The 92,737-nt window shown below is 60.6% G+C and carries 80 protein-coding genes; 42 read left to right on the forward strand and 38 right to left on the reverse strand.

Going from position 1 to position 92,737, the window contains the following annotated elements:
• Positions 1-276: 276 nt before the first annotated feature.
• Together ACXR0M_RS13795 and ACXR0M_RS13800 are read right to left on the reverse strand one after the other, a co-directional pair.
• On the reverse strand, positions 277-636 hold the full coding sequence (locus ACXR0M_RS13795) for a PilZ domain-containing protein (protein ID WP_458832378.1): 360 nt from the start codon (positions 634-636) through the stop codon (positions 277-279).
• Between the two features lie 226 nt (positions 637-862).
• Positions 863-1,249: a tetratricopeptide repeat protein gene (locus tag ACXR0M_RS13800; RefSeq protein ID WP_458832379.1), complete on the reverse strand. Its 387-nt coding sequence runs from the start codon at positions 1,247-1,249 to the stop codon at positions 863-865.
• A gap of 170 nt (positions 1,250-1,419) precedes the next feature.
• Between ACXR0M_RS13800 and pyk the strand changes: the two genes are divergently transcribed.
• Positions 1,420-2,871 (forward strand): pyruvate kinase, encoded by a 1,452-nt coding sequence (pyk, locus tag ACXR0M_RS13805; RefSeq protein ID WP_458832380.1) that lies wholly within the window; start codon positions 1,420-1,422, stop codon positions 2,869-2,871.
• A gap of 180 nt (positions 2,872-3,051) precedes the next feature.
• Here the strand turns inward: pyk and ACXR0M_RS13810 are convergent, their stop codons facing one another.
• The 3 genes from ACXR0M_RS13810 to ACXR0M_RS13820 form a co-directional block, all read right to left on the reverse strand.
• Positions 3,052-3,801 (reverse strand): enoyl-CoA hydratase-related protein, encoded by a 750-nt coding sequence (locus ACXR0M_RS13810; protein ID WP_458832381.1) that lies wholly within the window; start codon positions 3,799-3,801, stop codon positions 3,052-3,054.
• Positions 3,802-4,001: 200 nt separating this feature from the next.
• Positions 4,002-4,937 carry an iron-sulfur-binding ferredoxin reductase gene (locus ACXR0M_RS13815; protein ID WP_458832382.1) on the reverse strand — a complete coding sequence of 312 codons (936 nt, stop codon included), beginning with the start codon at positions 4,935-4,937 and terminating at the stop codon, positions 4,002-4,004.
• Positions 4,930-6,036 (reverse strand): GGDEF domain-containing protein, encoded by a 1,107-nt coding sequence (locus ACXR0M_RS13820; RefSeq protein WP_458832383.1) that lies wholly within the window; start codon positions 6,034-6,036, stop codon positions 4,930-4,932. Before ACXR0M_RS13820 ends, ACXR0M_RS13815 begins: the two co-directional genes overlap by 8 nt.
• A gap of 473 nt (positions 6,037-6,509) precedes the next feature.
• Here ACXR0M_RS13820 and ACXR0M_RS13825 point away from each other — a divergent pair, with 473 nt between their 5' ends.
• The 6 genes from ACXR0M_RS13825 to ACXR0M_RS13850 all read left to right on the forward strand — a co-directional run bounded on the left by ACXR0M_RS13825 (position 6,510) and on the right by ACXR0M_RS13850 (position 20,232).
• Positions 6,510-8,033: a fumarate hydratase gene (locus ACXR0M_RS13825; RefSeq protein WP_007960181.1), complete on the forward strand. Its 1,524-nt coding sequence runs from the start codon at positions 6,510-6,512 to the stop codon at positions 8,031-8,033.
• Positions 8,034-8,239: 206 nt separating this feature from the next.
• The gene (locus ACXR0M_RS13830; protein ID WP_458832384.1) at positions 8,240-12,745 is read left to right on the forward strand and encodes a SpvB/TcaC N-terminal domain-containing protein; all 4,506 of its coding nucleotides are present in this window, start codon (positions 8,240-8,242) and stop codon (positions 12,743-12,745) included.
• The gene (locus ACXR0M_RS13835; protein WP_458832385.1) at positions 12,742-15,390 is read left to right on the forward strand and encodes an RHS repeat-associated core domain-containing protein; all 2,649 of its coding nucleotides are present in this window, start codon (positions 12,742-12,744) and stop codon (positions 15,388-15,390) included. The genes ACXR0M_RS13830 and ACXR0M_RS13835 overlap by 4 nt, the downstream gene beginning before the upstream one ends.
• A gap of 94 nt (positions 15,391-15,484) precedes the next feature.
• A complete protein-coding gene (locus ACXR0M_RS13840) occupies positions 15,485-17,245 on the forward strand; it encodes a sensor histidine kinase (RefSeq protein WP_458832386.1) in 1,761 nt (586 codons plus the stop codon).
• Positions 17,245-18,576, forward strand: a complete 1,332-nt coding sequence (locus ACXR0M_RS13845; RefSeq protein WP_458832387.1) for a sigma-54-dependent transcriptional regulator — start codon at positions 17,245-17,247, stop codon at positions 18,574-18,576. The genes ACXR0M_RS13840 and ACXR0M_RS13845 overlap by 1 nt, the downstream gene beginning before the upstream one ends.
• Positions 18,577-18,912: 336 nt before the next feature.
• Positions 18,913-20,232 (forward strand): MFS transporter, encoded by a 1,320-nt coding sequence (locus ACXR0M_RS13850; RefSeq protein ID WP_007965880.1) that lies wholly within the window; start codon positions 18,913-18,915, stop codon positions 20,230-20,232.
• A 107-nt stretch (positions 20,233-20,339) separates the two neighbouring features.
• Here the strand turns inward: ACXR0M_RS13850 and ACXR0M_RS13855 are convergent, their stop codons facing one another.
• Positions 20,340-21,095 carry a COG4705 family protein gene (locus ACXR0M_RS13855; protein WP_458832388.1) on the reverse strand — a complete coding sequence of 252 codons (756 nt, stop codon included), beginning with the start codon at positions 21,093-21,095 and terminating at the stop codon, positions 20,340-20,342.
• A gap of 331 nt (positions 21,096-21,426) precedes the next feature.
• Between ACXR0M_RS13855 and ACXR0M_RS13860 the strand changes: the two genes are divergently transcribed.
• Both ACXR0M_RS13860 and ACXR0M_RS13865 read left to right on the forward strand, forming a co-directional pair.
• Entirely contained in the window at positions 21,427-21,702 is a 276-nt protein-coding gene (locus ACXR0M_RS13860; RefSeq protein WP_458832389.1) for a hypothetical protein, read from the forward strand.
• A gap of 263 nt (positions 21,703-21,965) precedes the next feature.
• Positions 21,966-22,595 carry a flavin reductase family protein gene (locus ACXR0M_RS13865; protein ID WP_458832390.1) on the forward strand — a complete coding sequence of 210 codons (630 nt, stop codon included), beginning with the start codon at positions 21,966-21,968 and terminating at the stop codon, positions 22,593-22,595.
• Between the two features lie 6 nt (positions 22,596-22,601).
• Here ACXR0M_RS13865 and ACXR0M_RS13870 read toward each other — a convergent pair whose 3' ends face one another.
• Together ACXR0M_RS13870 and ACXR0M_RS13875 are read right to left on the reverse strand one after the other, a co-directional pair.
• On the reverse strand, positions 22,602-22,844 hold the full coding sequence (locus ACXR0M_RS13870) for a hypothetical protein (protein ID WP_458832391.1): 243 nt from the start codon (positions 22,842-22,844) through the stop codon (positions 22,602-22,604).
• A 43-nt stretch (positions 22,845-22,887) separates the two neighbouring features.
• A complete protein-coding gene (locus ACXR0M_RS13875) occupies positions 22,888-23,241 on the reverse strand; it encodes an antibiotic biosynthesis monooxygenase family protein (RefSeq protein WP_458832392.1) in 354 nt (117 codons plus the stop codon).
• Positions 23,242-23,669: 428 nt separating this feature from the next.
• Between ACXR0M_RS13875 and ACXR0M_RS13880 the strand changes: the two genes are divergently transcribed.
• Positions 23,670-24,599, forward strand: a complete 930-nt coding sequence (locus tag ACXR0M_RS13880) for an AraC family transcriptional regulator (protein WP_458832393.1) — start codon at positions 23,670-23,672, stop codon at positions 24,597-24,599.
• A gap of 862 nt (positions 24,600-25,461) precedes the next feature.
• Here the strand turns inward: ACXR0M_RS13880 and ACXR0M_RS13885 are convergent.
• The 6 genes from ACXR0M_RS13885 to ACXR0M_RS13910 all read right to left on the reverse strand — a co-directional run bounded on the left by ACXR0M_RS13885 (position 25,462) and on the right by ACXR0M_RS13910 (position 32,864).
• Positions 25,462-26,517: an ABC transporter ATP-binding protein gene (locus ACXR0M_RS13885; protein WP_458832394.1), complete on the reverse strand. Its 1,056-nt coding sequence runs from the start codon at positions 26,515-26,517 to the stop codon at positions 25,462-25,464.
• 14 nt (positions 26,518-26,531) lie between these two features.
• Entirely contained in the window at positions 26,532-27,380 is an 849-nt protein-coding gene (locus tag ACXR0M_RS13890; protein WP_458832395.1) for an ABC transporter permease, read from the reverse strand.
• Positions 27,377-28,285, reverse strand: a complete 909-nt coding sequence (locus ACXR0M_RS13895; protein ID WP_458832396.1) for an ABC transporter permease — start codon at positions 28,283-28,285, stop codon at positions 27,377-27,379. Before ACXR0M_RS13895 ends, ACXR0M_RS13890 begins: the two co-directional genes overlap by 4 nt.
• A 172-nt stretch (positions 28,286-28,457) precedes the next feature.
• Positions 28,458-29,561 carry an ABC transporter substrate-binding protein gene (locus tag ACXR0M_RS13900; RefSeq protein WP_249490619.1) on the reverse strand — a complete coding sequence of 368 codons (1,104 nt, stop codon included), beginning with the start codon at positions 29,559-29,561 and terminating at the stop codon, positions 28,458-28,460.
• Positions 29,562-29,778: 217 nt separating this feature from the next.
• Entirely contained in the window at positions 29,779-31,230 is a 1,452-nt protein-coding gene (locus ACXR0M_RS13905) for an aldehyde dehydrogenase family protein (RefSeq protein ID WP_458832397.1), read from the reverse strand.
• Positions 31,227-32,864: a 5-guanidino-2-oxopentanoate decarboxylase gene (locus ACXR0M_RS13910; RefSeq protein WP_458832455.1), complete on the reverse strand. Its 1,638-nt coding sequence runs from the start codon at positions 32,862-32,864 to the stop codon at positions 31,227-31,229. The genes ACXR0M_RS13905 and ACXR0M_RS13910 overlap by 4 nt, the downstream gene beginning before the upstream one ends.
• Positions 32,865-33,089: 225 nt before the next feature.
• On the opposite strand from ACXR0M_RS13910, the gene ACXR0M_RS13915 reads away from it, so the two are divergent.
• The gene (locus ACXR0M_RS13915) at positions 33,090-33,971 is read left to right on the forward strand and encodes a LysR substrate-binding domain-containing protein (protein WP_458832398.1); all 882 of its coding nucleotides are present in this window, start codon (positions 33,090-33,092) and stop codon (positions 33,969-33,971) included.
• 118 nt (positions 33,972-34,089) lie between these two features.
• On the opposite strand, the gene ACXR0M_RS13920 is transcribed toward ACXR0M_RS13915, so the two are convergent.
• Positions 34,090-34,704, reverse strand: coding sequence for an NAD(P)-dependent oxidoreductase (locus ACXR0M_RS13920; protein WP_458832399.1), 615 nt, complete (start codon positions 34,702-34,704; stop codon positions 34,090-34,092).
• A gap of 45 nt (positions 34,705-34,749) precedes the next feature.
• Entirely contained in the window at positions 34,750-35,628 is an 879-nt protein-coding gene (locus ACXR0M_RS13925; protein WP_458832400.1) for an MBL fold metallo-hydrolase, read from the reverse strand.
• Between the two features lie 114 nt (positions 35,629-35,742).
• On the opposite strand from ACXR0M_RS13925, the gene ACXR0M_RS13930 reads away from it, so the two are divergent.
• Both ACXR0M_RS13930 and ACXR0M_RS13935 read left to right on the forward strand, forming a co-directional pair.
• The gene (locus ACXR0M_RS13930) at positions 35,743-36,648 is read left to right on the forward strand and encodes a LysR family transcriptional regulator (RefSeq protein WP_458832401.1); all 906 of its coding nucleotides are present in this window, start codon (positions 35,743-35,745) and stop codon (positions 36,646-36,648) included.
• Positions 36,649-36,868: 220 nt separating this feature from the next.
• Entirely contained in the window at positions 36,869-37,045 is a 177-nt protein-coding gene (locus ACXR0M_RS13935; RefSeq protein WP_458832402.1) for a hypothetical protein, read from the forward strand.
• 130 nt (positions 37,046-37,175) lie between these two features.
• Here ACXR0M_RS13935 and ACXR0M_RS13940 read toward each other — a convergent pair whose 3' ends face one another.
• A complete protein-coding gene (locus ACXR0M_RS13940) occupies positions 37,176-38,060 on the reverse strand; it encodes a helix-turn-helix domain-containing protein (RefSeq protein WP_458832403.1) in 885 nt (294 codons plus the stop codon).
• A gap of 178 nt (positions 38,061-38,238) precedes the next feature.
• Between ACXR0M_RS13940 and pobA the strand changes: the two genes are divergently transcribed.
• The gene (gene pobA / locus ACXR0M_RS13945) at positions 38,239-39,432 is read left to right on the forward strand and encodes a 4-hydroxybenzoate 3-monooxygenase (RefSeq protein WP_458832404.1); all 1,194 of its coding nucleotides are present in this window, start codon (positions 38,239-38,241) and stop codon (positions 39,430-39,432) included.
• Between the two features lie 75 nt (positions 39,433-39,507).
• Complete coding sequence (locus ACXR0M_RS13950) at positions 39,508-41,025, forward strand: MDR family MFS transporter (protein ID WP_458832405.1); 1,518 nt, start codon at positions 39,508-39,510, stop codon at positions 41,023-41,025.
• Positions 41,026-41,147: 122 nt separating this feature from the next.
• On the opposite strand, the gene ACXR0M_RS13955 is transcribed toward ACXR0M_RS13950, so the two are convergent.
• From ACXR0M_RS13955 to ACXR0M_RS13970, 4 genes are all read right to left on the reverse strand, one after another.
• Positions 41,148-41,996, reverse strand: coding sequence for a cache domain-containing protein (locus ACXR0M_RS13955; protein WP_458832406.1), 849 nt, complete (start codon positions 41,994-41,996; stop codon positions 41,148-41,150).
• Between the two features lie 239 nt (positions 41,997-42,235).
• The gene (locus tag ACXR0M_RS13960) at positions 42,236-43,090 is read right to left on the reverse strand and encodes an ATPase (RefSeq protein ID WP_458832407.1); all 855 of its coding nucleotides are present in this window, start codon (positions 43,088-43,090) and stop codon (positions 42,236-42,238) included.
• A gap of 116 nt (positions 43,091-43,206) precedes the next feature.
• On the reverse strand, positions 43,207-44,199 hold the full coding sequence (locus ACXR0M_RS13965; protein WP_458832408.1) for an NAD-dependent epimerase/dehydratase family protein: 993 nt from the start codon (positions 44,197-44,199) through the stop codon (positions 43,207-43,209).
• A 107-nt stretch (positions 44,200-44,306) separates the two neighbouring features.
• The gene (locus ACXR0M_RS13970) at positions 44,307-45,194 is read right to left on the reverse strand and encodes a LysR family transcriptional regulator ArgP (protein ID WP_458832409.1); all 888 of its coding nucleotides are present in this window, start codon (positions 45,192-45,194) and stop codon (positions 44,307-44,309) included.
• A gap of 128 nt (positions 45,195-45,322) precedes the next feature.
• Here ACXR0M_RS13970 and ACXR0M_RS13975 point away from each other — a divergent pair, with 128 nt between their 5' ends.
• From ACXR0M_RS13975 to ACXR0M_RS14015, 9 genes are all read left to right on the forward strand, one after another.
• Positions 45,323-45,925 (forward strand): LysE/ArgO family amino acid transporter, encoded by a 603-nt coding sequence (locus tag ACXR0M_RS13975; RefSeq protein ID WP_458832410.1) that lies wholly within the window; start codon positions 45,323-45,325, stop codon positions 45,923-45,925.
• Positions 45,926-46,101: 176 nt separating this feature from the next.
• Positions 46,102-46,698, forward strand: a complete 597-nt coding sequence (locus ACXR0M_RS13980; protein WP_016773431.1) for a superoxide dismutase — start codon at positions 46,102-46,104, stop codon at positions 46,696-46,698.
• A 529-nt stretch (positions 46,699-47,227) separates the two neighbouring features.
• On the forward strand, positions 47,228-49,279 hold the full coding sequence (locus tag ACXR0M_RS13985; protein WP_458832411.1) for a putative bifunctional diguanylate cyclase/phosphodiesterase: 2,052 nt from the start codon (positions 47,228-47,230) through the stop codon (positions 49,277-49,279).
• A gap of 190 nt (positions 49,280-49,469) precedes the next feature.
• Positions 49,470-50,813, forward strand: a complete 1,344-nt coding sequence (locus tag ACXR0M_RS13990) for an imelysin family protein (RefSeq protein ID WP_458832412.1) — start codon at positions 49,470-49,472, stop codon at positions 50,811-50,813.
• Between the two features lie 291 nt (positions 50,814-51,104).
• Complete coding sequence (locus tag ACXR0M_RS13995; protein ID WP_458832413.1) at positions 51,105-52,532, forward strand: di-heme oxidoreductase family protein; 1,428 nt, start codon at positions 51,105-51,107, stop codon at positions 52,530-52,532.
• A gap of 26 nt (positions 52,533-52,558) precedes the next feature.
• Positions 52,559-53,623 (forward strand): imelysin family protein, encoded by a 1,065-nt coding sequence (locus tag ACXR0M_RS14000; protein ID WP_458832414.1) that lies wholly within the window; start codon positions 52,559-52,561, stop codon positions 53,621-53,623.
• Between the two features lie 14 nt (positions 53,624-53,637).
• Positions 53,638-54,738, forward strand: coding sequence for a DUF1513 domain-containing protein (locus tag ACXR0M_RS14005; RefSeq protein ID WP_458832415.1), 1,101 nt, complete (start codon positions 53,638-53,640; stop codon positions 54,736-54,738).
• A 247-nt stretch (positions 54,739-54,985) separates the two neighbouring features.
• A complete protein-coding gene (locus ACXR0M_RS14010; protein ID WP_458832416.1) occupies positions 54,986-56,134 on the forward strand; it encodes an efflux RND transporter periplasmic adaptor subunit in 1,149 nt (382 codons plus the stop codon).
• Between the two features lie 13 nt (positions 56,135-56,147).
• The gene (locus ACXR0M_RS14015) at positions 56,148-59,183 is read left to right on the forward strand and encodes a multidrug efflux RND transporter permease subunit (RefSeq protein ID WP_458832417.1); all 3,036 of its coding nucleotides are present in this window, start codon (positions 56,148-56,150) and stop codon (positions 59,181-59,183) included.
• A 173-nt stretch (positions 59,184-59,356) separates the two neighbouring features.
• Here ACXR0M_RS14015 and ACXR0M_RS14020 read toward each other — a convergent pair whose 3' ends face one another.
• From ACXR0M_RS14020 to colR, 5 genes are all read right to left on the reverse strand, one after another.
• The gene (locus ACXR0M_RS14020) at positions 59,357-59,584 is read right to left on the reverse strand and encodes a hypothetical protein (protein WP_025111684.1); all 228 of its coding nucleotides are present in this window, start codon (positions 59,582-59,584) and stop codon (positions 59,357-59,359) included.
• A 2-nt stretch (positions 59,585-59,586) separates the two neighbouring features.
• Positions 59,587-60,300 carry a lipopolysaccharide kinase InaA family protein gene (locus tag ACXR0M_RS14025; protein ID WP_458832418.1) on the reverse strand — a complete coding sequence of 238 codons (714 nt, stop codon included), beginning with the start codon at positions 60,298-60,300 and terminating at the stop codon, positions 59,587-59,589.
• A 4-nt stretch (positions 60,301-60,304) separates the two neighbouring features.
• Positions 60,305-60,973 (reverse strand): class I SAM-dependent methyltransferase, encoded by a 669-nt coding sequence (locus ACXR0M_RS14030; RefSeq protein WP_458832419.1) that lies wholly within the window; start codon positions 60,971-60,973, stop codon positions 60,305-60,307.
• A 151-nt stretch (positions 60,974-61,124) separates the two neighbouring features.
• On the reverse strand, positions 61,125-62,399 hold the full coding sequence (locus ACXR0M_RS14035; RefSeq protein ID WP_458832420.1) for a sensor histidine kinase: 1,275 nt from the start codon (positions 62,397-62,399) through the stop codon (positions 61,125-61,127).
• On the reverse strand, positions 62,389-63,072 hold the full coding sequence (colR, locus tag ACXR0M_RS14040; protein WP_041068401.1) for a two-component system response regulator ColR: 684 nt from the start codon (positions 63,070-63,072) through the stop codon (positions 62,389-62,391). Before colR ends, ACXR0M_RS14035 begins: the two co-directional genes overlap by 11 nt.
• 199 nt (positions 63,073-63,271) lie before the next feature.
• Between colR and ACXR0M_RS14045 the strand changes: the two genes are divergently transcribed.
• Complete coding sequence (locus tag ACXR0M_RS14045) at positions 63,272-65,218, forward strand: LTA synthase family protein (RefSeq protein WP_458832421.1); 1,947 nt, start codon at positions 63,272-63,274, stop codon at positions 65,216-65,218.
• A 55-nt stretch (positions 65,219-65,273) separates the two neighbouring features.
• Complete coding sequence (locus ACXR0M_RS14050; RefSeq protein WP_458832422.1) at positions 65,274-66,014, forward strand: phosphatase PAP2 family protein; 741 nt, start codon at positions 65,274-65,276, stop codon at positions 66,012-66,014.
• 163 nt (positions 66,015-66,177) lie between these two features.
• On the opposite strand, the gene groL is transcribed toward ACXR0M_RS14050, so the two are convergent.
• From groL to ACXR0M_RS14070, 4 genes are all read right to left on the reverse strand, one after another.
• Positions 66,178-67,824, reverse strand: coding sequence for a chaperonin GroEL (groL, locus tag ACXR0M_RS14055; RefSeq protein ID WP_458832423.1), 1,647 nt, complete (start codon positions 67,822-67,824; stop codon positions 66,178-66,180).
• A 51-nt stretch (positions 67,825-67,875) separates the two neighbouring features.
• Positions 67,876-68,169 (reverse strand): co-chaperone GroES, encoded by a 294-nt coding sequence (locus ACXR0M_RS14060; RefSeq protein ID WP_458832424.1) that lies wholly within the window; start codon positions 68,167-68,169, stop codon positions 67,876-67,878.
• A gap of 259 nt (positions 68,170-68,428) precedes the next feature.
• A complete protein-coding gene (locus ACXR0M_RS14065; protein ID WP_458832425.1) occupies positions 68,429-68,905 on the reverse strand; it encodes an FxsA family protein in 477 nt (158 codons plus the stop codon).
• A 65-nt stretch (positions 68,906-68,970) separates the two neighbouring features.
• Positions 68,971-69,702, reverse strand: a complete 732-nt coding sequence (locus ACXR0M_RS14070; protein ID WP_458832426.1) for a HugZ family pyridoxamine 5'-phosphate oxidase — start codon at positions 69,700-69,702, stop codon at positions 68,971-68,973.
• Positions 69,703-69,864: 162 nt separating this feature from the next.
• Here ACXR0M_RS14070 and ACXR0M_RS14075 point away from each other — a divergent pair, with 162 nt between their 5' ends.
• Positions 69,865-70,623 (forward strand): SDR family oxidoreductase, encoded by a 759-nt coding sequence (locus ACXR0M_RS14075; RefSeq protein ID WP_458832427.1) that lies wholly within the window; start codon positions 69,865-69,867, stop codon positions 70,621-70,623.
• A gap of 95 nt (positions 70,624-70,718) precedes the next feature.
• On the opposite strand, the gene apbC is transcribed toward ACXR0M_RS14075, so the two are convergent.
• Positions 70,719-71,813 (reverse strand): iron-sulfur cluster carrier protein ApbC, encoded by a 1,095-nt coding sequence (apbC, locus tag ACXR0M_RS14080; RefSeq protein WP_458832428.1) that lies wholly within the window; start codon positions 71,811-71,813, stop codon positions 70,719-70,721.
• 364 nt (positions 71,814-72,177) lie between these two features.
• Here apbC and metG point away from each other — a divergent pair, with 364 nt between their 5' ends.
• The 8 genes from metG to ACXR0M_RS14120 all read left to right on the forward strand — a co-directional run bounded on the left by metG (position 72,178) and on the right by ACXR0M_RS14120 (position 79,213).
• The gene (metG, locus tag ACXR0M_RS14085; protein WP_458832429.1) at positions 72,178-74,229 is read left to right on the forward strand and encodes a methionine--tRNA ligase; all 2,052 of its coding nucleotides are present in this window, start codon (positions 72,178-72,180) and stop codon (positions 74,227-74,229) included.
• A gap of 131 nt (positions 74,230-74,360) precedes the next feature.
• Positions 74,361-74,930: an electron transport complex protein RnfA gene (locus ACXR0M_RS14090; protein ID WP_458832430.1), complete on the forward strand. Its 570-nt coding sequence runs from the start codon at positions 74,361-74,363 to the stop codon at positions 74,928-74,930.
• Positions 74,927-76,141: an electron transport complex subunit RsxB gene (gene rsxB, locus ACXR0M_RS14095; protein ID WP_458832431.1), complete on the forward strand. Its 1,215-nt coding sequence runs from the start codon at positions 74,927-74,929 to the stop codon at positions 76,139-76,141. Before ACXR0M_RS14090 ends, rsxB begins: the two co-directional genes overlap by 4 nt.
• Positions 76,128-77,111 (forward strand): RnfABCDGE type electron transport complex subunit D, encoded by a 984-nt coding sequence (locus tag ACXR0M_RS14100; RefSeq protein WP_458832432.1) that lies wholly within the window; start codon positions 76,128-76,130, stop codon positions 77,109-77,111. The genes rsxB and ACXR0M_RS14100 overlap by 14 nt, the downstream gene beginning before the upstream one ends.
• On the forward strand, positions 77,108-77,713 hold the full coding sequence (locus ACXR0M_RS14105) for an RnfABCDGE type electron transport complex subunit G (protein WP_458832433.1): 606 nt from the start codon (positions 77,108-77,110) through the stop codon (positions 77,711-77,713). Before ACXR0M_RS14100 ends, ACXR0M_RS14105 begins: the two co-directional genes overlap by 4 nt.
• A complete protein-coding gene (locus ACXR0M_RS14110) occupies positions 77,710-78,291 on the forward strand; it encodes an Rnf-Nqr domain containing protein (protein WP_458832434.1) in 582 nt (193 codons plus the stop codon). Before ACXR0M_RS14105 ends, ACXR0M_RS14110 begins: the two co-directional genes overlap by 4 nt.
• Positions 78,288-78,926 carry an endonuclease III gene (gene nth / locus ACXR0M_RS14115; protein WP_458832435.1) on the forward strand — a complete coding sequence of 213 codons (639 nt, stop codon included), beginning with the start codon at positions 78,288-78,290 and terminating at the stop codon, positions 78,924-78,926. Before ACXR0M_RS14110 ends, nth begins: the two co-directional genes overlap by 4 nt.
• Positions 78,927-79,033: 107 nt before the next feature.
• Positions 79,034-79,213 (forward strand): PA3496 family putative envelope integrity protein, encoded by a 180-nt coding sequence (locus ACXR0M_RS14120; RefSeq protein ID WP_458832436.1) that lies wholly within the window; start codon positions 79,034-79,036, stop codon positions 79,211-79,213.
• Between the two features lie 78 nt (positions 79,214-79,291).
• Here the strand turns inward: ACXR0M_RS14120 and ACXR0M_RS14125 are convergent, their stop codons facing one another.
• The gene (locus ACXR0M_RS14125) at positions 79,292-79,918 is read right to left on the reverse strand and encodes a response regulator (RefSeq protein WP_458832437.1); all 627 of its coding nucleotides are present in this window, start codon (positions 79,916-79,918) and stop codon (positions 79,292-79,294) included.
• 414 nt (positions 79,919-80,332) lie between these two features.
• Here ACXR0M_RS14125 and ACXR0M_RS14130 point away from each other — a divergent pair, with 414 nt between their 5' ends.
• A complete protein-coding gene (locus ACXR0M_RS14130; RefSeq protein ID WP_458832438.1) occupies positions 80,333-80,932 on the forward strand; it encodes a hypothetical protein in 600 nt (199 codons plus the stop codon).
• A gap of 154 nt (positions 80,933-81,086) precedes the next feature.
• Here ACXR0M_RS14130 and ACXR0M_RS14135 read toward each other — a convergent pair whose 3' ends face one another.
• Together ACXR0M_RS14135 and ACXR0M_RS14140 are read right to left on the reverse strand one after the other, a co-directional pair.
• Complete coding sequence (locus ACXR0M_RS14135) at positions 81,087-82,304, reverse strand: argininosuccinate synthase (protein ID WP_027612065.1); 1,218 nt, start codon at positions 82,302-82,304, stop codon at positions 81,087-81,089.
• A gap of 129 nt (positions 82,305-82,433) precedes the next feature.
• Positions 82,434-83,348 (reverse strand): flagellar protein MotY, encoded by a 915-nt coding sequence (locus tag ACXR0M_RS14140; RefSeq protein WP_458832439.1) that lies wholly within the window; start codon positions 83,346-83,348, stop codon positions 82,434-82,436.
• A 160-nt stretch (positions 83,349-83,508) separates the two neighbouring features.
• On the opposite strand from ACXR0M_RS14140, the gene pyrC reads away from it, so the two are divergent.
• Together pyrC and rnt are read left to right on the forward strand one after the other, a co-directional pair.
• Positions 83,509-84,555, forward strand: coding sequence for a dihydroorotase (pyrC, locus tag ACXR0M_RS14145; protein WP_103484888.1), 1,047 nt, complete (start codon positions 83,509-83,511; stop codon positions 84,553-84,555).
• Positions 84,552-85,229: a ribonuclease T gene (rnt, locus tag ACXR0M_RS14150; protein WP_458832440.1), complete on the forward strand. Its 678-nt coding sequence runs from the start codon at positions 84,552-84,554 to the stop codon at positions 85,227-85,229. The genes pyrC and rnt overlap by 4 nt, the downstream gene beginning before the upstream one ends.
• Positions 85,230-85,317: 88 nt before the next feature.
• Here rnt and ACXR0M_RS14155 read toward each other — a convergent pair whose 3' ends face one another.
• The gene (locus tag ACXR0M_RS14155; RefSeq protein WP_458832441.1) at positions 85,318-85,920 is read right to left on the reverse strand and encodes a peroxiredoxin C; all 603 of its coding nucleotides are present in this window, start codon (positions 85,918-85,920) and stop codon (positions 85,318-85,320) included.
• Between the two features lie 313 nt (positions 85,921-86,233).
• Here ACXR0M_RS14155 and ACXR0M_RS14160 point away from each other — a divergent pair, with 313 nt between their 5' ends.
• Positions 86,234-86,452: a bacterioferritin-associated ferredoxin gene (locus ACXR0M_RS14160; RefSeq protein ID WP_007953193.1), complete on the forward strand. Its 219-nt coding sequence runs from the start codon at positions 86,234-86,236 to the stop codon at positions 86,450-86,452.
• A 199-nt stretch (positions 86,453-86,651) separates the two neighbouring features.
• Positions 86,652-87,125, forward strand: a complete 474-nt coding sequence (bfr, locus tag ACXR0M_RS14165; protein WP_007963971.1) for a bacterioferritin — start codon at positions 86,652-86,654, stop codon at positions 87,123-87,125.
• 182 nt (positions 87,126-87,307) lie between these two features.
• On the opposite strand, the gene grxD is transcribed toward bfr, so the two are convergent.
• The 3 genes from grxD to ACXR0M_RS14180 all read right to left on the reverse strand — a co-directional run bounded on the left by grxD (position 87,308) and on the right by ACXR0M_RS14180 (position 90,280).
• A complete protein-coding gene (gene grxD, locus ACXR0M_RS14170) occupies positions 87,308-87,649 on the reverse strand; it encodes a Grx4 family monothiol glutaredoxin (protein ID WP_130912021.1) in 342 nt (113 codons plus the stop codon).
• A gap of 97 nt (positions 87,650-87,746) precedes the next feature.
• Positions 87,747-89,852 (reverse strand): molybdopterin oxidoreductase family protein, encoded by a 2,106-nt coding sequence (locus tag ACXR0M_RS14175; RefSeq protein WP_458832442.1) that lies wholly within the window; start codon positions 89,850-89,852, stop codon positions 87,747-87,749.
• Positions 89,853-89,989: 137 nt separating this feature from the next.
• A complete protein-coding gene (locus tag ACXR0M_RS14180; RefSeq protein ID WP_458832443.1) occupies positions 89,990-90,280 on the reverse strand; it encodes a hypothetical protein in 291 nt (96 codons plus the stop codon).
• 405 nt (positions 90,281-90,685) lie between these two features.
• On the opposite strand from ACXR0M_RS14180, the gene argF reads away from it, so the two are divergent.
• Together argF and ACXR0M_RS14190 are read left to right on the forward strand one after the other, a co-directional pair.
• On the forward strand, positions 90,686-91,606 hold the full coding sequence (argF, locus tag ACXR0M_RS14185; RefSeq protein ID WP_458832444.1) for an ornithine carbamoyltransferase: 921 nt from the start codon (positions 90,686-90,688) through the stop codon (positions 91,604-91,606).
• A complete protein-coding gene (locus ACXR0M_RS14190) occupies positions 91,603-92,712 on the forward strand; it encodes an ABC transporter ATP-binding protein (protein ID WP_458832445.1) in 1,110 nt (369 codons plus the stop codon). Before argF ends, ACXR0M_RS14190 begins: the two co-directional genes overlap by 4 nt.
• Positions 92,713-92,737 lie beyond the last annotated feature (25 nt).

Here is a 92,737-nt window from a genome sequence, read left to right on the forward strand (position 1 = left end):
TTGCACCTACTAGACTCGTTGGTAGGGAGCAGGCCCAAAACACCTGTTACACGATGGGCGAACCAGTGAAGAGAACTTAACAAGGCGATCTGTGCACATCTACTGACAGAAATGACAGTGCTTGATAATAAATGGAAATAGCAAACAGCGTTTTAGTTATCAAATTGCATAATCAATTGCACGACGGTTCAAAGCGGAATGAGTAGACAAACGGCGTCGATCAGATGGAATAACGCCATCGCGAGCCCGTTCGTGATGCCTTTGAAGGGATTTGAATCAGGCCGAAGCCGGCAACGGCTGAAAACTGAAATACTGCCTCAACGCCTCAACCAGTTGCCCATACTCCACCGGTGCCCATTGCAGGCTGAAACCGGCGTCGTAGTGCAAAGGCGTGGCGTCTTCGTGGCACCACAGGCAGCAGGCGTTGAGGTCGATCATCTGCAGGCAGCCTTCGCCCTCGGGGATTTTCAGGCGCAGGCTGAATTCGGCACCAATCATGATCGGCAACTGACTGATCAGCATCAGGCCGTCTTCGGAGACGTTGCCCAGAAAGCCGATCGGCTTGTCGGTGACGCTGTTGAACACTCGCAGAAAATACGGCAACTGCTGCCGCTCGATCCGACGGTCGGTAAACATGTGCGTATCGCCATGCAAGGCTCCAGCAGGAGCCAGCCTGTGCTTCGGAACGCGCCTGTCGGCAGGCACGCTCTCCCCGCTTCCGGTGTGGCGGTCGCTACAACGCCGTCACTCGACAACTGCCAGTTGCAGGTGTTGCGCCGTTTCCCCGTCAGGCGGGTGAAACGGTGTCTTCTGACTATAGCTCAGGCTGTACAACGCTCGAGATTTTGTAGCGGATCAATCATCAGAAACGCGTCGGACGCACCGGCGCGGCTGCGCTGCGGGTCGGGTAATGACCCAGGCTCTGCAGGGTTTCCAGACGTGCGCGGGCGCGGTAGGCGTATTCGCTGTTGGGGTACGAGGCGATGATGAACTGATAGGTCTGCGCCGCATCGACGAACATGCTTTGCCGTTCCAGGCACTGGCCGCGCATCATCGACACTTCCGGCCACACATACGGGCGGGCGCGGCTGGCGCGTTCGACCTTGGACAGCTCGAGCATGACCTGCTCGCAATTGCCGCGATCGTAGGCGCTGTAGGCGTTGTTCAAGTGGTGGTTCATCGACCAACGGGTGCAGCCCGTGACGACGAGAACGCTGAGGGCAAGGGCGGCAATGGGCAACAATCGCATGGGGGATCTCCTGTCTTGTGCTCTGTATCGACCCTGAGTGAGAAATCTTCAGAAGCGTTTGTGCCGATTGTCGCGTTCAATAAAGAAAACAAAAAGTAGTGCAAACGAACAATGACTACACCCCAAGAGCATAGTAGCCTTCGCGGGCGCTAGAACTCAGGAGACCTTGCATGTCCATCCGTCGTACCAAAATCGTCGCTACCCTTGGCCCGGCCAGTAACTCGCCGGAAGTTCTCGAACAGCTGATTCTGGCTGGACTGGACGTTGCCCGTCTGAACTTCTCCCACGGCACCCCCGACGAGCACAAGGCTCGCGCGAAGCTGGTGCGTGACCTGGCGGCCAGGCACGGTCGCTTCGTCGCCCTGCTGGGTGACCTGCAAGGCCCGAAAATCCGTATCGCCAAGTTCGCCAACAAGCGCATCGAGCTGAAGATCGGTGACAAGTTCACCTTCTCCACCAGCCACCCGCTGACCGAAGGCAACCAGCAAGTGGTCGGCATCGACTACCCGGATCTGGTGAAAGACTGCGGCGTGGGCGACGAGCTGCTGCTCGACGACGGCCGTGTGGTGATGCGCGTTGAAACCGCGACCGCCACCGAACTGCACTGCGTGGTGACCATCGGCGGCCCGCTGTCCGACCACAAAGGCATCAACCGTCGCGGTGGCGGCCTGACCGCGCCGGCCCTGACTGAAAAAGACAAGGCCGACATCAAGCTTGCTGCCGAAATGGAAGTCGACTATCTCGCGGTGTCCTTCCCGCGTGACGCGGCCGACATGGAATACGCCCGTCAACTGCGCGACGAAGCCGGCGGCACCGCCTGGCTGGTGGCGAAGATCGAACGCGCCGAAGCCGTAGCCGACGACGAAACCCTCGACGGCCTGATCAAGGCTTCCGACGCAGTGATGGTCGCCCGTGGTGACCTCGGTGTGGAAATCGGCGACGCCGAGCTGGTCGGCATTCAGAAGAAGATCATTCTGCACGCGCGCCGCCACAACAAGGCCGTGATCGTTGCGACCCAGATGATGGAGTCGATGATCCAGAACCCGATGCCGACCCGCGCCGAAGTGTCCGACGTGGCCAACGCCGTGCTCGACTACACCGACGCCGTGATGCTCTCGGCCGAATCCGCTGCCGGTCTGTACCCGCTGGAAGCCGTGCAGGCGATGGCGCGTATCTGCGTTGGCGCGGAAAAGCACCCGACCAGCAAGACCTCCAGCCACCGTATCGGCAAAGAGTTCGAGCGCTGCGACGAAAGCATCGCGCTGGCGACCATGTACACCGCCAACCACTTCCCGGGCGTCAAAGCGATCATCGCGCTGACCGAAAGCGGCTACACCCCGCTGATCATGTCGCGCATCCGCTCCTCGGTGCCGATCTACTGCTTCACCCCGCACCGTGAAGCCCAGGCCCGCGCGGCGATGTTCCGTGGCGTGTACACCATCCCGTTCGACCCGGCCTCGCTGGAACCGCACGAAGTCAGCCAGAAAGCCATCGACGAACTGACCAAGCGCGGCGTCGTGGAAAAAGGCGACTGGGTGATCCTGACCAAGGGCGACAGCTACCACACCACCGGCGGCACCAACGGCATGAAGATCCTGCACGTTGGCGATCCACAGGTCTGAGTGATTCGCTGAAAAAACAAAGCCCCGGCATGTGAGTGCCGGGGCTTTTTGCATGCTGATCTGAAAGATTTATTGCCTGAGCCAATGCTATCGCGAGCAGGCTCACTCCTACAGGGGTACGCATTCCAAATGTAGGAGTGAGCCTGCTCGCGATGAGGCCAGTCTGGCCAGAAAAATATTTCAATGCCGTTTGATAAACCCGCTCAACGCCGCCAAGGCCTCGGGCGAGCGCAACCGCTGGGTGAACAGAGCGCCCTCTTCTTCAATGACTTTGCGGATCAGCTCGCGATCCGGCGCCTTCATCAACTGCTTGCTGATGCGCACCGCCTCCGGCGGCAATTCATCGAAACGCAACGCCATCTCCCGCGCCTTGTGCAAGGCTGCTTCGCCACTCCCCAGCGCTTCGCTGGCAATGCCCCACTGTGCCGCCTGTTCACCGCTGAAGCCTTCGCCGAGCAACAGCAATTCGGCCGCTTTGGCCTGTCCGAGCAGGCGCGGCAGGATCAGGCTGGAGCCGAACTCCGGGCATAGCCCGAGGTTAACGAACGGCATGCGCAAGCGCGCATCGCGGGCGACGTACACCAGATCGCAGTGCAGCAGCAACGTGGTGCCGATGCCCACCGCCGCGCCCGCCACGGCAGCGATCACCGGTTTGCGGCATTCGAGCAGATTGAGCATGAAGTGGAACACCGGACTGTCGAGGTCGCTCGGCGGTTGCTGGATGAAGTCGGCGATGTCGTTGCCGGCGGTGAAGCATTCGGCGCTGCCACTTATCAGCACCGAATTGATCGCGGGATCGCTGTCGGCCTGCTTCAGCGCCTCGGCAAGACAGCTGTACATCGCGCGGGTCAGGGCGTTTTTCTTGTCCGGGCGGTTGAGGCGCAGGGTCAGGACACCGCGTTCGCGTTCGAGCAGGATGGCTTCGGTCATCAGCGTTACTCAACATTAAAAAGGCCGACAGAGTTCCATTGTGGCGAGACGGAACTCCTGTGGTGAGGGGATTCATCCCCGATTGAGTGCGCAGCGCTCACAAAATCCCGGGGCCGCTGCGCAGCCCATCGGGGATGAATCCCCTCACCACAGGAGTTCGGCGTTGCCACAGGAATCTTCGAAACTATGAAAGTCAGCGCTCAACCGCGGGACAAAAATACATCCGCCAGCAGTTGATTGCGCGGCAATCCGGCCAGGTACAGACGCCGGGCGAAGGCGTCGACGCTGGTCGGTGAGCCGCAGACTAAGGCCAGGGTTTGCCGGGAAACAAGGCGCAGTTGCGCCAAAGCGGCGGCTGACTCGGCCGCCGTCCATAGCTCGACACTGAGGTTTTCGCGCTGCGCGGCGAGTGCCGCCAGCGGTTTGGCCAGATAGTGCTCGCCCGCGTCATGGGCCAGGTGAATGACGCGGATGGCGCCTTGGTGATCCTGACGCAAAGCTTCGCGCAACACGCCGAACAATGGCCCGAGCCCGGTGCCGGCGGCCAGCAGCCACAGTGGTCGCGTGTGCCAGTCCGGGTCGTAATGCAGCGCACCGCCGCGCAATTCGCCGAGGCGGAGCGGGTCGCCGATCTGCAGACGGCGCGCCGCATCGCTGAATTCGCCGGGCTGGCGGCAGTCGAGGTGGAACTCGAGAAAACGCTCGTCCTCCGGCAGGCTCGCCAGCGAATACGGCCGCGCTATCTGGTTGATCCACAGCACCAGATGTTGCCCGGCGCGGTAGCGCAGCGGTCGTTGCGGGGTCAGGCGCAGACGCAGGACGTTGGCGCTGAGCCAGTCCAATGCCTCGACCTGCGCCGGCCGGCCATCGGTGAGCGGGTCGAAGGTATGCACCTGCAGGTCCTCGGTCACCTGACACTGACAGGCCAGCCGCCAGCCCTCCTGGCGTTGCTCGGCGCTCAAGGCATCCGGGCGACTGTCGGCGGGGGAACCCTGAACACACTGCACCAGACACGCGTGGCAACTGCCGGCGCGGCAGCTGTAAGGCACCGCGACGCCATGCTGATTGAGGGCATCGAGCAGGTTACTGCCCGCCGCCACCGACCAGCGCTTTTCACCGGCGCGAAGTTCAGGCATCCACGTTCTCCCACGCCGCCGCACAGCGATTGCGCCCGTCGCGCTTGGCCCGGTACAGCGCCTGATCGGCACGCTGCAAGGCATCGTCGAGATCGTCGTCCAGCTCGAGCAGGGTCATGCCCGCCGAGAGGCTGAGGTTGCGCACGTTCAGGCCGATCAGCTCGACGTCGGCGAAGGCGATGCGCAAGCGTTCGCAGCAAGCGGTCAGGCGTTCGGCGTCGCAGTCGGGCAGCAGCACCACGAACTCCTCGCCACCGTAGCGCGCCAGCACGTCGCCGTCACGCAGACAGGCACTGGCCACCCCGGCGAACGCTTGCAGCACCTGATCGCCGGCGGCATGGCCGTGCAAATCGTTGATGCGTTTGAAGTGATCGAGGTCGATCAGCGCCAGCCCGTGCACCACACCCGGCTCCATCTCGCCCAGTTCGCGGGAGGCCAGGCGCAGAAAATGCCGGCGGTTGAACAGGCCGGTCAGCTCATCGGTGGCGACCAGGTCTTCGAGCTGACGCATCATCCCGCGCAGGGTGTCCTGATGCGCCTGCAGGGCGAACCGGCGCTGGCGCATGCGCTGACGCGACACCTGGACAAAGCGCGCGTAGATCACCAGCCACGCCAGCACCATCGCCAGAATACACACCTGCAGCACCGCCAGCGCCGGATCCGGCAAGCGGAACTGATACCCCTCCCAGAGGGTGATCGCACAGAAACTGAAGAACACCAGCAACGCGCAGCGAATGAACGCGCGCCGGGACAAATGAAACAGGCCGAACAGCAGGATCAACACGTAGAACACCAGAAAGGCGCCACGGGCCTCGCCCAGATGAGCGATGAGCCAGGTCTGCCAGCCGAGCCCGAGCAGCACTTGCGCCTCGGTCAGGCTGGGGTCGGCAAAACGCTGGTTGCGCCCGGTCCAGAACAGCACGAAAAACGTCGCCTGGCTGATGACCACCAGCGCGCTGCCGACCGCCACGCTGTTCAGGGAGTGCGGGTAATGTCCGGTAAAAAACGCCAGCCACAGCAGCAGCAAAGCCAATCCGTAGGTGGCTGCAGCGAGGGCAAAACGCTTAAGCAGAAGGCGTTGAATGGCGTTATGGGTCAATCGTTGACTCACCGTGCGAAAGGAGGCTGACCGAGTGTCCTACTCTACAGACCGGATGCCACTTTAGAGGCGCGGTCGATAAATGACCACCGATTTTCGGGCCGGGTAATTGACGTCAAAAACCCACGTATTTCGACCTGTAGGAGCTGCCGCAGGCTGCGATCTTTTGATCCTGCTTTTAAACGGTCAACGTCAAAAGATCGCAGCCTGCGGCAGCTCCTGCAGAATTGTGGGCAGGGCATGCGACCAACGAATGACTGCCGGCGCGTGTATGCCCTGCACAGGCGCGCTATACTGCCGCGCCTTTTTAGCGTCGCGCCAGCAGCCCCGGTGTGACAGAGGGGCAGCTACAAGCCTCAAGCTTCAAGCCGCAAGTTCAAAGCAGTCCGCGTACTGCCTTGAAACTTGCCGCTTGCAGCTTATAGCTCGCCGCTGCCCTAAAAATGTTCCCGTCTTTTAGAGGAGCGCGACTCATGACCGTGATCAAGCAAGACGACCTGATTCAGAGCGTTGCCGACGCCCTGCAGTTCATTTCTTATTACCACCCCGTGGATTTCATCCAGGCGATGCACGAAGCCTACCTGCGCGAAGAATCGCCAGCGGCCCGTGATTCGATGGCGCAGATCCTGATCAACTCGCGCATGTGCGCCACCGGCCACCGGCCGATCTGCCAGGACACCGGTATCGTTACCGTGTTCGTGCGTGTGGGCATGGACGTGCGCTGGGACGGCGCGACCATGAGCCTGGACGACATGATCAACGAAGGCGTGCGCCGCGCTTACAACCTGCCGGAAAACGTTTTGCGCGCCTCGATCCTCGCCGACCCGGCGGGCGCGCGTAAAAACACCAAGGACAACACGCCAGCGGTCATCCACTACTCCATCGTCCCGGGCAACACCGTGGAAGTGGACGTGGCGGCCAAGGGCGGCGGTTCCGAGAACAAGTCGAAAATGGCCATGCTCAACCCGTCCGACTCGATCGTCGACTGGGTGCTCAAGACCGTTCCGACCATGGGCGCCGGCTGGTGCCCGCCGGGCATGCTCGGCATCGGCATCGGCGGCACCGCCGAGAAAGCCGCAGTGATGGCCAAGGAAGTGTTGATGGAGTCCATCGACATCCACGAGCTCAAGGCCCGTGGCCCACAGAACCGCATTGAAGAAATGCGTCTGGAGCTGTTCGAGAAGGTCAACCAGTTGGGCATCGGCGCCCAGGGCCTCGGTGGCCTGACCACCGTGCTCGACGTGAAGATCATGGACTACCCGACCCACGCCGCCTCTTTGCCGGTGTGCATGATCCCCAACTGCGCCGCCACCCGCCACGCGCACTTCGTGCTCGACGGTTCCGGCCCGGCCTCGCTGGAAGCACCACCGCTGGACGCCTACCCGGAAATCGTCTGGGAAGCCGGCCCGTCAGCCCGTCGCGTCAACCTCGACACCCTGACGCCGGAAGACGTGCAGAGCTGGAAGCCGGGCGAAACCGTCCTGCTCAACGGCAAGATGCTCACCGGTCGCGACGCCGCGCACAAGCGCATGGTCGAGATGCTGAACAAGGGCGAAACCCTGCCAGTGGACCTCAAAGGTCGCTTCATCTACTACGTCGGCCCGGTTGATCCGGTCGGTGACGAAGTGGTTGGCCCGGCTGGCCCGACCACCGCGACGCGGATGGACAAGTTCACCCGGCAGATCCTCGAGCAGACCGGCCTGCTGGGTATGATCGGCAAATCCGAGCGTGGCCCGACCGCGATCGACGCGATCAAGGACAACAAGGCCGTGTACCTGATGGCCGTGGGCGGCGCCGCCTATCTGGTGGCTCAGGCGATCAAGAAGTCCAAGGTGCTGGCCTTCGCCGAGCTGGGCATGGAAGCGATCTACGAGTTCGAGGTCAAGGACATGCCGGTCACCGTCGCGGTGGACAGCAAAGGTGAATCGGTACACATCACCGGGCCTGCGATCTGGCAACAGAAGATTAGCGAAAGCCTGGCGGTCGAAGTGCAGTAAGCGCCTCGATTGCTGAACAGGCCGGGTCATCGAACGATGACCCGGCTTTTTTATGCGCCGATTTTGCAGTTGATTATAAGAACACTGGAGCAAACTGTTTTTTGATCTAAAAAACCCCAGCCTACCTGTCAGATCTGACAGGTTACCGGTCGCCCCCGACTTGCTAGCGTTATTCCCATCTTCGCCTTCGCGCACCGGATGGACTCATGGCCGATCAAGAACTGAATATTCCTACCCCGTCCATTGCCAAGAGTTCCTCGTTCTCCATGACCGGCCAGGGCTTCAACAACGTAGCGCCCAAGGGTGAGGCAACGTTCACTGTCGGATTACCCGTTTCCAAGGGCCGCGGCGTGCCCCCGCAATTGGGGCTGAGTTACAGCAGCAAGGCCGGCAATGGTGTGTTTGGTCTGGGCTGGAGCCTGAGCAATGGCCAGATCAGCCGCAGGACCGACAAAGGCAGTCCGCGTTACGACGATGATGACGAGATCATCGGTCATGATCAGCAGATCTGTACTAAAGCACGTAATACCGATGGCTCGATCGATACGCGAATCGAAAGCACGTTCAATGGCAGGCACATCGGCGAGCATACGGTGGTGCGCTTCACCCCCGAGGTAGAAAGTGATTTCAGCCTTCGCGAGCGCTGGGAGCCGCTGCATCCGACAGAGCGCCAGCCTGTTTTCTGGCTGATTTCCGGCCCCGATGGCTCCCTGCATCTTTACGGTAAAACCGCTGATTCGCGGGTGGCTGACCCGCAAGACCCGCTAAAGGTCGCAATCTGGCTGCTTTGCGAAAGCATGACCGCCCATGGCGAACACATCTGCTACGAATACAAATCCGACGACGCGGATCCGGATGGCGTTCGCGAATTCCGCTCACAACGTTATCCATACCGGGTGTTTTACGGCAACTTCATTGGCAGCCAGCATCTCTACGGCTGGACGGTGGACAGCCCCGCCGACCTCGACTGGCACTTTCATCTGCTGTTCGACTATGGCGAACGCAGCACCTCGCTCAGTGACAAACCGGCCTATGACGCCCCGACCCCGCCGAACTGGCCAGTTCGGCCCGACGCCAGTTCGAGATTCGGCCATTGCTTCGAAATCGCCACACGCAGGCGTTGCGAGCAAGTGCTGATGTTTCACCATTTCCCCGCCGAACTGGGCAGCGAGCCGGTGCTGGTGCGCCGTTTGCTGCTCAAGTACAACGAGCGCTTCGCTGGCTGGAGTTACAGTCAGTTGACCTCGGCGCACTATCAGGCCTGGGGGGCCAGCGACGACAACGCTGAGTCCTACCCGCCGGTGCAATTCGAATACGAGCCGCTGACAGTCAACCCGCTCCCGACCCGATTGTTTCCCGATGAAAACATGCCGGGCATCGACGATGGCCGTTCCTGGCATTGCGTTGACTTGTACGGCGAAGGCGTTCCGGGGTTTCTCCACCGCCATGACCAGGCATGGTACTACCGCGAACCGGTTCGTGGTCAATCGGGGCCCGATGACATCGCCTACGGCCCCCCGTCGTTACTGAAAAACATTCCGCTCAGCAACAGCAACAAACCGGCGCTGCAGATGCTCGCAGCGTTATCGGGCAGCGGCCGTTTCGACTGGCTCACGGCGCAACATGGATTCGCTGGCTTGCGCTCACTGAACCCGGACCGGACCTGGTCCGAATTCAAAAGGTTCACCCGGACACCGACCGAGCTTTTGGGCACCTTCGCGCGATTCGGCGACCTGACCAACGAAGGGCTGCTCTCGGTGGCCGTGATCAGTCCGGGTGCGGTGCGTTTCTACCGTAGCGCGCTTGAGGAAGGCTTCCAGCAAGCCGAAGAAGTGCTGCATGAACCCGACGATGATCGCCTGCCATTGTTCAGCGACGCCCGCAGTGAGCTGGTCATGTTCGCCAATCTTCTGGGCAGCGACACCAGCGAGCTTTGTCGCATCCGGCATGACGAAATCAAATGTTGGCCAAATCTGGGCTTTGGCAAGTTCGGCAAGGGTCGCGTGCTCGAAGGTCCGGTCTTTGAATACAGCACCTTTGATGCCTCGCGGGTACGCATCGCCGACCTCGACGGCTCTGGCGCGCCGGCGCTGATCTATCTGAACGGCAAATCCTTCGACATCTATCTCAACCATGGCGGCAACGGTCTGGCGGCAGAACCGATCAGCGTGCCCTGGCCCGAAGGTGTGCAGTACGAACAAACCTGCGAAGTGTCATTCGCCGACCTTCAGGGACTGGGTTGCGCCAGCCTGATTCTGAGCGTGCCGCACATGACACCGCGCCACTGGCGCTACGACTTTGTCAGTGCCAAACCGTATCTGATGAAATCGAGCAACAACAACATGGGCTGCAGCGCGAGCATCGTCTATCGCAGCTCCGCGCAGGAATGGCTGGATGAAAAACAGGAGCGGCTGGCGGCCAGACCAGAAGATGTCCCTGCCTGCTACCTGCCACTCAATGTTCAGGTGGTGAAGCAACAATGCCAACTGGACGAAATCACCGGCAATCGCTTGAGCCAGCACTTCACCTACCGCGAGGGCTACTATGACCCGCACGCCCGTGAGTACCGGGGCTTCGGCTACCGGGAGCAAACCGACAGTGAAAGTCTGACAGGCGCTGAAGACAGCAGCTTCACCGCGCCGATACGCGCCTGCAGCTGGTACATCACCGGCCAGTCCATGAACCGGTCACGCACCGGTTATTTCGCCGGCGATAACGAAGCCGTGCCGCTGGGCGATACCGTGATCACCCGCTACGACCCGGTGCAAGAGCGCGATATCCCTTTCAGCCCGGCACCGGACAGTACCCTCCCGTACGAAATTGCCCGAGGCATGGCCGGCACGTTAATGCGCAGCGAAATCTACAACGGCGATGAGCCTGCCGCGACAGCCAAACCCAATGTGGTGAAGGAATATCGTTATCGGGTGCGCGAGGTCCGGCCCAAGGGCGAGCATTATCCCGACGCAATCATCCTGCCCCTGGCACTGGAAAAAATCAGTTACCAGTACGAGCAGTTCATTGATGATCCGTTGTGTCGTCATGAGATCGGCCTGCGCTGGGATCAATATGGCGCGTCGGCCCATTCGCTGGTGGTCAGTTACGCGCGTCGCCGAACGGCTACGGATACACCGCCGTTCTCCGATGAGGATGAAAAACGCTGTTGGCTTGACGCTCACGATAAGGCTCAGCAGCAGTATTACGTCAGTGAACGTCGCGCTCGACTGATCAATCTGGATACCGATGCGCAACGGCGCCGTCTGGGCCTGGCCTGGCAACAGCGCGGTGATGCGCTGGTTCTGCCCAAAGGACAGCTTCCAAGCGGGCTCAATCCGCAGGCGGTGTCGTTCGAACAGTTGACCGAGTTTGTGGATTCACCCCAATGGCATGCGCTGCGCACGCTGACCCAACAGTCGGAACAGCGGTATCTGAAGACCGCCGATCAGTCCTTGCTGGACAGTGGCGAAGCCGAGTACGAAGCGCTGGCCGGTCCCGTTGAGCTGGCCCAACTCGACAAGACCGCACTCGACGCTTACGGCGTGCTGCCGCCGCCCTTCGCCATCCGGCAAGCCTTGCGTGAGATCGGTTACTTGCCCATGCGGTTTTTTTTCGAACCGGCCTCTTCCAGCGATGAAGAGAACCTGTGGTCCTCGACCTTCAACTTCGCCAGATACGACGACATCGCCGGTTTTTTCAAAGTCCTGGCGTTCAACGAAACGCCCAGTCATGGCGTGACGCAAGCGACGTACGACGCCTATCGATTCGGCGTCGAGCGCGTCACATTGCCGGACGGCTGCACCACATCGGTCACCTACGACTACCGCACGCTGCAACCTTCACGCATCCTCGATGCCAACGAAAACATCCAGGAGGTCATCCATGACGTTTTCGGACAGCCGCTTGCACTGAGCTTCCATGGCACGGAAAACGGCGTTGCCGCCGGTTTTGATCCCCTGAGCGATTTCGTCCTTCCGGAAAGTCTTCTGCCCGGACCCGCCATCGAGGATCCGGTCGGTGCGATCCAGGGCATCGCCAGCACCCTGCGCAAGGATCTGTTCAGCTGGATGGGATCACTGCCGCCGGGGATCAACGCCGAACTGCTCGCCGACTGGATCGCCAACGGCGATGTCTTGCCCAGCGGGCACATCTGCGCCAATGCCCGTCTACGGCTGCAACGCTATGGTGCGCTGACGGCTGCGGATCAAGCCCTGAATGAATTACTTGCCAGAATATTGAGAGTGCCGGTGCACCGCGTCATCCTCAGCGCCGATCGCTACCCGAACGACCCGGTTGCCGCGCAGATTCATATCATCAAAACCTGTTTCGACGGCTTCGGTCGCGAATTGCAGACGCAGCAGTTGGTGGATCCGGGGATGGCCAATGCGGTCGATGCCGATGGCTCGCTGATTGTCGAAGACGGCAAGCTATGCGAAGTACACGCTGACCCGCGCTGGCGCATCAGCGCCCGCGTCGAATACAACAACAAGGGCTTGCCGGTACGCCAGTTCCGTCCGTTCTTCGCCGACAGAAACCAGTATGTCAACGATGCTTCACTGCGCGAACACGGTTACTTCGATCAGTTGTTCTACGACGTGCTCGGCCGCCCGATCATGTTGGTCAACGCCAAAGGCTATTTCTCGCTCGAGACGAATCATCCCTGGTATCACACCAGTAAAGACTTCAACGATACCGACGAATCAGAGTCCATGCGATGAACGTCCATTGGCGTACACCTTCGTTGATCGTCAATGACAGCCGAGGCTTGCCGGTTCGGCAGGTAGCCTATCTGCGCTCATTTGCCGAGCAGACAAACGAGCCCGCCATCGCTTTGGTTACACGCCAGACTTACGACCATGCCGCGCGCCTGATCGAACAACGGGATCCCCGCCTGCCTCATCCCAACATCACAACCGTGTATGACTTGAACGCAAAGCCGCTGAAAATCGACAGCGCCGATCTCGGCAGACGTGTGGATTTACTGAGCCTGGCCGGACAGACCATTGAGCGCTGGGAGGGTCGCGGTAGCCACTGGCGCTCGACCTTCGATAATCAACTGCGCGTGCTGTCCGTTGAAAACACCACACAACCTGACCTGGAAACCTGTACCTACGCCGATGGCATGGCGCAGACTTCGCACAACCTGCGCGGTCGCTTGATCGAGATTCAGGATCAATCAGGTTCTTTGCACTACAACGGTTTCAGCCTGTCCGGCGACGTCTTGGAAGAGACGCGCACATTTGCTGATGGACAGGCTTTTTCCACCCGTTACGTGTACGGCCCGCAAGGCAGGGTGCTGGAACGGCACGATGCCGGCGGGCACCGGCAACGGTCTCGCTACAACCTGGCCGGGCAACTGTTGGCAACCCACTTGCAGATCAACGGCCAAGCGGCCTGGCAGCCTGTTTTGCAATATGCCCGCTATAACGCAGCCGGGCAGATAACACAGCAGTTGGCCGGCAACGACGTGCTCACTCAGTGGCACTACGATGCAGCCGATGGCCGACTGCGCCGACACTGCTCGGGCAGGGCATCGCAACCGTTCTTTCAGGACTTTGCGTATGAGTACGATCGGTGTGGCAACATCACGCGTATCGTCGACCATACGTTCACCCTTCGACACGTTGCCAATCAGCGCATCAACGGTGATCGCACGTTCGTCTACGATTCTCTGTACCGCCCCGTTAGCGCCACCGGACATGATGCCGCGCCTGCCCCGGACATACCCGGGTTACCGCGATGGAATGCCACGCCCGAACTGCGTCAGTACGTGCAAACGTATACCTACGATCACGGTAACAACCTGATCAAGCTCCAGCATGTACGCGAAGGCGCCAGCCACACTCAGGAAATGTTCATCGACCCGGCCAGCAACCGCGGCGTGCGCTGGAAAGCGGGAGACCCCGTGCCAGACATCGCCAGCCTGTTCGACGCTCACGGCAACCTGCTGCAATTGCAGCCCGGCTGTCCCGTCCACTGGAACGCGCGCGACCAGTTGACCCGGGTAACCCTGGTCAAACGCGACGATGGCCCGGACGATGAGGAAATCTACCGATACAGCCAAGGCACGCGCGTCTATAAACGTCACGATACACACACCGCCACGCTCAGCCACTTTCAAGAAGTGCGTTATCTGCCGGGACTGGAAGTCCGTACTCGCGACACTGGCGAAACGTTGCATGTCATTACCCTTGAGGGCGGGTTCGCCAACGTGCGGTGCCTGCACTGGACAGCCGGAAAACCAGCCGGCATTGACGACAATCAAATACGTTACACCCTTGACGACCACCTGGGCTCATGCCTGATGGAGCTTGATCAACAGGCACGGATTATCAGCTGCGAAGGGCACTATACGTTTGGTGGCACGGCGTGGTTCGTGGGCAGTTCAGCGATTGAGGTCAGTTACAAGACCGTGCGCTATTCAGGCAAGGAAATGGATGCCAGCGGTCTGTATTACTACGGCGCGCGCTATTACGCTCCGAGCCTGCAACGATGGGTTCAACCCGATCCGATGGGATCGGTGGACGGACTGAACCTCTACTGCATGACCGGCAACAACCCGATCAATTTTTTCGATAAACAGGGAACGACGAAAACTGAATCAACCGCTCTGGCCATGGGCATGAATCCGGAGGAAAAAAAGCCGCCTCCTTTGGTGGTCAATCCGGCCGAGAACCCTCCTGGCAAACTGCCGCCACGCGGTCCCTGGAAAGAACAGGCGAAGGACGCCGCAGTCTGGCTCGCCAACTCAAAAATCGGGCTGGCGCTGCTTCCAACCGGATCATCCTCGCCAGCGACCGGGGCCATCGTGACCACGATGGTTGCCAGTGTTTCGCAGATTCTCATCCATTCCATGTACTTCAACCCTGGCTGGTCAGCTCCTGGAACCTGGGACCCGGCCACGGGTGGCGACCTTCCGCCTAAAGAAGTTACCCAGGATGCTTTCAGGGTTTTCAATCAGATCAATGTCGCCATGACCGCCGGCGCGACACTGCTTGGAGCCGCACTCGGGCCCCTTGTCGGCGGCTATGTCGATGAGTTGCGAGGCACTGCCGCTCTGAAGAACAAGGCGAAAAAGGAGGAAAAATCAGGAAAAAGGCTGGACAAGATCAATGACTTGATTGCAGAGCAGCGCCTGCTGGATGAGGTACCGACGAGGGTACTGAACTCACTGCATGAACAAGTACTGGAGGTTGAAGAAGCCACCGGCATCACCTGGGATTCCATGGAATCGCTGGAGAAAATCACCCGCTTGCGCTCACGAACAAGCGCTGATGCGGTATCCACGCAAACCTATGAACATGAAGTTTCCTTTGATCGGCAGGAGCCGATGCGCGCGGGAATAAAAAGGCGCAGAAGGTAACGGTTCATACAGCGATAAGTTTCAGCTCGTTTGTCTCTTGCGACGGGCACCATGCTATGGTGCCCGCCCGACTTTCTACCTTGCCTGCCCCCGCATGCTGCCCACTTCCCGTACCCTGCGTCTGTCGTTGTATTCCCTGCTGATCATCGCCGGTGCGGCCCTCGCCGCGACGCTCGCGATCCGCCACGCCGAACGTCAGGCGCTGGAAGAAGATGCCGCTCGGGCCAATCAGCAACTGGCGCTGTACGCCAATTCACTGCACACCCTGATCGACCGTTATCGCGCCCTGCCCGCGGTGCTGGCGCTGGATCCGCAACTGCGTTCGGCGCTGACCGCCCCGGTGGAAGCGCAACAACAGGCGGCGCTGAACCTGAAGCTGGAGCAGATCAACGGCGCCGCCCAGTCTTCAACCCTTGAACTGCTCGATCGCAATGGCCTCGCCGTAGCGGCCAGTAACTGGCGCCTGCCCAGCAGCTACGTCGGCCACAACTACGGTTTTCGTCCCTATTTCATCCAGACCCGCACCCAAGGCAGCGGGCGTTTTTATGCCGTCGGCGTGACCAGCGGCATTCCCGGGTATTTCCTGTCCAGTGCCGTGCTCGGCGACAACGGCGAGTTTCTCGGGGCCATGGTGGTCAAGCTGGAATTCCCCGAGCTTGAGCGCGAATGGAGCCTGGGCCAGGACACGTTGCTGGTCAGCGATGCCCGCGGGATCGTGTTCATCGCCAACCAGCCCGGCTGGCGGTATCGCGCGTTGCGCCCGCTGGATAGCCAGGACCTGGCCGAGATCAAGTCCACCCGCCAGTACGACAAACAGGCACTGGTGCCGTTGACGCACCTGTCGCTGCGTCACTTCGATGACAACAGCGACTTGCGCCGCGTCGAAGGTCCGCAAGGCACCGCCGATTACCTGTGGGAATCGCTGCCACTGGCCACCGAAGGCTGGACCCTGCACCTGTTGCGCCCGGCCAGCGTGGCGTTCGAAGACTTGCGCAATGCCGCACTCGCTGCGGCCGGTGTGTGGCTGGCACTGGTGTTTCTGTTGCTGTTTCTCAACCAGCGCTGGCGGCTGGCGAAAATCCGTCAGCGCAGCCGCGCCGAACTCGAGCAACTGGTCGAGGAGCGCACTCGCGACTTGCGCACGGCGCAGGACGGCCTGGTGCAATCGGCCAAACTCGCGGCGCTGGGGCAGATGTCGGCGGCGCTGGCCCATGAAATCAATCAGCCGCTGACCGCTCAGCGCATGCAACTGGCGACCCTACGCCTGTTGCTCGAACATGGCCGGGTCGATGATGCGTACAAGGCGCTCAAACCGGTGGAAGACATGCTCACGCGCATGGCCGCCCTCACCGGCCACCTGAAGACCTTCGCCCGCAAAAGCCCCAGCGGTCTGCGCGAGCGGCTGGATCTGGCGACCGTGGTCGATCAGGCCCTGCAACTGCTCGACGCCCGGCTGCGCGACGAGCAGGTCAGCCTGGTGCTGCACCTGACCCGTCCGGCGTGGGTGCGCGGCGATGCGATTCGTCTGGAACAGGTGCTGATCAACCTGCTGCGCAACGCCCTTGATGCCCTGCATGAGACGGTGTGCAAACGTCTGGAAATCCGTCTCGAAGCCGACGAAACCCTGTGGCGCCTGCGCGTGATCGACAATGGCCCGGGGATTGCCGAAGACCATCTCGGGCAGGTGTTCGATCCGTTCTTCACTACCAAACCGGTGGGTGACGGACTGGGTCTGGGGCTGGCCGTCTCGTTCGCCATCGCCCATGAGTCCGGTGGCCGCTTGAGCGCCGAGAATGGCAGCGGCGGCGCGGTGTTCACCCTGTCGATGCCGATTGATCTGGAGGCACACATCTGATGCTCAACGCGGTGATGGTGGTCGATGACGAAGGCAGCATTCGCAGTGCCGTCGAACAATGGCTGAGCCTGTCCGGCTTCGAGGTGCAACTGTTCAGTCGCGCCGAGGAATGCCTGGCTGCCCTGCCCGCGCATTTTCCCGGGGTGATCCTCAGCGACGTGCGCATGCCCGGCATGGGCGGTCTGGCGTTACTCGCCGAAGTGCAGAAACGCGATGCGGATCTGCCGGTGATTCTGCTCACTGGCCACGGCGATGTACCGATGGCCGTCGAGGCCATGCGCGACGGCGCCTACGACTTTCTGGAGAAACCGTTCAGCCCGCAAACCCTGCTCGGCAGCCTGCGCCGGGCGCTGGACAAGCGCCGTCTGGTTCTGGAAAACCGCGCCTTGCACGAACAGGCCGACAACCGGGTCAAGCTCGATGCGACGTTGCTCGGTGTGTCGCGGAGTTTGCAGACCTTGCGCCGGCAGGTACTGGAATTGGCGCCACTGCCGGTCAACGTGTTGATCCGCGGCGAGACCGGCAGCGGCAAGGAACTGGTCGCGCGCTGCCTGCATGATTTCGGTCCGCGCGCGGCCAAGCCGTTCGTGGCGCTGAACTGCGCAGCGATACCCGAGCAGTTGTTCGAGGCCGAGCTGTTCGGACACGAGAGCGGCGCATTCACCGGCGCGGCCGGCAAACGCATCGGCAAGCTCGAATATGCCGATGGTGGCACGCTGTTTCTCGACGAAATCGAAAGCATGCCGCTGGCCCAGCAGGTGAAACTGCTGCGGGTATTGCAGGAACAGAAACTCGAGCGCCTGGGCTCGAACCAGAGTATCCGCGTCGATCTGCGAATTGTCGCGGCGACCAAACCGGACTTGCTCGATGAAGCCCGGGCCGGACGCTTCCGTGAAGACCTGGCGTATCGGCTGAACGTCGCCGAACTGCGCCTGCCACCCCTGCGCGAGCGTCGGGAAGATATTCCGCTGCTGTTCGAAGCCTTTGCCTTCAGCGCCGCCCAGCGCCTGGGCCGCAGCTTTCCGCCGTTAAGCGGGGCGCAGTTGAGCCACCTGCTCAGCCACGACTGGCCGGGCAATGTGCGCGAACTGGCCAACGTCGCCGAGCGCCAGGTGCTGGGGCTGGATGAGCCGGTGCAGGGCATCGACCCGGGCCAGTCACTCGCGGCGCAGCAGGAGGCGTTTGAAGCGCAATGCCTGCGCGCCGCACTGACCCGGCACAAGGGCGATGTGAAAGCGGTGCTGGAAGAGCTGCAGCTGCCGCGCCGCACCTTCAATGAAAAGCTGCAGCGGCATGGGTTGAGTCGGGAGATGTTTGTTCAAGACAGCTGATTTTTGCAGCGCGTGATCAGGCCTCTTCGCGAGCAAGCCCGCTCCCACAGGAGGTTTGTGTGCAACACAGAATTTCTGAACATCACCGACCACTGTGGGAGCGGGCTTGGTCCGGGCGGCGATCCGACGAAGAGGCCGGTGCAGTTAACGATAATCCATCGGCCTGAATGAGCGATTTTCCGCTCACCCGAATCCAGCCATAAGCGGATTTCCGCTCACACGCTCCGGCCAATCCCTCTAAACCGGCCCTCTCCCCGTTGGCACAGCTCCTGCTATAGCCCCTGCAGGCTGCGTTCTGACGCGCTCCACAAAAACAATTAAACGAAGGATCCTTCAATGGATAACTCCAACGCCCTGCCCCTTGGGTCGGCCGCTGCGCCCGCCAAAGAAAGAACCACCGCCAGCCGGATCAAATCGATCTTCAGCGGTTCTGTCGGCAACATGGTCGAGTGGTACGACTGGTACGTCTACGCCGCGTTCTCGCTGTACTTCGCCAAGACCTTCTTCCCGGCAGGTTCCACCACCGCCCAACTGATGAACACCGCCGCGATCTTCGCCGTGGGCTTCCTGATGCGCCCGATCGGTGGCTGGCTGATGGGCCTGTACGCCGACAAGGTCGGTCGCAAGAAAGCCTTGATGGCCTCGGTCTACCTGATGTGCTTTGGCTCCCTGTTGATCGCCCTGAGCCCCAACTACGAAACCATTGGCATCGGCGCACCGATCCTGCTGGTGTTCGCGCGACTGCTGCAAGGCCTGTCGGTGGGCGGCGAGTACGGCACCTCGGCGACCTATCTGTCGGAGATGGCGACCAGGGAGCGTCGCGGTTTCTTCTCCAGTTTCCAGTATGTAACCCTGATCTCCGGCCAGCTCATCGCGCTGGGCGTGCTGATCGTGCTGCAGAACATGCTGACCACCGAGCAGCTGTATGCGTGGGGCTGGCGCATTCCGTTTGCCATCGGCGCGCTGTGCGCGATCGTCGCGCTGTACCTGCGTCGCGGCATGGAAGAAACCGAGTCGTTCACCAAGAAAGAAAAATCCAAAGAAAGCGCGATGCGCACCTTGATGCGTCACCCCAAAGAACTGCTGACCGTGGTCGGCCTGACCATGGGCGGTACGCTGGCGTTCTACACCTACACCACCTACATGCAGAAATACCTGGTGAACACCGTCGGCATGAGCATCTCCGACTCGACCACCATTTCCGCCGCCACGCTGTTCCTGTTCATGTGCCTGCAACCGATCATCGGTGGCCTGTCCGATAAAATCGGTCGGCGCCCGATCCTGATCGCCTTCGGCGTGCTCGGCACAATCTTCACCGTACCGATCCTGATGACCCTGCACACCATCCAGACCTGGTGGGGCGCGTTCTTCCTGATCATGGCGGCACTGATCATCGTCAGCGGCTACACCTCGATCAACGCGGTGGTGAAAGCCGAGCTGTTCCCCACCGAAATCCGCGCGCTGGGCGTCGGTCTGCCGTACGCACTCACCGTGTCGATCTTCGGCGGCACCGCCGAATACATCGCACTGTGGTTCAAGAGCATCGGCATGGAAACCGGTTACTACTGGTACGTGACTGCGTGCATCGCAGTGTCGCTGCTGGTGTACATCACCATGAAAGACACGCAGAAACACTCGCGGATCGTGACTGACTGATCAGGCCTTAAAAGCAAAAGATCGCAGCCTTCGGCAGCTCCTACAGGGAAATACATTCCACCTGTAGGAGCTGCCGGAGGCTGCGATCTTTTCGCTTCAACCGATTATCAAGTCAACCCGGCCACCGGCGGCTTGCCATAGCGCTTCTGTGCATACGACGCGCCGACAATCATCACCAGCAGAATCCCCGCCAGCACCGCCGACGAGCCGATGGTGCCGAAGTCCAGGCCACCCTTTTCGTGGGACTTGGTCATCAAGTCGCCCAAGGTCGCACCGAACGGCCGGGTCAGCACGAACGCCACCCAGAACAGCACCACGGTTGAAATCTTCGTGAAGTATTTGAGCGCCACGACCACGGCAATGGTCGAGCCGATCAACAGTGCGCCACCGGCAAAACCCAGGCCCGAATCATCGGCCAGGTAGTCGCCTAACGCGGTGCCCAGGGTGTTGGAGAACAGGATCGCCATCCAGTAAAACATTTCGCCGCGGAAGGTCTGCACCTTGCTCACGTTCAGCGAATCGCCACTCAGGCGCCAGGCCGCGAAGATCGCCAGCAGAATCGCAATCAGGATCATCGAGCCGGTGGCGTAACCCAGTTCGAGGGTGCGGTCCATGAAGTCGGACATGGTGGTGCCGGCGGTGCTGGTGGACAGAATCACGATCCAGTACAGCAGCGGCTTGTAGGTCTTGGCCATCAACTGAGTGATCAACGTCAGCACGAACACGCTGATCAGGATCAGCGAGCTGAGGGCGTACCCGACGTTGAGCGTCATCGACAGCAGATCTCCGGCGGTTTCCCCGAGGGTCGTCGCGCAGATCTTCATGACCCAGAACGCCAAGGTGATTTGAGGCAGTTTATTCATCGCAAGCAAAGCTCCAGTGGGTAGCGGCCGTTTTCTTGGTTTTCTGGCCGCGTGCAGACTGGCCTTGCACCGGTGAAAAACCGGTCGGCAATAGATGAAAAATCTGTCATCCCGCGAAAAGACTGATTAATCCTCGATTAATGCCGCCCCCGCATCCTGCCACTACCTGATCGATGACCTGCGCGGCGTTTTGAAAGCCAAAACAATGCGCCGGCCTTAACATCAACTTAATCGATTGTTTTTAGCATTAATTTGCGCTTTTTAATCAACTTAGTTGGCGTAGCATTAAACCCAAGCAAGACACATCGCCAATCCTTCTGGAGTCACTGACATGAAAACCAAACTGATCCTCGCGCTGACCCTGTCCGTACTGGCCGCCAACACCTTCGCCGCTGATGGCTCAGACAAAACCGGTTCCGCCGACTTCATTTCCGGCGCCAGCGCCGCCATCGAAACCAGCCACGCAGGCACTTACGCCGCTGACGGTTTCGATAAAACCAACACCGGCAAAACCGTGGCCGCCGATGGCTTCGACAAAACCGGTACCGCCAACGCCATCGCGGCTGACGGCTTCGAAAAAACCGGCACCGCTGCAGCCATCAGCTGAATATCAACGGTCCCTCTACAGCCCGGCTCATGCCGGGCTTAGTCATTTCTGGTGGGATGACAAATATCCTCCTGTGGGAGCGGGCTTGCTCGCGAAAGCGGTGGATCAGTCAACTACTGCGGCAACTGAAAGATTGCATTCGCGAGCAAGCCCGCTCCCACATGGGGGATTGCATCAACCGGAATATCTTTGTGTGACTGGAAAATGCTGTTTCAGCCTTGCACTATTGGCCGTCTACAAACGCCCTCCAGGAACCCCCAGCCATGTCCGATGACATCCACTTCTACGAACCCGCCAACGGCCACGGTCTGCCCCACGATCCGTTCAACGCCATCGTCGGCCCGCGGCCCATCGGCTGGATTTCTTCGCAGGATGCCGATGGCCGGCTTAACCTTGCGCCGTACAGCTTCTTCAACGCCTTCAACTACATTCCGCCGATCATCGGGTTTTCCAGCGTCGGGCGCAAAGACAGCCTGAACAACATCGAACAGACCGGCGAATTCGTCTGGAACCTCGCCACCCGGCCGCTGGCCGAGCAGATGAACCAGAGTTGCGCGATGGTCGCGCCTGAGGTCAACGAGTTTGAACTGGCGGGGCTGACGCCGCTGGCGTCGAAGGTAATTGCCGTGCCACGGGTGGCCGAAAGCCCGGTGTCCTTCGAGTGCAAGGTCACGCAGATCATTCAGTTGCAACGCGCCAATGGCGAAACCGTGCCGAGCTGGCTGATTCTCGGCGAAGTGGTCGCCGTGCATATCGCCAAGTGGCTGTTGAAGGACGGGATCTACGACACCGCCGCGGCAGAACCGATTCTGCGTGGCGGCGGGCCGGCGGATTATTTCCAGTTGGGCCCGGAAGCCCTGTTCAAGATGTGGCGTCCGGGCGCCAGCAAATAACCGCAGTTACCAGATCAGCTCGGCGTCAGCCGTGACGCCCTGCAGACGTTCCAGCTCCCGGGTCGCCGCGTCATCGGCAGCGATGGCGCCGGGGAACACCTGATCACCCAACAGTTTGTGAAAGCGTGGCGCACCGCCATCGACCAGGGCCTTGACCGCGATTGCCGCGTGATAACCCTTGTTGCCGCCCAACTCGACGGGGACGACTGCGGAGACTGCTTCGAAGTGTTCGAACTCTTTACGTGCCATGGCACACATCCTGGCTCAGACCAATAAGCCGGACATTAAACCCTCAACCGGCGAGTTTGTGTATCGGTGCCGGGCATTGGCCGAGGGCCTGCGCCGCCGAGACCTCTTTGAAGGTGTGGAAATCCAGGCTGTTGACCACCAGGTCCTGGACCAATTCGGCAAAGATCTGCATCGACGGGCTGTTGAAATACGCGGTCATCGCCTGTTGATGACTCCAGAAACCAGAGACCAGCCACAGGTCCGGATCGCATTGCGATTGCTGCAGGGCAAAGTTCAGGCAACCGGGGGCGTTGCATGACGGTTCGATCAAGGCACTGAGACGTACACCCAGTTCGGCGGAGCGTCCGGCGCGCGCTCGAACAAAGGCCATATGACTGACGGGAATCTGCTTGGACATGTTCAACCCTCCCAGGGAGTCGCGTGGCAGCCGGGGGACGGGCTGCGACAGGGTCCAAGGTTAAGGGCCGGGCACTCTGCGCCGTTAGTCGATTCCTGCCGCTGCGTTGCACAATCCTGCGAGACTTGCCTGATCGTCTGCAATAACTGGCAAACCTGCGTCACACGTCTGTCATACGCGTTTTGTGTAGGAGCTGCCGAAGGCTGCGATCTTTTGACTTTCGCCTTTAAAATCAAAAGATCGCAGCCTTCGGCAGCTCCTACAGGGGTTTCGATCTTCGGAATCATAAGGCGACCACAGGCTGATAACCGGGGCGCAAATCAACCCGATGCAGAATCAGGCAAGCATTCGACAGGATGTGTCTACCACCCGCGCTTGCACAAACATAAGCTTGGCTCCATTCCCCTCCCTTGCCGAGGAAGCCGCACATGACGTCATTCGATCGTTTCCAGACCCCGGCCGATGCCGACATGGAAAAACAGCGCGCCGAACTGGCGGCGATCATCCGCCGCAACACCACCGACGACGGCAGTTACCAGACCGCCGTCGGCTCGCTGTTCATGTCGCGCCACACCCAGTCCCACAATTTCGCCCCGGTGCTCGCGCAACCGGCGCTGTGCATCATGGCGCAGGGGCGCAAGGAGGTGCGACTGGCGGATGAGTACTTCAATTACGACCCGCTGAATTACCTGGTGGTCTCAGTCTCGATGCCACTTAGCGGCCGGGTGGTGAATGTCTCGCCGGAAGAGCCGATCCTCGCCGTGCGCCTAGACATCGACCCGGCGGAAATCACCGCGCTGATCGCCGAGGCCGGCCCCATGGGCGTACCGACCCGGCCGACCGGGCGTGGCCTGTATGTGGAAAAGATCGACAGCGCGATGCTCGACGCGGTGCTGCGTCTGGCCCGGCTGCTCGACACGCCGAAAGACATCGCCATGCTCGCGCCGCTGATCCGCCGGGAGATTCTCTATCGCCTGCTGCGCAGCCCGCAGGGCCATCGTCTGTATGAAATCGCGATTGCCAACAGCCAGAGCCACCGCATCAGCCAGGCGATCAAATGGCTCAACGGCAACTTCGAACAACCGCTACGCATCGATGATCTGGCCCGGGAAGTGAATCTTAGCGTCTCGACCCTGCATCACCGCTTCAAGGCGATGACCGCGATGAGTCCGCTGCAGTATCAGAAGCAGTTGCGCCTGCAAGAGGCGCGGCGCCTGATGCTCACCGAAGGGCTGGAAGCATCGGCGGCGGGCTATCGGGTCGGGTATGAAAGTCCGTCGCAATTCAGCCGCGAGTACAGCCGCTTGTTCGGCGCGCCGCCATTGCGCGATCTGGCGCGGTTACGGCTTTCGGTGTGAATTCAAAAGCCCCCTCACCCTAACCCTCTCCCAAAGGGAGAGGGGACTGACCGAGGAATATTCACGAAGTACACCGACCTGAACGATCGGCTTTGAATCCATAATCGACTGGATCTTTCAGGTCAACGTTAATCGCCAGACTCCTCGGTCGGCTCCCTCTCCCTCCGGGAGAGGGGACTGACCGAGGAATACTCACAAAGTACACCGACCTGAACGATCGGCTTTGAATCCATAATCGACTGGATCTTTCAGGTCAACGTTAATCGCCAGACACCTCGGTCGGCTCCCTCTCCCTCCGGGAGGGGGGACTGACCGAGGATGTTCACGAAGTACACCGACCTGAACGATCGGCTTTGAATCCATAATCGACTGGCTCTTTCAGGTCGATGTTAATCGCCAGACTCCTCGGTCGGCTCCTTTCCCTCCGGGAGAGGGGACTGACCGAGGAATATTCACGAAGTACACCGACCTGAACGATCGGCTTTGAATCCATAATCGACTGGATTTTTCAGGTCGACGTTAATCGCCAGACTCCTCGGTCGGCTCCCTCTCCCTCCGGGAGAGGGGACTGACCGAGGAATACTCACAAAGTACACCGACCTGAACGATCGGCTTTGAATCCATAATCGACTGGATCTTTCAGGTCAACGTTAATCGCCAGACACCTCGGTCGGCTCCCTCTCCCTCCGGAAGAGGGGACTGACCGAGGATATTCACGAAGTACACCGACCTGAACGATCGGCTTTGAATTCATAATCGACTGGATCTTTCAGGTCGACGTTAATCGCCAGACACCTCGGTCGGCTCCCTCTCCCTCCGGGAGAGGGCTGGGGTGAGGGAGCGATTTTGAGCTGAAACGCAATCAAGCGCCCAACACCCGACACGCCTCACTCGGCAACGTCACCGACACCGGATGCCCGATCCCCAACCCGATCCCCTGACACGGCGTGCTCAGCGCCGTGAAGGTCACCCCGGAACATTCCACCGTGGTCTCGATCGTCGCGCCGATATCCCGCACGAACGTCACCTTGCCCAGCAGACGATTGCCCGCCGTGGCCTGGGGCGCGGACAGTTGCAGGTCTTCGGGGCGGATCAGCATCTTCACTTTCTGCCCGACCACGATGCTGCTGCAGATCGGTACTTGCAGGGCATCGCCGCCCGGCAGCACGACTTTGCCATCGCCCAGCGCCGTGGCCGGGAAGATGTTGCCGGAGCCGATGAAGTCCGCGACGAATTCGTTGGCCGGGTGTCGATAGATTTCAATCGGCGTACCCACCTGCTGCACTCGATGCTCACCCAGCACCACCACGATATCGGCCATGGTCATGGCCTCGCGCTGATCGTGGGTAACCATGATGGTGGTGATGTTCAGGCGTTGTTGCAGCTGGCGGATTTCCACCTGCATCGACTCGCGCAACTTGGCGTCCAGCGCCGACAGCGGTTCGTCGAGCAACAGGATTTTCGGGTGCGAAGCGATCGCCCGGGCAATCGCCACTCGCTGACGCTGACCGCCAGACAGCTTGGCCACCGGACGATCGATCATCGGTTGCAGCTGGATCAGCTCCAGCAACTCCACCACCCGTGCCTGTTGATCGGCCTTGCTCACACCACGCAGTTTCAGCGGATAAGCGATGTTCTCGCCCACGGTCATGTGCGGGAACAATGCCAGCGACTGAAACACCATGCCGAAGTTGCGCAGGTGCGCCGGGGTATGGCCGATGTCCACGCCGTCCAGGCGGATTTCGCCGCCGGTGAGGGTTTCCAGCCCGGCGATCATGCGCAGCAGCGTGGTCTTGCCGCAGCCCGACGGGCCGAGGAAGCACACCAGTTTGCCCTCAGGCAAATGCAGGTTCACGTCTTGCACCGCACAGGCCGAGCCGTAGTGTTTCTCGACGTTTTCCAGAATCAGTCCAGTCATGTTGCACCTCACAATCAAAAGGAAACGCCGCCTTCACCGACCAGCTTCTCCAATGCCCAGATCAGCACGAAGTCGATCAGCACGATCAGCACGGCAAACGAGAACACGGTAGGGTCGAGCGATGACACGGTGCGGCTGTACATCCAGATCGGCACGGTCATGACGTCGATGGTGTAAAGGAAATAGGTCACGGTGAACTCGTTGAATGAGACGATGAACGCCAGCAGCATCCCCGCCAGAATCCCCGACTTCATCAACGGCACCACCACGTCGACAATGGCGCGCAACGGCGAGGCGCCGAGCATCTGCGCCGCCTCTTCGACTTCACTGCCGATGGAAAGCATGGCCGCCGTGCAGTTTTTCACCACGAACGGCAGCGCCAGAATCACGTGGGCGATCACCAGCCGCGAGGTGGTCATGTGGAACGGCAGGCTGTCGAACACCAGCAGCAAAGCCAGCCCCAGCACCACCATCGGAAACACCAGCGGCAGCGACATCAGCTGCAACGCCACGCTCTTGCCACGGAACTCGCAACGGGTCAGCGCGTAGGCCGCCGGCACCGCGATCAGCGTCGCGAAAATCATCGTCAGGCACGCCACCAGCAAACTGGTGCCCATGGCCTGGCCGAGGCTCAGCACATCGCTGGCGTCGGGCGCGACGAAGGTGTGCCACGCCGCCTTGTACCATTGCAGGCTGTAGCTGCTCGGCGGGAAATCGAGGTTCGACGCGCCGCTGAACGACATCACGATCATCGTCAGGATCGGCAGCACGGCCAGGAACAGAATGATCCCGGAGAGGATGCCGGCCAACTTGCCGGTGTCGCCCGGCAACAGCGACTGACGCTTCTTGATCAGGGCACTCATTGCGAAGCCTCCAGCAGACGGCGACGGCGGCCGGTGATGTATTCGGACAAGGTCATGATGGCCAGCGTGGTGACGATCAGCACCACCCCGGCAGCGGATGCGGCGGGCCAGTTCATCAGCGGGGCGATCTGGTCATGCACCATCACCGCGAGCATCGGCACGCGTCGGCCACCGAGCAACAGCGGCACCACGAAGCTGCTGGCGTTGTAGGCGAACACCAGGGTCGCGCCGGTGATGATCCCCGGCAGACTCATCGGCAACACCACCTGACGGAACACCTGAAAACGGCTGGCACCCAAGGTCGCGGCCGCTTCTTCGTAGCTGCGGGCGACACCGCGCATGGCGCTGGCAATCGGCAGCACGGCCAGCGGGAACGCGGTCTGCACCAGGCCCATCAACACGCCGTTCTGGTTGTACAGCAACATGATCGGACGCTTGATCAGGCCGAGGCCCATCAAGGTCTGATTGAGCATGCCGCCGGGGCCGAGGATCACCAGCCAGCCGTAGCTTTGCAGCAGCAGGTTGACCAGCAACGGCAACAACACCGCCGCCAGAAAGATCCGCCGCACGAACGGCGACGTCAGGCGCGACATGGTGTACGCCACCGGGATCGCCAGCAGCACCGCGATCACCGCGCTGATCAGCGCCAGACGCAAGGTCAGCAACAACGATTTGAGGTAGTAGGGTTCGAGCAACTGCGCGTAACTGGCCAGGCTGAACCCGGACCACTCCGCGCCTTTGCTGCCGACGCTCATGCGCAGCACCAGCAGGCTGGCGGCAATCAGCACGCCGAGAAACAGCATCGACGGCGTGAGGAAAAACCACGCCCGCGCGGTCGGCGAAACACCGCGCGTCGGGCGCGCGTCACCCGCGCCGACCGCTCGGGTCAGGGATTGATGTTCCATAGCAATGATCTCGTCAATGGAAAACAGCAGACAAACACAGATCTCCAAACCACCGCGAACCCTGTGGGAGCGGGCTTGCCCGCGAAAGCGGTGTATCAGTCACATTGATGTTGGATGTGCCGACGCATTCGCGAGCAAGCCCGCTCCCACATTGGATTTGTGGTGTTTCGGATCAGGAAGAAAAAATTTCCGTGTAGCGACGAATCCACTGGTCATGCACGGTCGCCAGGAAGGCGTTGTCGTGCATGATCGCCTTCTCCGCGATCTGCTCCGGCGTGAGGATGAACGGGCTCTTGCGTGCTTCGGCAGAGATGATCGCCTTGGCGTTGACCGGGCCGTTGAAGATGTCTTCGGCCATCTTGCCCTGCACCAGCGGGTCGAGGGAGTGGTCGATGAAGGCGTAGGCCAGGTCGGTGTCGCCCGGACGGTTCTTCGGCATCACCGAGAGCATCAGGTCGGTATAGAAACCTTCCTTCATGCCGAACGTGGCGCCCAGGCCGTAGTTCGGATCGCGGATCTGCTTGGGGAAAAATGCCGGGGCATAGAGGCCGCCCATGTCCAGGGAGCCGGTACGGAACAGCTCGGCGATCTGGTTCGGGTTTTCGCCCAGGGTCACCACGCGGTCTTTCAACTCCGCGAGTTTCTTGAAGCCCGGCTCGATGTTGTGCTCGTCACCACCGGCCAGTTTCGCGGCGATGATGATCAGGTCCATGGCCTCGGTCCAGTTCGGCGGCGGGAGGAAAATGTTCGGTGCCAGATCGGCGTCCCACAGCGCGGCGTAACTGTCCGGCGCTTCTTTCTGGGTGCGGGTGCTGTAGACCAGACTGTTGCACCACAGCAGGTAACCGATGCCGTGGCCGTTGGCCCCGGTGCGGTATTTTTCCGGAACGTCGACCAGGTTGGGAATACGGTTGAGATCGGGTTTTTCCAGCAGCCCGGCAGCGGCCAGGCCTTCGGCGCCGACCCCGGCCAGGGTGATGATGTCGTACTGCGGACGGTCACCGCCGGCCTTGAGTTTGGCGACCATTTCCGAAGTGCTGCCGGTGCGGTCGGCAATCACCTTGGCGCCGGTTTTGGCTTCGAACGTTGCAGCGATGTTGCGCAGTGCGGCCAGGCCTGTGTCATCGGACCAGGTCAGCAGGCGCAGGGTCTTGCCGGCAAAGCGGGTGTCGCTGGCACTGGCCCGGATGAAGGGCATGCTCATGGCCGCCGCAGCCACCGAGGCCACGCCGACGGTTTTGATGAATTGACGCCTGTTCAGATCGTGCTCGCCCATTGAGGACTCCCATTATTCTTTTAAGTATGAGACTGATCGCAACCCTTGCATCTGCCTGACCGGAATTGCCCAAGCGCCCGGTTTCAAAGGGCTTGGGCATGGTCTGCGGGTTCATCCTGAGGTCGTGCAAAACACCTGACTATCGATAAAAACTCATTGGAGCCATGACGCCGATGCATGCCTCGTCGCGAGGCATGCGCTGACCTTTTTCGGGCATTCAGAGCGCGCGGATCACGTGCTTGATTTCCTGAAAGGCCGCCAGGCCCCACGGCCCCAACTCGCGGCCGATGCTGCTCTGTTTGTAGCCGCCCCATGCGGTCTGCGGGAAGATCACCTGCGGCGCGTTGAGCCACACCAGCCCCGCCTGCAAGGCGTTGGCGACCCGATCTGCGGTCTCGGCGTTACGCGTGACCACGCTGGCGACCAGACCGAACTGACTGTCATTGGCCAGGGCAATCGCTTCAGCCTCCGTAGCAAAACTGCGCACGCAGATCACCGGGCCGAAAATCTCTTCGCACCACAGCGCACTGTCGAGGGGCACGTCGGTGAAGATCGTCGGCTGCAAGAAATATCCGCGCGGCAGCTCGGCGGGGCGATTGCCGCCACAGATCAGCCTGGCCCCGGCACTCAGACCACGGTCGATGTGGCCGAGCACGCGCTGGTATTGCGCCTGATTGACCAGCGCGCCCATCTCTACATCCGGATCGAATGGATCAGCCACGCGAATTGCTTGCGCACGTTTTTGCAGACGCTCAAGGAATTCCTCCGCCAGCTCATCAGCGACCAGCACCCGGCTGGTGGCCGAGCACATCTGACCGGCGTTGAAGAAACCGCCACCGCAGGCCAGCTCCACCGCCAGATCAAGGTCGGCATCTTCCAGAATCAGTAGCGAGGATTTGCCGCCCAGTTCAAGGCTCACGCCCTTCACCGTTTCGGCGGCGCGCTGCATCACCTGCACGCCGACCGCGTTGCTGCCGGTGAAGGAAATCTTCGCGACACGCGGGTCCGCCGACAGCGGTGCACCGACCGCCAGACCGGTGCCGCAGACCAGATTGAACACGCCGTTGGGCAGACCGGATTCGGCGATGATCGCCGCCAGTTCCAGCTCCGGCAGCGGCGTGACCTCCGACGGTTTGAGCACCACGCAGCAACCGGCGGCGAGAGCTGGCGCGAGTTTCCACGCGGTGGTGACCATCGGGAAATTCCACGGCACGATCAGCCCGACCACACCGCTCGGTTCGCGGCGCAGACGTGCGCTGAAATCGTCGCTGGGCAGCGCGACGTCGCTGTCGAGTTGGGCGTCGAGGCCTTCGGCGAGTTCGGCGTAGTACTCGAACGTAGCGATCACATCGTCGACATCGATACCCGCTTCGAACTGCGGTTTACCGTTGTTGCTCGACTGCAACTTCATCAAATGTTCGCGGCCGTTGCGCACGCCGTTGGCGATGTTGCGCAGGATCGCACCGCGCTCGACACCGCTGGTTTTCGACCAGTCGCTGAACGCTGCCGTAGCGGCGCTCACCGCCAGATCAACCGCACGTTCATCACCGCCATTGACCGTGGTCAGCAGCGCTTCGGTGGCCGGGTTGATCACCCGCAGATGCTCGCGGCCGGCCGACCATTGGCCATTGATGTACAAGCCATCGAGTGTGGTTGGGAAATTGATCATTGGGCCACCGCCTGCATCCACTGGTTCTGGTCGATTTCGATCAGGGTCGGCCCCTGACGATCGGTTACGGCACGCAGCGCACTGCGCAGTTGTGCAACCGAACTGATCGCCTCGGCGGCGCACCCCAGGGCCTTGGCCACTCCGATAAAGTCCGGGGTGTAGATATCGACCCCTACCGGCTCGATGGCGCGGTTGACCATGTATTTCTTGATCTCTTCGTAACCCTGGTTATTCCATAGCAGGATGATCACCGGAGTGCGTGCTTCGACCGCGCTGGCCAGTTCCGGCAGGGTGAATTGCAGACCGCCATCGCCGATCAGGCACACCACCGGCGGACGTGCGCCGTGTTCGAGGTTGCCGCCGAGCCACGCGCCGATCGCCGCCGGCAACGCATAACCGAGGGTGCCGTAACCGGTGGACGAGTTGAACCAGCGCCGTGGTCGTTCCGGGTTGAACGTGAGGTTGCCGGTGTACACCGGTTGCGTGGAGTCACCGACGAACACTGCATTTGGCAGCTCGTGCAACACGGTTTCGAGGAAACGAGTCTGGGCCAGAGTCGCTGTATCCCAGGTCGCGGCCAGGTCTTCACGCAGCCGGGCGGCGCGTACCTGGCCCCAATCGTTGCGGCGTTCGGCCAGCGGTTTGTGCGACAGCGCGCTGAGCAGCGTTTGTGCCGCGTTGCGCGAGTCGGCCACCAGCGCCACGTGCGGCGGGTAATTGCGCACGGTCTGGTCGGCATCAATGTCGATGCGCAGCAACTTGCCGGGGATCTCGAAACCGCCAGCGAAGGTCACGTCGTAGTCGGTTTCCGCCAGTTCGGTGCCGATCGCCAGCACCACGTCGGCGTCAGCCACCAGAGCACGGGTGGCGACCAGGCTTTGTGTCGAACCGATCAGCAGCGGATGGCTGGACGGCAACAGGCCTTTGGCATTGATGGTCAGCGCCACCGGTGCGTCGAGCAGCTCAGCCAGCTCGGTGAGCTCGGCAGCCGCGTCGATGGCGCCGCCACCGGCGAGGATCAGCGGACGCTGGGCGCCGGCCAGCAATTCGCTCATGCGGCTCACAGCGGCCGGCGCGGCACCGGCGCGGTTGATGTTGACCGGCACGCTGGTGAGCAGTTCGTCGGCTTCTTCAACCAGCACGTCCAGCGGAATTTCGATGTGCACCGGACGCGGACGCCCGGCCTGGAACAGCGCGAACGCACGGGCCAGCACACCCGGCAATTCGGACGCCGACATCAGCGTGTGAGAGAACGCCGCCACGCCGCCGACCAATGCACTCTGATTCGGCAACTCATGCAGCTTGCCGCGCCCGCCGCCCAGCTGACTGCGGGTCTGCACGCTGGAGATCACCAGCATCGGGATCGAATCGGCGTAGGCCTGGCCCATGGCAGTGGTGATGTTGGTCATGCCCGGGCCGGTGATGATGAAGCACACACCCGGTTTGCCGCTGGTGCGGGCGTAGCCGTCGGCCATGAAACCGGCGCCTTGCTCGTGGCGCGGGGTGACGTGGTTGATGCTCGAACGGGCCAGCCCGCGATACAGCTCCACGGTATGCACCCCGGGAATGCCGAACACCTGCTCGACCCCATAATTCTCGAGTAACTTGACCAGTACTTCGCCACACGTCGCCATGTATTTGCCCTTCTCTTTCAATTGAGACATCGGGGCCTTGTGGGAGCGGGCTTGCTCGCGAAAGCGGTGGATCAGTTACATCCATGGCGGATGTGCCGACGCATTCGCGAGCAAGCCCGCTCCCACAGGGATCCGGTAATGGCCCCATTGAACGGGCGGCAGGTAGCGGCAACAATCGATAAAAGCTCATACTAGCCATGTCCTCACGTCATACCTTGGATCCACATGAAGCGACTGCCTCCCCTGCCCGCCCTGCACACGTTTCTGATCACCGCGCAGTGCTGCAACTTCACCCGGGCCGCCGAACAGTTGCACATCACTCAGGGCGCGGTAAGCCGGCAGATCGCCGGGCTGGAGGATCATCTGGGGTACGAGTTGTTCATTCGTCGGGCGCGAGGTCTGGAGCTGACCGCCGAAGGACGTGAATGGCTGCCTCGGGTGGAAAAGGTCTTCGGCCTGATCAGCGAAGCCACCGAGCAGATCGGTCTGAAGCGCGAAACCCTGCAGCTCAAGGCACCCAGCTGCGTGATGCGCTGGCTGGTGCCGCGTCTGCTGCAATGGCAGAAGGAACGCCCGGACGTGCCGGTCAAACTGACCGCCAGCCTGGCCCATGGCGTGGATTTTCAACGCGAGCAGTTCGATGCAGCGGTGATCTATGGCACGCCCCCGGACAACTCATCGACCGCGCTGCACCTGTTCGACGAACAACTGACGCCGGTATGTTCGCCAACGTTATTGCAAGGCTCGCCGACGCTGAACGAACCGGCCGACCTGCAACAGCATCTGCTGCTGCATCCGACTTCCGATACTCAGGACTGGAGCGTGTGGCTCAGCGCTGCCGAACTGCAGTTGAGCAACGTCGACACGGGGCAGCATTTCGAGACGCTGGATCAGGCGATGTCGATGGCGTCGCACGGGACGGGGGTGGCGATTGGTGACTGGTCGTTGATCGGCGATGACCTGCGCGCGGGGCGGCTGGTGATGCCGTTTGATCTGAAGGTGAAGACGGGGCTGGGTTACTACGTGGTGATGCCGCAAGGCGCAGAGACCTCGCCACAACTGGAAGAGTTGATGATCTGGCTGGTAGAACAAGCACACACCCGCTGAAACAACACAAATCCCCTGTAGGAGCTGCCGCAGGCTGCGATCTTTTGATCTTGTTTTTTCAAAGCAAAGTCAAAAGATCGCAGCCTTCGGCAGCTCCTACACAGGTTGTGTTTGCAGGTCAGTAGCCGACGGTAAACCGCTGACGCGAGTGCTTCGGTGTTTCCACTTCGTCGATCAGGGCAATCGCGTAGTCGGCAAAGGTGATCCAGCTGCGACCTTCAGCGCTGAACAGCAAATGATCCTTGCCGACGCGGAAGGTGCCGCTGCGCTCACCTTCGACGAACTCGGCCGACGGCGACAGGAAGGTCCAGTCCAGCTCCTTCTCCTGGCGCAAGGCATCAAGAAACGCCGCGCCAGCGCTGGCCTCGGTTTTGTACTCGGCGGGGAAACCGGCGCTGTCGATCACCCGGGTGTCGTCCGGCAGCAACAGCGAACCGGCACCGCCGACCACCAGCAAACGCTTCACCCCGGCCTGTTTCACCGGGCCGATCAGCGCACTGGCCGGCACCGTGGCGAAATGCGCAGCACTGATGACTACATCGTTACCAGCGACAGCGTCCTGCAACGCGGCGGCATCCAGCACATCGACATTCTTGCTGACCACACCGGCACGCGCGCCGATCTTCGAGGTATCGCGGGCGATAGCGGTAACGCTGTGGCCGCGACGCAGGGCTTCTTCCAGCAGTTGGCTACCGGCACGGCCGGTGGCACCAATGATTGCGATCTTGCTCATGACATTCTCCAGTTGGCTTGAGAGTGCTGCGTTTTCAGAATCGGGTTACCACTGCATCTCGCCCTTGGCGACTTTCGCGCTCAGTTCCAGCGAGCTTTCTTCACCGAGTGTCGGGTAGCGCTTTTTCATCGCCTTGATCAGCGCGGCGGAATCCTTGGCCTTGGCGGTTTCGGCGTCGAACGCCTTGATGTAGTCGGCGGTGAATTTCACGCTGGCCAGCGAGCGGCTGCTCTCGCTCAGGTAGTGCCCCGGCACCACGGTTTTCGGCTTCAGGGTTTCGATCGAGTGCAGGGTTTGCAGCCAGTCGGCGTGGGATTGCGCGGTCTGGGTGTCGGCCATCCACACATGGATGTTCTCCGCGACCACCACACCACCGACCACGGCCTTGAGTGACGGAATCCACACAAAGCTGCGATCCGGCTGTTTGCCATCGAGCCCGACCACCTGCAGTTTCTGCCCTTCGAGCATCAGAGTGTCGCCTTTGAGCACGCCCGGGACGATGGTTTTGGCCGGCACGTCAGCGCCCATTTTCGGACCCCAGAAGGCCAGTTTGCCTTCGACCGTTTTGTTGATGTGATCCACGGTCGGTTGCGAAGCCAGCACCTTGGCGTCGGGGAAGGCCTTGGTCAGGGTGTCGAGGCCGAAGTAGTAATCCGGGTCACCGTGGCTGATGTAAATGGTGGTCAGGTGTTTGCCGCTGGCGCGGATCTTCTCCACCACCTGCTCGGCCTGGGCCTTGCCGAACTGCGCGTCGACCAGAATCGCGTCTTTCTCGCCGCTGACCAGCACCGAGGTCACCGGAAAAATCGCCTGGGTGCCCGGATTGTAGACATCCAGGCTGAGGTTGGCAGCAGCGGCGTGGGCGGCGAAACCGAGGGTGGCGCTGGCCAGCAAAATGCGTTTGAGAGTGGTGAAGCCGATCATCTGTTGCTCCGTGTTCCGAATGCCGTGTTTGGCGATGGGACAGAGCTTAGTTGCCTGAATCGCTACAAAAAATGCGATGCTTGAACATAGTTTGTTTCTGAAAGCGGGCAAATCATGGATCGTCTCCAAGCAATGCGGGTGTTTGTCACGGTGGTGGATCTGGGCAGCCAGTCGGCCGCCGCCGATCATCTGGACCTGTCGCGGCCGGTGGTGTCGCGCTATCTGGCGGAGCTGGAGGACTGGGTCGGCGCGCGTCTGATGCACCGTACCACGCGCAAGTTGAGCCTGACCGCCGCCGGCAGCGAAATCCTCCCGCGCTGCCGACAGATGCTCGACCTCTCCAGCGACATGCAGGCCGCCGTCAGCGAACCCGACGAAGCGCCGCGCGGACTGCTGCGCATCAGCGTCAGCACCTCGTTCGGCCAGGCGCAACTGGCCGATGCCATGGCGGCGTACGTCAAACGCTACCCCGGCGTCAGCATCGATCTGCAGATGCTCGACCGCACGGTGAATCTGGTGGATGAGCGCATCGATCTGGCGATCCGCACCAGCAATGACCTCGACCCGAACCTGATCGCCCGGCGCCTGACGGTGTGCCGCTCGGTGGTCTGCGCCGCGCCGGCTTATCTACGCGACAACCCGCCGCCGCAGCGAGTCGAAGACCTGAGCCGGCACAACTGCCTGACCCACTCGTACTTCGGCAAAAGCCTGTGGCATTTCGAGGAGGATGACGAACCGGTATCGGTGCCGGTGCAGGGCAATATCAGCGCCAACGAGGCCAGCACCCTGCTGCGCGCCACGTTGGCCGGCGCCGGCGTGGCGATGCTGCCGACCTATCAGGCCGGGGTGCATGTGCATGCCGGTGAACTGGTACGCCTGCTGCCGCAGGCCGAGCCACGGCAGATGAACATCTACGCGGTGTATGCCTCACGCAAACACATGCCGGCGGCGCTGCGCAGCATGCTGGATTTTCTCGTCGAACGATTCCCGGAAAATCCCAAATGGGATATGGGCCTGTAAATCCGATTTCCTTGTGGGAGCGGGCTTGCTCGCGAAGGCGGTGTATCAGTCTGAATTGTCCTCGACTGACACGACGCCTTCGCGAGCAAGCCCGCTCCCACAGGGTGTTATCCGTATTCTGAATGGCATGTCACATATGCGGGAGCCGTGGCTGGAAACTCTGTGCCGCTGACCTATGCTGAAAGTAATACCGCAGGGTATGCGTTCAGAGGTCTATGCCATGAACATCAGAACAAGAAGGTACTTCGCGATTTTCATCACCTGCGCGGCCACGCTGGCGCTGTACGGCACCGCAGCCTGGCGGGTCGAGCAACTGCGACAACTGCCGCGCGAATACGCCAGTTGCAATCTGGAGCGCTGCATTCCGCATACCGCGACGTTGAATGCGTTGCGCTGAGCCGGGCTCACATCAATCCTGTGGGAGCTGGCTTGCCAGCGATTGCGGACTGACATTCAGCAGAGATAGCGACTGACCCGCCCCTATCGCTGGCAAGCCAGCTCCCACAGGGTTCGTGGCGCTTGCTTGTTTACTGCTCGGCCTTCAACCGGTCGCGAAACGCCTTTGGCGAAATCCCCACCCGGCGCCGGAACAGGCGCGTGAAGTTGGTTGGATCGGAAAACCCCAACAACTCTGACATCTCGTAAATGGTCATGCTGGTGTAGGTCAGCAAACGTTTGGCTTCCAGTAACTGGCGTTCGTGCATGATCTGCAACGCTGGCTGTCCGGCCAGTTCGCGGCAAGTGCCGTTGAGGTGCGAGACCGAGATGCCGAGGCGATGCGCCAGGTCTTCGACCTTCACATGCTGGCGGTAGGTCTCCTCCACCAACTGAATGAACCCGTTGAGGTATTCGCGCTGGCGTTGCGGCCGTTGGCTGGCGTTATGGCGCACCAGCGCCTGCCGACTGACCCAGACCATGATCACACTGACCAGCGCATGCATGAGCATTTCCCGCGCCGGCTGATGGCCGTTGTATTCGGCCTGCAGTGCCGTAAACAGACTGTGCAGGTATTCCGCGTCCTTGCCCGCCGGGTAGTGCTCGGCCTGGGCCAGGGCGTGCACCGAATTGCCCAGTTGCGCCTGCAGATGGTTGATCAACGGAGTGGCGAGGGTGACGACGAAACCTTCGACGTCCTCGGAAAAACGAAAGCCATGTACCGACAACGGCGGCAGAACTTGAATCGCGGGTTGGTCGAGCTGCGTGCGTTTACCTTCGATTTCAAGCTCTGCCTGACCTTTGAAAACGAAGAGTAACTGGCACAAATCGGCGTGGCGGTGGGGTTTGATTTCCCATTGATGTTCGCGGCTGCGTTTGGAAATGGTTTCACAGTGCAGCAAGTCAGGGGTCGGCCAGTCCAGGCTTTCACCGTAGAGCTTGAACACCGGAATCGAAGGCAGGTCAGGCTTGTTCATCACTTCAATCCAGGCCTCGAGGTTTGCGGGCGATAATCGCACCGATTGGCAAAATGTACAGGTATCGGCTCAGTTTTCACCTTCAGTTGACAGACTCGCGAGGGAAAAATGCAAGTACTCGATCCATAAAAATCATTCACCGGTTAATCCCGCGTGAAACTTGCGAGCCATAAGAACAATGAAAACGCTGAAAACCCAAGTCGCCATCATTGGCGCCGGTCCCTCCGGATTGCTGCTCGGCCAGTTGCTGCATAACGCTGGCATCGACACCCTGATCCTTGAACGCCAGACGCCCGAGTATGTCCTTGGCCGGATTCGCGCCGGCGTGCTCGAACAAGGCATGGTAGAGCTGTTGCGCCAGGCCGGCGTGGGCGCGCGCATGGATGCCGAAGGCCTGGTGCACAGCGGTTTCGATCTGGCGCTCGATGGGCGTCTGGCGCACATCGATCTGCACGGTCTGACCGGCGGAAAAACCGTCATGGTCTATGGCCAGACCGAAGTCACCCGTGACCTGATGGCCGCTCGTCGGGAGGCCGGCGCGCCGACCATTTATGCCGCGAGTGATGTCGTGCCGCACGGCATGAAAAGCGACGAGGCGTTTGTCACCTTCGAAAAGGACGGTGAAACCTGGCGCGTCGATTGCGATTACATCGCCGGCTGCGACGGTTTTCATGGCGTGGCCCGGCAGTCGATCCCCGAGGACTGCCTGAAGACTTTCGAACGGGTCTATCCATTCGGCTGGCTGGGGATTCTCGCGGACACACCGCCGGTGCACGACGAACTGGTCTACGCCCGCCACGAACGCGGTTTCGCCCTGTGCAGCATGCGTTCGGCCACGCGCACCCGTTACTACCTGCAAGTGCCGGCGGAAGAGAACGTTGCGGATTGGTCCGATCAACGTTTCTGGGATGAACTGAAAACCCGCCTGCCCGCCGAGCTGGCGGACAAACTGGTGACCGGCCCGTCGATTGAAAAAAGCATCGCGCCGCTGCGCAGTTTTGTCGTCGAACCGATGCAGTATGGGCGCATGTTCCTCGTCGGCGATGCCGCGCACATTGTCCCGCCGACCGGCGCCAAGGGCCTGAACCTGGCCGCCAGCGATGTCAGCACACTGTTCAATATTCTGCTGAAGGTCTATCGCGAGGGGCGCACAGACCTATTGGAGAAATACTCGGAGATCTGCCTGCGCCGGGTGTGGAAAGCCGAGCGGTTTTCCTGGTGGATGACCTCGATGCTGCATCGTTTCGACGAGCACGATGCGTTCAGCCAAAGGATCAGCGCCGCGGAGCTGGACTACTTTGTCAGTTCCGAAGCCGGTCGAAAAACCATTGCGGAAAATTACGTCGGGCTTGCGTACGAGGCTATCGAATAGCCTGCTATCGACTTACACTGGCGAGCACCTACCCGCACCCGCGTGCGGGTCAATCAATGCCCGCAGGTTCCACCCGTGACCAATCTCAATCAGCCCGAAACGCCCAAACCGGCCATCCGCAGCGTGCTGGTTGCGCTGATGCTGGCGATCTTTCTTGGCGCGCTCGATCAGACCATTGTCGCCGTGTCGATGCCGGCCATCTCTGCCCAGTTCAAGGACGTCAGTCTGCTGGCCTGGGTGATTTCCGGGTACATGGTGGCGATGACCGTGGCGGTGCCGATCTACGGCAAGCTCGGTGACTTATACGGGCGCCGTAAGTTGATGCTGTTCGGCATGGGCCTGTTCACCCTCGCCTCGCTGTTTTGCGGCATGGCGCAAAGCATGGAACAACTGGTGCTGGCGCGGATTTTCCAGGGCATCGGCGCCGGCGGGATGATTTCGGTCAGCCAGGCGATCATCGGCGACATCGTTCCACCGCGCGAACGTGGACGTTATCAGGGTTACTTCAGCAGCATGTACGCAGTGGCCAGCGTCGCCGGGCCGGTGCTCGGCGGCTACATGACCGAATACCTGTCGTGGCGCTGGGTGTTTCTGATCAACCTGCCGCTGGGACTTGGCGCGTATTGGGTGGCGCGGCGCAACCTGCGCGGTCTGCCGATTCCGCAGCGCAAACCGATCATCGACTACCTCGGCACCCTGCTGATGATCATCGGCCTGACTGCGTTGCTGCTGGGCATCACTCAAGTCGGCCAGGGCCACTCGTGGCGCAGCAGCGAAGTGCTCGGTTTGTTCGCCGGTGCGGTACTGGTGCTGGCGCTGTTCGTCTGGCATGAACGGCGGGCGCGCGAGCCGCTGCTGCCGATGCACCTGTTCACCAACCGCAATGCATTGCTGTGCTGGTGCACGATTTTCTTCACCAGTTTCCAGGCCATCTCGCTGATCGTGTTGATGCCGCTGCGCTTCCAGAGTGTCACCGGCGCCGGCGCCGACAGTGCTGCGTTGCACCTGCTGCCGCTGGCCATGGGACTGCCGATCGGTGCCTTTTTCGCCGGGCGTCGCACCTCGATCACCGGACGCTACAAACCGCAGATCCTGACCGGCGCGATCCTGATGCCACTTTCGATTCTCGGCATGGCCTTCAGTCCACCGCAAGCGACGTTGCTCAGTGCTGTGTTCATGCTGCTCAGCGGGATTGCCGGCGGCATGCAGTTCCCGACCTCGCTGGTCGGTACGCAGAACTCGGTGGAGCAGCGCGACATCGGCGTCGCCACCAGCACCACCAACCTGTTCCGCTCACTGGGCGGCGCGGTGGGCGTGGCGCTGATGTCGGCGCTGTTGCTGGCGTTGTTGCAGGATTCGAGTTTCGCCCATCTGGCGAACAGTTCGCTGGTCAGCGAAGGACATTCGGGCAACGTGCTGCTGGACGGTTTGAATGCGGCGCCGGGGGATGCGCAGAACGCCTTACGCGCAGAGCTGGCGGTGACGTTCCGGCATTTGTTGTGGGTCAGTACCGCGGTGTCGTTGCTGGGGCTGGCGGCGGCGATTGCGATGCCGAACAAGCTGCTGCGCGGGCGCGAGCATGGCGCTAAGTAGCATAACGCCATGAAAACCTGTGGGAGCGGGCTTGCTCGCGAAAGCGGTGTGTCATTCAACGTTGATGTGGGCTGACACTACGCCTTCGCGAGCAAGCCCGCTCCCACAGGGAATTGTTTCGCTCAGGGGCTGTAATAACCCACCGCCACCAGAAAATGCCCGACCTTCTTCAGGTAGGCGTGCTTGTCCTCGATCTTGCCGGTCACAGGGTTTTTCCAGCGATATTCGTATTCGCCGTCATCCTGCTTGGCAATCAGCGCCAGAATCGGCTCGCCCACCGGTTTGCCTTCGGGGTCTTTGATCTTGCTGAAATCGGTGTTGATCAGCCGCAGGTTGGTGCCGTGGGCAACGTAGCGTTGGGTGTTCAGATCGACCACGAACACGTACAGGTCATCCTGCAGATAACCGCCCTTGAGCGAGTTGATGGCGGTCAGCGTGCCTTTCTCGTTCTTGCCCAGGTCGGTTGCGGCCTTGTCCAGCAGCGTCTTGGCCTGCTGCGCCGAGGCCCGAGGCAGGTAATAGCCGACCGCGAGAATCCGCTGGCCGATGCGCTGATAGTAGACATGCTTGCGCTCGACCTTGCCGTCCGCCCAATTCTGCCAGCGGTATTCGGCTTGCTGGATGCCGTTGCCTTCGGGCACCAGCAAGGCATCCTTGAAGGCTTTTTGCAGATCCGGCGCCAGCACTTCGCTGACATCGCGACCGATCAACGCCGAGGATGGCCCGCCGCTGGCAAGCATCACACCCTTGGTGTCGACCACGAACACGTAGCGATCCTTGTCGACGAACTCACCCTGACGGCTGAACGCGGCGAAGGCCTTGTCGCCGTTCTCGTGGTAGTAGGCCAGGGCCTTTTCCAGCAGGGCGATGGCGGCTTTGCTGTTGTCCTTTTGCGTGGTGGCGGCGTTGGCCGGCCCGGTCGTCACAAACAGCATCACCACGAGCCACGCCACTTTATGCACAAACCCCATAACGCATCCCTCGTTCTTGTTGGTGTTTCAAGAGCGTAGACGGGTTGCGGATGGATGGCGGTTGAAGATGAATCGAGAGATTGCCGTAACAGACTGTGGCAAAAGAGTCCTTGTGGTGAGGGGATTTATCCCCGATGGAGTGCGAAGCGCTCCCCAGAACTTGGGGCTGCTGCGCAGCCCATCGGGGATAAATCCCCTCACCACAGGTTCTCTGTCAGACAGACAATCCTGTTTTGGCTCTACGGCCGGGCATTGATCTGTTGCTGCAGGTTCTGGATCTGCGCCTGCAAGGTGTTGAGGTTGCGGGTCATCTGGCCGCGAAACGCATCGAACTCGGCAGTATTGCCGCCACCCTGTGGCGTGGCCGGGCGGTTGTCCTGCTCGCTTTTGAGCACCACGACTTCCTGCTCCAGGCGCTCGATCGCCGCGCTCGGGTTGCCCTGCTTTTTCAGCGCGGCGATATCAGCCCCGAGGCTTTTCAGCTGGGCGTCATAACTCTTGAGCTGGGCGTCGACCTTGGCGGTGTCGGCCGGTGCGCTTTTCAGGGTTGCAAGTTCCGCGCTCAAGGCTTTGACCTGAGCCTGCAACTGAGTGTTGGCGTTCTGCTGTTCGGTGGTCTGCGCGGTCATCTGCGCCAGGCGCTTGTCCAGATCGCTGGCCTGACCGACTACGCCTTGCTGCTGCTTGCTCTGATCCAGCAACTGGGTCTCCAGCTGTTTGATCTGCAGTTTCAGCGCTTCGCTGTCACTGTTGACGTTGCTTTGGCTGGCCACCACCTTGCCGGAAATGTCCTGCAGGCGCCCCGCCGCTTCCTCGCTGATGCGCGCAAAGCTTTCCTGGGTCGCGACCAACTGCTGCTCCATCAGCGAAATCTGCTGAAAGCTCCACCAGGCCAGGCCAGCAAAGGCAAAGAACAACGCGCCGACCAGCGCCCACAGAGGCCCGGTGCTCGGCGCCTTGACCTTGACCACCGGCGCTGTGCGCGAGTGCACGGAGGTGCGAGCGGTCGGCGGAATGTCATCGTCGTCAAAGGTGTCGGCGCGCAGGCTCGGTACATCGTCGAAATCGTCGTTGGCATCGTTACGCATGGACATTGAGGCAACCTTTGTGGAACGCGGTGATGGCTAAATGCTGCGAAGTATAACCGCCGCAGCCGCAGGGATTGACCCTCAAGCGCCAGTGCGGTTCATTGCCGGCCGAGCGACTTGTATCAACGGATGTCCTGAGCTTTCCACCAGTTGCAGAACTCATCGAGGGCCGACCACAGGCTGACTTTCGGATCGTAATCCAGATAATGCCGGGCGCGGCTGATGTCGAGGGTGAAATTTTTCTTCATGACCTGCATGCCCAGCCGCGACAGCGTCGGTTCGGGACGCCCCGGCCAGAGTTTGCACACGCCTTCGTTGAGCGCCGCCACGCTGTAGGCCAGGCCATACGAGCGATATTTGCTGACCTGCGGCACTTCCATCTTGCGCATCACGTAATTGACCACATCCCACAACGGCACCGGCGCGCCATTGCTGATGTTGTAGGCCTTGCCCAGCGCCGAACCGGCCGCCAGCAGACTGCTGAGCAGCGCTTCGTTGAGGTTCTGCACGCTGGTGAAATCGACCTTGTTCAAGCCGTCGCCGATGATCGCCAGACGGCCCTTGCGCTGCATGTTGAGCAGACGCGGAAAGATGCTCATGTCGCCAGCGCCGGTGACAAAGCGCGGGCGCAGGGCGATGGTTTCCAGACCGAATTCCTGCGCGCCGAAGACCTTTTGCTCGGCCAGATACTTGGTCGCGGCATAGTGATGCTTGAAGCGCTTGGGCACTTGCTCTTCGGTCAGGCCGAGATGATCGCGGCCATCGAAGTAGATCGACGGCGACGACAGATGCACCAGCCGCCGCACGCGCTGCTTGAGGCAGGCTTCAACGACATTTTCGGTGACCTGCACGTTGCCCTGATGAAAGTCCTGATAGCGCCCCCACAAACCGACGGCACCGGCACAGTGCACCACCGCATCCACCTCAGCGCAGAGCTCGCGCACCAGATCCGCATCGGTGAGATCGCCCGGAACGAACTCGGCACCACGGCGCACCAGATGCTCGACGCTTTCGGCCCGGCGCCCGTTGACCCGCACATCCAGGCCCTGCTCAAGGGCGAAACGCGCAAAGCGCCCGCCAATGAAGCCGCTTGCGCCGGTGACCAGAATTTTCATGTAAAGCTCCAATGAAACCAGCTACGAGCTTCAAGCTTCGAGCTGCAAGTTTAAAACGGTGCGCAGCGATTGACTTGCTGCTTGCAGCTTGACGCTCGCAGCTGCTTTCAAGCCACCAGCCATCGAGGTGAAGCACGCACCAATTGCTCGGTCAGTAACCCCAGCAACTGACCGCCATTGCGCCAATGATGCCAGTACAACGGCACATCGATCGGTTTATCTGGCAACAGTTCGCGCAACACGCCGCGCTGCAGTTGCTCGCGCACTTGCAGTTCCGGCACCAGCCCCCAACCGAACCCGGCTTCGGTCATGCGCACGAAACCTTCGGAGGACGGGCACAAATGGTGCTCGAATCCGCCATCGACGCCGAGTGAGGCGAGGTAGCGATGCTGGAGGAAATCGTCCGGGCCGAACACCAGCGCCGGAGTGCGCGGCAACTGCTCGGCGCGCACGCCATCCGGGAAATGCCGCTCGATGAACGCCGGACTGGCCAGCGCCCGATAACGCATGGCCCCAAGCAACACGCTGCGCGCGCCGGCCACGGGGCGTTCGCTGGCACAGACACACGCCGCCACTTCCCCGGCGCGCATGCGCTTGAGGCCGACGGTCTGATCTTCCACCACCAGATCCAACAGTAAATGCTGCTCGGCGCAGAAATCGCCCACGGCTTCGGCCCACCAAGTGGCGAGACTGTCGGCGTTGATCGCTATGCGCAAACGCTCGGGCAGGCCTTCTTCGTCGAGCGCCGGCACCAGGCTTTGCAAATCGCGCTCGAGCAAGCGCACCTGCTGCACATGGTTGAGCAGACGCCGGCCAATCTCGGTCGGCGTCGGCGGCGTACCACGCACCAGCACCGGTTGCCCGACCCGCGCTTCCAGCAGTTTGATCCGCTGGGAAATCGCCGATTGCGAAAGGCCCAGCACCTGCGCGGCGCGTTCGAATCCGGCTTGCTCGACCACGGCGGCCAGAGCGGACAGTAATTTGTAGTCGAACATCAGTTTTCCTAATGAGCGATCAGCACTATTGGTTTTTCTTATACCGCTTCCGACCGGAGAATAGCCAGCAAGCACTCTTCTTCATTCAGCACCCGGCGCGATCTCGCGGCCAACGCGGAGTAATTTTTATGTGGCAAAGCTATGTGAACGGGCTATTGGTGGCCTTGGGCTTGATCATGGCGATCGGCACCCAGAACGCTTTTGTATTGGCCCAGAGCCTGCGCCGCGAACACCACCTGCCCGTCGCCGCCTTGTGCGTGGCCTGCGATGCGCTGCTGGTGGCCGCTGGCGTGTTCGGTCTGGCCACCGTGCTGGCGCAGAGCCCGACCTTGTTGGCGGTGGCGCGCTGGGGCGGTGCGGCCTTTCTGATCTGGTATGGCAGCCAGGCGCTGCGTCGGGCGTGCTCGAAACAGAGTCTGGATCAGGGCGAAAATCAGACCGTGCGCTCGCTGCGCGCAGTGATGCTCAGCGCACTGGCCGTGACCTTGCTCAATCCGCACGTGTACCTCGACACGGTATTGCTGATCGGCTCCCTCGGCGCGCAACAAGCGGTGCCGGGCGCTTACGTGGTGGGCGCGGCCAGTGCTTCGCTGCTGTGGTTTTTCACCCTCGCCCTCGGTGCGGCATGGCTCGCGCCGTGGCTGGCACGACCAAGCACCTGGCGGATTCTGGATCTGCTGGTGGCCGTGATGATGTTTACCGTGGCGGGTCAGTTGATTATCGCGAGCTGATTTATTGCAAACCGCTCTGGAACCTCTATCCCACACAGTTGTTGCGTGGTTAAGCCTTGACCCCGGTGCTATGATCCGAACCCTGCGCCGCAAAGAGTAAAAACTCGTCGGTGCAAATCCGGCCGCCCGTGATCGGCCTTGCGCTCACCGCAACAGACCTGATTAGGAGAATCATCATGGCTTTCGAATTGCCGCCGCTGCCTTACGCACACGATGCCCTGCAGCCGCACATTTCCAAGGAAACCCTGGAATTTCACCACGACAAGCACCACAACACCTATGTCGTGAACCTGAACAACCTGGTGCCAGGCACCGAGTTCGAAGGCAAGACCCTGGAAGAAATCGTCAAGACTTCCTCGGGCGGCATCTTCAACAACGCCGCTCAGGTCTGGAACCACACTTTCTACTGGAACTGCCTGGCGCCAAACGCCGGCGGTCAACCAACCGGCGCCCTGGCTGATGCCATCAACGCGGCGTTCGGCTCGTTCGACAAGTTCAAGGAAGAGTTCAGCAAAACCTCGATCGGCACCTTCGGTTCCGGCTGGGGCTGGCTGGTGAAAAAGGCTGACGGTTCCCTGGCACTGGCCAGCACCATCGGCGCCGGCAACCCGCTGACCAGCGGCGACACCCCGCTGCTGACCTGCGACGTCTGGGAACACGCTTACTACATCGACTACCGCAACCTGCGTCCGAAGTACGTTGAAGCGTTCTGGAACCTGGTCAACTGGAAGTTCGTGGCCGAGCAGTTCGAAGGCAAAACCTTCACCGCTTAAGCTACGCGCCAGATAAAGAACCCGGCTTTGGCCGTAATGCTGTTCACTTAAGTTGTACAGAACCTTGTGGTGAGGGGATTTATCCCCGATGGGCTGCGAAGCGGCCCTAAAACCGTCAAAAGCGGCGACTGCTTCGCAGCCGATCGGGGATAAATCCCCTCGCCACAGGGTTAAGTGAACGTCATTACGGCTTTGGCCGGGTTTTTTTATGCTTTTGATTTATCGGATCGTTTCCACGCTCTGCGCGGGAGCGGTCAAGAAAGGCAAGAGATCGCAGCCTTCGGCAGCTCCTACAGGGAGACGGGTTTTTCCGTCGCCAGCAAACACAGGAAATTTTCTTCCGGCCCCTCAAGTTGCAGGCGCAAACTACCGACACAGTACAAATAGAGCTGACACTCCAGACAGCTGCCTGTCGGCAATTGCCACAGGCAAAATATCCCCGGGCTCGATTGTCCCTTTGACTGCCAACACGGGAATGCCAATACTCATGGCAACTTGACGGTACCCGCACGGAACAAGGAATACCCCTTTGAAGCTGGAACTCAAGAACAGCTTGTCGGTGAAGTTGCTCCGGGTCGTGCTCCTGTCGGCATTGATCGTCGGCGTGGTCTTGAGCTGTGCCCAGATCGTTTTCGATGCCTACAAGACCCGCCAGGCGGTGGCCGGCGATGCACAACGGATCCTCGACATGTTCCGCGACCCGTCCACTCAGGCTGTCTACAGCCTGGACCGGGAAATGGGCATGCAGGTGATCGAAGGCCTGTTCCAGGACGACGCCGTGCGCCAGGCTTCCATCGGCCATCCCAACGAGCCGATGCTCGCGCAGAAAACCCGTGAGCTGCAGCAGTCCGACAGTCGCTGGCTGACCGACCTGATCCTCGGCCAGGAGCGTACCTTCACCACACAACTGGTCGGTCGCGGCCCCTACAGCGAATATTACGGCGACCTGAGCATCACCCTCGACACCGCCACCTATGGCGAGAGTTTCATCGTCAGTTCGGTGATCATTTTCATTTCCGGCGTCCTGCGCGCCATGGCCCTGGGGCTGGTGCTGTATCTGGTCTATCACTGGCTGCTGACCCGCCCGCTGTCGCGGATCATCGAGCACCTGACCGAAATCAATCCCGATCGCCCCAGCGAACACAAGATTCCGCAGATCAAGGGCCACGAAAAAAACGAACTCGGGATCTGGATCAACACCGCCAACCAGTTGCTCGAATCCATCGAACGCAACACCCATCTGCGCCACGAAGCAGAAAACAGCCTGCTGCGCATGGCCCAGTACGACTTCCTCACCGGTCTGCCCAACCGCCAGCAACTGCAGCAGCAACTGGACCGGATTCTGGTGGACGCCGGCAAATTGCAACGCCGGGTCGCGGTGCTGTGCGTGGGCCTGGATGATTTCAAAGGGATCAACGAACAGTTCAGCTACCAGACCGGCGACCAGTTGTTGCTGGCCCTGGCCGATCGCCTGCGTGCCCACAGCGGTCGCCTCGGCGCTCTCGCCCGCCTGGGGGGCGACCAGTTCGCGCTGGTGCAGGCCGATATCGAGCAACCTTACGAAGCGGCGGAACTGGCGCAGAGCATCCTCGACGATCTGGAAGCGGCGTTTGCCCTCGACCATCAGGAAATCCGCCTGCGCGCGACCATCGGCATCACCCTGTTCCCCGAAGACGGCGACAGCACCGAGAAGCTGTTGCAGAAGGCCGAGCAGACCATGACGCTGGCCAAGACCCGCTCGCGCAACCGCTATCAGTTCTACATCGCCAGCGTCGACAGCGAGATGCGCCGCCGACGCGAACTGGAAAAGGACCTGCGCGACGCCTTGATTCGCGACCAGTTCTATCTGGTCTATCAGCCACAGATCAGCTACCGCGATCACCGCGTGGTCGGGGTCGAAGCGTTGATTCGCTGGCAGCATCCGGAACACGGTCTGGTGCCGCCGGACCTGTTCATTCCGCTGGCCGAGCAGAACGGCACGATCATCGCCATCGGCGAATGGGTGCTCGATCAGGCCTGCAAGCAATTGCGCGAATGGCATGATCAGGGCTTCGCCGACCTGCGCATGGCGGTCAACCTGTCCACCGTGCAACTGCACCACGCCGAACTGCCCCGGGTGGTCAACAACCTGCTGCAGATCTATCGTCTGCCGCCGCGCAGCCTGGAGCTGGAAGTCACCGAGACCGGCCTGATGGAAGACATCAGCACCGCCGCCCAGCACCTCCTGAGCCTGCGTCGTTCCGGAGCGCTGATCGCCATTGATGACTTCGGCACCGGCTATTCCTCGCTGAGCTACCTGAAAAGCCTGCCACTGGACAAGATCAAGATCGACAAGAGCTTCGTCCAGGATCTGCTGGATGACGACGACGATGCGACCATCGTTCGGGCGATCATTCAACTGGGCAAGAGCCTTGGCATGCAGGTGATTGCCGAGGGCGTGGAAACCGCCGAGCAGGAGTCGTACATCATTTCCGAAGGCTGTCACGAAGGTCAGGGTTACCACTACAGCAAGCCGCTGCCAGCGCGGGAATTGAGCGCGTATCTCAAGCAGGCCCAGCGTAGCAACGCGGCCATTTTATAAAGGCAAAAGATCGCAGCCTGCGGCAGCTCCTACAGGGATAGCCCGTTCCTGGTTGCGATTTTTGATCGGCGTGAATAAGAAATATTTCCAGCCACAGCCCTTTACACATAATGCGAAAGATTTGCATTATGTCGCAGCTTTGCGCACCCCCGCGCCCTGTCCATTCCATTACCGAAGCAGGATGTTCGCCATGATTCGTATGCCTCTGGCTACCGCCAGTCTGCTGGCCATCGCCATTTCCCTCGCCGGTTGCGGCGAAGGCAAAGACAAGGCTGCCGCCCCGGCCACGCCAACACCGGCCGCCAGCACTGCTGCTGCAACCGCACCAGCCGCTGCCGGCAAAGTCGATGAAGCCGCCGCCAAGGCTGTGGTCGCGCACTACGCCGACATGGTCTTCGCCGTCTACAGCGATGCCGAATCCACCGCGAAAACCCTGCAGACCGCCGTCGACGCATTCCTCGCCAAACCGAACGCCGACACCCTGAAAGCCGCCCGCGCTGCCTGGGTCGCCGCCCGCGTGCCTTACCTGCAGAGCGAAGTGTTCCGCTTCGGCAACACCATCATCGACGACTGGGAAGGTCAGGTGAACGCCTGGCCGCTGGACGAAGGTCTGATCGACTACGTCGACAAATCCTACGAGCACGCGCTGGGTAACCCGGGCGCCACTGCCAACATCATCGCCAACACTGAAGTACAGGTCGGCGAAGACAAGGTCGATGTCAAAGACATCACCCCGGAAAAACTCGCCAGCCTCAACGAGCTGGGCGGTTCCGAAGCCAACGTTGCCACCGGCTACCACGCCATCGAATTCCTGCTCTGGGGCCAGGACCTGAACGGCACCGGCCCGGGCGCCGGCAACCGTCCGGCGTCGGACTACCTGGAAGGCGCAGGCGCCACCGGCGGTCACAACGATCGTCGCCGTGCCTACCTGAAAGCGGTGACCCAACTGCTGGTCAGCGACCTTGAAGAAATGGTCGGCAACTGGAAGCCGAACGTGGCCGACAACTACCGCGCCACCCTCGAAGCCGAACCGGCTGAAAGCGGTCTGCGCAAGATGCTGTTTGGCATGGGCAGCCTGTCCCTGGGTGAACTGGCGGGCGAGCGCATGAAGGTTTCCCTGGAAGCCAACTCGCCGGAAGACGAACAGGATTGCTTCAGCGACAACACCCACAACTCGCACTTCTACGATGCCAAAGGCATCCGTAACGTGTACCTGGGCGAGTACACCCGCGTTGACGGCAGCAAGATAACCGGCGCCAGCCTGTCGTCGCTGGTGGCCAAGGCCGACCCGGCTGCCGACACCGCGCTGAAAGCCGATCTGGCTGCCACCGAAGCCAAGATCCAGGTCATGGTCGATCACGCCAACAAGGGTGAGCACTACGACCAGCTGATCGCCGCCGGCAACACCGCCGGCAACCAGATCGTGCGCGACGCCATCGCCGCCCTGGTCAAGCAGACCGGTTCGATCGAAGCCGCTGCCGGCAAACTGGGCATCAGCGACCTGAACCCGGACAACGCTGATCACGAGTTCTGATCAACGCTGGCTGCACAAGAAGGCGACCTCCGGGTCGCCTTTTTCATGCCTGCCTTTTGCGGTTGTGCTGATGGCCCCATCGCTGGCAAGCCAGCTCCCACAGTGACCGGTGGCGGGCACAGATTTTACAAACACTCGAAATCCTGTGGGAGCTGGCTTGCCAGCGATAGGACCACCTCGGTCTCCAGTGAAACCCTGCCACAAATCAAGCAAACGATAATTCCTCTTATTCAAATTCCCCTGCCCTGTTAGACTTTGCGCCTTTGTTTTCGCCCGTCCGCAGGATGTCTGATGCCCTCGCTGCCCCTTCGCTTGTCCGCACTGTTTCTGGCCCTGGGCCTAAGTGCCTGCGATGACGCCCCGCGCTTTACCAAGGCTGAGCCCGGTGAAGCGCGTTCGGGTGGGGCGACGACCGTGCGCAAGACCGATCAGAATGCGTTTTCCCTGCCCTCGGCCAATCTGCCGCCGTCGCGCCGGGTCGATTTCAGTGTCGGCAACAGCTTCTTCCGCAGCCCGTGGGTGATCGCGCCGTCCACCACCACCGCCCGCGATGGCCTCGGCCCGTTGTTCAACACCAATGCCTGCCAGAACTGCCACATCAAGGACGGTCGCGGTCATCCGCCCGCCCCGGATGCGGCGAACGCGGTGTCGATGCTGGTGCGCCTGTCGATTCCTGATTCGCCGGCCTTTGCCAAACTCATCGAACAGGCCGGGGTAGTGCCGGAACCGGTCTACGGCGGGCAGTTCCAGGACATGGCCGTGCCCGGCGTCACCCCGGAAGGCAAGGTCCGCGTCGAATACACCCCGGTACCGGTGCGCTTCAAGGACGGCACTGAGGTGGAGTTGCGCAAACCGCTTCTGCAATTCACCCAACTGGGCTACGGCCCGATGCACCCGGACACGCGTTTCTCGGCCCGCGTCGCGCCGCCAATGATCGGCCTCGGCCTGCTCGAAGCCATCCCGGGAGCGGCAATCCTCGCCAACGCCGCCGCGCAAGCCAAAGACAACAACGGCATCCATGGTCGAGCGAATCAGGTCTGGGATGACGCGCAACAGAAGACCGTGATGGGCCGGTTCGGCTGGAAAGCCGGGCAGCCGAACCTCAATCAACAGAATGTTCACGCGTTTTCCGGGGACATGGGCCTGACCACCAGCCTGCGGCCGTTCGATGATTGCACCGACGCGCAAACCGCCTGCAAACAGGCGCCCAACGGCAACGGCGCGGATGGCGAGCCGGAAGTCAGCGACAACATCCTGCGCCTGGTGCTGTTCTATACGCGCAACCTCGCGGTGCCGGCACGCCGTGGGGTCAACGACGCGCAAGTGCTGGCCGGCAAGAATCTGTTTTTCCAGGCCGGCTGTCAGTCGTGCCACACCCCGCAATACACCACCGCCGCCAACGCCGCCGAACCGGAACTGGCCAATCAGGTGATTCGCCCGTACAGCGATCTGCTGCTGCATGACATGGGCGACGGTCTGGCCGATAACCGCACTGAATTCCAGGCCTCCGGCCGCGATTGGCGCACCCCGCCGTTATGGGGGATCGGCCTGACCCAGGCGGTCAGTGGTCATACACAGTTTTTGCACGACGGCCGCGCCCGCAACCTGCTCGAAGCCGTGCTCTGGCATGGCGGCGAAGCACAGCAGGCGCAGCAACAGGTTTTGTCTTTCAACGCCGAACAGCGTGCTGAGCTGCTGGCGTTCTTGAACTCACTTTAAACACTTAAAAGAATCGGGAGCCCGACATGTTCCGTCCCAAGCTACTGTTCACCAGCCTTGCCGCATTGGCACTCGGCGCCTGCTCGCCGCAGGATCCGCAAGCGGTCACCTCGGCAGCCATCGCCAAATCGGTGATCCTGCCGACCTACACCCGCTGGGTCGAGGCCGACAGGCAACTGGCCGTCAGCGCCCTCGCCTACTGCCAGGGCAAGGAGACTCTGGAAACCGCCCGCGCCGACTTCCTGCATGCGCAGAAAGCCTGGGCCGAGCTGCAGCCATTGCTGATCGGGCCGCTGGCCGAGGGCAACCGTTCGTGGCAGGTGCAGTTCTGGCCGGACAAGAAGAACCTCGTCGGCCGTCAGGTCGAGCAACTGGTCGTCGCCCAGCCGCAGATCGATGCCGCCGCCCTGGCCAAATCGAGTGTGGTGGTTCAGGGTCTGTCGGCTTACGAATACATCCTGTTCGATGAAAAACCGGACGTCGCCAACGCCGAGCAGAAAGCCAAGTACTGCCCACTGCTGATCGCCATTGGCGAGCGTCAGAAGCAACTGGCCGAAGAGATTCTGCAAAGCTGGAACAACACCGACGGCATGCTCGCGCAGATGAGCAAGTTCCCGAACCAGCGTTACGCCGACTCCCACGAAGCGATCGCCGATTTGCTGCGGGTGCAGGTCACCGCCCTCGACACCCTGAAGAAAAAGCTCGGCACGCCGATGGGCCGCCAGAGCAAAGGCGTGCCGCAGCCGTTCCAGGCGGATGCCTGGCGCAGCCAGTCGTCGCTGACCGCGCTGGAAGCCAGCCTCGCCGCGGCCAAAACCGTCTGGGAAGGCGTCGACAACAAAGGCCTGCGCGGTCTGTTGCCGGCCGAGCAGAAACCGTTGGCGGACAAGATCGACGCCGCCTACGCCGCGTCGCTGAAACTGTTCGACAGCAGCCAGCGCTCGCTGACCGAAATGCTCGCTGACGACGCCGGTCGCCAGCAGCTCAACGATCTCTATGACAGCCTCAACGTCGTCCATCGCCTGCACGAAGGCGAACTGGCCAAGGCGCTGGGCATTCAACTGGGCTTCAACGCCAACGACGGTGACTGATGAGGGCAAGTGCCATGCTGCGACGCCAGGCTCTGACTTTAGGTAGTTTGCTGCTGGGAGCAGTGACACTGGGCGGCTGGACGCTGTTCAAGCGCAAGGATCAGAGCCCGTTGCTGCTCTCGGCGCGCGATGACACCGATGGCAAGCACTATGCCGTCGGTTATCGGCTGGACGGCAGCCGGGTGTTCGCCACCGAGGTCGGCCAGCGCTGTCACGACATCATCAACCACCCGACGCTGCCGATTGCGCTGTTCGTCGCCCGCCGTCCGGGCACCGAAAGCTATCTGATCGACCTGCGCGACGGCACTTTGCTGCAAAACGTGACGTCGCAGCCGAACCGGCATTTCTACGGGCACGCGGTGGTGCACAAGGACGGTGAATACCTGTACGCCACCGAGAACGACACCCGCGATCCGGGCCGCGGCCTGCTTGGCGTGTACAAGTTTGAAGGCGAGCGGCTGGTGCACACCGGCGAGATTTCCACCCATGGCCTCGGCCCGCATCAGGTGTCATGGATGCCCGATGGCGAAACCCTGGTGGTGGCCAACGGCGGGATTCGTACCGAGGCGGAAAGCCGCGTCGACATGAACCTCGACGCCATGGAGCCGAGCCTGGTGCTGATGCAGCGCGACGGTACCCTGCTGAGCAAGGAAAACCTGGTCCAGCAGATGAACAGCGTGCGTCACCTGGGGATTGCCAGCGACGGCACCATCGTCGCCGGGCAGCAATTCATGGGGCCGTCCCATGAGCGCTCCGAACTGTTGGCGATCAAGCGTCCGGGCCTGCCGTTCGTGGCGTTCCCGGTGCCGGAGCATCAGTTGCAGTCGATGGGGCATTACACCGCCAGCGTCGCCGTGCACAGCGAACTGCGTCTGGTGGCGCTGACCGCACCGCGTGGCAACCGGTTCTTCATCTGGGACCTGGACAGCGGCGAAGTGCGCCTCGACGCCCCGCTGCCCGATTGCGCCGGCGTCGGTGCGGTGCAGGACGGTTTTGTCGTGACCTCGGGTCAGGGCCGTTGCCGCTACTACGATTGCCGCCAGGATGAACTGCTGGCCAAACCGCTGGATCTGCCGGCGGGGCTGTGGGACAACCATCTGCATTTGATGGCCTGACTCCTCTCCCCCGTGGCGAGGGGATTCATCCCCGATGGGTGGCGAAGCCACCCCAAAACCTGCAACCGCGGCCTGTCGATCAGCTCCTGCAGGATCCTTTGCGACTGCTGCGCAGCCGATCGGGGATAAATCCCCTCACCACAAGGTTTCTCCTTCATACCCTGCAAACACTGTCAGTTGGAATCCGCACCTGACTCGGAGTAATGTGCCCGACTGTCTCACCTGATTTATCCAAGGAACTGGAACTATGCTGCGTCGCCGCATGCTGATCATGTTGGGTGTTGTCTTGCTGATCGTCCTGATTTTGGGCGGGTACAAAGCCTTTTCGATCTACACCATGATCCAGGGCTTTTCCAAACCGAAACCGCCGATCAGTGTCGCCGTGGCCAGTGCCACCGAACAGCCGTGGCAGATGCGGCTGCCCACCGTCGGCTCGTTGAAGGCGCTGCAAGGCGTCGAGCTGAGCCTGGAAGTCGCCGGTACCGTTACCGAACTCAAATTCGAATCCGGACAGAAGGTCAAGGCCGGGCAACCGTTGCTGCAACTCGACAGCGCGGTCGAATCCGCCCTGCTGGAAACCGCCAGGGCCGACCTCGGTCTGGCGCAACTGGACTTCGGCCGTGGCAGTCAGTTGATCGACAGCCGCGCCATCTCCAAAGGGGAATACGACCGGCTCTCGGCGGTGCTGCAAAAGGAACGGGCCACGGTCAATCAGCTCAACGCAGCACTGGCGAAAAAACGCATGGTCGCGCCGTTCAGCGGCACCATCGGCATCCGCCATGTCGACATCGGCGACTACCTGGCCAGCGGCACCAAAATCGCCACCCTGCAGGACCTGAGCAGCCTTTACGCCGACTTCTACGTACCCGAGCAATCGATCCCGAAACTGGCGATCGGCCAACCGGTGCAGATCAGTGTCGCGGCCTATCCCGGGCAGAACTTCCCCGGCGCCATCAGCGCGATCAACCCGATTGTCGAAAGCACCACGCGCAATATTCTGGTGCGCGCCACCCTGGCCAACCCCGACGGCAAGTTGCTGCCGGGCATGTTCGCCAGCCTTGAGGTGTTGCTGCCCGATCCGCAGAAACACATCGTGGTGCCGGAAAGCGCGGTCACCTACACCCTGTACGGCAACTCGCTGTACGTGGTCGGGCAAAAGAAGGCCGAGGACGGCAGCGTCGAAAAAGACGACAAGGGCCAGCCGGTACTGATTGCCGAACGGCGCTTCATCGAGACCGGCGAACGCCGCGATGGCCTGGTGATGATCAACAAAGGCGTGCAAAACGGCGAACAGGTGGTGACCGCCGGCCAGATCAAACTGGACAACGGCGCGCACATTGCCATCAGCGACGACAAGACTCTCGGCGAGCAGAACAGTCCGCCTCGCGCCGACTGATCAAGGAATCCCCATGGCTTTTACCGATCCGTTCATCCGCCGTCCGGTGCTCGCCACCGTGGTCAGCCTGCTGATTGTGCTGCTGGGCTTTCAAGCCTGGAGCAAACTGCCGCTGCGCCAATATCCGCAAATGGAAAACGCCCTGATCACGGTGACCACCGCCTACCCCGGGGCCAACGCCGAGACCATTCAGGGCTACATCACCCAGCCGATGCAGCAGAGCCTGGCGAGTGCCGAAGGCATCGATTACATGACCTCGGTCAGCCGGCAGAACTTCTCGGTGATTTCGATTTACGCGCGCATCGGGGCCAACACCGACCGCCTGTTCACCGAACTGCTGGCCAAGGCCAACGAGGTGAAAAACAAGCTGCCGCAGGACGCCGAAGACCCGGTGCTGAGCAAGGAGTCGGCCGACGCCTCGGCGCTGATGTACATCAGCTTCTTCAGCAAGGACTTGAGCAACCCGCAGATCACCGACTACCTGTCGCGGGTGATCCAGCCAAAACTGGCGACCCTGCCGGGCATGGCCGAGGCGGAAATTCTCGGCAATCAGGTATTCGCCATGCGCCTGTGGCTCGACCCGGTGAAGCTCGCCGGTTTCGGCCTCAGCGCCAGCGACGTGACCAACGCCGTGCGCCAGTACAACTTCCTCTCCGCCGCCGGCGAGGTGAAGGGCGAGTACGTGGTCACCAGCATCAACGCCAACACCGAGCTCAAATCCGCCGAAGCCTTCGCCGCGATTCCGCTCAAGGTCAGTGGTGACAGCCGGGTGCTGCTCAGTGATGTCGCACGCGTGGAGATGGGTGCGGAAAACTACGATTCGATCAGCTCGTTCGGCGGCACGCCGTCGGTGTACATCGGCATCAAGGCTACGCCCGGGGCCAACCCGCTGGATGTGATCCGCGAAGTGCGCAAGCTGATGCCGGAACTCGAGGCCCAGTTGCCGCCCAACCTCAAGAGCGAAATCGCCTACGACGCCACCCTGTTCATTCAGGCCTCGATCGACGAAGTGGTGAAAACCCTGTTCGAAGCGGTGCTGATCGTGATCGTGGTGGTGTTCCTGTTCCTTGGTGCACTGCGCTCGGTGGTGATCCCGGTGGTGACCATACCGTTGTCGATGATCGGCGTGATGTTCTTCATGCAGATGATGGGCTACTCGATCAACCTGCTGACCCTGCTGGCGATGGTTCTGGCCATCGGGCTGGTGGTGGATGACGCGATTGTCGTGGTGGAGAACATCCATCGCCATATCGAGGAAGGCAAGTCGCCGCTGGAGGCCGCCCTCGAAGGTGCGCGGGAAATCGCCATGCCGGTGGTGTCGATGACCATAACCCTGGCAGCGGTGTATGCACCGATCGGTTTCCTCACCGGGCTGACCGGGGCCTTGTTCAAGGAATTCGCCCTGACCCTGGCCGGCGCCGTGGTGATTTCCGGGGTCGTCGCGCTGACCCTGTCGCCGATGATGTGCGCCCTGCTGCTGCGTCACGAGGAAAACCCCAGTGGCCTGGCGCATCGCCTCGACCGCATCTTCGACGGTCTTAAACGCCGCTATCAGAGCGTGTTGCACGGCACACTCGACACCCGCCCGGTGGTGCTGGTGTTTGCGGTGATCGTGCTCTGTTTGATTCCGGTGTTCCTCAAGTTCACCAAGTCGGAACTGGCGCCGGATGAGGACCAGGGCATCATTTTCATGATGGCCAGCGCGCCGCAGCCAACCAACCTCGATTACCTGAACACCTACACCGACGAGTTCATCAAGATCTTCAAGGAGTTCCCGGAGTACTACTCTTCGTTCCAGATCAACGGCTACAACGGTGTGCAATCGGGCATCGGCGGCTTCCTGCTCAAACCCTGGAACGAACGCAGCCGCACGCAGATGCAGATCCTGCCTGAGGTGCAGGGCAAACTCGGCGCGATCCCGGGCCTGCAGATCTTCGGTTTCAACCTGCCCTCCCTGCCTGGTACCGGTGAAGGCTTGCCGTTCGAATTCGTGGTCAACACCGCCAATGACTACGAACTGCTGTTGCAAGTGGCCGAGCGGATCAAGAAGCGCGCCATGGAGTCGGGCAAGTTCGCCTTCGTCGACCTCGACCTGGCCTTCGACAAGCCGGAAGTGGTGGTCGACATCGACCGCGCCAAGGCCGCACAGATGGGCGTATCGATGCAGGATCTGGGCGGCACCCTGGCGACGTTGCTGGGTGAGGCGGAAATCAATCGGTTCACCATCGAAGGCCGCAGCTACAAGGTGATTGCCCAGGTCGAGCGGCCGTTTCGCGAAAACCCCGGCTGGCTGAATAATTACTACGTGAAAAACGACCAGGGCGAGCTGCTGCCACTGTCGACCCTGATCAAGGTCAGCGACCGGGCGCGACCGCGACAGCTCAATCAGTTCCAGCAACTCAACGCCGCGAAGATCTCCGGATTCCCGTTGGTCAGCATGGGTGAAGCCATCGATACGGTATTGCAGATCGCCCGCGAAGAAGCGCCCGCCGGTTTTGCTTTCGACTACGGTGGCGCCTCGCGTCAGTACGTGCAGGAAGGCAGCGCCCTGTGGGTAACTTTCGCCCTGGCGCTGGCGATCATTTTCCTGGTGCTGGCGGCGCAGTTCGAAAGTTTTCGCGATCCGCTGGTGATTCTGGTGACGGTGCCGCTGTCGATCTGCGGGGCATTGATTCCGCTGTTCCTCGGCTGGTCGAGCATGAACATCTACACCCAGGTCGGGCTGGTGACGCTGATCGGCCTGATCAGCAAACACGGGATCCTGATCGTCGAGTTCGCCAACCAGCTGCGCAAGGACAAAGGCCTGACTGCGCGCGAAGCGGTCGAGGAAGCGGCGGCAATCCGTTTGCGCCCGGTGCTGATGACCACAGCGGCGATGGTGTTCGGCATGGTGCCGCTGATTCTGGCGACCGGTGCCGGTGCGGTCAGCCGGTTCGATATCGGTATGGTGATTGCCACCGGGATGTCGATCGGCACCTTGTTTACGCTGTTTGTGCTGCCGTGTATCTACACGCTGCTGGCAAAGCCCGATCCGCAAGAAACCACATAACCCCTGTGGGAGCGGGCTTGCTCGCGAAGGCGGTGTGTCAGGTAACAACTATGTCGTCTGACACACCGCCTTCGCGAGCAAGCCCGCTCCCACAGGGGACGGTGTGATCCCGAAGACACGCCATAAAAAAAGGCCTCGCATCTGCGAGGCCTTTTATTTTGGCTTCAATCGGTTCAACTTTGCGGCCTCATCCCTTGAGAAAGTCCGAACATGAACAGCAACAAATCATGATCGGGTTTAGTCGCCACGGAGGCTTTCGCCACCCGTGGTACTGCGCAGTGTGCATCGCCCGTAGTGGCTCCGATCACCTGCATGCGGGGCTGCTCCCAGGCAGCCACCGCCAATGAAGCAACTGCCAAGGCGCCAACCAAAAACAAACCTCGTGCAATTTCGAGTTTCATCGCTATAAACCTTTGATAGCGCTGCCAAACGCCGTCTCGTAAAAGTAGACGAGTTTTTTCCAGTCGGTGTCGCTGAACGACGAATGGCGACGCAATTGCTTCATATCATGGGAGGCCGCGCGATAAGCGGTCAGACGCTGGCGGCATTTTTCCAGGTCGATCAATGCCACTTCGACCTGCGCCGCATCGCCCTCGCCGGTCACCCGAACGAATACGTGTTTGATGTAGATACAGCTATGTTGCCAGCGGCCCTTGTGCATACGTGCGAGGTTTTCCGCGAGGTCTTTGAGGACGCGTTCATAGACGGCTTCACCGTATTGCGCACGACCGCCAGCGGCTTCCCACTTTTCCAGCTCGTCGAAACCGTCCAGCGACTTGGTCACCAGCAGCGCTCGCCATTTGTATTGCGGATCAGGCTGCGCACCGCAGAAGACGATTTGCGGTACCCGCACGCCGAGACGGCTGACACCGGTCAGGGCATCCAGCTCACGCAATACCGTTGGACGGCCGAAAGGATGCAGCCAACTGCGGTAGATATGCCCGGTCTGACGCTTGGCATATAGCAACTGTCCATCACTGCCCACCACTCGTTGCACACCACTTTCCCCACCCCGGCGAACGTTGGGCTCTTCCACCCATTCACCGCGCTGGTTCCAGTAGTAGTCGAAGCGATCCTTGGGAGCGACTTCCGTTTCTGCTGCTATTTGCACCGCCATCCTGTTACCTCTTGCGTAATACGTAAACCCGCCACATGGCATAGAGCGGAATAAAGTCCAGTTGTTCCTGAATGCGAAAACCTGCTTCTTCGAATTCTTTTTCCACAGTTTCGGCCGGTAACACAAAGCGGTTCTGGTAACCCTCCTGCCCACGGCGTTTCTCGGCGCGCTTGCGTTTCCAGGCTTTGAAATTACCGTCTACCCATAACGAAATGATCACGCTGTCACGGGTGACACGCTCGAATTCGCGCAAAATCGCCCGCCGGTGCTCGGCCTCACCGATGTGATGCAGCAAACGCATGCAGAAAATGCTGTCGACAGCGTTATCCGGCAAGGCAATGTCGAACGCTGAGGTGTGCAAGGGCTGTACCCGCTTCACCACATCGGCCGGTTGCGACTGCATTGCGGTGTTGATCATCGACTCGGAATTGTCCGCGCCAATGATCACCCGGTTGGGTTTTTCCGCCAGCAACGGCCAGAAACGTCCGGCGCCGCATGGCAGGTCAAGCACCAGCCCTGGCTCGCCGGCCAACGTCAGCGCCTTGCGGGCCAGTTGCTCGTCGCGCCAATGAGACAACCGACGACCGAGACCGTCCTGATGCTTGCGCAAATATTTTTGCGCATGCTGGTCATCGTACTTTTCGGAAAAATCGAGCTTGATCGGTCGGCTCATCATCGGGACTCCTGAATAACTGATGCCCCTACCATAGGTAATGGCATGTCAGCGTCAGGTCGTCCCTTTGTGAAAATTACGTCAGGTAAACCTGCAAACTATTACAGGGTTTTACAGGGAGAAAGCAATAGCGCGGGGCCATCAATGCTGTTCAGCGCGGCCCCAGCGTCACTTCAAAGCGGCAGCCGTTGGGCTGCATGGTGCTCAACGTCACCTCCCAACCCTGGTTTTCGCAGATCCGCTGCACCAGCGACAAGCCCAACCCCAAGCCTTCGCCGCGCTTTTCATTGCCACGCACAAAGGGCTGGAACATCGCTTCACGTTTTTCCTCGGGGATGCCGACCCCGGAATCCTCGACGACAAAGCCGTTGTCATTCAGGGTCAGGCGAATGAAGCCCTGCTCGGTGTAGTGACAGGCGTTGCGCAGCAGATTGCCCATGACCGCGCTGAGCAGCGTGGCATTGAAGCGGGTATCCGGCGGATGGCCCGGCTCGTACAGCAGGCGCAGGCCTTTGGCCTCGATGGGGCCGCGCCAGATGCTCAACAGGCCATCGGCCACTTGAGAGATATTCTGCTGCGGCGCGGACCCGGCGTCCTCACGCTGGGCGCGGGCAAGCATCAGGAATGTCTGCACCAGCTCGCGCATTTCCTCGCTGGCCCGGGCGATACGCTCGACCTGAGCCCGGCCGCGCTGGTCCAGCGCCGGATTCTCCAGGAGCAATTCGCAGGAGCTGGCCAACACCATCAACGGCGTGCGCAGTTCGTGACTGACGTCGCTGGTGAACAGTCGCTCGCGGGTCAATGCCTGACGCAATCGCCCCAGCGTGGCGTCGAACGCCACCGCCAGTTCGCCGACTTCGTCAGCCGCATAATCCGGGGCCAGTGGCGGTGCCAGACCGAGCAACTGGTCGCGGTGCCGCACTTGCCGTGCCAGGCGCACTACCGGCGCCATGACCTTGCGCGCCAGCACCCAGCCGAGGAACACCGCCAGCGCCAGGCTGAGCACGAAGCCCACCAGCACCACGGCGAACAGGATGCGCTCACGCTCTTCGAAATCGCTTTGATCCTGCAGCAGCACATAACGACGACCGTCGACGACCTCAACCATCGCGTGATACGACAGCTGTTCGCGGAACACTTCGTGGAAACCCGCATCGAGATGGCGCAGGTCCTTGGGCAGCTCGAAATCCCCCGGGCCGCCGCTGAAGTAGAACAACTGATCCGGTTCCGGACGATGGCTCCAGTCCGAGACATTGTCCATCAGCAGCAGGCGCTGCAGATCGCCGCCCAGCCCGGCCGAAATCAGTTTCTCCTCGACCAGGTGCACGGTCGCCACAATGCCCATGGCAAAGGCCCCGGCCACCAGCGCACTCATCAACGCAAAGGCGATGATGATCCGCTGGGAAAGGCTTTGCTTAAACTCCATCTCGCCCCTCGGCCAGGCGATAGCCCACGCCGTGCACGGTCTGCAACAACGGTTTGGCGAAAGGCTTGTCGATCACCTGACGCAATTGGTGGACGTGGCTGCGCAAGCTGTCGCTGTCCGGGCAGTCATCGCCCCACAACGCTTCTTCGAGAATTTCCCGACGCAGCACGTGCGGGCTCTTCTGCATCAGCACCGCTAGCAGTTTCAGGCCGACCGGGTTGAGCTTGAGCAGCTTGCCCTCGCGGGTCACTTCGAGGGTGTCGAGGTCGTAGCTCAGGTCGCCGACCTGCAGCGCGCGACGTCCGCCGCCCTGGGTACGGCGCATGACCGCCTCGACCCGCGCTGCCAGTTCGGACAACGCGAATGGCTTGACCAGATAATCATCGGCGCCGGACTTGAAGCCTTGCAGGCGGTCGTCGAGTTGATCACGAGCGGTGAGCATGATCACCGGCGTGTCGCGCCGGGCATCTTCGCGCAGGCGCTTGCACAGGGTGTAGCCGTCGATCCCCGGCAGCATGATGTCGAGCACGATCAGGTCGTAATGCTCGGTGGCAGCCAGATGCAGGCCCGACAAGCCGTCCTGGGCGCAATCGACGGTGTAGCCTTTGAGTCCCAGGTAATCGGCCAGGTTGGCCAGGATATCGCGGTTGTCTTCGACCAATAGAATTCGCATTGGCATTCCTCCGTACAGTAACGGCCATCGTGGCCCGCGCAGCTTAAGGCCAACACGGTTTGAGAGCTAGGCCGTCACGCGCCCAATTCTGATCGCCCGGGCAAATTGAATACCTAACAAAGTTTTCACAATCGATTCACAACCTGAATACAGCGGTGGCCGGAGACTCGCGCGTCATTGATATCAGGAAATCGAGACAATGGACTCTTTGAAGACCGCGCCGATGCGCTTTCTGCTGCTGATCACCGGCGTCTGGCTGGTAATTTTTCTTCTGACCCGAGCGGTTTTGCTGCTGACGCACCTGGATGAGGCCGGTGGTTTTGCCCTTTCCGTGTTCGGTATCGGCGCGCTCTATGACCTGGGGTTTCTTGCCTACGCGGCCCTGCCGCTGGGCCTGTACCTGCTGCTGTGCCCGCCGGGCCTGTGGCGCCGTCGCGGGCATCGCGGCTTCCTGCGTGTGCTGCTGACCGTCAGCCTGTTCGCCATGCTGTTCGTGGCGGTGGCCGAATGGCTGTTCTGGGACGAATTCGGCGTGCGCTTCAACTTCATCGCCGTCGACTACCTGGTGTATTCCGACGAGGTGCTGAACAACGTCCTCGAGTCGTACCCGATCGGCAAACTGCTGAGCCTTCTCGGGGTGCTGGCCGTGGTCATCAGCGTTGCCCTGCGCAAGCCGTTCAACACCGCCATGAATGCCCCGCTGCCGCCTTTGCGCACCCGTCTGCTCAACGCCTTGGGGCTGTTGATCGTTGCGGGCCTGAGCCTGCAACTGCTCAGCCAGGACGCCCCGCGCGCCCAGGGTGGCAACGCTTACCAGAACGAACTGGCGAGCAACGGTCCGTATCAGTTCTTCGCGGCGTTCCGTAACAATGAGCTGGACTACGCGCAGTTCTACAAGAGCCTGCCAGCGGAAAAGGTCGCCGGTCAGATCCGTGCCGAGCTCAATGAAAGCAACGCCCGCTTCATCGGCCAGGACCCGCAGGACATCCGCCGGGTGATCGACAATCCAGGCACCGCGCGCAAACCGAACATTGTGCTGGTGACCATCGAAAGCCTGAGCGCCAAGTACCTGGGCAGTAACGGTGACGGCCGCAACCTGACGCCCAACCTCGACGCCTTGCGCAAGCAGAGCCTGTACTTCAACAACTTCTACGCCACTGGCACCCGCACCGACCGCGGTCTGGAAGCCATCACCCTGGCTATCCCGCCGACGCCCGGCCGTTCGATCGTCAAGCGCATCGGCCGTGAAAGCGGTTTCGCCAGCCTCGGCCAACAGCTGAGTGCCGTTGGCTACGACAGCGTGTTCGTCTACGGCGGACGCGGTTATTTCGATAACATGAACGCGTTCTTCAGCGGCAACGGCTATCGCGTCGTCGACCAGAGCAGCGTCGATGAAGCCGAGATCCACTTCAAGAACGCCTGGGGCATGGCCGACGAGGATCTGTATCGTCAGACGCTGAAACTGGCCGATGCCGATTACGCCAAGCAGCAACCGTTCCTGCTGCAGTTGATGACTACCTCCAACCACCGGCCTTACACCTATCCGGACAACCGGATCGACATCAAGTCCGGCAACGGCCGTGATGGCGCGGTGAAGTACACCGACTACGCGATTGGTCAGTTCCTCGAGCAGGCGCGGCAGAAACCGTGGTTCGACAACACGATCTTCATTTTCGTCGCCGACCACACCGCGGGCAGCGCCGGCAAAGAAGACTTGCCGATCACCAACTATCAGATTCCGCTGTTCATCTACGCGCCGAAAATGATCGAGGCTCGCGAAAGCGCGCAACTGGCCAGCCAGATCGACTTGGCTCCGACGCTGCTGGGCTTGCTCAATCTGGACTACACCTCGACATTCTTCGGGCGCAACCTGTTGCAGGACAATCCGCTGCCACCGCGCGTGGTGGTCGGCAACTACCAGCATCTTGGCCTGTTCGACGGCAAGGATCTGGCGATCCTCAGTCCGCGCCAGGGCTTGCGCCGTCACGACGATGCGCTGACCGAGAGCCGTGAGTCGCGGGTCAGCAGCGACGATCCGCTGATCAGCCGGGCGATCACCTATTACCAGACCGCCAGTTACGGTTTCAAACAGCAGTTGTTGAGCTGGAAAACCCCCGACAACGCTGCGCAAGTCAGCGACCGTTAACAGAAACGCCCCGGGCTGATGCACCGGGGCGTTTTCCTTTATTCAGGATTGGCTCATGTCATCATCCGCTGTACATCACTCTTCCCGCCCCCTCAATTGGTGGTTTTGCCTGGGCATTCCTGCTGCGGCGGCGATCATCCTGGTGCTGCTGGAACTGACCGATCTGGACATGGCTCTGGCCCGAGTGTTTTATGATCCGGTCGCTGGCGATTTCATCGGGCGCTACAGTTTCTTCCTTGAGGACATCGTTCATGATCGCGCCAAGGAAGCGGTGATCGTATTTTCGGTGTTGGCGATACTCGGCTTCATCGGGGCATTTTTTCTGCAACGGCTCAAACCATTCAAGCGTGAACTGGGCTGCCTGGTGCTGTCACTCGGCCTCGCCACCTCATTCGTCAGCCCGCTGAAAACAATCACCGCCGTGCAGTGCCCGTGGAGTCTGGAGCAGTTCGGCGGTCACGAAACTTATAGCAAATTGCTGCAGCCTCGCCCGCCGACCGACAAACCCGGCCGCTGCTGGCCCGGCGGCCACGCCTCTACCGGCTTCAGCCTGTTTGCGCTGTTCTTCGTGCTGCGCGACCGGCGCCCGCGTCTTGCACGCCAGGCGTTGGTCTTTGCCGTCGCACTGGGTTCGGTGTTTTCGATCAGCCGAATGATGCAGGGCGCGCATTTCTTCTCGCACAACGTGTGGACGGCGATCTTCTGCTGGCTGATTTGCCTGGGGTCGTATTACTGGCTGCTGTATCGCCCGGCAGTGAAGACAGAGGCGGTCAAGGCACAACCCGCTACTACCTGATTGAAGTTCGAAAGATCGCAGCCTTCGGCAGCGCCTGCAGGCTCATCGATCTCGCAGAGGCTGTCGAAGGCTGCGAGTTTTTGCCTTTTGATCGTTCCTGAGGCAATAAAAAACCCCGCCTGCTCATCGCAGGCGGGGTTTTTCGTTTCGGGGTAAGGCTGGCTTACATCATGCCGCCCATGCCACCCATGCCGCCCATGTCTGGCATACCGCCGCCAGCTGCACCTTCTTTCTTCGGTGCATCAGCAACAGCAGCTTCGGTGGTCAGGATCAGACCGCCGATCGACGCTGCAGCCTGCAGAGCGGAACGGGTTACCTTGGTTGGGTCCAGGATGCCCATTTCGATCATGTCGCCGTATTCGCCGGAAGCAGCGTTGTAACCGAAGTTACCTTTGCCGTTCTTCACTTCGTTGACGACTACGCTTGGCTCGTCACCGGAGTTGGCAGCGATCTGACGCAGCGGCGCTTCAACAGCGCGACGCAGCACAGCGATACCGACGTTCTGGTCAGCGTTGTCGCCGGTCAGTTGGGTCAGCGCTTCCAGAGCACGGATCAGCGCAACGCCACCGCCAGGTACCACGCCTTCTTCAACGGCTGCACGGGTAGCGTGCAGGGCGTCTTCAACGCGGGCCTTCTTCTCTTTCATTTCAACTTCGGAACCAGCACCAACCTTGATCACTGCTACGCCGCCGGACAGCTTGGCCAGACGCTCTTGCAGTTTTTCACGGTCGTAGTCCGAGGAAGTTTCGGCAACCTGGGCACGGATCTGAGCGATACGCGCTTCGATGTCGCCCTGTACGCCAGCACCGTCAACGATGATGGTGTTTTCCTTGGACAGGGTGACACGCTTGGCGTTACCCAGGTGTTCCAGAGTGGTGCTTTCCAGGCTCAGGCCGATCTCTTCGGAGATCACGGTACCGCCGGTCAGAACGGCGATGTCCTGCAGCATGGCCTTGCGACGGTCGCCGAAGCCTGGCGCCTTGACGGCTGCGACTTTGACGATGCCACGCATGTTGTTCACCACCAGAGTCGCCAGGGCTTCGCCTTCAACGTCTTCGGCAACGATCAGCAGTGGGCGGCCGGCTTTGGCAACGGCTTCCAGCACTGGCAGCATTTCGCGGATGTTCGAGATCTTCTTGTCGACCAGCAGGATCAGCGGGCCGTCGAGCTCGGCGACCATGGTGTCCGGCTTGTTGACGAAGTACGGGGACAGGTAGCCACGGTCGAACTGCATGCCTTCTACAACCGACAGTTCGTTTTCCAGGCCCGAGCCTTCTTCGACGGTGATCACGCCTTCTTTACCGACTTTTTCCATGGCTTCGGCAATGATGTCGCCGATGGAGTTGTCGGAGTTGGCGGAGATGGTGCCGACCTGAGCGATCGCCTTGGTGTCAGCGCATGGCTTGGACAGGGCTTTGAGCTCTTTGACGATGGCGATGGTCGCTTTGTCGATACCGCGCTTCAGGTCCATCGGGTTCATGCCGGCAGCGACGGCTTTCAGGCCTTCGTTGACGATCGACTGAGCCAGAACGGTGGCAGTGGTAGTACCGTCACCGGCGTCATCGTTGGCACGGGAGGCAACGTCTTTGACCAGCTGCGCGCCCATGTTTTCGAAGCGATCTTCGAGTTCGATTTCCTTGGCGACGGAAACGCCGTCCTTGGTGATGGTCGGAGCGCCGAAGCTCTTCTCGAGAATCACGTTACGGCCTTTTGGGCCCAGGGTCGCTTTTACCGCGTCAGCCAGAACGTTGACGCCTTTGAGCATCTTGGAGCGAGCGGCATCGCCGAACTTAACTTCTTTAGCAGCCATGATCGATATTCCTTAAATACTGTGTAGTAACGGGAAAATGAACGGGGGGTATCAGCCTTCGATAACAGCGAGGATTTCGTTCTCGCCCATTACCAGCAGGTCTTCACCGTCGACTTTCACTGTGTTGCTGCCGGAGTAAGGACCGAACACAACCTTGTCGCCTTCCTTCACGGAGAGTGCACGCACTTCACCGTTTTCCAGAGCTTTGCCCGGGCCTACAGCGAGAATCACACCGTGGTTGGCCTTTTCAGCAGCCGAACCTGGCAGGACGATACCGCCAGCGGTTTTCTTTTCTTCTTCGCTGCGACGGATGACGACGCGGTCATGCAGAGGACGAAGCTTCATTGTCGATCTCTCCTAATTGTGGTTTTCATCGGCCGGTGTAGTCCCGGCGGGTTTAACAAATCCGGCCTGCGCCGGTTGCGATTCGGCGAGCGAACCGCGGAAGTCTGTCCGGCTCGAATGCCGGAAACCTTTCGGTGACCGATACATAAGGGCGCACAAGCTGATTACAAGGGCAGGGACAGAAAATTTTTCATCAATCTGCCCCTTGAATGCCGCGCATACAGAAACGGCACCCGAAGGTGCCGTTTCTGTGCAGGGATTATTTGCTGTCGCGATGTTCGAACTCGCCTTCGATGACATCACCTTCACGACCCAGCGGCTGGCGCGGGGCAGGACCACCACGGGGTTGCAGGTCGTCGGCGAACGCGCGTTGGCGCATGGCCTGTGCTTCGGCGCGCTGGCGCATCTTGTTCGCCAGCAGGCGACGAGTGAACGGCAGCAGCATCACCAGACCGACCACGTCGCTGATGAAACCCGGCAGGATCAACAGACCGCCGGCCAGCGCCAGCATCAGGCCTTCCAGCATGGTTTGCGCGGGCAGTTCACCGCGATTCAGGCTTTCACGGGCACGCAGGGCCGTGGCCAGACCGGCGATGCGCAGCACGAACACGCCGAACATCGAGCCGAGAATGATCAGCAGCAGGGCCGGGAAAAACCCGATTGCCCCTGCCACTTTGACGAATACGAACAGCTCCAGCACCGGAAACAGCAGAAAGAGCAACAAAAAAGGGCGCATCAAAGATTCCTCAACGCAAGAAATGCCTTGCAGTAAGCCTTAGATGACGTCGCCCTTTCGTGAATTCAAGCATCGGCCACTGCATTTTTTGGCCAGACCTCGGCGTGAGCCAGAGAAACCAAGGCTTCGCGCACTTGTATCGGCGTATGACAAGGTGCTTGAAACGGCAACCAGTGCAGCGCCTGACCGATGCGCAGGTGCATGCCTTCGCTGTCGATGCCGGCCAGTTGCGCCGGCACCGTTTGCGGCAGACCGGCCAATTCCACGTAGTGGGCGATGGCCTTGGCGTGATCGCTGTTCATGTGCTCGACCATGCTGATTTCGGCCTTGCCGGAGAACGGGTTGGCTAACGTCAGTTGATCGACCCAGTGGATCGCGCCGAAACCGCCGATGTAGCGATGACGTACCGGCTTGAGCACCCAGAAGTCGAAATCGTGGGCCTTGTGGTAATTCTGCGAATCGGGGAAATAACGGTAGTAGCGCTCGGCAGCGGCGTCGATGGCGACCGGGTCTTCGAGCTTCTGCGCCTCGGCCAGATAAGTCAGGCGACCAACAGCTTGTATGTCGTCGGCGTCCCGCTCGCCCACCAGCAGTGAACATTTCGCGTCCTTTTGCAGGTTGTGGGTGTGCTGGGCGATGCGGCTGATCAGGATCAGCGGGCGGCCCTGCTCGTCCAGGCAATACGGCACCACCGAGCCGAAAGGGAAACCGGGCATCGCTTTGGAGTGGGTGGACAATACGCCACGGTATTCCTTGAGAAGCAATTCTCGGGCATTCTTGGCCGCGTCAACGCTCAATTTATGACTCCTTAAATGGATTCCGTCGAAAAAACGGACAGGCACCTGGGGATAAGTCCCGGTTACGCCATAGGGCTATGCTCATGTGCAATCTGGCTGCGGCCGGTTCAGATCGGGCGTCGCCGATAACAAAAACTCAGACCGGCTATCGGGGCATGCGCAATGCAACTTAACGACAAAGTAATCATTATCACCGGCGGTTGCCAGGGTTTGGGCCGCTCCATGGCCGAGTATTTCGCCGGCAAGGGCGCGAAGCTGGCGCTGGTCGATTTGAACCAGGAAAAACTCGACGACGCGGTGGCAGCCTGCAAGGCCAAAGGCGTCGAGGCGCGCAGCTACCTGTGCAACGTGGCCAATGAGGAACAGGTCGAGCACATGGTCACCCAGGTGGCCGAAGATTTCGGCGCGATCCACGGGCTGATCAACAATGCCGGGATCCTGCGTGACGGCCTGCTGCTCAAGGTCAAGGACGGCGAAATGACCAAAATGAGCCTGGCCCAGTGGCAGGCGGTGATCGACGTCAACCTGACCGGGGTGTTTCTCTGCACCCGCGAAGTCGCGGCAAAAATGGTCGAGCTGAAGACCAGCGGCGCGATCATCAATATTTCGTCGATCTCCCGCGCCGGCAACGTCGGCCAGACCAACTACTCCGCCGCCAAGGCCGGCGTGGCAGCCGCCACCGTGACCTGGGCCAAGGAGCTGGCGCGTTACGGAATTCGCGTGGCGGGCATTGCTCCGGGCTTTATCGAAACCGAGATGACCCTGGGCATGAAGCCCGAAGCGCTGGAGAAAATGACTTCGGGCATTCCGCTCAAGCGCATGGGCAAGCCGGAAGAAATCGCCCACTCGGCGGCGTATATCTTCGAGAACGACTACTACACCGGGCGGATTCTGGAGATGGATGGCGGGTTGCGGATCTAAAGCAAGATCAAAAGATCGCAGCCTGCGGCAGCTCCTACACAGAGCTTTTCTGTAGGAGTTGCCGCAGGCTGCGATCTTTTAACGGGCGACGCCAATCAATCGTCGCTGATGCTGATATTCGGCATCGCCGGCGTCGCCGCTTCCTGCAACACAATGCGCGCGCCAACATGGCGGGCCAGTTCCTGATAGACCATGGCGATCTGGCTGTCCGGCTCGGCGATCACCGTTGGCTTGCCGCCATCGGCCTGCTCGCGGATCAGCATCGACAACGGCAGCGAGGCCAGCAGTTCGACGCCGTATTGAGTCGCCAGCTTCTCGCCACCGCCCTCACCGAAAAGATGTTCGGCATGTCCGCAGTTCGAGCAGATGTGCACCGCCATGTTTTCCACCACGCCGAGCACCGGAATGCTGACCTTGCGGAACATTTCCACGCCTTTGCGCGCGTCGAGCAGCGCCAGATCCTGCGGAGTGGTGACGATCACCGCACCGGCCACCGGGACTTTCTGCGCCAGGGTCAGCTGAATGTCGCCGGTGCCTGGCGGCATGTCGATCACCAGATAATCCAGATCGCCCCATGCGGTTTGCGTAACCAGTTGCAGCAGCGCGCCGGAGACCATCGGCCCGCGCCAGACCATCGGCGTGTTGTCGTCGGTGAGGAACGCCATCGACATGACTTCGACACCATGGGCCTTGAGCGGCACAAACCACTTCTGATCCTTGACCTCCGGACGGGTGCGCTCGGGGATGCCGAACATGATGCCCTGGCTCGGGCCATAAATATCGGCGTCGAGAATACCGACCTTGGCACCTTCGCGGGCCAGGGCCAGCGCGAGGTTGGCAGCGGTGGTCGATTTGCCTACGCCGCCCTTGCCGGAAGCCACCGCGACCACGTTCTTGACGTTGGCCAGCCCGGGAATCTGCGCCTGAGCCTTGTGCGCGGCGATCACGCTGTTGATCTCGACTTTCGCCGCGGTCACGCCATCGAGGTTTTCGATGGCCAGTTGCAGCAGTTGCGCCCAGCCGCTCTTGAACAGACCGGCGGCGTAACCGATTTCCAGTTGTACCTTGACGCGGTCGCCATCGATCTCGATGTGCTTCACGCAACCGGCGCTGACCGGGTCCTGATTCAGGTAGGGGTCGGTGTATTGGCTGAGGACGGCTTCCACCGCTGCGCGAGTGACGGCGCTCATGGGCAACTCCGATAACAAGACTGGGAAAAGATGGCGGGTATCGTACGCCGGACATCGATTTGAGGCGAACAGATTGCTTGAGCTGGAAAAACTTTGTGGTGAGGGGATTTATCCCCGATCAGCTGCGCAGCAGTCGTGAAACCATTGAATGCGGTGCGCCTGATGTACTGATGCTTCTGGTTTCAGGGCGGCTTCGCCACCCATCGGGGATAAATCCCCTCGCCACACCGGCCCAGTCGCATGAAAAGGTTGCACAGGCTCGAATCGAGTGACTGGCGCATCCGGAAACAGGCGCACAGGGTGAAAAATATGCGCCGCCGCTTTATAGTGGCCGACCTCCGTTTCATCAAGTAGCGAAGCCCCCATGTCCGAACCACGCAAGATCCTCGTCACCAGCGCCCTGCCCTATGCCAACGGTTCGATTCACCTTGGCCATATGCTGGAATACATCCAGACCGATATGTGGGTGCGCTTCCAGAAGCATCGCGGCAACCAGTGCATTTATGTCTGCGCCGACGACGCCCACGGTTCGGCGATCATGCTGCGCGCGGAAAAGGAAGGCATTACTCCGGAACAACTGATCGCCAACGTGCAGGCTGAACACAGCGCCGACTTTGCCGATTTCCTGGTCGACTTCGACAATTTCCACTCCACTCACGCCGAAGAAAACCGTGAGCTGTCGAGCCAGATCTACCTGAAACTGCGTGACGCCGGGCACATTGCCACGCGCTCGATCACCCAGTATTTCGACCCGGAAAAGAAAATGTTCCTGGCCGACCGCTTCATCAAGGGCACCTGCCCGAAATGCGGCACTGAAGACCAGTACGGCGACAACTGCGAAAAATGCGGTGCGACCTACGCCCCGACCGATCTGAAGGATCCGAAGTCGGCCATCTCCGGCGCCACCCCGGTGCTCAAGGATTCCCAGCACTTCTTCTTCAAACTGCCGGATTTCCAACAGATGCTGCAGACCTGGACCCGTAGCGGCACCCTGCAGGACGCCGTGGCCAACAAGATCGCCGAGTGGCTGGACGCCGGCCTGCAGCAGTGGGACATCTCCCGCGATGCGCCGTACTTCGGTTTCGAGATCCCGGACGAGCCGGGCAAGTATTTCTACGTGTGGCTGGATGCGCCGATCGGCTACATGGCCAGCTTCAAGAACCTCTGCAACCGCACACCGGAGCTGGACTTCGACGCATTCTGGGGCAAAGACTCCACTGCCGAGCTGTACCACTTCATCGGCAAGGACATCGTCAATTTCCACGCGCTGTTCTGGCCAGCGATGCTTGAAGGCGCCGGTTTCCGCAAACCGACCGGGATCAACGTGCATGGCTACCTGACCGTCAACGGTCAGAAGATGTCCAAGTCCCGTGGCACCTTCATCAAGGCCCGCACTTACCTGGATCACCTGTCGCCGGAATACCTGCGCTACTACTACGCGGCCAAACTGGGCCGTGGCGTCGATGACCTCGACCTGAACCTCGAAGACTTCGTGCAGAAGGTCAACTCCGACCTGGTCGGCAAAGTGGTCAACATCGCCAGCCGTTGCGCCGGTTTCATCCACAAGGGCAACGGTGGCCTGCTGGTCGACAACAACGCCGCGCCAGAGCTGAGCGAAGCGTTCCTCGCTGCGGCACCGAGCATCGCCGACGCCTATGAAGCGCGCGATTTCGCCCGTGCCATGCGTGAAACCATGGCCCTGGCCGACCGCGCCAATGCCTGGATCGCCGACAAGGCGCCGTGGTCGCTGAACAAGCAGGAAGGCAAGCAGGATGAAGTCCAGGCGATCTGCGCCACCGGCATCAACCTGTTCCGCCAGTTGGTGATTTTCCTCAAGCCAGTGCTGCCGTTGCTGGCCGCCGACGCCGAGGCGTTCCTCAACGTCGCCCCGCTGACCTGGAACGACCACACCAGCCTGCTGGCCAACCACCAGTTGAACGAATTCAAACCGTTGATGACCCGCATCGACCCGGTAAAAGTCCAGGCCATGACCGACGCCTCGAAAGAAGACCTGACTGCCAGCCAGACTGACACCGGTGCTGCCACGCCTGCAGGCAACGGTGAACTGGCCAAGGATCCGCTGTCGCCGGAAATCGACTTCGACACCTTCGCCGCCGTCGATCTGCGCGTGGCGCTGATCGTCAAGGCTGAACATGTCGAAGGCGCGGACAAACTGCTGCGCCTGACCCTGGACATCGGTGACGAGCAGCGCAACGTGTTCTCCGGAATCAAGAGCGCGTACCCGGACCCGTCGAAACTCGACGGTCGCCTGACCATGATGATCGCCAACCTAAAGCCACGGAAAATGAAGTTCGGCATCTCCGAAGGCATGGTGATGGCAGCCGGCCCCGGCGGTGAAGAAATTTACCTGCTGAGCCCGGACAGCGGCGCCAAGCCGGGTCAACGCATCAAGTAAGGCCCAGCGCTGAAACGATCCCACAGGCATGTTCTGCAGGCCTGTGGGATTTTTCATATCTGGCCCACCGTTCGCGGGTACCGGATAATGCTGACCTCAACTGACACCCGCCCGTTGCCGCCGGTAAAACCATGACCGAACTTGCGCTTACGCTGATCAGTGCCGCCCTGCTCAACAACTTCGTGTTGCACTGGCCGCTGGGCGTCGATCCGCTGCTGGCAGGCAGTCGACGCCAGGTGCATGCGTTGGGCCTGGCGACGGCGTGCCTGATGCTGAGCGTGGGCGTCATCGGTTACCTGCTCTGGCAATGGCTGTTGGTGCCACTTCAATTACAGGCGCTGCAGCTGTTTGTATTTCTGCCGTTCAGTGTGCTGCTGATCGCGCCGCTGCTGAAATGGCTGGCGCGGGCGCTGCCCGACTGGCCCTTCGACGGCTTGTGGCCGCTGTTGCTCGGCAATGCCGGCGCCTTGGGGCTGGCCTTGCTCAATGCGCAAGATGATCGCGGACTGCTGCAGGCAACAGCGCTGAGCCTTGGCGCCGGGCTGGGTTTCTGGCTGGTGCTGAGCCTGTTCAGCGACTTGCGTGAACGCACGGCCGACAACGACATTCCCCTGCCCTTTCGTGGCCTGCCGATCGACCTGATCGGCGCCGGACTGATCGCAGTGATTTTTCTCGGATTCAGTGGACTGATCAAAACATGAGTCTGATTCAACTCATCGATGCCCTCCTGCCGCAGACTCAATGCGGCAAATGCGGCCACCCCGGCTGCAAGCCGTATGCGCAAGGCATCGTCGATGGCGAACCGATCAACAAGTGCCCGCCCGGCGGTGACGAAACCATCGCCGCCCTGGCCGAACTGCTGAAAGTGCCGGCGCTGGAACTGGACGTCAGCCGGGGTTCGGCACCGCCACAAGTGGCATACATCCGCGAAGCCGAGTGCATCGGCTGCACCAAGTGCATTCAGGCCTGCCCGATCGACGCGATCGTCGGCGCGGCAAAACTGATGCACACCGTGCTGATTGACGAATGCACCGGATGCGACCTGTGCGTGGCGCCTTGCCCGGTGGATTGCATCGAGATGCATCCGCTGCCGCTCGGCACCTTGCCGGTGGTCGGTGGCCTGGCGTCGAGTGAGGAAGAACGGCAGGCGCGCAACGCCAAACGTGATCATGCGCGCCAACGCTTCGAACGCCGCAACGCCCGCCTGCAACGCGAAGAGCAACACAAACAGGCGGAGCGCGAAGCCCGGGCGCAACGGGCTGCGCAATCGGCGGTAACAGCCCTCGATCCGGTGCAGGCAGCTCTGGAGCGGGTACGCGCACAGAAAGTCGCGACCACCGACGCCGTGCTGAAAAAAGCCAGGATCGACGTCGCCATGAGCCGTGCGCAATTGCACAAATCGCTGAAAGCGTTCGGCCATCCGCCGACGTTTGAGCAGCAGTCGCAACTGATCGTGTTGCAACAGCAGTTCGAAGCGGCTGAACAGGCGCTGGCGAAACTCGAAAGCGCTGCTCCGGCTAACCCGGCGACTCCTGCCGCGCCTGCGGCAAAGGACGCCGACCTGAAACGGGCGAAAATCCAGTTGGCCATGCGCCGCGCCGAACTGAAAAAGGCCCAGACTGCCGAAGCGCCCCCAGAGCAGCTCGCCACGCTGCAACAGGCCCTGCGTGACGCCGAGCAGGCGCTGCACACCGCCGAGGCGGCCAGCGAGCAACCGGCACCTGAGCTGGTGCGGGTGGAAAAGCGCCCGATCGACAGTCAGCTGCGCCAGTTGAAAACCGAGCTGGCCTACGCCCGCGCCGAACTGAGCAAACTCGAACGCCGCGCCGATACACCCAGCGACGTCCTCGAAAAAGCCCGCGCCCGACTGGAAGACGCCGAGCGTCAGGTACTTGACCATGTTGCCCCGTGAAGCATCGGACGAGCGTCTGCTACAGGCGATGAGGTGGGTGCTGCTCGCCACCCTGCCGGGGCTGCTGACGTTGTTCTGGCTATACGGCTGGGGCGTATTGCTCAATCTGTTGTTGGCGGTAGCCACCGCGTTACTGGTCGAGGCTGGCGTCAGCCGACTTCGCCTGCAGCTGCTGCAACCTGCGCTGAGCGACGGCAGCGCGCTGGTCAGCGCCACCTTGCTGGCGGTTGCCCTGCCGCCCTATTGCCCGTGGTGGCTGACCGTGACGGCCATTGCATCCGGTCTGCTGTTCGGCAAGCACTTGTACGGCGGTGTCGGCAAGAATCCGTTCAACCCGGCCATGCTCGGTTTTGCGCTGGCGATGCTGCTGTTTCCACAACCGATGACCCACTGGCCGGCGCATGGCATGAATCTGTGGGCGAGTTTTACGCACGTCTTCAATGTCGGTCAGGCGCCGGACGCTTGGGCGCAGGCCACGGCGCTGGACAGCCTGCGGGTCAATAAAAGCCTGACCATGGAAGAACTGTTCGCCACCAACCCGGCATTCGGCCGGTTTGGCGGGCGTGGCGTGGAATGGGTCAATCTGGCATTTCTCGCGGGTGGGCTGCTGCTGTTGCAGCGGCGGGTGATCGGCTGGCATGCACCGGTCGGCATGCTGGGCAGCCTGTTTGTCGTCAGCCTGCTGTGCTGGAACGGTTCGGGCTCCGACTCCCACGGTTCGCCGCTGTTTCATCTGCTGAGCGGCGCTACCATGCTCGGAGCGTTTTTCATCATCACCGAACCGGTGTCCGGGGCCAAAAGCCCGATGGCCAGGCTGTTGTTTGGTATCGGTGTGGGACTGCTGACTTACCTGATCCGCGCCTGGGGCGGTTATCCCGACGGCGTTGCATTTGCCGTGTTGCTGATGAATCTCTGTGTGCCGGCGCTGGAGCGTTTTGCCGCCGCTCGTCAAGCTCAGGTGATTCCATGAAACGTGCGGCCTCGGTCATCACGCTGGTGCTGATCGCCAGCGTCGGTGTCTGCGTGACTTATGTGCTGCAACGCAGCAGTGCCGAGCAAATTGTCTTCGAACAACGGCTGCTCGACAGTCGCCGACTGCTGGATGTGCTCGTGGCCGACAGCTACGACAATCAACCGCTGGAACAGCCACTGGCATTAACGGACATGACGTTGAGCCATAGCTCGCTGCTGGCGGGTTACCGCGCCAGCAAAGCCGGGCAACCGGTGGCGGTGTTGTTACGCACGCAGACCGAGGGCTATGCCGGTGCCATCGAGCTATTGATCGCGATTGATACCAGCGGCCGACTGCTGGGGGTGAAAACCCTGCGGCAAAACGAGACCCCGGCACTCGGCGGGCCTGTCGGCGACTGGCCGAATGACTGGCTGGCCGGGTTCAGCGGAAAATCACGCAGTGCACCCGATGACGCAGGCTGGGCATTGAAAAAGGATCAGGGACAGTTCGATCAACTGGCGGGAGCGACCGTCACCTCCCGCGCCACCGTGAATGCCATTCATGACGCCCTGCGCTATTTTGATCAGCACCGCGCAATTCTGCTGGGAAGCGCACCATGAGCCGGCCAACGCAGATGAGCAATTCCTTGCTGCTGGCATTGCTGCTGGGCACCAGCACCACCTTGACCGGTGCGCTGGGCATGCTGTTGATGTCGAGTGTAGTGGTGACGGTTTACGCGGTGTGCAGGGGTCCACTGCTTTCACGACTGTCTGGCCGCGGTGCGTGGCTGGCCAGCCTGTTGCTGGCCGCGACGCTGACCAGTTGCGCCAATATCCTCGCGCAGCGCTGGGCGTTGCAATGGCAGCAGTCACTTGGAATCTATGGCGGACTGATTGGTTTGCAGTGCGTGGTGCTGGAATACAATGGATTCTTTCGTCAGACGCTCAGCGAGCGCCTGAAGTTTTTTGCCGTGTCGAGCGGGCTGCTGCTGGTACTGGCTGCTTCGCGTGAGCTGCTCGGTCAGGGTCATCTCGGTCATGGTCTGTCAGAGCACTGGCAAGGTCTGGCCCTGTTCAGTGACGGGCTGCACCTGATGACCCTGGTGCCCGGCGCCTTCATCTTATCGGGGCTGCTGCTGGCCGCGCACCAGGCCTGGACTCGCTCGAACGCACCTTCCAAGGAAAATCATCATCCATGAATGCCGCAAAACGCCTTGAAATCTTTCGCAGGCTGCATGAAGACAATCCCGAGCCGAAAACCGAACTGGCCTACTCCTCGCCTTTCGAACTGCTGATTGCGGTGATTCTCTCCGCGCAATCGACAGACGTCGGCGTGAACAAGGCCACGGCCAAGCTGTTCCCGGTGGCCAATACCCCGGCGGCGATTCATGCGCTGGGCGTCGAAGGGCTGTCCGAATACATCAAGACCATCGGCCTCTACAACAGCAAAGCCAAAAACGTGATCGAGACCTGCCGCATGCTGGTCGAACTGCACAATGGCGAGGTCCCGCAAACCCGTGAAGCGCTGGAAGCCTTGCCCGGTGTGGGCCGCAAGACCGCCAACGTGGTGCTCAATACCGCGTTTCGCCAATTGACCATGGCGGTCGACACGCACATTTTCCGCGTCAGCAACCGCACCGGTATCGCTCCGGGTAAAAACGTGGTTGAGGTGGAAAACAAGTTGATGAAATTTGTACCCAAAGACTACCTCTTGGACTCTCATCACTGGTTGATTTTGCACGGTCGATACGTGTGCCTCGCCCGCAAGCCGCGCTGTGGCAGCTGCCGGATCGAGGATTTGTGCGAGTACAAGCACAAAACCTCGGACGATTGACTGACTATCTGTTTTATCGATTCGTCGATTGAAAAAATCTTTTTTACCCGCAGCAGGAATATCGTTATAAGGGGCGCCAAAGGCAGTCTTAGCCTGGAGTTCACTCGATGACTGACAGCAAAGAACAACTGGATGTAGATGACGAATTCACCGTTGCGGAAACCGATGACGCCGAACCGGTAGTCGAAGTCGCCAAGACCAACCTGAGCAAACGCCGCACCATCGATAACCTGCTGGAGGAGCGCCGACTGCAAAAGCAATTGGCCGATTACGACTTTGATCTCTGACACTTGAAAGCCTCCCGAACCGGAGGCTTTTTTATTGTCTGAAGCGTCTGCGACCTGCTTCATCGACGATCATGCTCATCAGACAAGCCCATTGCGCTGGGCCAGCTCGATCAGGTCCACCAGCGACCGGGCGTTGAGCTTCAACAGCAGACGAGTCTTGTAGGTGCTGACTGTCTTGTTGCTGAGAAACATGCCATCGGCAATTTCCTTGTTGGTCTTGCCACGGGCCAACTGCTGCAAGACCATCATTTCCCGTCCGGAAAGACGATCCACCATATCCGACTCACTGGCATTACCGAGGGTGGTGCGCACGGTGTGCAGAGCCTGGTTCGGAAAATAGCTGTAACCGGACAGTACAGCCTTGATCGCACTGAGCAGTTCGGTCAGGTCCTGTTGTTTGCAGACATACCCCGCCGCTCCCGATTGCATGCAGCGCATCGAAAAGTGCCCCGGCGCCTGAGAAGTCAGCACCAGAACTTTCAATGGCATCGCTGTCGCATTCAGACGCGCAATAACTTCCAGACCATCAAGTTTCGGTATTCCAATATCCAGAATGACGATATCCGGCATCTGATCACGCGCCAGTTGTAACGCATCCACGCCATTATCCGTTTCTGCAATGACTTCGTAGCCATGCCGTTCCATCAGCATACGCACAGCAAGACGAATGACGGGATGATCATCCACGATCAGCACTTTATTCATGGGCAAGTCCAGTTTCGCTGTTCGAATTTTTAGAGCAGGCACAATAGCCCAGTCACTTGCGACATGGCACAAGAGAGTTCCCATACACTTGCAGCCAAAGACATTCCCTACAGAAAATCAAGACTATTCCTACAAAAAAACCAACACCAGAGATATCAGTCAGGCAGAGGCGATTCTTTGGCCACACTTTCAACAAGAAAATACTACATCTCCGGGGCCAGCACCGCACGCCCGCACGGTCGTCGATTCATAAACAACTAAAGAAATCGCGCAATATCAAATCAATGCCTGAAACAAGATACTTCTACCCAAGCGTTTATTTTTAATATAAAAAATAACACCAACAATATAATTTAAAGCCCCCCCACACACCCTCAAGCAACCAATGGAAAACACACTTAATGAGTAAAGACCATGATAAAAATCAAAAACAAAATCACCAACCCCATGACGGTTATTGCGATATTTGCATTTATTTCCGAATCGTCGGCAGCACTTTCATTACCCTTCCTTGATAATGATGAGCGGGAAATCTATATCTGGTTTCTGATCAGCTTTCCGTTTTACTTGCTGCTGCTGTTCTTCATGACGCTAAATTTTAACTACCGTTCACTGTATGCTCCCTCGGATTTCGACAAGGACGACAGCTTTTTAAAGATCGTTGATGAATTGAATCGCACCGGTGACAGCGTTTATCCGTCTGCCGCAGAAACTCCCAATACGTCATGGATCGAACACACCATTCAACTACCCAAACGCTTCGGCACGCTATGTGCGATTGACGTTCGCCCGATGATCAATGCACAGGCATTCAGCAAGCTGGCAGAACACCTGCCACGCCTCGGCAAGCACTCGGTGAGGCCCATCGTATTTCTGACCGATCCTGCCTCCGAGATTTTGCTCAGACAAATGATGCGCAGCTTTTTCAAACAATCAAAAAAAAGCGCACGAGGGGCACTGTTTATTGCTTACAACGTGAGCACGCAGAGCACCACGGAACTGGGGGAGGTTTGACAACCGAGCAGACGCCTGATGTGGACAATCAAGAACTACAGCAACCTTGTCATTGCGACTAACGCTGATGAAGCAAGGTCGAGAAACCACCGGACAAAAAAATGGCGGCTCTGTCACTGAGACAAGCCGCCATTTTCTTACAGGTCTGCGAAGCTTAGAACAGCTTGCGACCCTTGTTGGCTGCAATGCGCATGCGCAGCGCGTTGAGCTTGATGAAGCCCGCCGCGTCGGCCTGGTTGTAAGCACCACCGTCTTCTTCGAAGGTCGCGATGTTGGCATCGAACAGCGAATCGTCGGACTTGCGGCCGGTCACGATCACGTTGCCCTTGTACAGTTTCAGGCGAACCACACCGTTCACGTTGACCTGCGAAGCGTCGATCATCTGTTGCAGCATCAGACGCTCCGGGCTCCACCAGTAACCGGTGTAGATCAGGCTGGCGTACTTGGGCATCAACTCGTCCTTGAGGTGCGCGACTTCGCGGTCCAGGGTGATCGATTCGATGGCGCGGTGTGCACGCAGCATGATGGTGCCGCCCGGGGTTTCGTAGCAGCCACGGGACTTCATGCCGACGTAACGGTTCTCGACGATGTCGAGACGGCCGATACCGTGCGCACCGCCGATCTTGTTCAGCGTCGCCAGAACAGTGGCCGGGGTCATTTCGACGCCGTCCAGCGCAACGATATCGCCGTTGCGGTAGGTCAGTTCCAGATACTGCGGGGTGTCGGGAGCCTTCTCCGGGGAGACGGTCCAGCGCCACATGTCTTCTTCGTGCTCGGTCCAGGTGTCTTCCAGCACGCCGCCTTCATAGGAGATGTGCAGCAGGTTGGCATCCATCGAGTACGGGGATTTTTTCTTGCCGTGACGCTCGATCGGGATCGCATGCTTCTCGGCGTAGTCCATCAGCTTCTCGCGGGACAGCAGGTCCCACTCGCGCCATGGAGCAATCACTTTCACGCCAGGCTTGAGGGCGTAGGCGCCCAGTTCGAAACGCACCTGGTCGTTGCCCTTGCCGGTGGCGCCATGGGAAATGGCGTCAGCGCCGGTTTCGTTGGCGATTTCGATCAGGCGCTTGGCGATCAGCGGACGTGCGATGGAAGTACCCAGCAGGTACTCGCCTTCGTAAACGGTGTTGGCGCGGAACATCGGGAACACGAAATCGCGCACGAACTCTTCGCGCAGGTCATCGATGTAGATTTCTTTGACGCCCATGGCCTGGGCCTTGGCGCGGGCCGGCTCGACCTCTTCGCCTTGACCGAGATCAGCGGTGAAGGTCACCACTTCACAGTTATAAGTATCCTGCAGCCACTTGAGGATCACCGAAGTGTCCAGGCCGCCGGAATACGCCAGAACGACCTTGTTTACGTCCGCCATGCCATCACTCCACGGGGTTCTACGGAAAGCCGAGGAGTCTACCGCCCAAACGCGATAATTTACAGAGGCGCGACAGCTTAAGACGACAAAGCGACAGAATCTGTCGAGAGCGCGACGATGACCGGCGGGTCAGGAAGTTGTTGCTGCGGTGGCTGGCGTACTGGCCTGCGGTGCGGGAGCTGGCGCAGTCGTTGGCGCCACGCGTGCCAGTTTCACGCTGACCCGGCGATTCTTCGCCCGGTTCGCCGCGCTGTTGTTCGGCACCAGCGGGTACTGCTCGCCATGGAAGCGCACGGTGATCTGCGATTCGGCGATGCCGTTGGCCTTGAAGAAATCGACCACGGCCAGCGCACGGCGGCGCGACAGTTCACGGTTGGTCAGACGGTTGCCACTGTTGTCGGAGTAACCATCCAGCTCGATGTGATTGACCGTCGGATCGGCCTGCATGTACTCGAGCATCACTTGCAATCTGGCCTTGGCGGCGGCGTCCAGATCGGTGCCCTCGCCCGGGAAGCCGACCTGCGACTGTTTGACCTGGTCGAAATTCTGCGGCAGCAATTTCGCCACGCACGTCTGGTATTCGTTGAACGCTTTACTGAACCTGACCGGCAGCAGACGCACTTCGGACACTCTGCCATCGCCTGAGGCACGACGCACCACCGGGCTGCGACCGTCGAGCAAACCGCTGATCAGCCCGCCGGCCTGCGACTGCGAACTGTTGAACAGCACGTTGCCGGTGCCGATCCTGACGCTGCCCAGATTGATGTCGTTGCGCCCCGGCTGCCACGGCGCGGCCGCCGCGAGCAGGGTCGCCGAACCGCCGCCGAGCATGGCGTTGTAGGCATTCAGGCGAAAAATCGCCTGCTCGCCCGCCTTGCGCACGAACTGGCCCGAGCCGAAATCGGTGATCGGCTGGGTCAGACGGCACTCGAACTTGTCGCCCTCGACCGTCCACTCAATGTTCTCCAGACGAGTCTGGTAGGTGAGCGCCATCGCGGGGAGGCTGGCAAACACACTGAGCAAGGCTAAATATCGCTGGCGCACGGGAGGCTCCATTGGCTTGTGTAACACAAAGACCGATTCACACTATGTTTACGGCATACCTACGGGATATCGGAAGCTTCCTGCAAAACTTGATAGCGAGTGCCTGCAAGAGTCTTTTCCGGTAGCATTCCCCTCAGTTTGACCCGCCTGGAATCCCCTCATGTCCGACCGCCTGACCCTGCTGCGTCCCGACGACTGGCACATTCATCTTCGCGATGGTGCCGTGTTGACCAATACCGTTGCCGATGTAGCGCGCACCTTTGGCCGCGCCATCATCATGCCCAACCTGGTACCACCGGTGCGCAACGCCGCTGAAGCCGACGGCTATCGCCAGCGGATTCTCGCTGCCCGCCCGGCCGGCAGTCGCTTCGAACCGCTGATGGTGCTGTACCTAACCGACCGCACCCAGCCCGAAGAAATTCGTCAGGCCAAGGCCAGTGGTTTCGTGCACGCCGCCAAACTGTACCCGGCCGGCGCCACCACCAACTCCGATTCCGGGGTGACCAGCATCGACAAGATCTTCCCGGCGCTGGAAGCGATGGCCGAAGTCGGCATGCCGCTGCTGATCCACGGCGAAGTCACCCGTGGCGATGTCGACGTCTTCGACCGCGAAAAGATTTTCATCGATGAGCACATGCGCCGTGTGGTCGAGCGATTCCCGACGCTCAAAGTGGTGTTCGAACACATCACCACCGGCGACGCCGTGCAGTTCGTCAACGAGGCTTCGGCCAACGTCGGCGCGACCATCACCGCGCATCACCTGCTGTACAACCGCAACCACATGCTGGTGGGCGGGATCCGGCCGCACTTCTACTGCCTGCCGATCCTCAAGCGCAACACCCATCAGGAAGCCCTGCTCGATGCCGCCACCAGCGGCAGCGCCAAGTTCTTCCTCGGTACCGATTCGGCGCCGCACGCCCAGCATGCCAAGGAAGCCGCCTGCGGCTGTGCCGGCTGCTACACCGCGTACGCCGCCATCGAGCTGTATGCCGAAGCCTTCGAACAGCGCAATGCGCTGGACAAGCTCGAAGCGTTCGCCAGCCTCAACGGCCCGCGCTTCTACGGGCTGCCGGCCAACACCGATCGCATCACCCTGGTTCGCGAAGAGTGGACTGCCCCAACCAGCCTGCCATTTGGCGAGCTGACCGTTATCCCGCTGCGCGCCGGTGAAAAACTGCGCTGGCGCCTGCTGGAGGAACACGCGTGAGTGAAGACCATTTCGACGACGAACTGGACGGTCAAGGTGGCGGCGGCGGTTCCCGTCATCCGATGGCAGCGCGTTTTCGCGGCTACCTGCCGGTTGTTGTCGACGTAGAGACCGGTGGTTTCAACTCGGCCACCGACGCTCTGCTGGAGATTGCCGCGACCACCATCGCCATGGATGAAAAAGGTTTCGTTTACCCGGACCACACCTACTTCTTCCGTGTTGAGCCGTTCGAAGGCGCCAACGTCGAAGCGGCAGCGCTGGAGTTTACCGGGATCAAGCTCGATCACCCGCTGCGCATGGCTGTCAGTGAAGAAACCGCGCTGACCGACATTTTCCGCGGCGTGCGCAAGGCGCTGAAGGCCAATGGCTGCAAGCGGGCGATTCTGGTCGGCCACAACAGCAGCTTCGACCTGGGCTTCCTGAATGCCGCGGTGGCGCGTCTGGACATGAAGCGCAACCCGTTTCATCCGTTCTCCAGCTTCGACACCGCGACACTGGCGGGCCTGGCTTACGGTCAGACCGTACTGGCCAAAGCCTGTCAGGCCGCCGACATCGATTTCGATGGCCGTGAAGCGCACTCGGCACGTTACGACACCGAGAAGACTGCCGAGCTGTTCTGCGGCATCGTCAACCGCTGGAAGCAGATGGGCGGCTGGGAAGACTTCGACGACTGATCGTCGCCGGATAAATCCCGCGCATAAAAAAACCGGCCACATGGGCCGGTTTTTTTGTACCTCGCTTTCTGTACCTGAAGCGTGCGCCTTACAGGCCAGCAGCGTTCTCGGTCAGGTAAGCCGCAACGCCTTCTGGCGAAGCGTTCATGCCTTTGTCGCCTTTTTTCCAGTTGGCAGGGCAGACTTCGCCGTGCTCTTCGTGGAATTGCAGCGCGTCGACCAGACGGATCAGCTCTTCCATGTTACGGCCCAGCGGCAGGTCGTTGATGATCTGCGAGCGGACAACGCCCTTGTCGTCGATCAGGAACGCGCCACGGAAAGCCACGCCGCCTTCGGACTCAACGTCGTAGGCCTTGGCGATTTCGTGCTTCATGTCGGCAGCCATGGTGTATTTCACCTGGCCGATGCCGCCATTGTTGACCGGGGTGTTGCGCCAGGCGTTGTGGGTGAAGTGCGAGTCGATCGATACCGCGACCACTTCCACGTTGCGCGCCTTGAAGTCGTCCATGCGGTGGTCCAGAGCGATCAGCTCGGACGGGCAGACGAAGGTGAAGTCCAGTGGGTAGAAGAACACCAGACCGTATTTGCCTTTGATGGCCGAGGACAGGGTGAAGCTGTCAACGATCTCGCCATTGCCGAGTACGGCCGGGACGGTGAAGTCAGGGGCTTGTTTGCCTACGAGTACGCTCATGGAAATCTCCTGGTGAATAACTTGAAGTTCAGGCTCCGAGCCAGCCTGCCACCCTCAGGCGACAGCCCTGTGACACGAAACCTCTTCGCAAGGGCCGACCATCATACACCGGGTTTTTCGCCTGTCCTTAACGGTTTTTTGCCCACGGCGAACAAGCGGGCAGCATTCACGGGGCCAGGCAAACTGCCATTAAACACCGTTCGTCAGTCACCGGCGGTTCTAACGAAAACCGTTCAGAAAGCACTTTGACAATCATTCTCGTTAACATTAAGATCCATCGCAATTGAGTCACAACCAGCGACGGTTCTCACTTATGTATGTTTGTCTCTGCACTGGCGTCACCGACGGACAGATCCGCGAAGCGATCTATGAAGGTTGCTGCAGCTACAAAGAAGTCCGCCAGGCCACCGGCGTCGCCAGCCAGTGCGGCAAATGTGCCTGCCTGGCCAAGGAAGTGGTTCGCGAAACCCTGACCAAGCTGCAAACCGCCCAGGCTGCGATTCCCTACCCTGCAGAATTTACCGCAGCGTAATGGCCCCAATTTCAAAGAACCGGACTTATGTCCGGTTTTTTTATGCCTGAAATCAAACGCTTAGGTCCTAGACGCGGAACACAAACATTCTTATTCAGATTTAATTTCATTTATTATTCAATAACTTAGGTTTGACACTTATAAGTACCCGGCTCAAACTCCGCCTTATATACAGCTAATACAGGGCAGGACTCCCATCATGAAAGGCGACATTACAGTCATCCAGCATCTCAACAAGATCCTTGCCAATGAACTGGTCGCGATCAATCAGTACTTCCTGCATGCGCGCATGTATGAAGATTGGGGCCTGAACAAGCTGGGCAAGCACGAATACCACGAATCCATCGACGAGATGAAGCACGCGGACAAGCTGATCAAGCGCATCCTGTTCCTCGAAGGCCTGCCGAACGTGCAGGACCTGGGCAAGCTGCACATCGGCGAGCACACCCGGGAAATGCTCGAGTGCGATCTGCGTATCGAGAAGACCGGCCACGCTGATCTCAAAGCCGCCATCGCCCATTGCGAATCCGTTGGCGACTTTGGCAGCCGTGAACTGCTCGAAGACATTCTCGAGTCCGAAGAAGAACACATCGACTGGCTGGAAACCCAACTGGGCCTGATCGACAAGGTCGGTCTGGAGAACTATCTGCAATCGCAGATGGGCGAAGAGTAGGAGCTGCCGCAGGCTGCGATCTTTTGATTGCGCCGGCCACTCGCAGTCACTGTTCGAACATACAAAAAAGCCCCGCCCTCTTTCGAGTGGCGGGGCTTTTTATTGGCTGAAGATCAAAAGATCGCAGCCTCGTTTCACTCGACAGCTCCTACAGGAGACATCGCTGCCGAGTGAAGCCCGAATCAGGCTTCGGACTTGTTCGCAGCAGCCGCTTCGACAGCCGACTTGATGGTGCTTTGCAGCGAACCGTCTGCAGCCATCTCGGTCATGATGTCGCTGCCGCCGATCAGTTCACCGCCAACCCACAGTTGCGGGAAAGTCGGCCAGTTGGCGTACTTCGGCAGATTGGCGCGGATTTCCGGGTTCTGCAGGATGTCCACGTACGCAAACTTTTCGCCACACGCCATCACAGCCTGCGCAGCTTTCGCGGAGAAGCCGCACTGCGGGGCATTCGGCGAGCCTTTCATGTAAAGCAGAATGGTGTTGTTGGCAATCTGCTCTTTAATCGTTTCGATGATATCCATGGAGCACCTCGGCTGAACTTTCCGACTCATGGGTCGGCACGGTGACGCATTGTAACGGAATCCCGAGCGCGCTGCTCGGTCTCCCCGACGGTCATGTTCAGGCCGCCGCCACCGTGACCGGCACACCATTGAGCGCGGCATTGCCGGACAACTCATCGAGCTGGCATTCATCCGTCAGGTCGTTGGCGCTCGATCCCGGCTGGCTGCTGGCGATGGTCATCTGCACCCCCGGCCGCGCATGTCCCCAACCATGCGGCAGACTGACCACACCCTTCATCATGTCGAGGCTGCCAAGCACTTCCACCTCTATCTGCCCGACCCGCGAACTGACGCGTACCCGCTGACCATCGCTGAGTCCGCGACTGGCCAGATCATCCGGGTGCATCAGCAACTGATGGCGCGGCTTGCCCTTCACCAGACGGTGATAGTTGTGCATCCACGAATTGTTACTGCGTACATGCCGACGGCCAATCATCAGCAACTCATCGGCTACCGGCGCCTGCAAGGCAGCGAACCGTGCGAGGTCCGCAAGGATTTCCGGCGGCGCCGCCTGCACGGCCTGATTCGGCGTTTTCAGACGCGCTGCCAGATTCGGTTTCAGCGCGCCCAGATCAATGCCATGCGGATGATCGAACAATGTCGCCAGCGAGAGCTTCTGTTCGGACGCATCGCCGTACATACCCATGCGCAGGCCCATGTCGATCATCTGCGCCGGCGGCATCGTCGGTTTCAGCTCCTTGCCGGTTTTCTCGGCAAAGGCTTTGGCCAGACCGACGAAGATCTCCCAGTCGTGCAATGCGCCCTCAGGCTTGGCGAGAATCGCCCGGTTGAAGCGGGTGACGTTACGCACGGCGAACAGGTTGAACGTGGTGTCGTAGTGATCGTTTTCCAGCGCCGAGGTCGACGGCAGGATCAGGTCGGCATAACGCGTGGTTTCGTTGATGTACAGATCGATGCTGACCATGAATTCCAGGCCGTCCAGCGCCTGCTCCAGTTGCCGACCGTTCGGTGTCGACAGCACCGGATTGCCAGCCACGGTGATCAGCGCGCGGATCTGCCCTTCGCCTTCAGTGAGCATTTCTTCGGCCAGCGCCGACACCGGCAGTTCGCCGCCGTACTCGGGACGCCCGGACACCCGACTCTGCCACTTGTTGAAATGCCCGCCCGAGGTCGATGCGACCAGGTCCACCGCCGGTTCGGTGCACAGAGCACCGCCGACCCGGTCGAGATTGCCGGTGACCAGATTGATCAACTGCACCAGCCAATGGCACAAGGTGCCGAACGCCTGGGTGGAAACGCCCATGCGTCCATAACACACCGCGCTCGGCGCGGCGGCAAAATCCCGCGCCAGTTGGCGGATCTGCTCGGCGGGCACCGCGCACAACGGACTCATGGCCTCGGCGGTGAACGTCGCCACCGCCGCCCGCACTTCATCCAGCCCTTCGACCGGCAAATGACTGCCACGCGCCAGCCCTTCATCGAACAGTGTGTTGAGCAGGCCAAACAGCAGCGCCGCATCGCCGCCCGGGCGCACGAACACATGCTGATCGGCGATGGCCGCGGTTTCGCTGCGACGCGGATCGACCACCACCACTTTGCCGCCACGAGCCTGAATCGCCTTCAGGCGCTTCTCGACATCGGGCACGGTCATGATGCTGCCGTTGGAGGCCAGCGGGTTGCCGCCGAGGATCAGCATGAAATCGGTGTGATCGATGTCCGGGATCGGCAGCAGCAAGCCGTGGCCGTACATCAGGTAACTGCTCAGGTGATGCGGCAACTGATCGACCGACGTCGCGGAGAAGCGATTGCGCGTCTTCAGCAGGCCGAGGAAGTAGTTGCTGTGGGTCATCAACCCATAATTGTGCACGCTCGGGTTGCCCTGATAGACCGCCACCGCGTTCTGCCCATGCCGTTCCTGAATCGCCGCCAGACGCTCGGCCACCAGCGTAAAAGCCTCGCCCCAGGCGATCGGCAACCATTCGCTGCCGACCCGACGCATTGGTTGACGCAGGCGGTCGGGATCATTCTGAATGTCTTGCAGGGCCACGGCTTTAGGGCAAATGTGGCCACGGCTAAAGGAGTCGAGCGGGTCGCCCTTGATCGAGGTGATCGCGACGTTGCCATCGGTTTCAGTGGTTTCGATGGTCAGCCCGCAAATGGCTTCGCACAGGTGGCAGGCACGGTGGTGGAGAGTCTTGGTCATGGCCAGTCTCTGTCTTGTTCTGGGCAGGCGACGGTAAGGCCTGCGGGAACAAAACTATGGCCCGTGTGCGCAAGCGACACCAGCGACGTTTGTCTTGTGAATCGACGGCTATCAGGCGAGCCGATAGCCGGCCACTTTCAATTGGATGGCAACTGAGGCGGCGGCGCCAGCTGGATTTCCTGAATGGTCTCGATCTGCTCGTGAGCGACGTGCACGCCGGTGAGTTCGCCGATCAGCCGCCAGTGCTCGTCGAGCCCGGCGCTGATGGTCGCCATGCGATCGATCATGTGGCGGCCGGCGTTCTTGACCACTTCGTCTTCGCTGCGCAGCAGCTCGAAGGACATCGAGGTCATCGATGCGGTGAGATGAGTCAGTGAGCGAGCCGTGTGGCCCAGTAATTCCATCAACAGTTTTTCTTTCGATTCCATGCGGAGGCTTCCTGCGTCGCTCGAATCCTAGTTATAACCCAGCACTTTGCTTTAGCAAATGTTTCAGCCAAAGCATCCGACCAAGCGAAAAGCGCAACCGCACAGTCTCGAACCGACCCGCGTGGCACGCTCCCCGCCACGCCGGATTGCCAAGCCCGCCGGGGCCAGTGTACAAAGGGGCTCGCTGCTGTCCTGAACCCGGCTTCAAATGCGTGGCTGCCACTGGCGCTTCGCTCTCCGAATTGCGCGAAAACCGTAGCCTATTGGCGTAACGCGACATTTAGTGTCAATATCGCGCCTCCCCCTATTTCGTCGCCCCGTGCGGCTTACGCCGCAGGTCTCGCCCGTTGTTCCGTTAAACAAGGCTTTGAGCATCTGCGGTTTGTAGCAAAAAGGTAGTCAATGATGAGCGCAAGGCACTTTCTCTCCCTGATGGATTGCACGCCCGAAGAGCTGGTCAGCGTGATCCGTCGAGGCGTTGAGCTCAAGGACCTGCGTAACCGCGGCGTACTGTTCGAGCCGCTGAAAAACCGCGTCCTGGGAATGATCTTCGAGAAGTCCTCGACCCGTACCCGGATCTCGTTCGAGGCCGGCATGATCCAGCTCGGTGGCCAGGCGATCTTCCTTTCGCCGCGCGACACCCAACTGGGCCGTGGCGAGCCGATCAGCGACTGCGCCATTGTCATGTCGAGCATGCTCGATGCGGTGATGATCCGCACCTTTGCCCACAGCACCCTGACCGAATTCGCTGCCAATTCGCGCGTGCCGGTGATCAACGGCCTGTCCGATGACCTGCACCCGTGCCAGTTGCTGGCCGACATGCAAACTTTCCTCGAACACCGTGGCTCGATCCAGGGCAAGACCGTGGCCTGGATCGGCGACGGCAACAACATGTGCAACAGCTATATAGAAGCGGCGATCCAGTTCGACTTCCAGTTGCGCGTGGCCTGCCCTGAAGGCTACGAGCCAAATCCCGAGTTCGTGGCCAGGGCCGGCGATCGCGTGACCATCGTCCGTGATCCGCAGGACGCCGTACGCGGCGCGCACCTGGTGAGCACCGACGTCTGGACCTCGATGGGCCAGGAAGAGGAAACCGCCAAGCGCCTCAAGCTGTTTGCGCCGTATCAGGTCAACCGTGCCCTGCTCGACCTCGCCGCCGAAGACGTGCTGTTCATGCACTGCCTGCCGGCGCACCGCGGCGAAGAAATCAGCCAAGACCTGCTCGATGACCCGCGCTCCGTCGCCTGGGATCAGGCAGAAAACCGTCTCCACGCACAGAAGGCCCTGCTCGAGTTCCTCGTCGAACCGGCATATCACCACGCATGAGCCATGAATTACTGCTGAACCTGCGCAACCTCGCTTGCGGTTACCAAGATCAACGCGTGGTGCAGAACCTCAATCTGCACCTCAACGCCGGTGACATCGGCTGCCTGCTCGGCTCGTCCGGTTGCGGCAAGACCACCACGCTGCGCGCCATCGCCGGTTTCGAACCGGTGCATGAAGGGGAAATCACCCTGGGTGGCGAAACCATCTCCAGTGCCGGTTTTACCCTGGCGCCGGAGAAACGCCGGATCGGCATGGTGTTCCAGGACTACGCGCTGTTCCCGCACCTGAGCGTCGCCGACAACATCGCCTTCGGGATCCGCAAGCACCCGAACAAGGCGCGCGTCACCGAAGAGCTGCTGGAACTGGTCAACCTGAAGAACCTCGGCCAGCGCTTCCCGCACGAGCTGTCCGGTGGCCAGCAACAGCGTGTCGCCCTCGCCCGCGCCCTGGCACCGGAGCCGCAACTGCTGCTGCTCGACGAGCCGTTCTCCAACCTCGACGGCGAGCTGCGCCGCAAGCTCAGCCATGAAGTGCGCGAGATCCTCAAGTCCCGTGGCACCAGTGCGATTCTGGTGACCCACGATCAGGAAGAAGCGTTCGCCGTGAGCGATCACGTCGGCGTGTTCAAGGAAGGTCGACTGGAGCAGTGGGACACGCCATACAACCTGTATCACGAACCCGCGACGCCTTTTGTCGCCAGCTTCATCGGTCAGGGCTATTTCATTCGCGGCCAGCTCGGCAGCCCGGAGTCGGTGCAGACCGAACTCGGCGAACTGCGCGGCAACCGCGCCTACACCTGGCCGGTGGGTGGTGCGGTGGATGTGTTGTTGCGTCCAGATGACATTGTTTATGCGCCGGACAGCGGGCTCAAGGCACGGATCGTCGGCAAGACCTTCCTGGGCGCCTCGACGCTGTATCGCCTGCAATTGCCGACTGGCGCGCAGCTGGAATCGATTTTCCCGAGTCATGCTGATCATCAGGTCGGCGCGGACGTCGGGATTCGGGTTGCCGCTGAGCACCTGGTGTTGTTCCAGGCCTCCGGCAGCACGGCGGCGCAGATTCCTGCTGCTGAAAACGGCGTACGCCGCTACAACACCGCCCTCTGATCAGTCCTGGATCAAAACTGTGGGA

This window comes from Pseudomonas sp. Eth.TT006, assembly GCF_054456575.1.

Coding starts and splice junctions, on each gene's coding strand:
- ACXR0M_RS13795 (WP_458832378.1), bottom strand. CDS start 636: ATGTTTACCGACCGTCGGATCGAGCGGCAGCAGTTGCCGTATTTTCTG.
- ACXR0M_RS13800 (WP_458832379.1), bottom strand. CDS start 1,249: ATGCGATTGTTGCCCATTGCCGCCCTTGCCCTCAGCGTTCTCGTCGTC.
- pyk (WP_458832380.1), top strand. CDS start 1,420: ATGTCCATCCGTCGTACCAAAATCGTCGCTACCCTTGGCCCGGCCAGT.
- ACXR0M_RS13810 (WP_458832381.1), bottom strand. CDS start 3,801: ATGACCGAAGCCATCCTGCTCGAACGCGAACGCGGTGTCCTGACCCTG.
- ACXR0M_RS13815 (WP_458832382.1), bottom strand. CDS start 4,937: ATGCCTGAACTTCGCGCCGGTGAAAAGCGCTGGTCGGTGGCGGCGGGC.
- ACXR0M_RS13825 (WP_007960181.1), top strand. CDS start 6,510: ATGACCGTGATCAAGCAAGACGACCTGATTCAGAGCGTTGCCGACGCC.
- ACXR0M_RS13830 (WP_458832384.1), top strand. CDS start 8,240: ATGGCCGATCAAGAACTGAATATTCCTACCCCGTCCATTGCCAAGAGT.
- ACXR0M_RS13835 (WP_458832385.1), top strand. CDS start 12,742: ATGAACGTCCATTGGCGTACACCTTCGTTGATCGTCAATGACAGCCGA.
- ACXR0M_RS13840 (WP_458832386.1), top strand. CDS start 15,485: ATGCTGCCCACTTCCCGTACCCTGCGTCTGTCGTTGTATTCCCTGCTG.
- ACXR0M_RS13845 (WP_458832387.1), top strand. CDS start 17,245: ATGCTCAACGCGGTGATGGTGGTCGATGACGAAGGCAGCATTCGCAGT.
- ACXR0M_RS13850 (WP_007965880.1), top strand. CDS start 18,913: ATGGATAACTCCAACGCCCTGCCCCTTGGGTCGGCCGCTGCGCCCGCC.
- ACXR0M_RS13855 (WP_458832388.1), bottom strand. CDS start 21,095: ATGAATAAACTGCCTCAAATCACCTTGGCGTTCTGGGTCATGAAGATC.
- ACXR0M_RS13860 (WP_458832389.1), top strand. CDS start 21,427: ATGAAAACCAAACTGATCCTCGCGCTGACCCTGTCCGTACTGGCCGCC.
- ACXR0M_RS13865 (WP_458832390.1), top strand. CDS start 21,966: ATGTCCGATGACATCCACTTCTACGAACCCGCCAACGGCCACGGTCTG.
- ACXR0M_RS13870 (WP_458832391.1), bottom strand. CDS start 22,844: ATGGCACGTAAAGAGTTCGAACACTTCGAAGCAGTCTCCGCAGTCGTC.
- ACXR0M_RS13875 (WP_458832392.1), bottom strand. CDS start 23,241: ATGTCCAAGCAGATTCCCGTCAGTCATATGGCCTTTGTTCGAGCGCGC.
- ACXR0M_RS13880 (WP_458832393.1), top strand. CDS start 23,670: ATGACGTCATTCGATCGTTTCCAGACCCCGGCCGATGCCGACATGGAA.
- ACXR0M_RS13885 (WP_458832394.1), bottom strand. CDS start 26,517: ATGACTGGACTGATTCTGGAAAACGTCGAGAAACACTACGGCTCGGCC.
- ACXR0M_RS13890 (WP_458832395.1), bottom strand. CDS start 27,380: ATGAGTGCCCTGATCAAGAAGCGTCAGTCGCTGTTGCCGGGCGACACC.
- ACXR0M_RS13895 (WP_458832396.1), bottom strand. CDS start 28,285: ATGGAACATCAATCCCTGACCCGAGCGGTCGGCGCGGGTGACGCGCGC.
- ACXR0M_RS13900 (WP_249490619.1), bottom strand. CDS start 29,561: ATGGGCGAGCACGATCTGAACAGGCGTCAATTCATCAAAACCGTCGGC.
- ACXR0M_RS13905 (WP_458832397.1), bottom strand. CDS start 31,230: ATGATCAATTTCCCAACCACACTCGATGGCTTGTACATCAATGGCCAA.
- ACXR0M_RS13910 (WP_458832455.1), bottom strand. CDS start 32,864: ATGGCGACGTGTGGCGAAGTACTGGTCAAGTTACTCGAGAATTATGGG.
- ACXR0M_RS13915 (WP_458832398.1), top strand. CDS start 33,090: ATGAAGCGACTGCCTCCCCTGCCCGCCCTGCACACGTTTCTGATCACC.
- ACXR0M_RS13920 (WP_458832399.1), bottom strand. CDS start 34,704: ATGAGCAAGATCGCAATCATTGGTGCCACCGGCCGTGCCGGTAGCCAA.
- ACXR0M_RS13925 (WP_458832400.1), bottom strand. CDS start 35,628: ATGATCGGCTTCACCACTCTCAAACGCATTTTGCTGGCCAGCGCCACC.
- ACXR0M_RS13930 (WP_458832401.1), top strand. CDS start 35,743: ATGGATCGTCTCCAAGCAATGCGGGTGTTTGTCACGGTGGTGGATCTG.
- ACXR0M_RS13935 (WP_458832402.1), top strand. CDS start 36,869: ATGAACATCAGAACAAGAAGGTACTTCGCGATTTTCATCACCTGCGCG.
- ACXR0M_RS13940 (WP_458832403.1), bottom strand. CDS start 38,060: ATGAACAAGCCTGACCTGCCTTCGATTCCGGTGTTCAAGCTCTACGGT.
- pobA (WP_458832404.1), top strand. CDS start 38,239: ATGAAAACGCTGAAAACCCAAGTCGCCATCATTGGCGCCGGTCCCTCC.
- ACXR0M_RS13955 (WP_458832406.1), bottom strand. CDS start 41,996: ATGGGGTTTGTGCATAAAGTGGCGTGGCTCGTGGTGATGCTGTTTGTG.
- ACXR0M_RS13960 (WP_458832407.1), bottom strand. CDS start 43,090: ATGTCCATGCGTAACGATGCCAACGACGATTTCGACGATGTACCGAGC.
- ACXR0M_RS13965 (WP_458832408.1), bottom strand. CDS start 44,199: ATGAAAATTCTGGTCACCGGCGCAAGCGGCTTCATTGGCGGGCGCTTT.
- ACXR0M_RS13970 (WP_458832409.1), bottom strand. CDS start 45,194: ATGTTCGACTACAAATTACTGTCCGCTCTGGCCGCCGTGGTCGAGCAA.
- ACXR0M_RS13975 (WP_458832410.1), top strand. CDS start 45,323: ATGTGGCAAAGCTATGTGAACGGGCTATTGGTGGCCTTGGGCTTGATC.
- ACXR0M_RS13980 (WP_016773431.1), top strand. CDS start 46,102: ATGGCTTTCGAATTGCCGCCGCTGCCTTACGCACACGATGCCCTGCAG.
- ACXR0M_RS13990 (WP_458832412.1), top strand. CDS start 49,470: ATGATTCGTATGCCTCTGGCTACCGCCAGTCTGCTGGCCATCGCCATT.
- ACXR0M_RS13995 (WP_458832413.1), top strand. CDS start 51,105: ATGCCCTCGCTGCCCCTTCGCTTGTCCGCACTGTTTCTGGCCCTGGGC.
- ACXR0M_RS14000 (WP_458832414.1), top strand. CDS start 52,559: ATGTTCCGTCCCAAGCTACTGTTCACCAGCCTTGCCGCATTGGCACTC.
- ACXR0M_RS14005 (WP_458832415.1), top strand. CDS start 53,638: ATGCTGCGACGCCAGGCTCTGACTTTAGGTAGTTTGCTGCTGGGAGCA.
- ACXR0M_RS14010 (WP_458832416.1), top strand. CDS start 54,986: ATGCTGCGTCGCCGCATGCTGATCATGTTGGGTGTTGTCTTGCTGATC.
- ACXR0M_RS14015 (WP_458832417.1), top strand. CDS start 56,148: ATGGCTTTTACCGATCCGTTCATCCGCCGTCCGGTGCTCGCCACCGTG.
- ACXR0M_RS14020 (WP_025111684.1), bottom strand. CDS start 59,584: ATGAAACTCGAAATTGCACGAGGTTTGTTTTTGGTTGGCGCCTTGGCA.
- ACXR0M_RS14025 (WP_458832418.1), bottom strand. CDS start 60,300: ATGGCGGTGCAAATAGCAGCAGAAACGGAAGTCGCTCCCAAGGATCGC.
- ACXR0M_RS14030 (WP_458832419.1), bottom strand. CDS start 60,973: ATGAGCCGACCGATCAAGCTCGATTTTTCCGAAAAGTACGATGACCAG.
- ACXR0M_RS14035 (WP_458832420.1), bottom strand. CDS start 62,399: ATGGAGTTTAAGCAAAGCCTTTCCCAGCGGATCATCATCGCCTTTGCG.
- colR (WP_041068401.1), bottom strand. CDS start 63,072: ATGCGAATTCTATTGGTCGAAGACAACCGCGATATCCTGGCCAACCTG.
- ACXR0M_RS14045 (WP_458832421.1), top strand. CDS start 63,272: ATGGACTCTTTGAAGACCGCGCCGATGCGCTTTCTGCTGCTGATCACC.
- ACXR0M_RS14050 (WP_458832422.1), top strand. CDS start 65,274: ATGTCATCATCCGCTGTACATCACTCTTCCCGCCCCCTCAATTGGTGG.
- groL (WP_458832423.1), bottom strand. CDS start 67,824: ATGGCTGCTAAAGAAGTTAAGTTCGGCGATGCCGCTCGCTCCAAGATG.
- ACXR0M_RS14060 (WP_458832424.1), bottom strand. CDS start 68,169: ATGAAGCTTCGTCCTCTGCATGACCGCGTCGTCATCCGTCGCAGCGAA.
- ACXR0M_RS14065 (WP_458832425.1), bottom strand. CDS start 68,905: ATGCGCCCTTTTTTGTTGCTCTTTCTGCTGTTTCCGGTGCTGGAGCTG.
- ACXR0M_RS14075 (WP_458832427.1), top strand. CDS start 69,865: ATGCAACTTAACGACAAAGTAATCATTATCACCGGCGGTTGCCAGGGT.
- apbC (WP_458832428.1), bottom strand. CDS start 71,813: ATGAGCGCCGTCACTCGCGCAGCGGTGGAAGCCGTCCTCAGCCAATAC.
- metG (WP_458832429.1), top strand. CDS start 72,178: ATGTCCGAACCACGCAAGATCCTCGTCACCAGCGCCCTGCCCTATGCC.
- ACXR0M_RS14090 (WP_458832430.1), top strand. CDS start 74,361: ATGACCGAACTTGCGCTTACGCTGATCAGTGCCGCCCTGCTCAACAAC.
- rsxB (WP_458832431.1), top strand. CDS start 74,927: ATGAGTCTGATTCAACTCATCGATGCCCTCCTGCCGCAGACTCAATGC.
- ACXR0M_RS14100 (WP_458832432.1), top strand. CDS start 76,128: ATGTTGCCCCGTGAAGCATCGGACGAGCGTCTGCTACAGGCGATGAGG.
- ACXR0M_RS14105 (WP_458832433.1), top strand. CDS start 77,108: ATGAAACGTGCGGCCTCGGTCATCACGCTGGTGCTGATCGCCAGCGTC.
- ACXR0M_RS14110 (WP_458832434.1), top strand. CDS start 77,710: ATGAGCCGGCCAACGCAGATGAGCAATTCCTTGCTGCTGGCATTGCTG.
- nth (WP_458832435.1), top strand. CDS start 78,288: ATGAATGCCGCAAAACGCCTTGAAATCTTTCGCAGGCTGCATGAAGAC.
- ACXR0M_RS14120 (WP_458832436.1), top strand. CDS start 79,034: ATGACTGACAGCAAAGAACAACTGGATGTAGATGACGAATTCACCGTT.
- ACXR0M_RS14125 (WP_458832437.1), bottom strand. CDS start 79,918: ATGAATAAAGTGCTGATCGTGGATGATCATCCCGTCATTCGTCTTGCT.
- ACXR0M_RS14130 (WP_458832438.1), top strand. CDS start 80,333: ATGATAAAAATCAAAAACAAAATCACCAACCCCATGACGGTTATTGCG.
- ACXR0M_RS14135 (WP_027612065.1), bottom strand. CDS start 82,304: ATGGCGGACGTAAACAAGGTCGTTCTGGCGTATTCCGGCGGCCTGGAC.
- pyrC (WP_103484888.1), top strand. CDS start 83,509: ATGTCCGACCGCCTGACCCTGCTGCGTCCCGACGACTGGCACATTCAT.
- ACXR0M_RS14155 (WP_458832441.1), bottom strand. CDS start 85,920: ATGAGCGTACTCGTAGGCAAACAAGCCCCTGACTTCACCGTCCCGGCC.
- ACXR0M_RS14160 (WP_007953193.1), top strand. CDS start 86,234: ATGTATGTTTGTCTCTGCACTGGCGTCACCGACGGACAGATCCGCGAA.
- bfr (WP_007963971.1), top strand. CDS start 86,652: ATGAAAGGCGACATTACAGTCATCCAGCATCTCAACAAGATCCTTGCC.
- grxD (WP_130912021.1), bottom strand. CDS start 87,649: ATGGATATCATCGAAACGATTAAAGAGCAGATTGCCAACAACACCATT.
- ACXR0M_RS14175 (WP_458832442.1), bottom strand. CDS start 89,852: ATGACCAAGACTCTCCACCACCGTGCCTGCCACCTGTGCGAAGCCATT.
- ACXR0M_RS14180 (WP_458832443.1), bottom strand. CDS start 90,280: ATGGAATCGAAAGAAAAACTGTTGATGGAATTACTGGGCCACACGGCT.
- argF (WP_458832444.1), top strand. CDS start 90,686: ATGAGCGCAAGGCACTTTCTCTCCCTGATGGATTGCACGCCCGAAGAG.
- ACXR0M_RS14190 (WP_458832445.1), top strand. CDS start 91,603: ATGAGCCATGAATTACTGCTGAACCTGCGCAACCTCGCTTGCGGTTAC.